The following is a 115343-nucleotide window of genomic DNA, read 5'->3' on the forward strand; positions in this document are numbered from 1 at the left end:
CGAACCCCGCACGACGGCCAGCACCGGATGCCCGTTGCGCCGCGCGTCCGACAACCGCTCCAGCACCAGGACGCCAAGACCCTCGGAGAAGCCGGTGCCGGCCGCGTCGTCGGCGAAGGAGCGGCAGCGCCCGTCCGGGGAGAGGGCGCCCTGCCGGCTGAACTCCACGTACGTGCCCGGCGAGGCCATCACCGTCACTCCCCCGGCCAGTGCCAGGGTGCACTCGCCCTGCCGCAGCGCCTGCGCGGCCAGGTGCAGTGTGACGAGCGACGAGGAGCAGGCGGTGTCCACACTGAGCGTCGGCCCCTCCAGACCGAGGGTGTAGGCGACGCGGCCGGAGACGATGCTGCCCGAACCGAAGCTGCCGAAGTAGTCGTGGTACATGACGCCCGCGAACACGCCGGTGCGGCTGCCGCGCAGCGCGACGGGGTCGATGCCGGCGTTCTCCAGGGCCTCCCAGGAGCCTTCGAGCAGCAACCGCTGCTGCGGGTCCATGACGAGGGCCTCGTGGGGGCTGATGCCGAAGAACGCGGCGTCGAAGTCCCCCGCGTCGTGCAGGAACCCGCCCTCCCGGGTGCGGGAGCGGCCCGGCACGCCCGGCGTCGGGTCGTACAGGTCCGGGTCCCAGCCACGGTCGCCGGGGAACGGGGTGATGCCCTCCGCGCCGTCCGCGACCAGCCGCCACAGGTCCTCCGGGGACCGCACTCCCCCCGGGTAGCGGCAGGCCATGCCGACGATCGCGATCGGTTCCCGGGCCGCCGCGGTCAGCGCGCGGTTGCGTTCCCGCAGCCGCTCGATCTCCTTCAGCGAGGCGCGCAGCGCCTCGACCATCCTGGTGTCCGGCTTCTCGGACTCGGCCATGGTCCTCTTCCTTGTCGCGGGCGTCGTCACAGCACGCCGTCTCGGCACGGCTTCACAGCGCGTGGTCTCCGCGCGGCTTCCCTGCTCGGCGTCACAGCGCGTCGTCGTCGCCGACGAGGTCGTCGAGCGCCATGTTGATCAGGCTCTCGGCGTCCATGGCGTCGATCGGCGCGCGGCCGGTTCCGCCGTCCTGCGCCGGCTCCGGTGCGGGCCGCAGCCCGGCGAGTTCGAGCAGGCTGTCCAGCAGGCCGGCCTCGCGCAGCCGTCCCACCGGGATGGTGGCGAGCGCGGCCCGCACGGTGTCCTCCTCGGCGCGCGGGCCGTCGCCGGTACGCGGGGCCAGCTCGCCGGCCAGGTGGTCGGTGAGCGCGGCCGGCGTGGGGTGGTCGAAGACGAGCGTGGCGGTCAGCCTCAGGCCGGTGGCCTCGTTGAGCCGGTTGCGGAACTCGACGGCGGTCAGCGAGTCGAAGCCGAGGTCCTTGAAGGGCAGGCCGGCCTCGAACTCCTCCACGCCGAGCACGGTCCGGGCCTCGTCGCGCACCAGCCGCAGCAGCCGTTCGGTCCGTTCCTCGGGCGTGAGGGCGGCCAGTTCGCGGCGCAGCGCCGACGCGGCGGCCGACGCTCCGGGCCCGGTACGGCGCGGCGCCCGCACCAGGGAGCGCAGCAGCGGGGCGACCCGGGCGGCCTCGCGCGGGGCGAGGTCCAGGCGGGCCGGCAGCAGGAGCGGTTCGGCGCGGCCCACGCCCGTGTCGAACAGGGCGAGCCCGGTCTCCGCGTCGAGGGCGAGCACCCCGCCGGAGGCCATGCGGCGGGCGTCGGTGTCGCCGAGCCGGTCGGCCATGCCGCCGCTGCCCGCCCAGGCGCCCCAGGCCAGCGAGAGCGCGGGCAGGCCGAGCGACCCGCGGTGGGCGGCGAGGGCGTCGAGGAAGGTGTTGCCGGCGGCGTAACCGGCCTGGCCGGGGCTGCCGAGCAGGCCCGCCGCGGAGGAGAACAGCACGAACGCCGTCAGGGGCCGCTCCCGGGTCAGTTCGTGCAGGTGCCAGGCGGCGTCCAGCTTGGGCCGCAGGACCGCGTCCAGCCGCTCGGGGGTGAGCGAGGTGAGGACGGCGTCGGCGAGGACGCCCGCGGTGTGCACGACGGCGGAGACCGGGTGTTCGTCCAGCACGCGGGCGAGGGCGGCGCGGTCGGCGGCGTCGCAGGCGACGACGGTCACCTGGGCGCCGAGCGCGGTGAGTTCGTCCCGCAGGCCGGGCGCGCCGGGCGCGTCGGGTCCGCCGCGGCTGAGCAGCACCAGCCGCTCGGCGCCGTGCGCGGTGACCAGGTGCCGGGCGACCAGCCCGCCCAGGGCGCCGGTGCCGCCGGTGACGAGGACACCGCCGGAGAAGTCGGCCGGGGCGGGCTCCGCCAGGCGCGGCGCGCGCACCAGCCGGGGCACGCTCAGCCCGCCGTCCCGCAGGGCCAGTTGGGGTTCGCCGGAGGCGACGGCGGAGGGCAGCAGCCGGCGGGAGGCGTCCGTGTCGTCCAGGTCGGCGAGGACCATCCGGTCGGGGTGTTCGGTCTGGGCGGAGCGGATCAGGCCCCACGCGGTGGCGGCGCCGGGGTCGGTGACGTCCCCGGGGCCGGTCGCGCCGCGCGTCGCCAGCACCAGGGTGGTGTCGGCAAACCGCGCGTCGGCCAGCCAGTCCTGCACCAGGGTGAGCAGCTCCCGGACGCCGGCCCGGGCCGCCTCCGGTCCGTCGCCGCCGGTGTGGACGACGACCAGGGTGTCGGGGGCCTGCCCGGCGGCCTGGGCCAGGTCGTCGGCGACGGCCACCTCGGCGACCTCGCCGGCCAGGGCGCCGGCCAGTTCCCGGTGGCCGGGGCCGAGGACGGTCCACCGCCCGGCCTGCGGGGCCGCGGGAACGGAGACGGGCACCCAGTCCAGAGCGAACAGGTCGTCGTGTCCCCCGCTCGCGGCTGCGGCGATCCGCTCCGGATCGACCTCCCGCAGCGACAGGGACGCCACGCGCACCACCGGCCGGCCGGTCTCGTCGGCGGCCTCGATGCGCACCGCGCCGGTGCCCGCAGGGGCGATCCGCACCCGCAGGGCGGTCGCGCCCGGCGCGTACAGCTCCACGCCGTTCCAGGCGAAGGGCAGTGTCATGCGCTCCTCCGCTCCGGCGCGCAGCCCGATGGTGTGCAGGGCGGCGTCGAACAGCGCCGGGTGCAGGCCGAACGCGGCGCCGTCGGTGGGGACGGCGACCTCGGCGTACGCCTCCTCGCCGTGCCGCCAGGCCGCGCGCAGGCCCTGGAAGCGGGGCCCGTACTCGGCGCCCAGTCCGGCCAGCCGGTCGTAGACGCCGTCCAGGTCGACCGGTTCGGCGCCGGGCGGCGGCCAGGGGGTGAGGTCGTGGCCGGGCCTGCCCTCGGCGGGGCGGAGCGTGCCGGTGGCGTGGGTGGTCCACGGGTCGCCGTCGGCCGCGGCGGCGTACACGCGGAAGGCGCGGGCGCCGGTCGCGTCGGGTTCGCCGACCGTGCACTGGAGGCGGACGGCGCCGTCCTCGGGCAGCGGCAGCGGCAGCGGTTCGGTGACGGTCAGGTCCTCCACCGTGCCGCAGCCGACGCGGGCACCGGCGGCGAGGGCCATCTCGACGAAGGCGGTGCCCGGCAGCAGCGGCACTCCGCCGACGCTGTGGTCGGCGAGCCACGGATGGTCGGCGAGGGAGAGCCGGCCGGTGTGGAGGGTGCCGTCGGCGCCGGCGAGTTCGACGGCGGTGCCGAGCAGCGGGTGGTCGGCCGCCGGGCGGGGCAGGCCGGCGTCGCCGGTCATCCAGTAGCGGCCGCGCTGGAAGGCGTAGGTGGGCAGCTTCGACCCGTCCCGGTGGGGCAGCAGCGGCGCCCAGTCGACGGCACGGCCGTGCACGTGCAGGGCGGCGAGCCCGGTGAGCAGGGCTTCGGTCTCCTCGCGGTCCTTGCGCAGCAGCGGTACGACGGCCGTCCCGTCGGGCAGGCACTCGCCGGCCGCGGCGGTCAGGGCGCTGCCCGGACCGACCTCCGCGAAGTGCCGTGCGCCGGCCGCGTGCAGGGCGGTGACGGCGTCGGCGAAGCGGACGGCCTCACGGGCGTGCCGTACCCAGTACTCGGGCGTGGACAGCTCCTCGGGGGCGGCCGGGGCGCCGGTGAGGGTGGACACCAGCGGGATGCGCGGCGTCCCGTACGACAGGGAGGCGGCGACCTCGCGGAACCCGGCCAGCATCGGCTCCATCAGCTCCGAGTGGAAGGCGTGGCTGACGGCCAGTTCCCGGGTGCGTTCGAAGCGGGCGGCCAGGGCGCGGGCGGGGCCGGCGGGGCCGGAGACGACGACGGACGTGGGCCCGTTGACGGCCGCGATCCCCACGCCGTCGCCCAGCAGCGGCGTGATCTCGTCCTCGGTGGCGCGTACGGCGATCATCGCGCCGCCCTCGGGCAGGGCCTGCATGAGGCGTCCCCGTGCGGCGACGAGGGTGCAGGCGTCCCCCAGGTCGAGCACGCCGGCGACGTGGGCGGCGGCGAACTCGCCGACGGAGTGCCCGGCGACGAGGTCGGGCCGGACGCCGAACGACTCCAGCAGCCGGTACAGGGCGACTTCCACGGCGAACAGGGCGGGCTGGGTGTACGCGGTGCGCCCCAGCAGGTCGGCGGAGTCCAGGACGTCGGCGAGCGGCCGGTCCAGCAGCGGGTCGAGCCGGTCCCGGACCTCCTCGAAGGCGGCGGCGAAGGCGGGGAACGCCGCCGCGAGGCGGGTGCCCATGCCCGGCAGCTGCGAGCCCTGACCGGAGAAGAGGAAGGCGAGCCGTCCGTCGGTGGCGGTGCCGTGGACTCCGGTCCGCGGGGTACGGCCCTCCGCCAGGGCCCGGACGCCCGCGGTCAGTTCCTCGCGGGTGCGGCCGAGGACGGCGGCCCGGTGGCCGAGCCGGGTGCGGGCGTGGGCGAGCGCGCCGGCGAGGCGGTGCGGGTCGGTGTCCGGGGCGGCGGCCAGGTGCTCCAGCAGCCGGGCGGCCTGGGCGCGCAGGGCCTCCGGTGTGTGGCCGGACAGCAGCCACGGCACGATGCCGGTCGGCGGCGTCGGGGGCTCCTGGGCCGGTTCTCCGGCGGGCGGCGCGGCTTCGATGATCACGTGGGCGTTGGTGCCGGAGATGCCGAAGGAGGAGACGCCGGCCCGGCGCGGGCGGCCCGGGTCGGGCCAGGGGCGGTTCTCGGTCAGCAGACGGACGTTGCTCCCCTCCCACTCCACGTGCCGGGAGGGCCGGTCGACGCCGAGGCTGGCCGGCAGGGTCTCGGCGCGCAGGGCCTCGACCATCTTGATGACACCGGCGACACCGGCGGCGGCCTGGGTGTGCCCGAGGTTGGACTTGACCGAGCCGAGCCACAGCGGGCGGTCCTCGGTGTGCTCGGCGCCGTAGGTGGCGATCAGCGCCTGGGCCTCGATGGGGTCGCCGAGGGTGGTGCCGGTGCCGTGCGCCTCGACCACGTCGACCTCGGCCGCCGGGACGCCGGCTGCCCGCAGGGCGCGGCGGATGACGCGCTGCTGGGCGGGGCCGTTGGGGGCGCTGATGCCGTTGGAGGCGCCGTCCTGGTTGACGGCGGTGCCGCGCAGCACGGCGAGGATCGTCCGGCCGTTGCGGCGGGCGTCGGAGAGCCGTTCCAGCAGCAGGACGCCGGCGCCCTCGCCGAAGCCGGTGCCGTCGGCGGCGTCCGCGAAGGGCTTGCAGCGGCCGTCCCGGGACAGGCCCCGGTGCCGGCTGAACTCCACGAAGGTGCCCGGGGTGGCCATGACGGTCACGCCCCCGGCCAGCGCCAGGGAGCAGTCGTCCTGCCGCAGCGCCTGCGCGGCCAGGTGCAGCGCCACCAGCGAGGAGGAGCAGGCCGTGTCGACGGACAGGGTCGGGCCCTCCAGGCCGAGGGTGTAGGCGACGCGGCCGGAGACCACGCTGCCGGAGCCGAAGCTGCCGAAGTAGTCGTGGTACATGACGCCCGCGAACACACCGGTGTCGGAGCCGCGCAGGGCGGCGGGGTCGATGGAGGCCCGCTCCAGCGCCTCCCAGGAGGTCTCCAGCAGCAGCCGCTGCTGCGGGTCGGTGACCAGGGCCTCCTCGTCGTCCATGGCGAAGAACGCCGGGTCGAAGTCGGCGGCGTCGTAGAGGAAGGCGCCGTGCCGGGTGTAGCTGGTGCCGGGCCGGTCCAGGGTCGGGTCGTACAGGTTGTCGACGTCCCAGCCGCGGTCGGTGGGGAACTCGCCGACGGCGTCCCGGCCTTCGGCCACCAGCCGCCACAGGTCCTCCGGGGAGGCGATGCCGCCGGGGAAGCGGCAGGCCATGCCGATGACGGCGATCGGCTCGTCGGCGGCGATGTCCCGGGTGGCGGTGGGGACGGTGGCGGCGAGGGTGCCGGTGAGTTCGCCGAGCAGGTGGCGGGCGAGTCCGGCGGGGGTGGGGTGGTCGAACACAAGGGTGGCGGGCAGCCGGAGGCCGGTGGCCGCGGAGAGGCGGTTGCGCAGTTCGACGGCGGCCAGCGAGTCGAAGCCGAGTTCCCGGAAGGCGAGGGTGCGGCCGACGTCCTGGGCGGAGCGGTAGCCGAGGATGGTCGCGACATGGCTCTGCACGAGCTCGGTGAGGAACGGTTCGCGCTCCGCCTCCAGCAACCCGGCGAGCCGGTCCCGCAGGCCGTCGGCGCCACCGCCGGCGCCCGGCCCGGTGGCCGCGCCGGCCCGCCGTACGGGCACCAGGGCGCGGAACAGCGGGGCCAGGCCCTCCCCTTGTGCGCGCAGGGAGGCCATGTCCAGCTTCACCGGCAGCACGGCGGGGTCGGCGCCGCGCAGGGCGGCGTCGAAGAGGGCGACGCCCTCCTCGGTCTCCAGCGGGGCGACACCGCCCCGGGCGATGCGCGTGAGGTCCGTCTCGTCGAGGGTGCCGGTCATGCCGCCCGCCTGCGCCCACAGGCCCCAGGCCAGGGAGTGGGCGGGCAGTCCGAGGCTACGGCGGTGTGTCGCGAGGGCGTCGAGGTAGGCGTTGGCGGCGGCGTAGTTGGCCTGGCCCGGCGAGCCCAGCGTGGCGGCGGACGAGGAGAACAGCACGAACGCCGCGAGGTCAAGGCCGGCGGTGAGTTCGTGCAGGTTCCAGGCGGCGTCGGCCTTGGGCCGGAAGACCGTGTCGATCCGCTCCGGCGTCAGGGAGGTGAGCACGCCGTCGGCGAGGACGCCGGCCGCGTGGATCACGGCGGTCAGCGGCCGGTCGGCCGGTACGGCGTCCAGCACGGCGGCGAGCGCGGCCCGGTCGGCGACGTCGCACGCGGCGCTCGTCACCTCGGCGCCCAGGGCGGCGAGTTCGGCGACGAGGTCGTCGGGGGCGCCGCTCCGGCTCACCAGCAGCAGGTTCCGCACGCCCCGTTCGGCGACCAGGTGCCGGGCGAGGATCCGCCCGAGGGCACCGGTGGCCCCGGTGAGCAGAACGGTGCCGCTGCCGAGGCCGGGCGTCCGACCGGTGGCGGGGACCGGGTCGGGACTCCGGCCGGGGTCAAAGACCGGGTCGGGACTCTCGCCCGCGCCGGAGACCACGTCGGCATGTCGACCGCCGTCGGAGGCCAGGTCGGGGGCCTGGCCGGCACCGGACACCGCATCGGCACGCTGACCGGCGCCCGGCACCGGCTCGGGGCCGTCGAGGGCCGGGGCGGGATCGCCCGTGGTCCGGGCACGGCCGGCCGTGCCCCGGGCACCGTCTTCCACGGCCTCGGCACTACCGTCCATGGCCCCGGCACCGCCCTCCACGGTCCCGGCACGGCCCCCCACGGCCCGTGCGCCCTCGGCGTCGGCGGTGGCGTCGGCGGGGATCCGGGTCAGCCGCGGTACCTGCCAGGTGCCGGCACGGTAGGCCAGGTGGGGCTCGCCGGTGGCGACGGCCTCGGCGAGGCGTTCGGCGTCCGGCTCGTCCCCTGCCTCGGCCTCGACCAGCACGATCCGGCCGGGGTTCTCCGACTGGGCGGAGCGGACCAGGCCGCCGGCCGCGGCTCCCGCGGGGTCGGTGCCGGTGACCACGACAAGGGTGGTGTCGGCGGCGGCGAGCGCGGTGCGCAGCCGGTCGAGGACCGTGTCGACGGCCGTCCGCGCCTCGGCGGCGCTCGTTCCGGCCGGGGCGCGCACCACGTCCGGTGCCGTGCCGGCGGGCGGGGCCGACGGGGCCGGCACCCAGGTGACCCGGTACAGCGCGCCCGCGCGGGCCGAACGGGCCGCGGCGGCCAGGGCCTCGGTCCGCAGGGGCCGCAGGGTGAGCGCGTCGACGGTGGCGACCGGCGCGCCGGCGGGGTCGGCGAGGGTGAGCGAGACGGTGCCCTCGCCGGTGGGCCGGACGTGGACGCGCAGCGCGGTCGCGCCGGTGGCGTACAGCCGTACCCCGGACCAGGCGAACGGCAGCAGGGCCTCGTCGCCGGCGGCGTCGGTGAGGCCGACGGTGTGCAGGGCGGCGTCCGACAGCGCCGGGTGCAGGGCGAAGCCGTCGGGGGCCGCGTCGGTCGCGACCTCGGCGTACAGGCCGTCCGGGGTGCGCCAGGCGGCGCGCAGGCCCTGGAAGAGGGGGCCGTAGCCGAGGCCGAGGGCGGCGAGTTCGTCGTACAGGCCGTCGAGCGGTACCGGTTCGGCGTCCCGCGGGGGCCAGGCGGTGAGCGGGACGGGGTCGGCGGGCAGGGTGCCGGTGGGGGCGAGCAGGCCGTCGGCGTGCCGGCTCCAGGGCAGGTCCTCGTCGGGGTCCTCCGGCCGGGACCAGATGGTGACCGGCCGGGTGTCCCCCTCGGGCGGGCCGACGGTGACCTGGAGCTGGACGGCGCCGTGGTCGGGCAGGACCAGCGGTGCGTGCAGGGTGAGTTCGGCGATGTCGCCGCAGCCGGCCCGGTCGCCGGCGCGCAGCGCGAGTTCCAGGTGCCCGGTGCCGGGGAAGAGCAGCCGGCCGCCGACCCGGTGGTCCTCCAGCCAGGGCTGGGTGCCCGGGGAGAGCCGCCCGGTGAGGACGACGCCTTCGCTGTCGGCCCGTACCATCGCGGCGCCGAGCAGGGCGTGGTCGGTCGGGTCGAGGCCGGCGGAGGTGACGTCGGCGCCGCTCGCGGTGGAGTCGAGCCAGTACCACTCGCGCTGGAAGGCGTAGCCGGGCAGCGGGACGCGGCGCGGCCGGCGGCCCTCGGCGACGGCGGTCCAGTCGACTCCGGCGCCGTGGGTGAACGCCTCGCCCAGGGCGGTCAGCAGCCGGTCCCGGCCGCCTTCGTCGCGGCGCAGGGAGCCCACGGCGGCCACGGCGTCGTCGGTCTCCTGGATGCCGACGGTGAGCACCGGGTGCGGGCTGGACTCGATGAACAGGTGGTGCCCGTCGGCGACGGCGGCGCGCACGGCCTGTTCGAACAGCACGGTGCCGCGCAGGTTGGTGTACCAGTACCCGGCTCCGAGTTCGGTGGTGTCGAGCGGGCCGCCGGTGACCGTGGAGTAGAACGGCACCTGGGTGGCGCGCGGTTCGATGCCGTCGAGGTCCTCGGCGAGGCGGTCGCGCAGGGTCTCGACGTGGGCGCTGTGGGAGGCGTAGTCCACGGGGAGGAGCTTGGCGCGGACCTTCTCCTGCCTGAGCCGCGCGAGGAGTTCGTCCAGGGCGTCGGCGTCGCCGGACACCACGGTGGAGGCGGTGCCGTTGACGGCGGCGACGGACAGCCGCCCGTCCCAGGCGGCGAGCCGGGCGCGGACGGCGTCGGCGCCCTCGCCGACGGACATCATGCCGCCCGAGCCGGACAGCAGTTCGGCGATGGCCCGGGACCGCAGGGCGACGACGCGGGCGCCGTCCTCCAGGGACAGCGCGCCGACCGCGCAGGCGGCGGCGATCTCGCCCTGGGAGTGGCCGATGACGGCGGCCGGGGTGACGCCGTACGTGCTCCAGGTGTGCGCGAGGGACACCATCACGGCCCACAGCAGCGGCTGGACGACGTCCACGCGGTCCAGGTCGCCGCGCAGTTCGGTGGCGAAGTCCCAGTCGGTGTACGGCGCGAGCGCGGCGGCGCACTCGGTCATGCGGGCGGCGAACACCGGGGACTGTTCGAGGAGTTCGGTGGCCATGCCGGGCCACTGGGAGCCCTGGCCGGGGAAGACGAACACGGGCCGGGCGCGGCCGGGCGCGGTGCCCTCGGCGAGGGTGCGGGCGGTGCCGCCGTCGGCCAGCGCGGCGAGGGCGCCGCGCAGTTCGGCCGTGTCGGCTCCGGTGATCGAGGCCCGGTGCGGGAAGCGGGCGCGGGTGGTGGCGAGGGTCCAGCCGATGTCGGACGGGTCGAGCCCGGGGTGGGTGTCGAGGTGGCCGAGGAGCGCGGCGGCCTGACCGGCGAGCGCGGCGGGCGTCTTGGCGGTGAGCAGCCACGGCACGGCGAGGCCCTGCGGTCCGGTGCGGTCCGGTGCGGCGGGGGCGGGCGGGGCCTGTTCGAGGATGACGTGGGCGTTGGTGCCGCTGATCCCGAAGGACGACACGCCGGCCCGGCGCGGCCGGCCGTGCCGCGGCCAGTCCCGCTGTTCGGTCAGCAGCCGCACCTGTCCGGCGTCCCAGTCGACCTTCGTGGACGGCTGGTCCACGTGCAGGGTCTTGGGAAGGACGCCGTTGCGCATCGCCATGACCATCTTGATGACACCGGCGACACCGGCGGCGGCCTGGGTGTGCCCGAGGTTGGACTTGACCGAGCCGAGCCAGAGCGGTTCGGCGCGGTCCTGGCCGTAGGTGGCCAGCAGCGCCTGCGCCTCGATCGGGTCGCCCAGCGTCGTCCCCGTACCGTGCGCCTCGACGACGTCGACGTCGGCGGTGGTGAGGCGGGCGTTCTCCAGGGCTTCGAGGATGACGCGTTCCTGGGAGGGGCCGTTGGGGGCGGTGAGGCCGTTGGAGGCGCCGTCCTGGTTGACGGCGGTGCCGCGGACGACGGCCAGCACCTCGTGGCCGTTGCGGCGGGCGTCGGAGAGGCGCTCCACGACCAGGACGCCGACGCCCTCGCCCCACACGGTCCCGGCCGCCGCGTCGGCGAAGGCGCGGGTGCGGGCGTCGGGGGCGAGCGCGCCCTGCCGGCTGAACTCGACGAAGGTCTCCGGGGTGGCCATGACGGCGACTCCGCCGACCAGGGCGAGCCCGGACTCGCCCTGCCGGAGCGACTGGGCGGCCAGGTGCAGCGCCACCAGCGAGGAGGAGCAGGCCGTGTCGACGGACAGCGACGGGCCCTCCAGGCCGAGGGTGTAGGCGACGCGGCCGGAGATGATGCTGCCGGAGCCGAAGCTGCCGACGTAGTCGTGGTACTGGACGCCGGCGAACACGCCGGTGCGGCTGCCCTTGAGGCTGTGCGGGTCGATGCCCGCGTTCTCCAGCGCCTCCCAGGACGCCTCCAGCAGCAGCCGCTGCTGTGGGTCCATCACGAGGGCTTCCTTGGGGCTGATACCGAAGAACGCGGCGTCGAACGCGCCCGCGTCGTGCAGGAATCCGCCCTCGCCGACGTAGGAGGTGTCGGGGCGCCGCCGGGCGGGGTCGACGACGCGGTCCACGTCCCAGCCCCGGTTGGCGGGGAACGCGCTGATGGCGTCGGTGCCGTCGGCGACCAGCCGCCACAGGTCCTCCGGGGTGCGGACGTCGCCCGGGTAGCGGCACGCCATGCCCACGATCGCCAGCGGCTCGTCCGCGCGGGCCTTGGTGGTACGGCGTCCACGGCGGGCCCCGGTCCGCGCGCCGCCGTCGACCAGGGTGGCGAGGTGGGCGGCGAGCGCCTCCGGTGAGGGGTGGTCGAAGACCAGGGTGGCGGCGAGCCGCCGGCCCAGTTCGGCGGAGAGGGAGTTGCGCAGCTCGATCGCGGCGAGCGAGTCGAAGCCGAGGTCCTTGAAGGCCCGGTCGGTCTCCACGCTCTGCGGGTTCGCGTGCCCGAGCACGGCGGCGACATGGGTGCGGACCGTGTGCAGCAGGGCCGCGGCGCGCTCCTCGTCCCCGAGGGCCGCCATGCGGTCGGCGAGGCCGGCGTCGGTGCCCTGGGCCACGGCTTCCCGGCGCACCGGACGGCCCGCCAGCGCGCGGAAGAGGGGGGCGAGGCCGCTGCCCTGGGCGCGCAGCGCGGGCAGGCCGAGCCGCACCGGCGCGAGGGCGGCACGGCCGGCGCGCAGTGACCGGTCGAACAGGGCGGTGCCCTCCTCGGCCGACAGGGCGGTCATGCCGCCGCGTGTCATCCGGGCGCGGTCGGTCTCGTCCAGGGAGCTGGTCATGCCGCCCGACGGGGCCCACGGGCCCCATGCCAGGGACAGCGCGGGCAGGCCCTGGGCGTGGCGGTGCGCGGCGAGGGCGTCCAGCAGGGCGTTGGCGGCGGCGTAGTTGCCCTGGCCGGGGGCGCCGACGGTGCCGGCGACGGACGAGAACAGCACGAACGCCGAGAGATCGCGGGTGAGTTCGTGGAGGTGGAGGGCGCCGAGCGCCTTCGGCGCGAGGACGGTGTCGATCCGCTCGGGGGTGAGCGAGGGGACGACTCCGTCGTCCAGGACGCCGGCGGCGTGGACGACCGCGGTGAGCGGGTGCTCGGCCGGAATGCCGGCGAGGACGGCGGCGAGGCCGTCGCGGTCGGCGGTGTCGCAGGCGTGGGCGGTCGCGGTGGCGCCGAGGGCGGCGAGTTCGGTGATCAGGTCGTCGGCGCGGCCCGACCGGCTGAGCAGGGCGAGGTGCCGGACGCCGTGGGCGGTGACCAGGTGCCGGGCGATCACCGGGCCGAGGCCGCCGGTGGCGCCGGTCAGCAGGACGGTGCCCTCGGGGTCGATCTCCCACCGGGCTGATGCGTCGGGTGCTTCGGCGCGCACCAGCCGGGCGGCGTGGGCGGTGCCGGCCCGCACGGCGATCTGCGGTTCGCCGGAGGCGAGGACGGCGGGCAGGGCGGCGTCGGCGTCCGCGCCGGGTTCGAGGTCGAGCAGGACGAACCGGTCCGGGTTCTCCGACTGCGCGGACCGCACCAGGCCCCAGACGGCCGCGCCGGCCAGGTCGGGGACGTCCTCCCCCGCGACGCCGACCGCGCCGTGGGTGACGACGGCCAGCGGGCGGGGGTCGTCGTCCTGGAGGGCGGCGAGCGCGGTGCGCAGCGCCTCGCGTACGGCGCCGGCGTCGGTGCCGGGCGTGCTGTGCAGCACCCGGTGCGCGGTGTCGGGGGCGTCGGCGTCCAGGGGCAGCGGCTGCCAGTCGAGGGTGAACAGGGCGTCGGCGGTCGTGTCACGGGCGCCGCGCAGGTTCGTGAGCGGGCGGGAGGCGAGCGAGGTGACCGTGGCGACGGGGGCGCCGGTGGCGTCGGCCAGGTCGACGGCGAAGGCGTGGTTCCCGGTGGGCACCAGCCGGGCCCGCAGCACGGAGGCGCCGACGGCGTGCAGGGTGACGCCGGCGAACGTGAACGGCAGCCGGGCGGTGTCGTCGGCGGAGCCGTCGCCGAGCAGGGCCAGGGCGTGCAGGGCGGCGTCGAAGGCGGCCGGGTGCAGGCCGAAGCGGGGCGCGTCGGCGGCGGGCCGCTCGGGCAGCCGTACCTCGGCGTAGAGTTCCTCGCCGCGCCGCCAGGCGGCGGTCAGGGCCTGGAAGGCGGGCCCGTACGCCAGTCCGGCGGCGGCGTGCCGCTCGTACAGGCCGTCCGTGTCGAGGGGTTCGGCGTCCTCGGGGGGCCAGACGTCCAGGCGGCTGCCCGGCGCACCGGTGTCCGCGGTGAGGAGGCCGGAGGCGTGCAGGGTCCACGGCTCGTCGGCGGGCAGGCTCTCGGCGCGGGCGTACACCTGCACCGTGCGGGCGCCGGAGGGGTCGGGTGCCCCGACGGCGACCTGGACGCGCACGCCGTCGTCGGGGGGCAGCACCAGCGGTACTTCGAGGGCGAGTTCCTCCAGGTGTCCGCAGCCGACCTGGTCGCCGGCGCGGACGGCGAGTTCGACCATGGCGGTGCCGGGGACGACGACCGAGCCGCCGACGACGTGGTCGGCGAGCCAGGCGTGGGTGCGCACCGACAGCCGGCCGGTGAGCACGGCGCCGTCGGAGTCGGCGAGCACGGTGGCCGCGCCGAGCAGCGGGTGGTCGGCGGGGTCCAGGCCGGCGGAGCCGACGTCGCCGACGGATGCGGCGGTCCCGGGCCAGAACCGCTCGCGCTGGAAGGCGGTGGTGGGCAGGTCGACGGTGCGGGCGCCGGTGAACAGCGCGGTCCAGTCCACGGTGGCCCCGCCGGTGTAGAGCTGGGCCACGGCGGTGAGCAGGGTCTCGGTCTCGTCGCGCTCGCGGCGGGTGGCGGCGGCGAGCACGGCGTCGGTGCCGGTGCCGTCGACGGCCAGGCACTCGCGGGCCATGGCCGTCAGCACGGCGTCCGGGCCGAGTTCGAGGAAGCGGGTGACGCCCTCGGCGGCGAGGGCGCGTATCCCGTCGTGGAAGCGGACCGCCTCGCGCACGTGCCGCACCCAGTAGCCGGGGCCGGCGATGTCCTGGGTGGCGAGGGCGCCGGTGACGTTGGAGACGACCGGGACGGTGGCCCGGTGATAGGTCAGGGACTCGGCGACCGCCCGGAACCCGTCCAGCATCGGTTCCATGAGCGGCGAGTGGAAGGCGTGCGAGACCGTCAGACGGCGGCTCTTGGCGAAGCGGGCGGCCACCGCCTCGGCCTCGGCGGCGTCCCCGGAGACCACCACGGACTCGGGGCCGTTGACGGCGGCGATGCCGACCCGCTCGGTGAGCAGCGGGCGGACCTCCTCCTCGGAGGCGCGCAGGGCGATCATCGCGCCGCCCTCGGGCAGCGCCTGCATGAGCCGGCCGCGCGCGGCCACCAGTGTGGTCGCGTCCTTCAGGTCCAGGACGCCGGCCACGTGGGCGGCGGCGATCTCGCCGATGGAGTGCCCGGCCAGGTAGTCGGACGTGAGCCCCCAGGACTCCACCAGCCGGTACAGCGCGACCTCGAAGGCGAACAGCGCCATCTGGGTGCGGGCGGTGCGGTTGAGCGGTGCGGGGTCGTCACCGAGGACGAGATCGCGCAGTTCGTCGTCGCCGAAGAGCGCGCAGATCTCGTCGAAGGCGCGGGCGAAGACGGGGAAGTGCGCGTGCAGCTCCCGGCCCATGCCGGCGCGCTGGGCGCCCTGCCCGGTGAACAGGAAGGCGGTCTGTCCCTTGCGGACCCGGCCCGAGGCGGCGCCCGGACCGCCGTCGGCGACCCGGGTCATGCCCGTCAGGAGCGCGTCCCGGTCCGCGCCGAGGACCACGGCCCGGTACGGGTGGGCGGTGCGGGTGGCGGCCAGGGAGTGCGCCACGTCCACCGGGTCCGGCTCACCGGCGGCGGCCACCAGGCGGGCGGCCTGTTCGCGCAGGGCGCGCTCGGTGCGGCCGGAGACCACCCACGGCACCAGCGGCGGTGCCGTACGCGGCTCGGTCCGGGCCGGTTCCCCGGCGGGGGCTTCTTCCAGGATGGTGTGCGCGTTGGTGCCGCTGGCGCCGAAGGAGGAGACGGCGGCGCGGCGCGGGCGGCCGGGGTCGGGCCAGGGCAGGTTCTCCGTCAGCAGCCGCACCTGGCCCTGGATCCAGTCGACCCTGGTGGACGGCTCGTCGGCGTGCAGCGTCTTCGGCAGGACGCGGTGCCGCATCGCCATGACGGCCTTGATGATGCCGGCGACACCGGCCGCGGCCTGGGTGTGCCCGATGTTGGACTTCACCGACCCGAGCCACAGCGGGCTGCCTGCGGGCCGGTCCTGTCCGTAGGTGGCGAGCAGCGCCTGGGCCTCGATCGGGTCGCCTAGCGTGGTGCCGGTGCCGTGTGCCTCCAGCAGGTCCACGTCGGCGGCGGTGAGCCGGGCCCCGGCGAGCGCGGCGCGGATGACGCGCTGCTGGGAGGGCCCGTTGGGTGCGGTCAGGCCGTTGGAGGCGCCGTCCTGGTTGACGGCGGAGCCGCGGACGACGGCCAGCACCTCGTGGCCGTTGCGCCGGGCGTCGCTGAGCCGTTCCAGCACCAGCATGCCGGCGCCCTCGCTCCAGCCGGTGCCGTCCGCGGTGTCCGCGAAGGACTTGCAGCGGCCGTCGGGGGCGAGGCCGCGCTGCCGGCTGAAGGCGATGAAGTTGCCCGGCGTGGCCATGACGGTGGCGCCGCCCGCGAGGGCGAGGGTGCACTCCTTGTCGCGCAGCGCCTGGACGGCCAGGTGCACGGCGACGAGCGCGGAGGAGCAGGCGGTGTCGATGGTGACCGCCGGGCCCTCCAGACCCAGGGTGTAGGAGATGCGGCCGGAGATCACGGCGGCCAGCACGCCGGTGCCGAGCGCGGCCTCGCTGTCCTCCGGCATCCTCGCCAGCAGGTCCTTGTAGTCCTGGCCGTTGGTGCCGGCGAACACCCCGATCCGGGCGCCGTGCGCGGAGTCGGGGGCGATGCGGGCGCGTTCCAGGGCCTCCCACGACACCTCCAGCAGCAGCCGCTGCTGGGGGTCCATTGCGACCGCCTCACGGGGGCTGATGCCGAAGAAGTCCGGCTCGAACCCGGCCGCGTCGGACAGGAACCCGCCGCGCGTGACATAGCTCTTGCCGGTGGCGTCCGGGTCGGGGTCGTACAGCGCGTCGAGGTCCCAGCCCCGGTCGTCGGGGAAGTCCCCGATGGCGTCGGTGCCGTCGTGGACGAGCCGCCAGAACTCCTCCGGGGTGGTCACGCCGCCGGGGAAGCGGCAGCTCATCCCGACGATGGCGATGGGTTCCCGGTCCTGGGTCTCCACCTCGCGCAGCCGCTGCCGGGTCTGGGCCAGATCGGCGGAGACCCGCTTGAGGTAGGAGAGCAGCTTTTCGTCGTTGGTCATCGGGTGTCGCCACTCCTGTGCGAAGAGGTGGACTGCGGTGGGGCCGGGGTGTCGGGGGAGGGTGGGGTCACGCCGAGCCGAGTTCGTTGTCGATGAAGGCGAAGACGTCGTCGGCGGAGGCCTCCTCCAGCCGTCCGGCGAGGGCGGCGGCGTCCTGGCCGAGGGTCTTGTTCAGGTCGCCCAGCAGCGACTGGAGGCGGGTGGTGATCCGTGCCTGTTCGATGTCCTCGGCGGTGAGGTCGCCGAGCCGGGCCGCGACCCGGTCGAGGTCGGCGAGGACGGTGTCCACGGAGGTGTCGGCGCCCGCGAGTTCGGTGCCCAGGTGCTTGGCGAGGGCGGCGGGGGTGGCGTAGTCGAAGATGAGCGTGGCCGGCAGCGGCACCCCGGCGGCACCGCTGATCCGGTTGCGCAGGTCGACGGAGGTGAGCGAGTCGAAGCCGAGGTCGCGGAAGGCGGTGGTGGGCTCGACCGCGTCGGCGCCGCCGTAGCCGAGGACCGCGGCGGCCTGGCCGCACACCAGCTCCTGGAGCGCGCGTTCGCGTTCGCCACCGGTCAGGCCGGCCAGCTTCTCGGCGAAACCGTCGGCCGGGCCCGGCTCGGCGGGCCCGGCCGTGCCGCGCCGCGCCTCGGGCAGCGCGGACAACAGGGCGCTGGGCCGGGTCGCGGTGAACGCGGGCGCGAACACGGACCAGTCGACGTCGGCGACCGTGACGGTGGTGTCGCCGCCGTCCAGGGCGCGGCGCAGCGCGGTCAGCGCGCGGCCGGGGTCGAGGGGGGACATGCCCATCGCGCGGGCGGCCGAGCGGACGGTGCCGTGGGCGGCCATGCCGTCGCCGCCCCACGGTCCCCAGGCGATCGAGGTGGCGGGCAGTCCGGCGGCGCGCCGGTGCTCGGCGAGGGCGTCGAGGAAGGCGTTGGCGGCGGCGTAGTTGGCCTGTCCGGCGCCGCCGACGGTGGCGGTCAGCGAGGAGAAGAGCACGAACGCCGACAGCTCCCGGTCCGCGGTGAGTTCGTGGAGGTGGCGGGCGGCGTCGGCCTTGGGGGCGAGGACGCCGGCGAACCGGTCGGGGGTGAGCGCGTCCAGGACGCCGTCGTCGAGGACGCCGGCCAGGTGCAGGACGGCGGTGAGGGGGTGCTGTTCCGGTACGGAGTCCAGCAGCGCGGCCAGTGCCTCACGGTCGGCGACGTCGCAGGCGGCGAGGGTCACCCGGGTGCCGGCGTCGGTGAGTTCGCGGACGAGATCGGCGGCGCCGGGTGCGTCCGTGCCGCGGCGGGAGGTCAGCAGCAGGTGGTCGGCGCCCTCGGCGGCGAGCCACCGGGCGACGGCCGCGCCGACGGCGCCGGTGGCCCCGGTGACCAGCACCGTGCCGGACGGCTTCCAGGGGGCGCCGGCGCGGGCCGGGGCGTGCTCCAGCCGGCGGCCGTAGGCGCCGGACTCGCGGATGACGACCTGGTCCTCGCCGCCGGCGTCGGCGAGCAGCGCGGCCAGCCGGGCCACGGTGCGCGGGCCGGTCTCGGCGGGCAGGTCGACCAGTCCGCCCCAGCGGTCGGGGTGTTCCAGGGCGGCGACCCGGCCGAGGCCCCACACGGGGGCCTGGTCGAAGCCGGTGACGGTGGCGGCCGTGCCGTGGGCGACGGCGTCGCGGGTGACGCACCACAGCGGGGCGGTGATCCCGGCATCGCCGAGGGCCTGCACGAGGGTGGCGGTAGCGGTGAGTGAGGTGTCCGGTGCCGGCAGCGACAGCACGCCGTCGACGCCGCCCCGGCCGGCGAGCAGCGCGGCCAGCCCGGCACGGTCGGCCGTCCCGGGTGCGGTGAGGGTGTCGACGCGCAGGCCCTGTTCGGCGAGCCCGGTCAGGACGGCCGTGGTCCACGGGTCGTCGGCCGCCGGGACGACGGCCAGCCAGTGGCCGCCGCGCGCGGGGGTGGCGGCGGGGGCCAGCGGTTCCCAGGTGACGCGGTAACGCCAGCCGTCGGCGGCGGCGTTGGCCTGCCGCTGCTCGTGCCAGGCGGCCAGGGCCGGTACGACGGCGGCGACGGAGGTCTCGTCGGTGACGCCGAGCGTGGCGGCGACGGCGGTGACGTCCTGGTCCCGGACCAGCTCCCAGAACGGGTCGGCGGCGTCCCTGCCCGCGCGGGCCGCCGCGGCGCGCTCGGCCTGGAGGACGGGGGCGTCCTCCCAGTGCCGGTCACGGCGGAACGGGTAGGTGGGCAGGCCGACCTTGCGGCCCCCGGCGAACACGGCCCTCCAGTCGGGGCCGGTGCCGGTCAGGTGCAGCCGGCAGACGGCGTCGACGAGGGCGGCGTCCTCGGCGCGGTCGCGGCGCTGGGTGGCGATGACGTGCGGGACGACGTCCTGCGCCATGGTGGAGAGCACGGCGTCGGGGCCGACCTCCAGGAAGCGGGTGGCGCCCTCGGCGGCCAGCGCGGTGACGCCGTCGTGGAAGCGGACGGCCTCGCGGACGTGCCGCACCCAGTAGTCGGGCGAGGTCAGTTCGTCGGCCAGACGGCCGGTGACGTTGGAGACGACCGGCAGGCGGGGCTCGTGGAAGGTGAGGCCCGCCAGCACCTCGCGGAAGGCGTCGAGCATGGGGTCCATGCGGTGGGAGTGGAAGGCGTGCGACACCGTCAGCCGCTTGGTCTTGTCGAAGCGTGCGGCCACGGCGGCCACGGCCTCCTCGTCGCCGGAGACGACCACCGCGCGGGGACCGTTGACGGCCGCGATGTCGACGCCGTCGGTGAGCAGCGGCCTGACCTCGGCCTCGGCGGCCAGCAGGGACACCATGGCGCCGCCGGCCGGGAGTTCCTGCATCAGCCGGCCACGGGCGGCGACCAGGGCGACCGCGTCGGGCAGGTCCAGCACGCCGGCGACGTGCGCGGCGACGACCTCGCCGATGGAGTGCCCGGCGAGCAGGTCCGGGCGGACGCCCCAGTGCTCCAGCAGCCGGTACAGGGCGGTCTCGAAGGTGAACAGCGCGGCCTGCGTGTAGACGGTCCGGTGCAGCGGGGCGGGGTCGGTGTCCTCGTCGGACATCACCTCGCGCAGCGGCCGGTCCAGGTGGGCGTCGAAGGCGGCGCAGATCTCGTCGAAGGCGGCGGCGAACACCGGGAACGCGGCGCGCAGGGTGCGGCCCATGCCGGGCCGCTGGGAGCCCTGCCCGGAGAACAGCACGCCGAGCCGGCCGGGTTCGGGGGCCACGACGGCGGCCCGGCTGCCGTCGGCGACGGCGCGCAGACCGGCCAGCAGCTCGTCCCGGTCGCGGCCGGTGACGGCGGCCCGGTGGGTGAACACGGTGCGCGTGGTGGCCAGCGAGTACCCGACGTCGTACGGGTCGAGGTCGCCGGCGGCGGCGAGCAGCCGCTCCGCCTGCCGCTGGACGGCGTCGGCGCCCTTGCCGGACAGCACCCACGGTACGACGGGCAGCGCGGCCCGCTCCGCCGGCGTTCCGTCCGTGCCGACGGGCGGCGCCTCCTCCAGGATGGTGTGGGCGTTGGTGCCGGAGATGCCGAAGGAGGAGACACCGGCGCGGCGCGGGCGGCCGTCGGGGGTGTCCCAGGGGCGGGGCTCGGTGAGCAGGCGGACGTCGCCCGCGCTCCAGTCGACGGCGGCGGACGGCTTCTCCACGTGCAGGGTGCGCGGCAGGGTGCCGTGGCGCATCGCCATGACCATCTTGATGACGGCGCCGACGCCGGCGGCGGCCTGCGGGTGACCCATGTTGGACTTGATGGAGCCGAGCCAGACGGGCCGGCCCTCCGGCCGGTCCTGCCCGTAGGCGGCGATGACGGCCTGCGCCTCGATGGGGTCGCCGAGCGTGGTGCCGGTGCCGTGCGCCTCGACCGCGTCGATGTGGTGCGGGGCGAGCTGGGCGTCGGCGAGGGCCTGCCGGATGACGCGGATCTGGGCGGGACCGCTGGGCGCGGTGAGGCCGTTGGAGGCGCCGTCCTGGTTGACGGCGGAGCCGCGGACGACGGCCAGCACCTCGTGGCCGTTGCGCAGGGCGTCCGACAGGCGCTCCACGAGGAGCATGCCGGCGCCCTCGGCCCAGGCGGCGCCGGCCGCGTCGTCGGAGAAGGAGTGGCAGCGGCCGTCGGGGGACAGCGCGCGGCGCTCGCTGAACTCGATGAACATCTCGGGGCTGGCCATGACGGCGGCGCCGCCGGCCAGCGCCAGGGAGCACTCCCCCTTGCGCAGCGACTGGATCGCCGAGTGCAGCGCGACCAGGGAGGAGGAGCAGGCGGTGTCCATGGTGACCGCCGGTCCCTCCAGGCCGAGGGTGTAGGCGATGCGGCCGGAGACGATGCTGCCGGAGATGGTGCCGCCGACGTAGTCGTGGTGCATCAGGCCGACGAACACGCCGGTCGGGGTGCCCTTCACCGTGGTGGGGTCGATACCGGCCCGCTCGAAGGCCTCCCAGGTGACCTCCAGCAGCAGCCGCTGCTGCGGGTCGGTGCCGGGCGCGTCCTTGGGGCTGATGCCGAAGAAGGCGGGGTCGCACTCGGCGGCGTCGTGCAGGAAGCCGCCGTGGCGGACGTAGGTCTTGCCGGGGGCTCCGGGCTCGGGGTCGTAGATCGCCTCGACGTCCCAGCCGCGGTCCGCCGGGAACTCGGTGACGACGTCGATGCCCTCGTCGACGACGCGCCACAGGTCCTCGGGGGTGCGCACGCCGCCGGGGTAGCGGCAGCCCATGCCGATGACGGCGACGGGCTCGTGGTCCTGCTCCTCCAGCTCCCGTACGCGGCGGCGGCTGCGCTCCAGCTCGGTCGTGGCCCGCTTGAGGTAGTCGCGGAGCTTGCCGGCCGTGGCCGAGTCTTCCATCACAGGGCTCCCAGTTCGTTGTCGATCCTGGCGAAGAGTTCTTCGTCGCTGGCGTCGTGGACGTCGGCCGGTGACCCGGGCCCGGTGGGGCGCGCGTGGCTGTCCTGCCAGCCCCGCAGCAGCGCTTCGAGGCGCGCGGTGACACGGGCGTGGCTGCCGTCCTGGTCGGGCAGGGCGTGCAGGGCGGCTTCGAGGCGGTCCAGTTCGGCCAGCGCGGAGCGGGCCTGGTCGGCCGGTCCGGGCACGAGCGCGGTCTTGAGGTGGGCGGCGAGCGCGTGGGGCGTGGGCTGGTCGAACACCAGCGTCGCCGGGAGGGTGAGGCCGGTGGCGCCGGCGAGGAGGTTGCGCAGTTCGACGGCGGCGAGCGAGTCGAAGCCCATCTCCTGGAAGGCGCGTCCCGGGTCGACCGACTCCGGCGAGGGGTGCCCGAGGACGCCGGCGACATGGGTGCGGACCAGCTCCAGCAGGGCGCGGTCCCGGTCGGCGTCCGGCAGTGGCGCCAGCCGCTCGCGCCAGGAGCCGGCGGGGGCGGGTTCGGCGCCGCGCCGCCGGGCCGGCCGCACCAGGCCGCGCAGCAGGGCGGGCACACCGTCCGGCCGGGCCCGCACCGCGGCGGCGTCCAGGCGTACGGGCACCAGGACGGCGTCCTCGCCGCCCAGGCCGGCGTCGAAGGTGCGCAGTCCCTGGGCCGGGGTGAGCGGCGGCAGGCCGAGCCGGCGCAGCCGCTCCAGGTCGGCGGCGTCGATTCCGGCGCTCATGCCGCCCGAGCCGGACCACAGGCCGTAGGCCAGGGAGACGGCGGGCAGGCCGAGCGACCGGCGGTGGGCGGCGAGTCCGTCGAGGAAGGTGTTGGCGGCGGCGTAGTTGGCCTGGCCGCCGCCGACCAGCAGACCGGCCGTGGAGGACAGCAGGACGAAGGCCGACAGGTCGGTGTCGCGGGTCAGTTCGTGCAGGTTCCAGGCGGCGTCCACCTTGGGCCGCAGCACCCGGTCGACCTTGTCCGCGTCCAGGGTGGCCAGCACGCCGTTGTCGACGACACCGGCGGCGTGCACCACCGCCCGCACCTCGTGCGCGGCGAGGAGCGCGGCCAGGTCGGCGCGGTCGGCGGCGTCGCACCGGGCGAGGGTCACCTCGGCCCCCGACTCGGCCAGTTCATCGGCGAGTCCGGCCGCACCGGGGGCGTCCGCGCCGCGCCGGCCGGCCAGCAGCAGGCGCCGTACGCCGTGCTCGGCGACCAGGTGACGGGCGATGAGGGCGCCGAGGCCGCCGGTGCCGCCGGTGATCAGGACGGTGCCGTCCGGGTCCCAGGCGAGCGGCTCGCCGGCCTTGGCGCGGGCCAGCCGCGGCACCCGCACCTCGCCGTCCCGCACCGCGACCTCCGGTTCACCGGCGGCGAGCGCGGCGGCGAGGGCGGGGCCCGGGGCGGCGCTGCCGTCACTGTCGACCAGCAGGAAGCGGTCCGGGTTCTCGGCCTGGGCGGCGCGTACGAGTCCGTAGAGCGGGGCGTGGGTGAGGTCGCCGGTCCGCAGGAGCACGGCGAGCCGGCCGCCGGCACAGCGGTCGTCGGTCTGCCAGGCGCGGAGGGTGTCCAGGGTGGCGTTCACGCGGTCGCGGACCAGGGCGGGGAGGTCCGGCACGGTGCCGGGGGCGGCCGGTACGGGCAGGACGACCAGGCCGGGGACGGGGCCGGCGGTGGTGAGGGCGGCGAGGTCGGGGTGGTGGGGGGCGTCGAGGACGGTGTCGTAGGTGCCGGTCTCCGCCACGCCGGTTCCGGTCGGGCCGGTGCCGCCGAAGCCGCATACCGCCAGGGCGGGGACGTCGGTGGTCGCCGGGGCCGGGGCCGGGACGAGGTCGATCCGGTACAGCGGGTCGTCGCCGTCCCCGGCGAGCTGTTCGGCGGAGACGGGGCGGGCCACGAGGCTGCGCACGGTCGCGACGGGCGCTCCGGCGGCGTCGGCGAGGGTGAGGGTGACGGCCTCGTGGCCGGACGGGGTGAGGCGCAGGCGCAGGGCGTCGGTGCCTGCCGCGTGCAGGGTGACACCGCCCCAGGCGAACGGCAGCACCGCCCGGCCGCCGGGCAGGTCCAGCAGGTTGACGTGCAGGACGGCGTCCAGCAGCGCCGGGTGGACGGCGAACGCGGCGGCGGTGGCGCGGGCGCCCTCGGGCAGTGCCGCCTCGGCGAACAGCTCGTCCCCGCGGCGCCACATGGCGCGCAGGCCCTGGAAGATCTCGCCGTAGCCGTAACCGGTGCGGGCCAGGTCCGGGTAGAGGCCGTCCAGGCCGACGGGTTCCGCGTCCCGGGGCGGCCAGTCGGTCAGAGCGGCCGGGGACGCCGCGTCGGCGGGTGCGGTGGTGAGGACGCCGGCGGCGTTGCGGGTCCACGGGGCGTCGGGGCTGTCGGCGCGGCGGGACCACACGGTCAGCTCGCGCCGTCCGTCCCGCTCGGGGCCGACGGCGGCCTGTACGGCGAGTGCGCCCTGCTCGGGCAGGAGCAGCGGGGCGTGCAGGGTGAGTTCCTCGACGGTGTCGCAGCCGGTGCGCTCCGCGGCCTGGAGGGCCATCTCCACGAAGCCGGTGCCGGGCAGCAGCACGGTGCCGTGGACGGCGTGGTCGGCCAGCCACGGGTGGGAGGCGAGGGAGAGCCGGCCGGTGAGGACCGCTCCCCCGGTGTCGGGCAGGTCGGTCGCGGCGGTCAGCAGCGGATGCCCGGTGGCGCGCTGCCCGAGGCCGTCGGCGTCGCCGCTGCCGCCGGAGCCGGCCTCGAGCCAGAGGCGTTCGCGCTGGAAGGCGTAGGTGGGCAGCTCGGTGCGGCGGGCGCCGTGGGGGGTGAAGAACGCCGTCCAGTCCACGGCGGTGCCGACCGCGTGCAGCCGGGCCACGGCCGTGACCAGGTCGCGTTCCTCGTCGCCGTCGCGGCGCAGCCCGGCGACGGTGACGCTGCCCTCGGGCAGGCAGTCCACGGCCAGGGCGGTGAGGGCCGCGTCGGGGCCGACTTCGAGGAACGTCCGGACGCCCAGCTCGTGCAGGGTGGTCAGGGCGGGGGCGAAGCGGACGGTCCCCCGGACGTGGTCCGCCCAGTGGTCCGGGGTGGTCAGCCGGCCGGGTTCGGCGAGGGCGCCGGTGAGCGTGGAGACGACCGGGATGCGCGGCTCCGCGAAGGAGCACGCGGCGGCGGCCTTGGCGAAGTCGGCGAGCATCGGCTCCATCAGCGGCGAGTGGAACGCGTGCGACACCGTCAGCCGCTTGCTCTTGCCGAAGCGGGCGGCGAGGGCGTCGACGGCCTCCTCGGCACCCGAGACGACCACGGAGCGGGGGCCGTTGACGGCGGCGAGGCCGACCCGGTCGTCCAGGTGGGGGGCGACCTCGTCCTCACCGGCGCGCAGCGCGGCCATGGCGCCGCCCGGGGGCAGGGCGGCCATCAGGGTGCCGCGCGCGAGCACGAGCCGGACGGCGTCCGGCAGGGACAGCACCCCGGCGACATGGGCGGCGGCGAGTTCGCCGACCGAGTGCCCGGCCACGAAGTCCGGGGTCACGCCCCAGGACTCCAGGAGGCGGTACAGGGCCACTTCGGTGGCGAACAGGGCGGTCTGCGCGTAGTCGGTCCGGGTCAGCGACTCCGCGTCGGTGTCGATCACTTCGGCGAGTGGCCGGTCCAGGCCCCGGTCGGCGAGCGCGCACACCGCGTCGAAGGTCTCGGCGTACACCGGGAAGGCCCGGCGCAGGGCCCGGCCCATGCCGGGGCGTTGCGCTCCCTGGCCGGTGAACAGGAACGCCGTCTTGCCGCCGACGGGGGTGAGCGGGGTCGCGGCGGCGAGCGCGGCGAGCAGTTCGCCGGTGTCCCGGCCGACCGCGACGGCGCGGTGCTCGAAGTGGGCGCGGGTGGTGGCCAGCGACAGCCCGAGGTCGGCCGGGCGTGCGCCGGGGTGCGCGTCGACGTGGTCGCGCAGGCGCGCGAGCTGGGCGGTGAGGGCCTGCCGGGTGCGGCCGGTGACGATCCAGGGGACGTGGCCTGCCTCCCTCACCGGTGAGTTGATCCCGCCCGCAGCAGGATCGGCATCGCCGGAAGGCGCGTCGGCGGGTGCCTGCTCCAGGACGACGTGCGCGTTGGTGCCGCTGATGCCGAAGGAGGAGACGGCGGCGCGGCGGGGCCGTCCGGTGGCGGGCCACGGGCGCCGCTCCAGGGCCAGTTCGACGGCGCCCGCGCTCCAGTCCACCTGGTCCGTGGGGGCGTCGACGTGGAGGGTGGGCGGCACCTCGCCGTGCCGCATGGCCAGCACCATCTTGATGACGCCCGCGACACCGGCCGCGGCCTGGGTGTGCCCGAGGTTGGACTTGACCGAGCCGAGCAGCAGCGGCCGGTCGGCGGGGTGTTCGCGGCCGTACGTCGCGAGCAGCGCCTGTGCCTCGATGGGGTCGCCGAGGGAGGTGCCGGTGCCGTGTGCCTCGACCACGTCGACGTCGGCGGCGGTGAGCCCGGCACCGGCCAGCGCCTGCCGGATGACCCGTTGCTGGGACGGCCCGTTGGGCGCGGTCAGCCGGCTGCTGGCGCCGTCGGAGTTGACCGCGCTGCCCCGGATCACGGCGAGCACCGGGTGTCCGTTGCGCTGGGCGTCGGCGAGCCGTTCCAGCAGCAGCATGCCGGCGCCCTCGCCCCAGCCGGTGCCGTCGGCCGCCGCCGCGAACGCCTTGCAGCGGCCGTCCGGCGCGAGTCCGCGCTGCCGGCTGAAGTCGATGAACGTCTCCGGTGTGGACATCACGGTGACGCCGCCGGCCAGGGCCAGCGAGCACTCCCCCGACCGCAGCGCCCGCACCGCCCAGTGCAGGGCGACCAGGGAGGAGGAGCAGGCGGTGTCGACGGTGACCACCGGGCCTTCGAGGCCGAAGGTGTAGGCGACGCGTCCGGAGGCGATGCTGGCGGCGCTTCCGTTGGCGAGGTAGCCGTCGAGGTCGTCGGGTACGGAGGTGAGGCGGGTGGCGTAGTCGTTGTACATCACGCCGGCGAACACGCCGGTACGGCTGCCGCGCAGGGAGGCCGGGACGATGCCGGCCCGCTCGAAGGCCTCGTAGGAGGTCTCCAGCAGCAGCCGCTGCTGCGGGTCCATGGCGAGGGCCTCGCGGGGGCTGATGCCGAAGAAGTCGTGGTCGAAGTCGGCGGCGTCGTGCAGGAAACCGCCGGTGCGGGCGTAGGTCCTGCCGGGCCGGGCCGGGTCGGGGTCGTACAGGGCGTCCACGTCCCAGCCGCGGTCGGCGGGGAAGTCCGACACCGCGTCGGTGCCCGTCGCGACCAGCTCCCACAGCTCCTCGGGGGTGGTGACGCCGCCCGGGTAGCGGCAGCCGATGCCGACGACGGCGATGGGGCCGTGTGCGCGTTGCTCGTTCTCGCGCAGCCGCCGCCGCGCCTCCCGCAGATCCGCGGTCGTCCGCCTGAGATAGTCGAGCAGTTGCTCTTCGTTGTTCACCAGCGCGCCATCCGATCGAGATCGAAGTGAGGGCCTCGGCCGTGCGGATCGCCTCCGGACGGTTTCCGGTCCGCTTCCCCTCCGCTGTCGGAGGCTAGGCAGGCGCCGATGACGCGGGACACCCCTACGGCCCCCAGGGCCCCCAGGGGGCGGCTAAGGGGTCCCACGGGATCACGTGGCACGACGGACGACGGATCGCCGGGCCGGTCCGCTACGACGGGGCCGCTCGGTACGGTGGTCGGCGCGGGGCGATGAGCGATGGCGGCGGTCGCGCACACCAGGCCGGCGGTCTGCCGGCGGGTGAGCCGTTCGTGCGGGAAGGCCAGTGCCGGCAGCACCGGGATGGCCGGGCAGAGCGCGGACAGCACGGTGGCCACGGCCATCAACTGGTGCCGCGTCGCGGCGGGGTGGAGGAGGATGGCCACGGTCCCGACCGCACCGCCCACGCCGGCCACCGCCGCGAGCCGGCCGGGCGGCGTCGCCGGGGACCGGTACAGGGCGAGCACCACGGCGATCACCATCACGGACGCGACCCGGCTGCCGACGACGGGCCACAGGCCGCCGTCCGCCCCCGCCGGGGCCATCGCCAGGAACTGCACCATGAAGCCGGCGCGACGGGCACTCCGGCGCTCACCGGCCCGCCGGTACGACGCTCCGCCCCCGGCCCGACACCACGACGCCCCGTGCCCAGCCCCGCGGCCTGCGCGGCGAGCCGCAGCGCCGGTACGGCGACGGCGATCCCGGTCCCGGCGACGGCGGCCGGCCGTTCACCGAGGAAGGCCACGCCCACCAGGATGGGAAGGGCGACGGCCCCCACATCGCTGACCGGTACGACGACGCTCATCCGCCCCTGCGCCATCGCCCCGTACAGGAACGCGACCCCCGACGCCCGTACCGATGCCCGACAACGCCCCGAACCAGTAGTCGCCCGCCGTCCCGCCGCCACCGGGGGTGGCGAGCGCCGGCGCCACCGCGACCGCAGTCCCGGCGAGCTGTGCGTAGAGGGCCACCGTGATGCCGTCGCTCCTGCGGGCGACGAGCCCGTTCACGAAATGGGTTACGCCGAAGCAGAGCGCGCAGGCCGGTGCCGGCGCCTCACCCACGGGCGCCCCCGGCGTCGGCGGCGGAGCTTCCCGGGGCGGCGGGACGTCAGCGCGCCGAGCCGTACCGACGGCCCTACCCGCAATCCTGGTGATGACGACGACATGTCCCACCCCGGCGGGCGTTGGCCGCTCACCCGCATCGGCGCCCGGTCAGGGGTGCACGGCTCACCCGGGGACGGTCGTACGGAAGCGGGCCCGGTAGACCGTCGGTGAGATGCCCAGCGTGTTCTGGAAGGCCCGCCGCATGGTCTCCGCCGAGCCGAAGCCGGCGCGTGCCGCGACGGTGTCGACGGGCTCGCCGCTCGCCTCCAGGAGCGCCTGGGCCGCTTCGAGCCGGATCGATTCGGCGTAGCGCCCGACCGTCATCCCGGTGTGCGCCCGGAAGAGCCGGCTGAGGTGACGTACGCTCACGCCGGCCCGGCGCGCCAGGGCGGTCAGGTCATGGTCCGCGCCCGGATCCGCGCCGACGACGTCCATGACCTGCCGGACGACGGGGTGCGTGGACTCGCGCAGGGTCAGCCGCGCGCTGAACTGGGACTGACCGCCGGGGCGCGCCATGAAGACCACCAGTTCCCGCGCGACCTCGCGGGCCACGTCGGGGCCGTGGTCCTCCTCGACCAGGGCCAGGGCGAGATCGATGCCCGCGGTCACTCCGGCGGAGGTGACGACGTTGCCGTCACGGACGAACAGGGCGTCGGTCTCCACGGTCACACCGGGGTAGGCGAGCGCCAGTTCCCGGGCCAGGCGCCAGTGCGTGGCGGCCCGCCGCCCGTCGAGCAGCCCGGTCTCGGCCAGCATGAAGGCGCCGGCGCACACCGAGGCCACGCGGCGGGCCCGCCCGGCCAGTGCCGCCGTCCCGGCCACCAGCGCCGGGTCGGCGACGGCCTCCCGCCAGTCCCGCCGGCCCGGGACCACGAGCGTTCCCAACCGCGCCGGCAGGTCCTCCCAACTGCCGGCGGCGTCCAGCCGTACCTGGGCGGAGGTGGCCACGGGCCCCGCGGCGGCGGACACGACCCGCACGTCGTACCGGGCCCCGTAGGCGTTCGCGGTCGTGAAGACCTCCGCGGGTCCGGCCACGTCCAGCAGCTGGACACCGGGGAAGGTCAGCACGGCCACGACATGCCGCGGGCGCGTGGGGCTCACTCCGGCCACGGCGATTCGAGGATGGTCCGCACGAAGTCGCCTCGCTCGAACCCCGGCACGTAGTGCTCCAGGACGTCGGCCTTGACGTTGCCGAACGTGGTCTCGGGCTTGGGACGGATGCCCTCGGTGAAGGCGTCGAGGATCTGCCGCTTGAAGTCGGGGCGGGGGTGCAGTGCGACGACGGCCGCCCGGTCGGCGGGGGCGATGTCGTGGTATCCGATGCCCAGCACGTCGTACTCCACACCGGCGGTGACCAGCGCCACTTCGGGTTCCATGAACTCCGGGATGCCGGGCGTGGTGTGCAGGGCGATCGCCGTCCACACCCGGCGGATGCCGTCCTCGGGCACGTCGTGGTCCCGCAGGAACCGGCGGGCCTCGTCCGCCCCGTCGACCTCGAAGCGCCGGCCGCTGCCGTGGAAGCGCGCGCCGAGACCGAGGTCGTGGAACATGGCGCCGATGTACAGCAGTTCCGGGTCGAAGCCGATGTCGCGTCGGCGGCCCTGCAACGCGCCGAACAGGTAGACGCGGCGCGAGTGGTGGTAGATCAGATCGCTCGTCTCGTCCCGCACGAGCTGGGTCGCCTCCCGGGCGAGCTTGGTGTCGGGCACGGTGATTCCGCCGGCCACGGACTCGTCAGCCATCTTTGCACCTCATGTTTGCCAGTCGTTCGCGCGCCATCGCGCTGTGACCTCAGTGTCGGCCCGTGGGTGCGGGCGGCACCATGTCCATGGGGACGGGCAACCCATAGATCCGGACATCCGTCGCCGGGGCCCGCCGCCCGTCGGCCGGTACGGCACGGCACGCGTCGACGAGGCGGGCCGGAGGCGGCCGGTCCGTGCCGGTGCGGACGGCGACCGCGAGGACGTCCCCCCGGTCGCCGCGCCGCCGGCTCAGGCCGGCTGCGACAGGTCGATCGCCCGGTCGACGGCCTCGGGCCGGAGCACGCGCAGGATGCCTTCGAGGAGGTAGTAGTCCGCGTAGGGCAGGGAGACCTCGATGCCGTCCTCGGCCGGGCGGTTGCGGGTGCAGCGGGCCACGACCGCGTCGGCGCGGGCCGAGTTCCTCGTCAGGCAGGTGTCCGCGAGCGCGGTGAGCAGCCGCAGCGCCACCTCCCGGTAGGTGTGTCTGCCCGTGGCCGCGTGCAGGTCGAGCAGGCCGCACGCCATGATGGCGCCGGCGGAGGCGTCCTTGATGTCGTGCGGCTGCTGCGGCGCGCGGTAGTCCCACACCGGCACGTGGTCCGGGGTCAGCGCTCCGATGGCGAAGTCGGCGAGCCGGCGCGCGGTGTCCCGGAACTCCTTGTGCCCGGTCCGCCGGTACATCGTGGTGAAACCGTAGATGCCCCAGGCCTGCCCGCGCGACCAGCAGGAGGTGGGGCTGTAGCCCTGCACCGTGTTGGGGCCGATGGGGGCGCCGGTGTCCGGGTCGAAGTCGAACACGTGCGGGGTGGATCCGTCGGGGCGGGGGAAGACGCGCTGCGCGGTCCTCGCGTGCTCGACGGCGATGTCCAGGTAGGTGCCGTCGCCGGTCTGCCGGCTCGCGAACGCCAGCAGATCGAGGTTCATCATCGTGTCCATGATGACGCGGCCCGCGTTGGCGCGGTCCGTCAGCGCGCCCCAGGCCCGGATGAACTTCCCGCGTGGGTTGTACCGCTGGATCAGGGAGTCGGCCGCCCGTATCGCGCCCGTCCGCCACTCGTCGTCACCGGTCAGGCGCCAGGCGGTGACCCAGGACGGGGAGAAGAGGAAACCGAGGTCGTGCGTGCTCGTGTCGTCCTGCCGGGGGGCGAGGTTCCGGGCCGACTCGACCGCCCACGCGCGGAAGGCGTCGTCCCCGCTGTACAGCCAGGCCATCCACAGCGTTCCGGGCCAGAAGCCGCCCACCCAGTCCCCGTTGCGCGAGTACGTCCACTTCTCGAACTTGGTCCCGACCGGGAAGCCCGTCACTCCGGGCGCGACGGTACGGACCTTCTCCTCGGCGTAGTCCGCCGCCGCGCGGAGTGTCCGCGTGGTCGCTCCTGATGGCTGCCGGTCCGACGCCGCCGCGGCAGGCACCGCGGAGGTCCCTACGGCCGCCGCACCGGCCGCCGTGGCCAGCAACGCACGCCGGGAAACGCTCATGCTCGCCCTCCAACTCCAGTGTGGACAAGAGAAGTTGGCCGAGCTTTGCACACCGGCCACGACCGTGTACACCCATGTGTGCACAGTTCATCAGTGTGAACTCGGTCAACGCCGAGGAGCATCGGAGTCGTGCCGGAGCCAGACGTAGCCGACCGGCTGAGCGGTGTTCCGGCTCTCGGCGAGGCCGGGATCGACCGGACGGAACCCGGCGCCCGGGTAGCACCCGAGCGCCCGGTCGTCGCCGGGGTGCACCCGCAGGTGGACATCCGCGAACCCGGCCCGCAGGGCCCGCGCGAGCAGGCCCTGGACGAGCACGCGGCCCAGCCCCGTCCCACGGACCCCGGGCGCCACGATGATCCGCGCCGGTTCGGCCTCGTCCTCCTCGGCGTCGTCCGCCTGTTGCCACCCGGCGACCGTCCGCCCGGACACGGGGAACTCATGGCTCCCGCACCACATCGCGGGTTCAGGACGGGCCGCCGGGGACTATGCCCAGTTGCCGCATCTGCGCGAGGACGTCGACGACACCCCAGATCTCGGCGACGCGGTCGTCCGCGAACCGGAGGACGAAGATCTCGTTGTACCTGACGGTCTTCCCGGTGGCCGGGAGGCCCTGGTACTCCCCCTGGTGCGTACCGGTGACCGTGTTCCGGAAGACGACCTTGTCCCCCTCGGCGATCTCGTCCTCGGTCTCGACGCGCAGGTCGGGGAACGCGCGCAGAAGCACCTCCCACACGCGTTTGAGCGCCTGCGCGCCCGTCTCCCCCATCGCTACCGGCGCGTGGAACAGCAGGTCCGGCGCGACGATCTCGTCGATCGTCTTCGAGACGGTCTCCAGGTCACCGGTGTGGACGGCGTCGTGCAGGCGGCGGAACGTCGCTTTGTTGCGTGCTTCCTGGGCTGTGGGCACGGGGTGGCTCCTCGGGGCGGCGCGAGTCCTCGGGTCGGTTCTCGCTCGTACGCCCTCTACGACGGGCCGGCCCTCCGCGATGTGACATCGCCGCGTGCGCGGGACAGGGTCCTCACCGCGGCCGATCACCTCTCCCGTGTCCCGCAGGGCGGGTAGAACGGGGCCTGCCCCGCGTGGGGCAGCGGGGACGGGGGGTCGTAGCCCGTGGCCGGGGCGTCCGTCGTGTAGGCGCGGGTGTCCGGCGACAGGCCCCGGCGCGGGTCGCCCAGGCGCGCCTGGATCTCGTAGGTGCCGTCTCCGGAGTACGTGTACGCCGTCAGGTCGGGATACCGGTCGTGGTCGTAGTCGGCCACCGCGATGTCCTTCGTGGCCCCCAGGTCGAGGGGGACGGTCCGCCGGCTGCGGCCGGTGTTCGAGAAGGGCCCCAGCCTCAGTTCGGCTACCCGGGGCCGGACCGGGTCGTCGCCGCCCTGCTCCTGCCCCGCCACGACGACCAGGTCGGTCCAGCCGTCCCGGTCGAAGTCCGCCACGGCGGCGCTCACGTACTCCTGCCGACCGGCGGTGCGGTCGGCCAGCCCCCGTGCCCCGACCGTCGTTTCGCGGGGCGAGCCGATACCGAAGGTGATGGCCGACCGGGTACCCCGGTGGGACGGGTCGGTGATCCGGTCCGGCAGACCGTCGGCGTTCACGTCGGCGATCAGGTCCCCCGATCGCGTCAGACAGGCGGTGACGGCGGGCGGTCCCGTCGGGCGCGGCGGGGGCCCGCCCAGGCAGTCCTCGCCACCGGCGAGGATCAACAGCCCGCCCACCGGCAGCAACACCGCGCGGGTGAGCCGTCCCGGCCGGGAGGTACCGCTGGATTCACGCACGGGCATGGGCAGGGATCCTAGTCACGGGACGGGCGCGCCCGGGGGCGGGGCCCCGGCAGCAGTTGTTCTGGGCCGCCTGGGGCCACCTGGGTGAATCCGGCAGCGGGAAGACATCCGTGGCTCCGGAGGGCACGGCGGCGGACATCGGTGACCAGAGCGTGCTGCCCGGCTGGTCCCGCGCCCGTACGCTGCACCACTCCTGGGGCGGCTTCGGTCATGGCGTACCCCTGCTTCCAGGGCGACTGCGGTGCCGTGCCGTACCGGCCGGACGTCCCTCACCACGGCGGGCGTTCCGGCGGCGCCGCGCCGCCGACGGCAACCCGTACAACGGGGACGGTTTCCGGCAGCCGCGCCGCCACAGCCGGCACGGTCGGGCCGCGTCACCCTTGTCGCGCGGGCGCCTGGACTGCGCCCGCTCAGGCTCGCCCTGCCGGTAACGCCCACGTGCCGGCCCGCCGGTCCGACCGGACTCGCGCCTGCACTCACCGGCGGTATGCTGGCGCGCCCGGTAGCGGCCCGGAGCGGGTTGTCGGTCAGCCGCTGCCACCTCGCCAACGGTGAAAACGGGTTGACTGACCCGTATCATCCAGGTGTCGCACCGTCAGGAGCGGAGGAAATGATGCCGGAAAGCGCCGGGCCCGTCACCGAATTGACCTCTCAGTACGTCAGCCAGGTGACCAACGACCTCGAACACAACCTCAAGGAGCAGGAACGCATCACGGCTGAAATCGCCGTTCTGCAGGAGCAGTTGGCCACCCTTCAGCACGACCACGGCACCCTGCTGAACATGCGGCAGGCACTCGGCCTCGCCGCACCGGCCGGGCGGGCCGTCGTACCCGCCCCGCGCAAGAAGAGCGGCGGCACGCGCCGCGCCGACGACAAGAAGCCCGCGGCGGCGAAGCCGGTGGCCAAGAGCGCGGCGACGAAGAAGCCGGTGGCGAAGAAGGCGGCGACGAAGGCGACCGCCGGGAAACCGGCGGCCACGAAGGCGTCGCCGTCCGAGCCCGCTCAGCCCACCCTGATCGAACTCGTCCGCCGGCACCTGGCGGAGCAGACGGAGCCCCGTTCCGCCGCCGAGGTCAGCGAGGCCCTGGTCCAGGCGTATCCCGAGCGCGGGATCCAGCGGAAGGTCGTCCGCACCACGCTGGAGAACCTCGTGGCGAAGAACGGCGCCCAGCGCACCAAGCAGGGCACGTCCGTCTTCTACGTCGTGCCGGGCGAATCGGCGCAGGAGACGACGGAGGGCGCCGAGACGGGCGCGTGAGCGCCCGCCGCGCCGAGCGGCCGGCGGCGGCCGAGCGAGGCAACGCGGAGGTCCGCGCCTCGGCCGGCCTCCTCGCCCCGGGCCGCCGGTCGCTGGACGCACACGTGCTCGCCGCCCTTCAGCGTGCCCCCGCCGTGCCGGCGCTCGACCCCGGTGCGGACACCGGTGCGTCGTCGGGGCACGGAGAGGCCCTCACCGGTCGTCGGAGCCGAAGCTGGCGAAGTAGGCCGCGACCATGTCCTCGTCGCCGTGGCCCTGTTCGGCGGCACGCTCCATGCGCTCGGCGCTCGCGGCGGCCACGTCAAGGCGCACGCCGTGCTGCTCACCCGCCTGGACGATGAGCCGGGCGTCCTTGGCCGCCGTGGCCACCGCGAACTGGGCCGGGGTCAACGGGCCGTCGAGGATCAGCTTCGACTTGGCCCGCAGGTACCCCATGTCCAGCGGGCCGCCCTCGATCGCGTCGAAGAAGTTCTGCGGGTCCACGTCGAGCCCCCGGGCCAGGGCCAGCACCTCGCCGGCCGCGGCGGTGATCGCGAGGACCCAGCTGTTGGCGACGAGCTTGAGGCGGCTCGCCGTACCGGCCGCGCCGTCCTCGCCGGTCCACACGGTGCGGGACCCGACCGCGTCGAACACCGGGGCGACCGCCGCGCGGTGCTCGCTCGGGCCCGCCGCGAGGACGAGGAGCTGGCCGGCCTCGGCGGGCTGGCGGGTGCCCAGTACCGGCGCGTCGAAGAAGACGAGGTCGTGTTCCCGGGCGAAGGCGGCCAGGTCACGGATGGCCTCGACACCGGCGGTGGTGGACTGCACCCACGCGGCACCGGAGCGCAGTGCGGGGGCGGCCTCGCGCATGACGTCCAGGGTGGCCGGGCCGTCGTAGAGCATGGTCAGGACGACGTCGGCGCCCTCGACGGCCTCGGCGGGCGTGCCGGCGACGTGCGCGCCGTCGGCGGCGAGCGGTTCGGCTTTGGCGCGGGTGCGGTTCCAGACGCGGACGGTGTGTCCGGCCCGCGCGAGGTTGCGGGCCATCGCGGCACCCATGATGCCGGTACCCAGGACACTCACGGTGAGCTTGTCGGTCATGACGTCAACTCCCAGGGGGACTGTGCGGCTTCGGCGGCGCGGACCAGGCCGTCCAGCCACGCCTGATGGCCGTTCGGCATCGGGTTCGGCGTCTGCCGGGCCAGTTCGGCGGCCGGCCGGCCGATCTGCGTCTCCTGGGTGAGGATACGGACCCGGCCGCCAGGGAGATCTTCCACCAGCCAGGCGTGCAGCACGTCGAGCCGCTCCTCCGGCGTGCCGTCCTGCCGGGCCGTCCAGGACAGCCGACCCGGGACGCCCTCGCTCCGGCGCGCCGCCCGGGACCGGTAGCGCGAGCCGCCGCTTCCGGAGTCCGCCGTTCCTGCCGGTTCACCCCGGACACGTACAGTCGGGGGCCGAAGGGGTGAGCGGAGGGAGCGGGATGCCACAAGGGGTGTCGGTGCGGTTCGCGGTGCTGGGGCCGGTGCGGGTCTGGCGGGGGGCGGAAGAGCTGGACGCCGGCGGGCCGCAGGCGCGGGCGCTGCTGGCCCTGCTGCTGCTCCGGGCCGGTCAGCCCGTGCCCGTGCCCGAGATCGTCGACGTGCTGTGGGGACCGGGCCCGCCGCCCACCGCCCTCAACGTGGTCCGCCGGCACGTCGGCTCGCTGCGACGGCTGCTGGAGCCGGGGCTGCCCGCGCGGACCCCGGGGCACCGGCTGGTGCGCGGCGCGGGCGGCTACCGGCTCGTCACCGACGGGGCCGACGTGGACCTCGTACGGTTCCGGGCACTGCGGCAGGAGGCCCGGCGGGCCGTCGCCGAGGGTGCGCCCGGGCGGGCCGTGGACCTGCTCGGCCGGGCGCTGACGCTGTGGGCCGGTCCCGTCGCCTCCGGTGTCGCCCCGGACGTGCGGGAACGGCTCGGGGCGGACGGGCTGGAGCGCGAGCGGCTCGCCGCGCTGCGGGAGGCGGCCGACGCGGCCTTGCAGGCGGCCGTGCCCGGCGCGGTCCTCGCCCGGCTGCGGCAGGCCGCCGCCGCGCATCCGCTGGACGAGCCCCTGCTGGCCCGGCTGGTCCTGGCCCTCGCGGCCACCGGCCGGCGGGCCGAGGCGCTCGCCACCTGCCGGGACGCCTGCCGCCGGCTCGCCGAGGAGCTGGGCATCGACCCCGGGCCCGAACTCCAGGAGGCCCACCGGACGGCGCTGGGCGGGACGGGGGACGGGGACCCGGCGGAGCCGCCGCCCGCGGAGGGCGTCGTCGCGCGTCCCGTCGTACCCGCCCAACTGCCGCACGACCTGCCCGCGTTCACCGGTCGGCACTCCGAACTGGCCGAGCTGCTGGACCCGCTCGCCGGTGGGGAGCCCGTCGGGACGGTGCTGGTCTCGGCGCTCGGCGGGATGGCCGGGGTGGGCAAGACCACGCTGGCGGTCCACTGGGCCCACCGGGTCGCCGACCACTACCCGGACGGACAGCTCTACGTCGACCTGCGCGGCTTCGCCGCCTCCGGAGCGGCCACCGACCCCGGCGAGGCCGTCCGCGGTTTCCTGCACGCGCTCGGGGTACCGCCCGAGCACGTCCCCCAGGGCCTGGCCGCGCAGGCCGCGCTGTACCGCAGTGTGCTGGCGGGGCGCCGGGTGCTCGTGCTGCTGGACAACGCGCGGGACGCCGAGCAGGTACGGCCGCTGCTGCCCGGCACGCCCGGCTGCCTCGCCATCGTCACCAGCCGGGACGACCTGACCGGGCTGGTGGCCGCGCACGGCGCCCGTTCGCTGACCCTGCGGCCGTTCGACGCCGGCCAGGCGCGGGACTTCCTCGCCGGACGGCTCGGCGCCGGACGGATCGCCGCCGAGCCACGGGCGGTGGACGAGATCGTCGCCCGGTGTGCCGGACTGCCCCTCGCCCTGGCCTGTGTGGCCGCCCGCGCCGCCCTGCGCCCGGAGTTCCCGCTGGCGGCCGTGGCCGCCGAACTGCGCGAGGCCCGCGGGGGCCTCGACGGGTTCACCCGGCCCGGCACCCCGGTGGACGTCGCCACCGTCTTCTCCTGGTCCACCCGGGCCGTGTCGTCCGCCGCCGCCCGGCTGTTCCGGCTGCTCGCCCTGCACCCCGGCCCGGACCTGTCGGCGGCCACCGCCGCCGCGCTCGCCGGGCTGCCGCCGCGCCGGGCGCGCTCGCTGCTCGGCGAACTCGCCGCCGTCCACCTCGTCACCGAACCGGCGCCCGGACGCTACGGCTTCCACGACCTGCTCCGCGCCCACGCCGGTGACCTCCTCGCCGAGCACCACACCGAGGCCGAGCGGCAGGAGGCCCGCGACCGGCTGTTCCGGCACTACGTGGAGCGCGCCCACGCCGCCGGAGCGCTGCTCGACCCCAGCGGTGACGTCCCGGCGCCACCGCCCCCGCCGCCGGACGCGCGGGCCGTGCCGTTCGCCGACGACAGCGCGGCCCTGGCCTGGCTCACCGCCGAGCACCCGGTGCTGCCGGCCGTCCTCCGGGCGGCGGCCACGACCGGCCACGACCGGTACGCGTGTCTGCTGGCCTGGTCCCTGGAGCCGTACTTCGAGCGGCGCGCCCACTGGCACGACGGACTGGCCGCCCAGCGCACCGCGCTCGACGCCGCGCTGCGGCTCGCCGACCCCGCCCTGGAGGCGCGCGCCCTGCGCGGGCTCGCCCGGGCGGAGGGCAGGCTGGGCCTGTCCGACGAGAGCCGGGCCCACCTCGACCGGGCGCTCACGCTGTTCACCCTCGCCGGCGACACCGTCGGCCGGGCGGGCACCCACCGCAGTCTGGGCTGGGCCTGCGAGCAGGAGGGCGACCTGGCGGGGGCCCTGCGGCACAACCAGCTCGCCCTGGAGCTGTACCGCACCGCCGGCTCCCGGCCGGCGCAGGCCAGCGTCCTGAACTCCGTCGGCTGGTACCACGCGCTGCGCGGCGAGTACCGGCCGGCCCTCGCGCGCTGCTTCGAGGCCCTGGCCCTGCTCCAGGACCTGGGCGACCGGTACGGCCAGGCGGCGACCTGGGACAGCATCGCCTACGCCTACCACTGCCTGAGCCGGCATCCGCACGCCCTGCTCGGCTACCGCAACGCGCTGACGCTGTACCGGGCGCTCGGCGTCCCGTATCCGGAGGCCGGCACGCTGACCCGCCTGGGCGACACACACCTGGCCACCGGTGACCGGGAGGGCGCGCGGGCCGCCTGGGAGCAGGCCCTCGCCCTGCTCACCCGGCTCGGTCATCCGGACGCGGAACGGGTCCGGGAACGGCTCGCCGGGCGGGAGGAGCGGTCCGGTGCGGGATGACGGCGTCCGGGGTCCGGGGCGCGGAACGGGTTGGCCGCCTGGCCGGACGGCTCCGTAGGGTGGCACGGTGACGACTCAGGTGATCCTTCTCAACGGTGGTTCCAGCTCGGGGAAGTCCGGGATCGCGCGGTGCCTGCAAGCCGTACTGCCCGACCCCTGGCTGGTGTTCGGCATCGACTCGCTGGTCGACGCACTGCCCCCGGGACTCCAGGGAGCGGACGGCGGGATCGAGTTCGCCGAGGACGGCGGGGTCGAGGTCGGTGCGGGTTTCCGGGCGCTGGAGGCCGCCTGGATGGAGGGGGTCGCGGCGACGGCCCGCGCGGGCGCCCTGATCGTCGTGGACGACGTCTTCCTCGGCGGAGCGGCCTCCCAGCAGCGGTGGCGGAAGGCCCTCGCCGGACTGGACGTGCTGTGGGTGGGGGTGCGGTGCGACGCCGAGGTCGCCGCGGCACGGGAGATCGCGCGGGGAGACCGGACCCGGGGCATGGCGGCGGCCCAGGCCGAGGTGGTGCACGACGGGGTGTCGTACGACCTGGAGGTGGACACCACCCGCACCGAGTCCCTGATGTGCGCGCGGACCATCGCGGCCCGCGTCGGCTGACGGCGACGGGGGGTGCGCGTGCCCGACGGGCTCGGTGACGTGGCACGGTCCGAGGTGCTGCGGTTCGAGGTGCTCGGCCCGCTGCGGGTGCTGTGCGCGGGGAGCGAGCTGGATCTCGGGTATCCGCAGGCGCGGGCCCTGCTCGGCGTGCTCCTGGTGTGGCCGGGCCGGCCCGTGCGGATGAGCACGATCGTCGACGTCCTCTGGCCGGGCCGGCCGCCCGCCGACGCGCCGAACGCGGTACGGCGCCACGTCGGCACGCTGCGCAGGCTGCTGGAGCCCGGACTGCCCCCGCGCGCACCCGGGCGGCGCCTGCTGGGCCGTACCGGCGGCTATCTGCTGGAGGCGGCGGCCGACGAGGCCGACCTGCCGCGCTTCCGCGCCTTCAGCCGGCGGGGCATGCGGGCCGCCGCCACCGCGCGCCCCGAGCAGGCGGTACGGCACTTCGCCGGGGCCCTGCGGCTGTGGCGCGGCCCGGTGGCGGCCGATCTGCCGGGGCCGGTGCGCGCGCATCCGCACTTCGCCGCCGTGGACCGGGAGATCCTCCGCACGGCGCGGATGGCGGCGGACGCCGCGCTGCTGTGCGGGCGCGCGGACCAGGTGCTGCCGAGCGTGCGCCGGGCCGTCGCACTGAACCCGCTCGACGAGCCGCTGCTGGCCCGCCTGATCCTGTCCCTGGCGGCGTGCGGGCTCCAGGCGGAGGCGCTGGCCACCTACGAGGACGCGCGCCGCGACCTCGCCGCACAGCTGGGGGTGGCTCCCGGCGCCGAACTGGCCGCGGCCCACGCCCGCGTCCTGCGCCAGCAGATACGCCCCGCCCGGCACCGGCTCCCCACCGCCCCACCGGCCCCCGCACGCCCCTTCGTCCGCCCGGCCCAACTCCCCCCGGACCTGCCCGTCTTCACGGGCCGCAACCGAGAACTGGCGGCGCTGGACACGCTGTTGGACGCGGAGACCGCGGGGACACCACGGACAACGCCGGATGCCCTCCGCGGCGCGGAAGCCGTGCCGGACGCGCCGGCCCCCTCGACCGGCACCTGCCCTGCGTCGGGCGTGCTGATCAGCGGTCCGGCCGGTGTCGGCAAGACCGCGCTGGCGGTCCACTGGGCGCACCGGCTCGCCGACCGCTTCCCGGACGGTCAGCTCTACCTGGAGCTGGGCGGATCGGCTCCCCACCAGGCCGCCCTGGAGCCGGCCGAGGCACTGCGCCGGCTGCTCGGGGCCCTCGGCGTGTCCACGCGGAGCATGCCCGCGGGCGTGACCGCCCTCGCGGCGCGGTACCGCGGTGCGCTGGCGGGACGCCGACTGCTCGTCCTGCTGGACGACGCCGTCTGCCTCGCACAGCTCCGCCCGCTGCTGCCCGAGGTGCCGGGCTGCCTGACGGTGGCCACGAGCCGGGGCGGGTCGATCGGAGCGAGGTCGGTGGCCGAACCCGCCGGGCCGGCAGGACGGCTCGGGTCGTCCGGGTCCCGGGAGCGGGCCGCCGGGGGCCTGCGTACGTTGCACCTGGGTCTGCCCTCCGAGGCGGACGCCCGTGACCTGCTCGCCCGGCGGATCGGTGAGGCGCGGCCGGCCGCCGAACCGGAGGCCGTAAGGGAGATCGTCCGCCGGTGCGGCCGGCTGCCCTCCGCGCTGGCCCTCGTGGCCGCACGCGCGGCGAGCCGCAGGGACTTCCCGCTGGCGGCCCTGGCCGCCGATCTCGCCGAGGACGCGGAGCCCTGAGAAGGGCACACCGGCCGGCGGCGTGCGCGTGGTGGACGAGACGCCCGGGCGCGCGAGCCGGCCGCGGCCTACGTACGGTCCGTGCCGTCTCCCCCCGCGCCCGGAGAGGTGGGCGGAAGGTCCGTAGCGGTCTCAGGTCGACCGGCCGGGGGTGGCGGCGGGACGGTCCCGTCCGGTGCGGGCAGGGGAACGCCCGCACCCGGTCCGCCCTGACCGGCCCGGGGCCCGGCACCGACCGCACCGGGCCCCGGCTGCCCCGCCCACGGCGGAGCACCCGCCACCCCGGGACCCCATCCGGGCTGCCCCACCCACGGCGGAGCACCCGCCACCCCGGGACCCCATCCGGGCTGCCCCGCCCACGGCGGAGCACCCGCCACCCCGGGACCCCATCCCTGCTGCCCCGTCCACTGCTGCGGCACCGGAACACCGTTGCCGTACGGGCAGCCCGGCGGGAGAGCCGGCGGCTGGGGGGCCGGAGCCGTGCGGTCCAGTCGGCGGCGGCGCAGCCACCACGCCACGGCCGCCGTGTACAGCGCGATACTCAGCACGTCGAACACGACGAGCTGCCAACTCGCGTCGGCGGCGGTCTCGTCGCTGGTGAGCCCGTCCACGACGGCGGCCGAGACGCCGAAGGCGAACAGGTTGTTGACGGTGTGCAGGGCGATGGATGCCTCCAGTCCGCCGGTGCGCCAGGTCAGCCAGCCCGCGGCCACGCCGAACACCACGAGGTCGGCGAAGCCCCAGGGCGTGCCCCAGCCGTGGGCGGCGGCGAACAGGAACGCCTGGGGCACGAGCGCGGCCCACGGCGAACGCAGGAAGGCCCCGGCGGTCTGCGTCAGCCAGCCGCGGAACACGTACTCCTCGGCGGCGGCCTGCACCGGCACCAGCAGCACCAGCATGACCAGGGCCCGTCCGAAGGCCGGCCATCCCACCCACTGGCTGTCCGGCTCGCCGTCCGCGGGGAGCAGGAACAGACAGCCCATCGCGAGGCCCAGGATCGGTAGGGCGGTCAGCACGCACAGCAGCAGCCAGCGCCATCTCAGCCGGCCGGTCACGGAGGACACCGTGCCGGCCGGGCGCCGTCCGATCCAGCGCACGACCAGCAGCAGGACGGGTATGCCGACCGCGATGCAGAGCAGGTCGACGGCGGTCTCGGAGACGGGGCCGAACTCCGGCCAGCCGTCGTCGTCCTGGGGGTGGCCCAGGCCCGAGCCCAGGGCCGCGACGAGGAGCATGAGGACGACCACGGTGATCATGTACGCCACGGCCACGACCAGGGTCCCGAGCAGGGGGCGCCACCACCGGTAGCGCGGTGAGAGGCGGGCCAGACGGTGGTAGGGGAGCTGCTCGGTGAACTGTGCCTGCGAGGGCGGCAACAGCAGGGGCTGTGACTGTGTCATGGCGTCAGCCTGCCCAAAGACACCGGGACGCGCCATCGGCTTGCGGCAGGACCGGCTTCTCCGCCCGGCAGGGCCGACCGCACACCGCACCGCCGAGGTCGATGTCCGTTCGCCGCCGGTGCTCCCCGAGGCCGTCGGCTGGGATGGGCACATGACTTCAGAAACGGATCTGCGGGGCAGGACGGCACTGGTCACCGGTGGCAGCCGGGGCATCGGCGCGGCGACGGCACGGCGACTGGCGCGAGAGGGCGCGGACGTGGCCGTGACCTATGTGCGGGGCAAGGACGCGGCCGAGGAGGTCGTGCGGGACATCGAGGCGCTGGGGCGGCGGGCGGTGGCCCTGCGCGCGGACTCGGCGGACGCGGCGCAGGCGGGGGACGCGGTGCGGCGCGCGGCGGAGGAACTGGGCGGGCTGGACGTGCTGGTGGGCAACGCGGCCGTCGGGATGACGGGGCCGCTGGAGAGCCTGTCCCTCGCCGATGTCGACCGGCTCCTCGCGGTGAACGTGCGCGGGGTGTTCCTGGCCGCCCGGTCCGCCGCCGCGGTGATGGGCGACGGCGGGCGGATCATCACGGTCGGCAGTTGTGTCACCGCGCGGGTGCCGGGTCCGGGGGCCACGCTGTACGCGATGAGCAAGTCCGCCGTGGTGGGGCTGACGAAGGCTCTGGCGCGGGAGTTGGCCGGGCGCGGGATCACGGCGAACGTGGTGCACCCGGGGCCGACGGACACGGACATGAACCCCGCGGACGGCCCGTACGCGTCCGGTCAGGCGGCCGTGACCGCCCTCGGCCGGTTCGGTACGGCCGAGGAGGTCGCGTCCATGGTGGCCTTCCTGGCGGGGCCGGACGCGGCGTACGTGACGGGCGCGGAGTTCTCGGTGGACGGCGGGTACGCGGCGTGACGGAGCGGGGAGGGCGGGCGCGTCAGGTCTCGTCCAGGCGGCGTACGTCCTCCTCGTCCCACTTCCTGGTGTCGCGGGGCTGGGTGTACGGCTCGGCCCGGGGCGGGTGGCCACCGGCGATGGCCCGCTGCCGTACGGTCTCCGCGTCGAACTCCAGCCCCAGCAGGATGGCCAGGTTGGTGATCCACAGCCAGACCAGGAAGACGATGACGCCGGCCATGGTGCCGTAGGTCTTGTTGTAGGAGGCGAAGTTGGCGACGTAGAACGCGAAGCCGGCGGAGGCGGCCATCCAGATCAGCAGGGCGAGGACGCTGCCGGGGGTGATCCACCGGAACCCTTTGACCTTGGCGTTCGGGGTCGCCCAGTACAGGATGGCGATCATCACGGTGACGAGCAGGACCAGCACGGGCCACTTGGCGATGGACCACGCGGTGAGCGCCGTGTCGCCGAGCCCGAGCGCGTTCCCGGCCCGACGGGCCAGGCCGCCGGTGAAGACCACGATGAGCGCGCTGGCCACGGCGAGAACCACCAGGACCACGGTGACGCCGACGCGCACGGGGAGGAGCTTCCACACCGGGCGGCCCTCGGGCATGTCGTAGACGGCGTTGGCGGCGCGGATGAACGCGGCCACGTAGCCGGAGGCCGACCACACGGCCAGCACGAGGCCGAGGACGGCCACGAGGGAGCCGGTTCCGGTGCCGTTCTGGAGCTGCTGAACCGCCCGGGTGATGATGTCGCGGGCGGGGCCGGGGGCGAGGTTCCGCAGGTTGGCCAGGACCTTGTCCGTGACCGACCGGCCGCCGACGGCCAGCAGGGAGACCAGCACCAGCAGGGCCGGGAACAGGGACAGGACGGCGTAGTAGGTGAGCGCCGCGGCCCGGTCGGTGAGCTCGTCGTCGCGGAACTCGCGCAGCGAGCCCTTGAACACCGCCGGCCATGCGCGCCGGGGCAGCTTCACGGGGGTGTCCGGCGCCCTCCGCTCGACGTCCTCGCCGGGTCCGGCCTCGTCCGGCGCGGGGATCCGCGTCTGCGGGGTCTCGTCGGCGGCCTGCTTGTGGTGCCGCCGTGGTACGTGCAGCTTCGCCATGTCCGTCGGGTAACCCCACGGAGCGTGATCACGCCCCCGGTTCACCCGTCGGCCCCGTCTTCCCGGGGCCTCCCCCACCCGGTGCCCTCCGTTCCGGCAGCGGGACGGAGGGCGTGCGGGCGGGCCGCCGTGCCGGGGCTCAGTGCGCGTTGGCGAACCGCTTGAACGCGGCCTTGGTGCCGGAGCCGGCGACGCCGTCGATGGGGCCGCGGTAGCCGTAGCTGTCCTTCAGGAGCCGCTGGAGCGCCTTGATCGTGCCCTTGCCGACGACGCCGTCGATCGGGCCGGTGTAGCCCCAGTACTTCTTCAGGCAGCGCTGGAAGGCCTTCCAGCTGTTGGTGCCGAGCTTGCCGTCGATGGAGTTCCGGTAGTTCCAGTACGTCTTCAGCCAGCGCTGGACCTTCTTCGCCTCGGTGGCGTTCAGGCCGAGGTTGGTCACGGCCTGCGGGGTGACGGCCTCGGTGGCAGCCGCCGGATGGACCGTCGCGGGCGCCGCGAAGCCGGTGCCCGCGACGGCGAGGCTCCCCGCGGCCAGCGCCACCGTGGTCGCGGTGGCGAGGAGGGTCCTGGTGAAGATGTTCGTCCGCATGTGTTTCCCCCTGGTTGACGAGTGCCTCTCGGCACGGCACACAAGCTACGTGCCGGGGGTGCGCACGTCGCCAACCCGGGAGTTGACGCCCGGCTCCAACGGCCGCGGTAGGGCCGGACCGGTGTACAACCTCCGTGGTAGGCGCAAGGGTCGCGGGCCCGTCAGCCCCGCCCTCCGCTGAGGTTCCCCCACCGGGGTCCGATCTGCCTCCACTCCTCGTCCCACTCGGCCAGGCGCCGCCGGATGAGCCGGCCCCGGACCAGCCGGCCGGCGCCCCAGACCAGCGCGCCGGCCGCCGGGGCGACGAGGACACCGGTGAGCGCCGACTGGAGGTCGGCCGCCGCTCCGGTGACGGGGGCGGACACGATCCGGTCCGCCTGGTTCGTCCACACCGTCACCCGGGTACCGGCGGGGGCGCCCGGGAGGACCTTCGCCCGGTCGGTGTGCGCCGCACCGTCCTGGTCCGTCCAGCGCACCGCGGCCCAGACCCGTCCGTCGTCGTAGCCGCTGCCCGCGGCGGGGGTCCGCGCCGCGTCGTCGGTGAGCACCGCGGACACCGGGTGCACGTGGGTCAGCCGTGCCGCGAACGCGGACTCGGAGACCTGGGCCGCCCACAGGCCCGCGACGACCCCGACGACCAGGGCCAGCACCCAGCCGGCGAGGACGATCCAGGCCTCGACGACATCGCTGTGCCGCCGCAGCGGGTTGCGCCGCCACCGCCACAGCCGTACCCGGGTGACCGTCGTGGGAGGTGTCCGTGTCATCGTCACCGCCTCCTTGCGCCCACCGGCGGCCGGAACCCGCAGCGGCCCCCGCGGTCTCCCGGACCCGGTCGCCCGAGCGAGGGTCATGACACCATCCTGCACCTCTCCCGGCCGGTCGTCCGCCGCGGGCCGGGCCTGACTTCCGGATCGGGCGCGCCCCGGCCGGCCGCGCCGCCCGACCGGCGGCCCTCAGCGCTCCTCGGAGGGCCTGAGCGGCAGGTCGTCGGTGTAGGCGTTCACCGGCGGGGCGACGGGTCGGACGTCCCCGGCGTCGAGCGCCGCCTCCGCCGTCCTGGTGCCGAGGGTGCCGCGCGGGTGCCAGGTTCCGGTCACCTCCAGCCAGGTGTCGGCGGGCGGGGCCTCGCTGCCGTGGACGCGCACCTTGACCGTCTGTGAGTCCGCCGCGCAGCAGGAGAAGACGATCCGGGTCAGGTACCAGCCGTCACCCTCGGCGGCCGGGGTGACGAAGCCGGTCAGCCGGACGGTGCGGTGCTCGACGGCCCGGCCGCGGTCCTGCTGGACCCGCTTGGTGAAGTCGGTCAGGGTCAGCGGCAGCGGCGAGGTCGCGGGCAGCGGCGCGAACCCCTTCTGCACGGCGACGGGCTTGGTGTCGGCGCGGGCGGCGGTGTACGCGCCGAGCGCGGGCGGGGGGTGGAGGAGCAGGCTGAGCGCGGGGAGGAACAGCAGCCAGGCGACGCGCGGGGTGCCGGTGTGGTCGTGGCCGTACCCGGTGCCGTCGGCCGTGTGCCGCCGGTCCCGGGTGACCGCTGCCGCCAGGCCGAGCAGCAGCAGGACGGCGCCGGACACGATCAGTGCCGGGCGCAGTCCGGCCTTGACGTAGCGCAGGTAGGTGTCGGTGAGGAGGGCCGTGTGCAGCAGTCCGGTGCCGGTCAGCGCCAGGAGCAGGGCCTGGAGAGGGCGTTTCACAGCAGCGCGCCTCCGACCAGGACGCTCGCGGTGACGGCCACGACGGTGGTCGCCGTGGAGAACCGCCAGGCGAAGGCGCGGCCGAAGGTGCCCGCCTGAAGCGCGATCAACTTCAGGTCGACCATCGGACCGACCACCAGGAACGCGAGCCGGGCGGTGGGCGAGAAGCCGGTGAGCGAGGCCGCGACGAACGCGTCGGCCTCCGAGCAGACGGCCAGCAGCACGGCGAGGACGGCCAGGAAGAGCACCGAGAGCCAGGGCGAGCCGGAGAAGGCGTCGAGGACGGAGCCCGGCACGGTGACGTTGAAGGTGGCGGCGGCCATGGCGCCGACGACGAGGAAGCCGCCGGCGTGCAGGAAGTCGTGCTGGAAGCCGAGCCGGAACTCGGTCCGGCGGCTGTGGCCGTGCCGGTGGCCGGTGTGCCGGTGGCGCAGGAGCGGGCGCAGCCACGTCTCCTTGCCGAGCCAGAGCCACAGCCAGCCCATGACGGCCGCCGTGGCGAGGGAGGCGAGCAGCCGGGCGGCGACCATCGCGGGGTCGCCCGGGAAGGCGACGGCGGTGGCCGTGAGGACGACGGGGTTGATCGCGGGCGCGGAGAGCAGGAAGGCGAAGGCGGCGGCCGGGGTCACGCCCCGGCGGATCAGGCTGCTCGCGACGGGTACGGAGGCGCACTCGCAGCCCGGCAGGACCGCGCCGGCCACGCCGGCGACCGGGACGGCGAGGGCCGGCCGCTTCGGCAGCACCCGGGTGAACAGGTCGGCCGGCACGAAGGCGTTGATGGCGCCGGACAGGGCGGTGCCGAGGAGCAGGAAGGGGAGCGCCTGGACGGTGATGGCCAGGCAGACGGTGCGCCATGCCTGGACGGCGGGGTGGTTCAGCCACGGTGTGCCGGCCAGGAGGAGCACGGCCGCGAGTGTGAGGGCGGCACCGAGGGGCCACGGCCGGGGGACGGCGCCGGGCGGCCAGGGCCTCGGGCGGGCGCCCGGTGGCCACGGCCGGATGCGGCGCACGGGCGGATCGGGGTGGGGCACGGCCGCCACGCCCTCCGTCACACCAACCAGCTCATCCGCTTTGTCCATTTTCACTCCGGATGTCGGTGTCTGGCCGACGATAAGCGAGGAGCACGGCCCGGCCGCGCGTACACGCCGCTGCGCGTACGCGCGGCTGCCGAAGCGACCCGGTCGGAACGGTGCGTCCCCTCGGTGGCTCTTCTCACATTTCGGGCCGAACGGGGCCTGAGGTGACGGGCGCCACGTCGCCGCGCGCCACGGTTGTCTACGTTCGTGACCCATGTCGTCCCGCCTCTCCCGCACAGCACGCGCCAAGGTCTGCGCCCTCGTGGCCTCGGCGACCGCCCTCCTCGCCACCGGGTTGCTGCACCCCACTCCGGCCGCTGCCGCCTCGGCACAGGCCACGGCGGCCGTGCTCGACCTGGACGGCACCGACCCCACACCCGTGGTGCACGGCGAGGACAGGGCGTACGACACCGCCAGCATCGTCAAGGTCGACATCCTCGCGGCGCTGCTGCTCCAGGCACAGGACGCGGGGCGGGGGCTCACCGCGCGGGAACGGGAGCGCGCCGAGCCGATGATCCGGCGCAGTGACAACGCGGCGGCCAACGCCCTGTGGCGGCAGATCGGCCGGGCCCCCGGGCTGGCGGCGGCCAACAAGCGCCTGGGCCTGACCTCGACGACGGGCGGGCCCGGCGCCAAGTGGGGCCTGACCCGGACGACCGCGCGCGACCAGATACGGCTGCTGCGGGCCGTGTTCGGCACCGGCGGAACGGTCCACGCGGGCTCCGGCGGGCTCGACGCGGACTCCCGCGCCTACATCCGCGCCCTGATGAGCCGGGTCGTGCCCGAGCAGACCTGGGGCGTCCCGGCGGCCGGCACCGAGGGCTCCGGGAAGACCCTGAAGAACGGCTGGCTCCAGCGCGACACGACGGGCCTGTGGGACGTCAACAGCGTCGGCCGGATCACCGTCAAGGGGCACCGGTACCTCGTCGCGGTGCTGTCGGACGGCAGCGCCTCCATGAGCGACGGTGTGTCCCTGGTGGAGCGGACGGCACGCGCGGCCGTGGGGTGAGCGGTTCCCCGCACGGCGGTCGTACGCCGGGGCCCAGCGCGCGGCGGTCATACTTCCGGGCCCAGCGCGCGGCGGTCATCGCCCTCGGCCTGTGATCAGCCGGAGGCCGGCGGAGCGAGGTGCCGCCGGGGCTTTTCGGTCGCCGTGGAAGGGGCACGCGGTCGGGGAACTGCTTCCGACCGGAGGGGCGAGACCACGATGACCGAGTACGAACGTTCCCGCACGATGCCCGCGCAGCCCGAGCAGGTCTTCGACCAGGCGGCGAACACCGCCCAGCTCGATGCCTGGCTCCCGGGCGAGCTGCACGTGGACGTCCAGGATCCGCCCGCCGTGACCGTCCACGAGGACCGCTCCGGCGAGGACACGCCCGCCCTTCTGCGGTCCGAGCCGGACCAGATGCGCCTGGAGTGGGGCACGCGCGAGCAGGGCGCCTACGCCGGCTGGCTCCAGGTGGCCGGCATCGGCAGCGGAGCCAGCGAGGTGACCGTGCACCTGTCCTTCTTCGAGGAGGGCCACGACCCGGGCGAACGGGCGGTGTGCGACGCGCTGGACGGCAGCCTGCGCCGGCTGGAGGAACAGGTGCGGATGCGGGTCGACAACGCGGCCGGCTGACATGGCGCCCCCGGTGAGCTGGTCCCCGCTGCGCCTCAGCACGCCCGTCAGACAGCATGTCTTCGGCGGCCGGGCCCTGGCCGACCGGCTGGGCCGGACGGGGCTGCCGTGCGGCCCGGTCGCCGAGACCTGGGAGGTCAGCGACGTCGACGGGGAGGGCGCCACGGTGACCGAGGGTCCGCCGGCGGGGCGGTCGCTGCGGGAGCTGATGGCGAAGGACCCCGGCGGCCTGCTGGGCGACCGCCCCCACGGACCGCGCTTCCCCCTGCTCACCAAGTTCATCGACGGCACGCGCGCGCTGCCCGTGCACCTGCACGCCGACGACGCCACCGCCCGCCGTCTGGAGGGCGAGCCGAACGGCAAGACCGACAGGAAGAGCTGGCCGGTGGTGTAGAAGCCGATGGAACCGGGACCGCGCTCGTCCAGCAGGTTCCGGGTGCGGGACGCGATCCGGCCCATGGCCGTGTCCCAGCCGCAGGGCACCAGCCGGCCGTTCTCACGGACGAGCGGCCTGGTCAGCCGGGTCGGTGGCGCGCCCGCGCACGCCGACGATGCGTCCGTGCCGTACGGCGATGTCCATGGCGTCGCCGTTGGAGTGCAGCACCGAGGCGGACGGCACCCAGCGCTCCACGTCCGCCTCGGTGAGGCCGGGCGCGAGGTGCAGGTCCGTGCGGACCGGCCAGGGCGTCCCTCGGTCGTACGGGGTCCGGGGACCCCAGGGATTGCCGATGCGGTCGTCGTCGCACACGGTCCCCGCCTCCGGGTGTCGTGCTCGGGCTGTCGCGCGAGTACCCGGCCGTGGCGGCCGCTCCCCCGCGGCGCGGGACCAGGAGGTGGTCGTCGTACCCGAACCCGGCAGCGTGCCCCGGGGTGTGGCACGCCAGTCAGTACCCGGAGCCCAGCCGCTGGGTCGAGTAGGCGCACTCCGTGTAGATGTAGCCGGACCGGAGCCTGGCGGTGTCCGAGGCCGGGGTCGCGGTGCTGCCGCCGTTCGGCTTGTGCACGAAGTACGTGGTGCCGACGGGCAGGCTGATGGTGCGCTGCGGGTAGTTCCGGCCGCTGTCGTTGCAGGGCTTGAAGGTGGAGAACGCCGTGTCGGCGAACGTGTACGCCTTGCAGCCGCCGCAGCCCTTGAGGGTGAAGCTGCCGGTGACCGGGCCGGTGTAGAGGACGGTGATGTCGTCCGGGCTGTCGTTCTTGACCGTGACGGAGATGCTGCCGCCGGAGGCCAGGGTGGGCAGCTTCTTGCCGGCCGCCGGGAGGGTCTGGGCTACCTCGGCGGCTATGGCGATCTTCTGGGCGCGGGGGCGGTTCTTGTCGTGCCGGTGGCCGGCGGCGAACTGCTCCATGGTCTTCCGCGCCGCGTCGAAGTCCCCGTCCCGGTACTGGTCGACACCGCAGGCGTATCCGCCGGCGTCGCCGCTGCGGCCGGCCCGGCTTGCGGCCTTCGCCAGCCGGCCGTCCGTGTCACCGGCCGACCTGGACAGGTCGGCGATCCGGGTGTCGAGGTCGCGCAACCTCTCGACGGCCGCGCAGGGTTCGTCCCCGCCGACGGCCTTCTCCGTCTTCGCCACCGCCGCGTCGACGGCGGGCACCACCTTGGCCGCCGCACCGGACCGCGGGAAGGTGTCGAGCAGGTCGCCGAAGCGGTTCACCCAGTCCGTGTCGCCGCTCGCCAGGTGCTGTGCACCGCACTCGTACAGGGCGGTCGCGAGCCGGTCGTCGGGCCACCGCGCCAGCGAGCCGAGTTGTTCCTCCGGCATGGTGTCCGGGACGGTGCGGAGGTACTTCAGCGGCTCCACGGCGTCGCAGTACTCCCGGTGGCCGTAGGCCGCGCCGACCGTCGTGTAGTAGGTCCGCAGCCGGTCGGGGACCTGCCGGGCCGCGCGGGAACCGGCGTGGTGCACGGCGATGTCGCGGTAGACCCCGAGGGCCGTCCCGTAGTCGGGCCGCGCGGCGCCGAAGGACCGACGGCCGCTGTCGGCCACCAGGTCGTCGGCGCGCTCCAGGCGGCCGAGGAGCGCCTGCTCCACGGCCTCGTCGTGGGCGTCCTCGTACCAGAGGGCGCCGCCGGCCGGTACGGCGAGCAGCACCACGCCCAGCAGCAGCGCGAGCGGCGTGCCGGCCGGCCGGGTGAGCCGGGTGCGCAGTCCGGCGAGTGCGCCGTGGACTGCCGCCACCAGCAGCAGGGCGGCGTAGCCGGCGGGCACGGCTCCGGGGAGGCCGTCGGCGTCGGCGGGGAGCGCGACGATCAGGAGCACGCCGGTCGCGACCCAGCAGGCGGCCATCGCCACCCAGCGGCGCAGGAGCGCGTAACCGAGGCCGAGCCCGCTCAGGTTGAGCAGGGCGACCGCGATGGCCCGCCAGGCGTCCGGCGGCGCGGGCGGCGGGGCCGCCGGTCTGGGTGGCGGACCCGGCGGCATGGGCGGCAGCGGTGGGCCGCCGAAACCCCGACCCGGACCGTACGGACCTCCGGACATGATGGCTCCCCCCGGTCAACTCCGCCCGCATGTCTGTGGATTGGCAGTGTACGGGCGCGAGCGCATACCGGACAGAGGGTCGAACACCCGCCCTTTCCCACAGCACCGCCGACACCCCCTTTCGGCCCCCTTTTCCCGTCCGCTCTCCGGCCGGGCACGGCGTCGCCGATGATGGGCGGGAGAGAGCCGGCGAGGGGAGGGAGGCGGCCGTGGGATGGACGACCGAGGAGTTCGGGGAGTCCCACGAGGGCATCGTGGGAGCCGTCCTGGAGGACGGCAGCGAGCCGAAGCCCGCGTACTTCGACATCGGCAGCGGCGCCGAGATGTACCGGACCAGCGAGTGGTGGGCGTACGACGGCAGGATGCGCAGGCCGCGGGCGGCGGCGGTACGCGCCGCGTGCAGTTGCGGCTGGCGCGGGCGGGGCGTCCCCGTCCCGTGGGACGAACTGGACGGGGACGGTCTGGAGGGGCTGGACGTCTCGGGGCCGCGCCGCGACTGGAGCGAGCACATCCGCACGGTCGAGCGGCGGACGGTGCCGCTGCCGGAGGACCTGGCCCAGTTGCTGAGCGCCCTGGAGGACAAGCTGTGCACGCTGGCCGAGGACGCGCCGGCCGCCGCCCTGCGGGCCGTGGCCGCGCTGGACCGGCTGAGCCGGCGCGCCGGGCGGGAGGCGGCCTGCATGATCGAGGAGGACGGCGAGCAGCGCTGGGAGGCCCTCGGCCGGGCCCTCGGCATCGACGCCGACCGGGCGCAGTCCCTCGTCACCCGGTATCTGCTGCTGCACTGAGCCAGGCTCCGCCGCTGCCCCGAGCCCGGATCCGCCGCTGCCCCTGGCCAGGTCCCGGTGCTGCCCCGAGCCAGGCCCTGCTGCGTCGAGCGCCCGTTCAGCGGGCCGCCGTCAGGGCCAGGGCCCCGGCCGCCAGCGCCAGGAACAGGCCCGGGAAGACGATGGTGCGAAACACCCGGGCCCGGACATGGGCGGCCACCGCGCCGACGTAGAACAGCACCAGGCCGGAACCGGCGGCGATGCCCACAGGACGTACGCCCAGCAGCCCGAGCAGCAGCCCGGCCGCTCCGGCGGCCTTCAGCAGCGCCAGAGCCGGGAGCCGGCGGGGCGACACGCCGACCTGGGCCGAGTTGGCGAGGACGAACGGCGCCTTCGCGAGGTCGGCCGCCGCGATGCCCGCGTTGACCAGGACGGTCGCACAGATGAGGGTGAGACAGGCGAGGTTCATGCTCTCCACGCTCGCGGGAGGGTCGCCGCGACGTCCAATACCAGCGTCCATAACCTTCTGGAATGGACGTCGACTCCCGTCTGCTGCGCTCCTTCCTGGCCGTCGCCGAGGAGGGCAGCCTCGTCCGCGCCGCCGAACGGGTGTACGTGTCCCAGCCGGCGCTGACCAAGCAGATCCGGCAGTTGGAGAGCCGGCTCGGGGTACGCCTCTTCGAGCGCTCGCGCACCGGCATGGCGCTGACGGACGCGGGTCGGGAACTCGCGCGCCGCGCCCCGGACGTCCTCGCGGCCTGGGACGACGCCCTGCGCGCCGCGCGGGCCGCCGGGCGGCACACGGCCCGGGTGATGCGCGTGGGCTTCGTCGCCAGCGCGGCCAACGAGGCGACGCCGGGCATCGTCGCCGAGTTCGCCCGGCGGCGGCCCGGATGGCGGGCCGAGCTGCGGCAGGCGGCCTGGACGAACCCGAGCGCGGGTCTGGCCGACGGCGAGGTGGACGCGGCGCTGCTGCGGCTGCCGTTCCCGGGACAGGACGCGCTGCGGGTCGAGGTGCTGTTCGACGAGGAGCGCTGGGTGGCGCTGCCGAGCACGCACCGGCTCGCGGAGCGGGCGGAGATCGCCTTCCGGGAGCTGTGGGACGAGCCGTTCGTGGCCGCCCCGGCGGAGACCGGGGCCTGGCGCGACCACTGGCTGGCCGCCGGTGAGCGCGAGGGCCGTGCGGTGCGGATCGGCGCGGTCACCGAGCAGCCCGACGACTGGCTGAGCGCCATCGCCAGCGGGTACGGCATCGCCCTCGCGCCCGCGTCCGCCGCCCGGTTCTACGCCCGCCCCGGCGTGGTCTACCGCCCGGTCACCGGGGTGAGCCCGACCCGGGTCGCCGTGGCCTGGGCGCCCGCCGACGACCGGAACCCGGTCGTTCGGGACTTCGTCCGCTGCTGCCTGGACCTGGCCCGCACCACGTGACGGACGGGTGTTCTCCCCTGTACGGCGCAATGACGGTGCGCCTGAGGGGCGGGCGGGCGTGACCGGTGTGACCGTGGGGGTGGGGTCCACGGACGCACCAGTGGCGAGGAGAGGGCATGGCGAACGGAACCGGCGGGGCTTGTCAGCAGCTGAGTGCCGTCGCGGACGCCGTGCTGTACGAGGGCTATCTGCTCTATCCGTACCGCCGGTCCTCGGCGAAGAACCGGGTCCGCTGGCAGTTCGGGGTGCTGCCGCCCCGGAACTGGGTGGAGCGGGACGGGCCGGTCACGCCCGGTGTCTCCGGCTCCGCCGACTCCTGGTACCAGCGGACCGAGTGCCTGCTGCGGGTGCGGCGCGCCGGCGCGGCCGTGCGGGTGCGCGTGCGGTATCTGCAACTCCAGCACAAGCAGGTGGAGGCGGCCGACGGGGACGGGGCGCACCGCCCGGTCGAGTCGTTGCGGACGGCCGACGGCACCGCCCACCTGTCGTTCGAGGAGGCCGTACCCCGCGAGACCGAACTGGTGCTGCCGCTGGAGGAGTTGCCGCGGGAGGGCCGGACGGTCGCCGTGGGGGCGCCGGCCGGGGCGGAGTACGAGCCGCTGCCGGCGGGCGCGGGGCGTACGGTGCGCCGGCGCCGGGAGGTGCGGGCCGCGACCACGGTCACGGCCGAGCCGCTCGGGTCCGGGCTGTACCGGCTGCGGGTGCGCACCGAGAACACCGGTGACGCGCCGGACCCGCGGGCGCCCCGTAACGCGGTGCTGGGGCAGGCGCTGCTCGCCACGCACACCCTCCTCACCGGTGACGGGGTGGAGTTCGTGTCGCTGATCGATCCGCCGGCCGCCCTCGCGGAGCAGGTCCGCGGCTGCCGCAACGCGTTCACGTTCCCGGTGCTGGGCGGGGCCCCGCCCCGGTCCCCGAGCGGTGACGGGGCGACCGGCACGCTGCTGCTGTCCGCGCCGATCATCCTCCCCGACCACCCCCAGGTGGCGCCGGAGAGCCCGGGCGACCTGCACGACGCGGCGGAGATCGACGAGATCCTCACGCTGCGCACGATGCTGCTGACCGACGAGGAGAAGGCGGAGGCCCGGGCCACCGACCCGCGGGCCGCGCGGATCCTCGACCGGGTGGACACCATGCCCCGGGAGGTCTTCTCCCGGCTGCACGGCGCCATCCGCTCCCTGACCCCGCGGGCCCCCGCCGCCGAACGGCCGCCGGCCCCCGCCGCCGAGCGGCCCGCCTGGTGGCAGGAGGGCGGCGACGACGGGCTGTCCCCGGCGACGGACACCGTGCTGGTGGACGGCGTGCCCGTGGGCGGCGGCAGCCGGGTGCGGCTGTGTCCGCGCGGCCGGGGCGCCGACGCCCAGGACATGTTCCTGGCCGGGCGCACCGCGCGGGTGGCCGCGGTCTTCCACGACGTGGACGGCAGCACGCACCTGGCGGTCACGGTCGACGACGATCCGGCCGCCGAACTCCACGGCTGGTACGGCCGTTTCCACTACTTCCGGCCCGACGAGGTCGAAACGCTCGGCCCCGACGCCCCACCGGGTCCGGGCCGGCCGATCCGGCCGCAGTCCCCGCGGCCACCCGAGCGTCCGGCCGCCGGGCCGGAGGAGGGACGGTTCGATGGACGCCCTTGACGTCCTCAGGCACGACCACCGGATGGTCGAGCAGTTGTTCCGCGACTACGAGGCCGCGGCCTCCGACCGGCAGCGGCGCGGTGTCGTGGAGCTGTTGGTGCGTGAACTGTCCAAGCACGCGGCCCTGGAGGAGATGCTCCTGTATCCGCTGGCCAGAAAGGTGCTGCCGGACGGCGACCGGGAGATCGACGAGCACTTGAGCGAGCACATGGGGGTGAAGCAGACCCTCCTCGCGCTCGACCGGCTCGGCGAGGGCGACCAGCGGACCGGCGAACTGGTGGCGGAACTGCGCCGTGAGGTGACGGAGCACATCCAGGAGGAGGAGGGCACCCTCATGCCCCGGCTGCGGCAGGCCGTCTCCCAGCAGGAACTGGACCGGCTGGGCGAGCTGATCGGGCAGGCCAAGGCCGGCGCGCCGACCCGCCCGCACCCGCACGCCCCCGACCAGCCGCCCGCCCTGACCCTCGCGGCTCCCCTGGCCGCGGCCTACGACCGACTCCGAGACCGACTCCAGCGGAGGCCGACGACATGACCACTCAGAGCGGCACCACCGAAGTGACGCGTGAACCCGGCCGGTCCGAGGCGCGCGGGAACGGGTTCGACGAGATCTACATCCTCTGGATCTCGGAGGGCATGAGCTGCGACGGCGACACCGTGTCCATGACGGCCGCCGGGCAGCCCGGCATCGAGGACCTGGTCGCCGGACTCATCCCGGGCCTGCCGAGAGTGAACCTGGTCAACAAGGTCCTCTCCCCCAGCCTGGGCGGCGAGGACTTCCTCGCTCCGTACCGGGCGGCGGCGCGCGGGGAGTTGTCGCCGTTCATCCTCGTCATCGAGGGTTCGGTCCCGAACCAGAACATCATCGAGGGCGGCGGCTACTGGACGTCGTTCGGCAACGACCCGGACACGGGCGAGCCGCAGACCCTCAACTGGTGGATCGACCAACTGGCGCCCAAGGCCTGGGCGGTGGTGGCCGCCGGCACCTGTGCCACGTTCGGCGGCATCCACGCCATGGCGGGCAACCCCACCGGCTGCATGGGCCTCGCGGACTATCTGGGCTGGGACTTCAGGTCGCAGGGCGCGCTGCCGGTGGTGAACGTGCCGGGCTGCCCGATCCAGCCGGAGAACTTCATGGAGACCCTCATCTGGGTGCTCTACCACGCGGCCGGTGCCGCGCCGCCGCCCCCGCTGGACCACATGCTGCGTCCGCAGTGGCTGTTCGGCAAGACGGTGCACGAGGGCTGCGACCGGGCCGCGTACTACGAGCAGGCGGACTTCGCGAAGGACTACAACTCCCCCAAGTGCCTGGTGAAGAGCGGCTGTTGGGGGCCGGTCGTGAACTGCAACGTGCCCAAGCGCGGCTGGATGGCCGGCATCGGCGGCTGCCCGAACGTCGGCGGCATCTGCATCGGCTGCACCATGCCGAGCTTCCCGGACGCGTTCATGCCGTTCATGGACGAGCCGACCGGCGGAGCCCTGTCGTCCGCGCTGCTCAAGCCGTACGGCGCCGTCATCCGGCGGCTGCGTGGTCTGACCAGCGTCGCGGTGAACCGCGAACCCAAGTGGCACCACACCGGACCGGAACTGACCACCGGTTACGACCCGCACTGGCGTGCCTGAGCGCCGGCACCCACCCACGCCTACGACGAACGAGGGGCAGGAAGCGACATGACGACCACCGAGGACCCGGCCCGGGTCACGGGGCGCAAGCCCGCGCAGATCGTGGACATGTCCTGGGACCCGATCACCCGGATCATCGGCAACCTCGGCATCTACACGAAGATCGACTTCGCCAACCAGGAAGTCGTGGAGTGCCACAGCACCTCGTCGCTCTTCAGGGGCTACTCGGTGTTCATGAAGGGCAAGGACCCGCGCGACGCCGGGTTCATCACCTCCCGGATCTGCGGCATCTGCGGCGACAACCACACCACCTGCTCCAACTACGCCCAGCAGATGGCCTACGGCGTCAAGCCGCCGCGGATGGCCGAGAACATCACCAACCTCGGCGAAGCGGCCGAGTACATGTTCGACCACACGATCTTCCAGGACAACCTGGTCTTCGTGGACTTCTGCGAGGCGATGGTCAAGGCCACCAACCCCGGTGTGCTGGCCCGCGCCGAGCGCACCGACGCGCCCCGCGGGGACATCCACGGCTACCGGACGATCGCCGACATCATGCGGGCCTTCAACCCCTTCGAGGGCGAGGTCTACAAGGAGGCGCTGAAGGTCAGCCGGGTCACCCGGGAGATGTTCTGCCTGATGGAGGGGCGGCACGTCCACCCCTCCACGCTGTACCCGGGCGGCGTCGGCACGATGCCGCAGCCGAACACCTTCACCGACTACCTCGCCCGGCTGATGCGCGTCATCGACTTCGTGAAGAAGGCGGTGGCGATGAACGACGACGTCTTCGACTTCTTCTACGAGGCCCTGCCGGGCTACGAGGAGGTCGGCAGGCGCCGCATCATGCTGGGCTGCTGGGGCGCCTGGCAGAACCCGGACGTGGTCGACTACCGGTACGAGAACATGAACCGCTGGGGCAAGGCGATGTACGTCACCCCCGGCATCATCGTCGACGGCAAGCTGGTCACCAACAACCTGATCGACATCAACCTCGGCCTGCGCGTCCTGCTGGGCAGCTCCTTCTACGACGACTGGGTCAACGAGCAGCCGTTCGTGACCCACGACCCGCTGGGCAACCCCGTCGACATGCGGCACCCGTGGAACCAGACCACCGTCCCGGTGCCGCAGAAGCGGGACTTCGCCGGCAACTACAGCTGGGTGATGAGCCCGCGCTGGTACCACCCCGAGACCGGTCAGCACCTGGCACTGGACACCGGCGGCGGCCCGCTCGCCCGGCTGTGGTCGACCGCGCTGAGCGCCCTGGTCGACACGCCGTACGTCAAGGCCACCGGCGACAGCGTGCGCATCTCCCTGCCCAGGGGGGAGGAGCTGCCGGAGACCACCCTGGAGTGGCGCATCCCCCAGTGGAGCAACACCATCGAACGGGACCGCGCCCGGCCCTACTTCGTCGCCTACGCCGCCGCCATGGCCCTTCAGTTCCTGGAGGAGTCGATGGAGCTGCTGCGGGCCGGCGAGACGAAGATCTTCGAGAACTTCGAGGTGCCGGACGAGGCGATCGGCTGCGGCTTCCACGAGGCGGTGCGCGGTGTCCTCTCGCACCACCTGGTGATCAGGGACCAGAAGATCGCCAACTACCACCCGTACCCGCCCACCCCGTGGAACGCCAGCCCGCGCGACATCTACGGCACCCCGGGCCCGTACGAGGACGCCGTCCAGGGCCAGCCGATCTTCGAGGAGAACGGCCCCGACGACTTCAAGGGCGTCGACATCATGCGCACCGTGCGCAGCTTCGACCCCTGTCTGCCGTGCGGGGTGCACATGTACATGGGCAAGGGCAGGACGCTGTCCACCGTGCACTCGCCGACGTACGGGGCGAACCATGGCTGACGCCGGCCGGCTCGCGGACCCGGCCGTCGAGGCGCGGCTGGCCCGGCTGGACGAGCTGCTGGCCGGGCTGGAGTCCGCGCCCGGCCCCGCGGCGGCCACCGCCGTGGAGGCCGTGCGGGTGCTGACCGAGATCTACGGCGAGGCACTGGCCCGGATGCTCGACCTGGCAGGTGCGCAGCCGGCCGCACGGCTCGCCGAGGACGAGCTGCTCGGGCATCTGCTGGTGCTGCACGACCTGCACCCCGAGCCGCCCGCGCGGCGGGCCGAGCGCGCCGTCGACCGGCTGCGGCCGGCGGTGCGCGAGCGCGGCGGCGACGTCGAACTGGTCGGTGTCGACGGGCAGGTGGCCCGGGTGCGGGTCACCGAGGCGAGTGGCTGCGGGTCCGGCTGCGGCGGCGGGCCGACGGTCGCCGACGCCGTACGGGAGGCCGTACTGACGGCCGCCCCCGAGCTGACGGCGGTCGAGCAGCTGTCCGCACCGGCCGCCCCCGCCTTCGTGCCGCTGGACTCGCTGCTGGTGCGGGAGGCGCGGTGAGGGCGGACGGGGCGCTGGCCCGGGTCATCCGCTCGGCCGCCGGGCGGGACGGCCCCGAGCGGTGCGACCTGTGCGCGCAAGCCGTGCCGGAGCAGCACCGCCATCTGTACGCCGCCGACCGCGAGGAACTGCTGTGCGCCTGCGGGGCGTGCGCGGTGCTGTTCGCCGGCGAGGGTGCGGGCGGCGGACGGTACCTGCTGGTGCCGAGCCGCCGGGTGCGGCTGGCCCCGGTGGACACCGGGCCGCTCGGGGTGCCGGTCGGGCTGGTGTTCTTCGTGCCGCGCGCGGACGGCACGGTCACCGCACAGGGGCCGAGTCCGGCCGGGGCGATGCGCTGGGAGGTGGAGGCGGACCGCTGGGCTCGGATGTGCGCGGCGTGTCCTCCGCTGGCGACCATGGCGCCCGAGGTGGAGGCTCTGTTGGTGAACACCGTGCGGGGCCTGGACCACCACTGGATCGTGCCGGTGGACGACTGCTTCCGGATGGTCGCGCTGGTCCGCCGGGAGTGGCGCGGCCTCGCCGGAGGCGGCCGGGTCTGGCCGGCCGTGGAGCGGTTCTTCACGGAGCTCACCGAGCGGTCGTGAGGGCCTGAGGACGAGAGGACGACAGCGATGAGCGCCATCCGAGTGGGCCGCCCCCAGGCGAAGCCCGACACACCGGTGCATGTGCGCGGGCTGCACCAGGGCAACAGGGGGCCGTACAAGCACCAGACCGGACACCACGAGGACGGCACCTCCGACGCGCGCCGTTCCACCGGGATCCACTGGAAGCGGCACAACGCCATCATGAAGATCATGCCGAACATCTCCCCGGGATGAGGAACAGGATGAGACAGCACAAGGGCTTCGCGATGAGGATGCGGCCGGCGGGAAGGGCGGGCGCGCCGGCGCGGACGGGGACGACGGCACAGCGTGTGCTGATCGCGCAGGGTGTCGCGCTCGGCGCCCTCGCGCTCGGGCTGCTCGTGCTCGAACTGCCGGGCATCGTCCGGGAGGTGCGCATCTGGCGCATGATCGATCTGCGGTCCGGCGCCAAGCGTCCGCGCTGAGCCGGCCGTGCACGAGCTGTCGATCGCGACCGCGATCGTGGAACAGGCGGCGGAGATCGCCCGCGCGGACGGTGCGGCCGGCGTGGCGTCGGTGACCGTCCGGGTCGGGGAGCTGGCCGGTGTCGTGCCGGACGCGCTGCACTTCGCCTTCGAGGTGGCCCGCGACGGCACGGCGCTCGCGGGGGCCCGGCTGGTCGTGGAGCAGGTGACGGCGCGGGCCTGGTGCGCCGGGTGTGCCGAGGAGTTCGAGGTCGGCATGCCGCCGTTCTTCTGGTGCCCGCGCTGCGACCGGCCCTCGCAGGAGCTGCGCGGTGGCCGGGAGCTGGAGATCACGGACGTGCAGCCGGTCCCGGCCCCGGCCTGACGGCGGGGCCGGGGGCGGTCTCAGCAGATCCGGGGCAGCTGCTCGCCGAGCGGCAGGTCCAGCACCCGGGTGCCGCCGAGGCCGGTGGCGACGACGACCATGCCGGGGTGCTCCGCGACGCACTCGCCGATGAGGGCGGCGCCCGTGCCCTGCGGGTGGGCGCGCATGGCCGCCAGGACGGCCTCGGCGTGCTCGGGGGGCACGAAGGCGACGAGCCGGCCCTCGTTGGCGACGTACAGCGGGTCGAGGCCCAGGAAGCCGCAGGCGTTCGCGACCTCCTCCGGGACCGGCACGGCCCGCTCCCGCAGCCGTACGCCGGTGCCGGAGGCGCGGGCGATCTCGTTGAGGGACGCGCCGAGGCCGCCCCGGGTGGGGTCGCGCAGCACGTGGATGTCCGGGGTGACCGCCAGCATGGCGGCCACCAGGTCCGCGAGCGGTGCGGTGTCGGAGGTGATCTCGACGCCGAACTCCAGGCCCTCGCGGACGCTCAGGACGGCCACCCCGTGCCGGCCGATCGGTCCGCTGACGAGGACGGCGTCGCCGGGCCGGGCGCGCTGCGGGCGGATGTCGACCCCGTCGGGGACCAGGCCGACGCCGGCGGTGGTGACGTAGACGCCGTCGCCGTGCCCGGAATCGACCACCTTGGTGTCGCCGGTGGCGATGGTGACGCCGGCGGCCCGGGCCGCGTCGCCCATGGCGCGGGCGACACGCTCGACGACGGCCAGTTCCACGCCCTCCTCCAAGATGAAGGCCGCGGAGAGGTGGGTGGGCCGGGCCCCGCTCATCGCCAGGTCGTTGACCGTGCCGTTGACGGCGAGGTCACCGAGGCTGCCGCCGGGGAAGAACAGGGGGCGTACGACGTAGGAGTCGGTGGAGAAGGCGAGCCGGGCGCCGCCGAGGCCGAGGACGGCCGAGTCGGTGAGCGCCGCGAGCGTGGGGTTGCCGTAGGCGGGGGCGAAGACCTGCTCGATCAGTTCCGCCGACAGGGCGCCGCCTCCGCCGTGGCCCATGACGACGACCGGCTGGTCGCGCAGGGGTGCGGGGCAGGTCCAGTTCGCGGGGTCGACGGGGGCGGTGTCCGTGGTGGCGAGGTCAGCCAACGGGGTTCATCTCCTCGCGCGGGATACGGGATCCCTGTGGTGCCGGGCTGTCGGTCATCCTGCGGTACAGGTAGTAGGCCGCGCAGGCGCCCTCGCTGGAGACCATGGTGGCGCCGAGCGGGGTGCGCGGGGTGCACGTCGTGCCGAACGCCGCGCACTCGGTGGGTTTGATCAGCCCTTGCAGGACGTCGCCGGCGCGGCACACGGCGGGCTCCTCGGTGCGGATGCCGGTGACGTCGAACCGGTGCTCGGCGTCGTACGCGCGGAACGCCTCGGACAGCCGCCAGCCGCTGGCCGGGATGCTGCCGATGCCCCGCCAGTTGCGGTCGGTGACCTCGAAGACCTCCTCGATCATGCGGACGGCCGCCGGGTTGCCCTGGTCGCGCACGGCGCGGGGGTAGGCGTTCTCCACCCGGTGCTCGCCGCGTTCCAGCTGGTGGACGGCCCGCCGGACGCCTTCGAGGATGTCCAGCGGTTCGAAGCCGGTGACGACGATCGGGACGCGGTGCCGGGCGGCGAGGTCCGGGTACTCGGCGGTGCCCATCACGCTGCACACGTGCCCGGCGGCGAGGAAGCCCCGCACCCGGCAGGCGGGGGCGGCCATGATGGCCTCGATCGCCGGGGGGACCCGCACGTGCGACACCAGCAGGCTGAAGTTGGCCAGGCCCAGGCGGCGGGCCTGGTGGACGGCCATGGCGTTGGCGGGGGCGGTCGTCTCGAAGCCGATGGCGAAGAACACGACCTGCCGGTCGGGGTGTCTGCGGGCCAGCTCCACGGCGTCCAGCGGTGAGTAGACGACCCGTACGTCGCCCCCCTCGCCCTTGACCCGGAACAGGTCGCGGTCGGTTCCGGGCACGCGCAGCATGTCCCCGAAGGAACAGAAGACGACGTCGGGGCGCGCGGCGATCTCCAGGGCCTTGTCGATGACGTCGAGGGGGGTCACGCACACCGGGCAGCCGGGGCCGTGGATCAACTCCAGTTTCTCGGGCAGGAGTTGGTCGATGCCGTGGCGGATGATGGAGTGGGTCTGGCCGCCGCAGACCTCCATCAGGGCCCAGGGCCGGGTGACCGTGGCGTGGATCTCGTCCAGCAGCCGGCGCGCCAGACCGGGGTCGTTGAACTCGTCGATGTACTTCACCGGGTCTCCGTCCCGCTCTCCTGCCGTGCCGCCTGCTCCCAGGCGTCACCGAACTCCTCTTCCAGCAGCCCCAGTTGACCGAACAGCTCCAGGGACGCGCGGGCCGACTCCTCGTCCAGGCGCTGGAGCGCGAAACCGACGTGGACGATGACGTACTCCCCCACCTGGATGTCGGGCAGGTACTCCAGGCACGCCTGTTTCTGTACGCCGCCGAAGTCGATCAGGCCGGTGAGCGGGTCGGCACGGTGGTCGATGGACACGACCTTGCCGGGCACTGCCAGACACATGGGTCACTCCGTCTCGTGGTGGGCTGCTGTTCCCGCGACCATCAGCTGGCCGAGTGCCAGACCGCCGTCGTTCGGGGGGACTTCGCCGTGCCGGAGGACGGTGAGGCCGGCCGTGGTGAGCAGCGCGGCGGTCTCCTCCTCCAGCAGGGCGTTGGCGAAGACGCCGCCGGTGAGGGCGACGGTGGTGAGGCCGGTCCGTGCCCGGGTCCGGCGGCACAGGTGCGCCACCGCCCGGGCGACGCCCCGGTGGAAGCGGGCGGCCAGGACGGGAACGGGGGTGTGGCGGGCCCGGTCGCGCAGCAGGGCGCGCAGGACGGGGGCCGGGTTCATCTCCCAGCCGGCCGCCGGGATCCGCCGGCCGGGCGACCGGCGCCACGGGGTCACGCCCCCGATGCCGGACAGCGGGGTGAGGCCGAACGGGTAGGCGCCGTTGTCCGCGTCCCATGCCTTCAGCGCCGCCGCCTCCAGTTCCAGCGCCGCCTGTGCCTCGTAGCCGGCGCGGTGGCACAGCCCCACGAGGGAGGACACGGCGTCGAAGAGCCGGCCCATGCCGGAGGTCGGCACACAGGCCAGTCCGCGCGTCAACTGCTGCCGTAACACGGCGAGTTCGGTCTCGGTGCACGCCTCGACGCTCGGCAGTCCGGGTTCCCACGGCAGTCCCGCCGCCCACAGCCGGGCCAGGGCGAGCCGGCAGGGGTTGGCGACGCCGGTGTCGCCGCCGGGCAGCGGGGCGGGGGTCAGCCGGGCCAGGCGGCGGTAGCCGGTGTAGTCGGCGAGCAGGATCTCGCCGCCCCACACCGTGCCGTCGTCGCCGTAGCCGGTGCCGTCGAAGGCGACGCCGATCACGGGTGTACGGCCGTCGAGACCGTGTTCGGCCATCGCCGAGGCGATGTGGGCGTGGTGGTGCTGGACCAGCACCGGCTCGCCCAGGCCGAGCCGGGCGGCCCGGCGGGTCGAGTGGTAGCCGGGGTGGCGGTCGGCGGCGGCCAGCCGGGGGGTGACCCCGGTGAGGAGGGTGAGGTGCCGTTCGGCGCGTTCCGCTGCGGCGAGGCCGGCCAGGTCGCCGAGGTCGCCGATGTGCGGCCCGAACCAGGCCTGGTCGCCCTCCCCCAGGCACAGCGCGTTCTTCAGGTCGCCGCCGGTGGCGAGGGTGGGGCGGACCGGGAGCGGGAGGCGCAGGGGGCGGGGGACGTAGCCGCGGGAGCGGCGCAGGACCTGTTCGGTGCCGTCGGGCCGGACGCGCAGCAGGGAGTCGTCGCAGGGGGAGGCGATGGGCCGGTCGTGGGTGAGCCAGGCGTCGGCGAGTCCGGCCAGCCGGGTCAGGGCCTCGGCGTCGTCGGTGACGATGGGCTCGCCGGAGCGGTTGCCGCTGGTCATGACCAGGACCCGGGGGCCGGGTGGGTCGCCGGGCAGGCCGAGGAGCAGGGTGTGCACGGGGGTGTAGGGCAGCAGCAGGCCGACGTGCGGGCTGTCCGGGCAGACCTGGTCGGCGAGGCGGACGCCGTCCGGGGGTGTGCGGCGGCGCAGCAGGACGATGGGGCGGCGGGCGCTGGTGAGCGCGGTCCGTTCGGCGGCGGAGAGCACCGCGAGGCGTTCCGCCGTCTCCAGGTCGGCGCACATCACGGCGAGGGCCTTGCCGCCCCGCTCCTTGCGGCGGCGCAGGGTGGCGACGGCCCGGGCGTCGGTCGCGTCGCAGGCCAGGTGGTAGCCGCCGACGCCCTTGACGGCGACGATGCGCCCGGCGGCGAGCAGCGCCCGTGCCGTCGCGAGGGCCTGCGCGTCCCGGGCCGGGCGGACGCCGAGGCCCGCGGCCGGGACGAGGGTGAGGCGCGGGCCGCAGTCGGGGCAGGCGACGGGCTGGGCGTGGAAGCGCCGGTCGGCCGGGTCGCCGTACTCGCGGGCGCAGGCGGGGCACATCGGGAAGCCGGCCATGGTGGTGGCCGGCCGGTCGTACGGCATCCCGGTGGCGATGGTGAAGCGGGGGCCGCAGTGGGTGCAGGTGACGAAGGGGTGGCGGTGCCGGCGGTCGCCTGGGTCGGCGAGTTCGCGCAGGCAGTCGGCGCAGGTCGCGGTGTCGGGCGGGAGCTGGGTGCGGCCCGGGGAGCGCTCGGTGGGGCGGATGGTGAAGGGGCCGGTGGCGCCGGTGGCGGGGACGTCCTCGCAGCCGACGCCGGTCACGGTCGCGAGCGGTGGCGGCTGCTCGGTCAGCCGGCCGGCGAACCGGTCCACGTCGTCCGGCGGGCCCTCGACCTCGATGAGGACGCCGTCCGCGGTGTTGCTCACGAACCCGGTCAGCGCGAGCCCGGCGGCCAGCCGGTGCACGTAGGGCCGGAAGCCGACGCCCTGGACCGTGCCGCGCACGGTGATCCGGCGGCGGACCGGGCGGGTGACGGGCGCGGTCACGAGGTGGGGGCGGAGGCGGGGTGGTGGTGCGGGTGCGGGGCGAGCGGGGGGCGGTGCGGCGGGGCGCCGTCGCGGGCGGCGAGGGCGCGGTCGAGCAGGGCGCCGACGCCGGTGCCGGTGCGGGCGCACGAGCGGATGATCTCCACGCCCGGGTTGACCTGGTGCACGTTCTCGTGGAAGAGGCTCTCGTCGAAGCCGGCCGGTCCGGCGAGGTCGGTCTTGGTGATCACGACGAGGTGGGCGGAGCCGAACGCGGTCGGGTACTTCAGCGGCTTGTCCTCGCCCTCGGTGACCGCCATCAGCACGATCCGCAGGGTCTCCCCGAGGTCGTACGCGGCGGGGCAGACCAGGTTGCCGACGTTCTCCACGAACAGCACCGAGGTGTCCGGCGGCAGCCAGCCGGTCAGCCGGGCGCCGACCTGGCGGGCCTCCAGGTGGCACAGCCCGTCGGTGAGCAGTTGCTGGACGGGCGCGCCGGACCGGGCGAGCCGGACGGCGTCGTTCTCGGTCGCGAGGTCCGCGGTGAGCGCGGCCACCGGGACGCCCCGCTCCCCGGCGCGGGCCAGCACCCGGGCGAGGAGTTCGGTCTTGCCGCTGCCCGGGCTGGACAGCAGGTTGACCAGGGTGACGCCCTGCCGGGCGAGGTCGTCGCGCAGACTCGCGGCCAGGCCGTCGTTCTTCGCCAGGACGGCCTGTTTGACGTCGGACCGGCACATGGGCGCTGCTCCTCGGGTGCGGTGGTGTCCGGGCCGCGTCCGGTGCGGCCCGGGGGTCTCACCGATCTTCGGCCGCCTGGGGCGCCGTGCCGGGCAGCGCAGCCGGGTGCGGGGTCCCGGATTCCACCGGGCAGCCCAACGGGGGCAGGGGGCCGGCGGGGTCGGTGAGGAGGGCGGGCACGAGCGCGTGCAGCGCGTCGACGGCCCGGTCGACGGCTTCCCGCACCGGCGCGCTGAGACCGGGGAGGAGGTCGTCGCCGCCCGGCAGGACGCCGGGTTCGCAGGCGAGGACGAGGACCCTGGGCAGGGGCTCGTCCCCCAGGTGGGCGGCCAGGGCCAGCACCTTCGCCGGGTCCATGCCGTGGGCCTCGGGCGCGACGGTCCCGTCGGGGGGTTCGGCCTCGATCAGGGAGAGGGTGCCGGGGCGGTGCCCGCGCGGGGCCGCGTCGACGAGGACGGCGGTGGCGCAGCCGGACAGCAGGTCGTAGGCGAGGTCCAGGCCGCGGATGCCGTAGTCGTGGACCCGTGCCCCGGGCGGCAGCGGGCGGTGTTCCAGTGCGCGGATCACCTCGGGGCCGAAGGCGTCGTCGGCGAGGAAGATGTTGCCGACGCCGGCCACCAGCAGGCGCGGCGTCATCGGGTGCCTCCGGCGGCCGGGGCGAGGGGCCGGGCGGAGCCGCCCGGGGCCTTGCGGACGAAGGCCGCACGCAGGGCGTGGTACGGGGCCTCGGGGTCGAAGAAGAGGGCGTGCATGCGGGCCAGTTCCGCCTCCCGGTAGCGGGCGAGGGGCCGTTCCCGCTCGTCGGCGGCGCGGGCCGCGGCCTTGGCGGCGATCCGCCGGTCCAGGTCCGGGGCGGCGGCGAGCCCGGTCGCCAGTCGCTCGACCTCGGCCGTGAAGTCCCGCGGCGCGGCCGGCACCAGCCGGTCGACGAGGCCGAGCCGTGCGGCGGTCGCGGCGCTGACCGGCAGGGCCTGGGTCGTCAGCCGCTCGGCCTCATCCGGGCCGACGCGGCGCGGCAGGGTGTACGTCCAGAACTCGGAGCCGTACAGGCCCATGCGCCGGTAGTGCGGGTTGAGGACGACGCCGGTGCGGCACCACACCTGGTCGGCGGCGAGGGCCAGCATGGCGCCGCCGGCCGCCGCGTTGCCGCCGAGCGCGGCGACCACCAGCCGGTCGGTGGTGCGCAGCACGGCCTCCACGAGGTCGTCCATGGCGTTGAGGTTGGTCCAGGACTCCTGGGCCGGGTCGGGGGCCGCCTCGACGACGTTCAGGTGGATGCCGTTGGAGAAGAAGTCGCGGGTGCCGCCGAGGACGAGGACGCGGGTGGGGCGGGTGAGCGCCTCGGTGTAGGCGGCGAGCAGTCTGCGGCACTGGTCGGTGCTCATCGCGCCGCCTGGGAAGGAGAAGGCGAGGAAGCCGGTGTCGCCGTGCTGCCGGTAGCGGATGTCGGTCCAGGTGCGCCGGCCGGGCGGGAGGTCCGGTGGGGCCGGGACCTCCGGGAGGGCGAGGCCGGGCCGGTACGCGGCGAGGACCGAGGCGGCCGGGCGGCGGAAAGGCGCCGGGTCGCCGGAGTTCCTGCGGGGGCGCAGTTCCGGGATCCAGACCGCGCCGTCGCGGGTGGCCCGGCAGACGGCGCCCGCGCGCTGGGCCAGCAGGGCGCCGGGACGGCCGCGCAGTTCGTCCTCGGGGTGCCCGCCGTGCAGGAACACCTCGTGGCCGAGGAGTTCGTCCAGGACGCCGGGCTGGGAGTCGGCGCCGCGGAGCTTGCGCAGGACCGTGTCGGTGTCGTCGTGCTCCCAGTCGATCCGCCGCCGCTGCTGCCGGAAGCTGTCGCGCCAGACGACGGTGACCGACTCGTCGGTCTGCGGCAGGGGCTTGTACGCGCCGTCGGCGTAGCGCCGTACGGCCGTCAGGACGGCGGTGACGGCTGCGTCGGAGGCCTCGTTGCGGTAGAGGTCGCTCTTGCCGACGGGGGGTACGGGGAACGGCTCGGCCGCCCAGACCGGGCCCGCGTCCATCGCCGCCTCGGCCTGGAGCACGGTCACGCCCCACTGCTCGGCCCCGTCGGCGATGGCCCAGTCCAGCGAGGACGGGCCCCGGTCACCCGGCGGGCCGGGGTGCACGATCAGGCAGGTGTGCTCCCGCCACACGTCCTCGGGCAGGGCCGTCCTGAGCATCGGCGCGACGATCAGGTCGGGGCGCAGCTCGCGCACGGCGGCCCGGACCGGGTCGGGGCCCTGCGCGGCGAGCACGACGTCCGGCTGGTGCCCGAGGTCCGACAGTTCGGCGTACAGGCGCTGGGAGAGGCTGTTGAACGCGCTGGCGACGAGCAGAATGTTCATGACACGGCATGGTCGTCGCTCGCCCGGGTGCCGGGAAGGACCGCTGCGGCGTTTCGCCGGCCCCGGTCAGGTCTCTTCCTCCATCCGGATGGCATTCCGCAGATCCTCGAAGGCCTGGCTCCGGTTGTCCTGGTGCGCCTCCAGCAGGGCGGCGGCGATCGCGTCGAGCTTGCGCTGGATCGCGTGTTCGGCGCGCATCTCGGAGTTCTTCAGCAGGGCCAGGAGCAGCAGGGTGACCGCCGTCATGGACTCGCCCGCGAGGAGCAGCACCTCAAGCGGCAGCTGGGCGACGTGGGAGGCGACGAAGAAGCTGACGAAGAGCAGGCAGAACAGGAAGAACAGCGGTGAGCTGGTGAAGTTCGAGGCGTATTCGGCGAGCTGCTCGAACCGGCCGCGGCGCGGGCCGCCGCGTTGGACGGGGTTCTTGAAGGTCATGGCCGGGCCCTTCCCGCGACGGGCGGCTCCCGCATCGGCTGCGCGAGTACCCCTGGGCGGGGCGCATGACACCGGGGCCCGGCCGGTGTCGTACGGTGCCGGCGAGCCGGCCCCGCCGTCTCAGGCCGCGAGGGTCTCCCCGGGGGCGAGGCGGTCCACGAGCTGGTCGTGGTGCAGCTCGGCCACCGGCCACAGCAGGTCGGGGTGGCGCAGCAGGGCCGCCGCGCCGCGGTCGCCGTCGTCGGGGGTGAGCAGCCGGCGGAACTCGGTCGGCGTCGCGGCGTGCTCGCTCCCGGCGAGTGCGGCGACGGCCAGCTCGGCCAGCTCGGGGTCGGTCAGCAGGGCGGCGGCCCAGCTGGCCACGACCTCGTCCACCCAGGTGCGCCAGGCCCAGTCCTCGGCCGGGTGCTCGCCGGCCCGCTCGGCGCCGGCGATCCAGTCGAGGCGGGCCGCGCCTCCGGGGCCCGCCAGGGTGACGAGGCCGGCGTCGATCGCCGTGGGGTACCGCAGCCAGGCGGCGACCGTCACGGCCTGCCGGGCCTGCGCCTCGCACAGCGCGGAGGCCAGCGCGCCGCCGCACGGCGGGTAGGCGACCGTCAGCCAGCGTGCCGTCGCGGCTATCAGGGGGGACAGATCAGTGAGCACAGCCGGGCCGTCCGAGGTGCGAGGGGGTACAGGGGCTCCCCGCCACGGTAGCCCCGCGCCGGGCACGGCCGGGAGGGGGTGCGTACCAGGTCATATGTGACGTGACCCACTCGCCGGGAGAACCCGCTCGCGCCCCACGCGCTCACCGGGGGCGTCCCCCCGCCGTCCGCCGGCGCACCGCCTCCTCCGGCGGGCGCTCCCGGAGGGCGCCGTAGGCGATGAAGTAGGCGGGGAGGCGGCGCAGCCACGGCGCGTCGCCGAGCAGGCCCGCGAGGCGCCGGGCCCGCTGCGCGCCGCCCAGGGGCGGCCGGCCGCTCAGGACCGGCGCGATGACGCGGGCGTGGGCCGCCCGTTGCAGCGCCTGGGTGACGACCGTGGTGGGACGGCGGCGGCGCTGCACACCGCGTACGTCACGCAGCCCCACGGTGCCCCGGCGCAGGGGCCCGACCAGGTGGCGGGCGGTGGCCACGGCGTCCTGCACGGCGAGGTTGATCCCGATGCCGAAGACCGGGGACATGGCGTGCGCGGCGTCGCCGATGCACAGCAGACCGGGGCGGTGCCAGCGGCGCAGCCGGTCCAGGTGGACGTCGAGGAGCTTGACGTCGTCCCAGGAGCGCAGGGTGTGCGTCCGGCCGGCGATCCAGGGGACGGCCTCGGCGAAGGCGGCGAGGAAGCGGTCCAGGCCGGCGGCGCGGCGCTCGGCGTCGGTGCCCTTGGGGATGAGCGCGGCGCACTGCCAGTAGTCACCGCGGTCGATCATCGCGGTGAGGAAGCCCTCACCGGCGCCGCCGACGAGCCCGCTCGGGTCGCCTTCGCGCCGCGGCAGGCGGAACCACCAGGCGTCCATCGGGCAGGTGAAGTGGTGCAGGCCCAGTTCGGGCAGGGCGCGGGCCAGTGATCCGCGTCCGTCGCAGGCGACGGTGAGGAGGGCGCGCAGTTCGCCGGTGCGGCCGTCGGAGCCGCGGTAGCGCACCCCGGTGACCCGTCCGGACTCGACGATGAAGGAGGTGGCCTCCGTGTTCGTCCTCAGCTCGAAGGACGGCTCGCGGCGGGCCTGGTCGGCGAGGAGGTCGAGCAGGTCCCACTGGGGCACCATCGCCACGTAGTTGTGGGGGCCGGGCAGCGTGGAGAGGTCCGCCACGGTGACCGGCGAGCGGCCGGTGCCCAGCGGCAGCTGGACGGTGCGGACCCGGCGCTGCGGCAGCCGGGCGAACTCCCCGGCCAGACCGAGGTCGTCCAGCAGCGCCAGGGTCGACGGGTGGACCGTGTCGCCGCGGAAGTCGCGCAGGAAGTCGGCGTGCTTCTCCAGCACGGTCACCGCGATCCCGGCCCGGGCCAGCAGCAGGGCGAGCACCATGCCCGCGGGGCCGCCCCCCACGACACAGCAGGTGGTCTTTTCCATGGCGGTTCTGCCCTTCCTCGTCGAGAGCAGTAATTCATCAGTCGATGAATACGATACTCCCCGCGGACCGGAACGTCACGTGTCGGCACCACCGACCGGGGAACTCGTTGCGCGCCCTGGGCAGGGCGCAAGACGCACCGCGAGGCTGGGAGATCGCATGGCCACGGACGCCGCACGCTACGACGACCAGGACGAGGTCCCCCTGGGGGGCTATGCCGCCCTCGCCTCCGTGTTCCTGGCGGGCACCGGCACCTTCGCGCTGCTGGCCCGGCGCCGGGGTGTCCGTCTGCCGCAGCAGGTGCCGCCCTGGGACGTCGCGCTGCTGGGCGCCGCCGCGTACAAGACGTCGCGGGTCCTGGCCAAGGACAAGATCACCAGCTTTCTGCGGGCGCCGTTCACCCGGCGCGCGGACGAGGGCGAGGCGAGCGAGGTCATGGACGAGCCCCGCGGCGACGGCCTCCGGCGCGCGGTCGGTGACCTGGTGTCCTGCCCGTTCTGCGTCGCCGCCTGGACCACCGGGGCGCTGGTGTGCTCCTACGCGGCGTCGCCCCGGCTCACCCGGCTGGTGTGCGGGGGCTTCGGCGCGCTGACCGTGGCGGACTGGCTCCAGTACGCGTGGACGTGGACCCAGCGGACCACGGAGAGCTGAGGCCGGACCGCGGCGGTGACGGCCGCTCGTAGTCCGGCAGGTGCGGGGTACTCGCCCGGTGCCGCTACGCCGGGGGACGGGCGGGCGTACCGTCGGCACTTCGTGCGGAAGGGACCGGTCTCATGCGGCACGACGAGATGATCGGAAAGGTGCAGGCGCTGGCCCAGTTGCCCGACCGGGGGACGGCCGAGCGGGCCGCGCACGCGGTCGTGGCCACGCTGGCGGAACGGCTGCCGGCCGGGCTGGCCCGGCATGTGGCCGCCCAGCTCCCGCCGGACATGGCGGCGGCCATGCGGGAGGCGGTCGACGCGTCCGCCGGGCCGGACTCCGGTACGGCGGCCGAGCGGTTCGGGCTGACGGCGTTCGCCGGACGCGTCGCCGTCCGGGCCGGCACCGACGAGGAGACGGCGCTGCGGGAGGCCGCCGCCGTGATGGAGGTACTCGACGCCGCCCTCGCGCCGGAGCTGACCGAGCGGATGGACGGGGCACTGCCGGCCGACATCCGCGAACTGCTGCCGGTGGAGCGCGCGGTCCAGGACACCGGGAGGTCGGACTGACCCAGGTGCCGGAGCAGTCGCGGGCGGGGCCGGGCCGGCCGGGAGCCGGGACCACACCGAGTGACGAGCAGCGGGCCGACGGGGAACCGGGCCCACGAGGGGCCGGCTCGCAGCCGTCGGGACGGCGCCGGGTGGCGGGTGTCCTGGGCGGGGTGCGCCGCACCGCGCGCACAGCGTGACCGGGGTGCGCGGGGCTGGTTCAATGCGTGTGCAAGCGCCCACCGGGGGCAGGCGTAGCAGTGACGCCCCCCACCCGAAAAGGTGCTCCATGGCCTTCTTCGCCCTCTCCCGGCACCAGCCGCTGGTCCTGCTCTCGGCCACCGAGCTGACGTCGGAGTACCACCGATTGCAGGAAGAGAACCGGCAGCTTCAGCGCGCCGTGACCTCGCACGCCGTGATCGACCAGGCGATCGGTGCCGTCGTCGTCCTCGGGGGGATCGCCCCGGAGGAGGCCTGGCGTGTGCTGCGGGACGTCTCCCAGCGCACGAACGTCAAGCTGCGCACGGTCGCGGAGCACATCCTGGCCTACGCCCAGGGCGGCACGCTTCCCGAACCGGAACGGATCGAGCTCGGGAAGGCGATCGTCCGCTACCGCCGGAGCGAGGAGCCCCCGGTGCTCGGTGACGGCCTGCCCGCCCCGGCCGACGGTGCCGTGCACGACGGGCCGCCCGGAACCGCACCAGCCGCCGGACCCCGGCCTGGTCCAGCCCGTACCGCCGCGGACTGAGCACCGCGAGCAGCGCGAGCGCGAGCCCTCCCACCGCGGGGGTGCGCTCGGCGCGCCCCTTCCGCGTCCTGTGCTTACGGTGCTGTGGAGGTGACCGGCTGTCAGCGGGGGTGCCTCTCAGGGCGGAGCGGAGGTGGGAGCGGTGGTGGGCGACGCGCGCCGACGGGTGGCCCGGCCGGGCGGCGGGCGCCGGGCCGGGCGCGCGGTGCCGGGCAGCCGGCCGGCGTACTCCGTTCGGCCGCCGTCCGTGACCCGCCCCAAGCCGCCGGTGCCGCCGGCCGAGCGGACGGTGCCGTGGCTGCGGGTCGCCGCGGCCTACGCCTGGCGGCTGATCCTCGTCGGGGCCGTCGTCTACGGCGTCTTCAGCCTCCTCGGCAGCTTCCAGCTCATCGCCGTCGCGCTGTTCCTCGCGCTGGTCGTGACGTCCGTACTGCGCCCGCCGACCGATCTGCTGAGCCGGTTCCTGCCGAGGCCGCTGAGCGTGGCGATCGCCCTGGTGGGCAGTCTGGTGCTGCTGCTGGGCCTGCTCGCGCTGGTGGGCAGCGCGGTGGCGGGTGAGTCCGCCCGGCTGACGGACGAGTTCCGGGGCGGTGTCCACCGCATCGAGGAGTGGCTGCACCGGCCGCCGTTCCGGCTCAGTGCCGACGCGTTCGCCGGGCTCCAGCGCCAGGTGACGCACTACGTCTCCACACACCGGGCGGCTCTGCTCAGCAGCGCGGTCAGCGAGCTGGGCCGGGTGGTGGAGCTGGTCACCGGCGCCGCGCTGGCGCTGTTCGCCTCGGTCTTCTTCCTGCACTCGGGCGAGCAGCTGTGGAGCTGGGCGCGGGACCAGTTGCTGCCGAGCGGTGCCCGCCCCGTGTGGGACCGGGCGGGACGGGCGGCCTGGCGGACCTTCGCGGGCTACACGCGCGGCATCATCATCGTGGCCGCCACCAACGCCGTCCTGGTGGGGGTGGTCCTGCTGGTGCTGCGGGTGCCGCTCGCGCTGCCGCTGACCCTGCTGGAGTTCTTCGCGGCGTTCGTGCCGCTGGTGGGCTCGCCGGTGGCGCTGGGGGTCGCCACGATCGTCGCGCTCGCCGGGCGGGGTCCGCTGACGGCGGCCGGCGTGCTGGTGCTGATCGTGGTGATCGGCCAGTTGGAGGGGCATGTGCTGCATCCGGTGGTGATGAGCTGGGCGGTGCGGCTGCATCCGCTCGTCGTGGCCGTGTCGGTCATCGCGGGCAGCATCGTCGCCGGGGTGATCGGCGCCGTCGTCGCGGTCCCACTGGTCTCGGTCGTCTGGGCGGTCCTGCGGGCGCTGCGCGCGGTGCCTCCGTGACGTGACGGGCCCCCGCGCGGTGAGCGCCGAGGAGGGTCCGGCGCCGTCGTCGTACGGCTCAGCGCAGCGCGCCCGCGACCAGGCCGCGGATCTCCTCCTCCCGGACGCTCCCGCCGTGCACCAGACGGTCGAAGACCAGCCCGTCCACGCAGGTCAGCAGGGTCACCGTGCGCTCCTCCGGGTCCGCGACGCCCTGCGCGGCGAGGAAGGCGCGCACGACCCGCCGCCCCTGGTTCTCGCGCGGCACGAGGATCTCGCGCAGTTCCGGCTGGTGCGCGCTCTCGACGGCGCAGGCGTAGCGGGCGAGGGAGCGCCGGCGCCCCTCACCGGTGAGTCGCTGCGCGACCAGCGCGGCGATGCCGGCCGTCAGTTCGTCGGCGGTCCGCGGCACGGGCGTGGCGGCGCCCCTCTCCTCCAGCTCCGCCTGGTCCAGCGCCACCAGACGCCGGACCAGCGCGGTGAGGAGGGCCTGCCGGGTGCGGTAGTACGCGGAGGTGGTGCCGGGCGGGAGCTGGGCGGCGCGGTCCACGGCGCGATGCGTCAGCCCGCGCATGCCGCTGTCGGCGAGCACGGTGATCGCCGTGTCGGCGAGGAGAGTACGTCGGTCTGTGGCCACCCCCTCTTTCTACACCCGTCTTCTACATCCGTAGAACGGCGCGCTAGGGTGCTTCTACAGATGTAGAAACCCACGGGAGGGGGCCGGCATGGGCGGCACGGCGGTGGTGGTCGGGGGCGGTATCGGCGGGCTGGCCGCGGCACTGGGCCTGCGCCGGATCGGCTGGGAGGTCCGGGTGGTGGAGCGGGCCGCCGTCCTGGCCGACGCGGGCGCGGGCATCTCGCTGCACGCCAACGGGCTGCGCGCGCTGGACGCGGTGGGCGTCGGCGCGGCGGTCCGGGCAGCGGCGCGCCCGCAGTACACCGGGGGTACGCGCACCCCGGCGGGCCGGTGGCTGTCGCGCATGGACGGCGCCCTGCTGGAGCGTGAGCTGGGCTCCCCCATCGTCGGCATCCCGCGCGCGGTCCTGCACCGTCTGCTGCGCTCGGCGCTGCCCGAGGAGTGCCTGCTCGTCGGCGCGACCGTGGACACGCTCGACCTCTCGGCCCCCGGCCGGGTGGGCGTGCCGGCCGGGGACGGCGTCCTGGAGGCCGACCTGGTCGTCGCGGCGGACGGCGTGCACAGCCGGCTGCGCGGGCAGTTGTTCCCGGACCATCCCGGTCCGGTGTACGCCGGTTCGACGGTGCTGCGGGCCCTCACCGAAGGCCCGCTGGAGGTGGCCACCGACTTCGAGCTGACCTGGGGCGCGGGGGCCGAGTTCGGGCACATCGCGTTCACCGACGGCCGCGCCGAGTGGCACGCGGTGCTCAACGCGCCGCCCGGGGTCCGCCACGCCGACCCGCTCGGCATGCTCCGCCACCGCTTCCGCGACTGGCACGACCCGGTCCCCGCGCTGCTGGCCGCCACCCGGCCCGAGGCCGTGCTGCACCACGACATCCACGAACTGGCCACGCCCTTGCCCTCGTTCGGCGCGGGACGGGTGGCGCTGCTGGGCGACGCGGCGCATGCCATGACGCCTCACCTCGGCCAGGGCGCCTGCCAGGCCCTGGAGGACGCGGTCACCCTGGCCGCCGCGCTGGCCGGGGAGACCTCGGTCGGCGCGGCGCTGGCCCGGTACGACGCCGAGCGCCGCCCCCGCGCCCAGGCGGTCGCCCGAGCCGCCCGGCAGGCCGGCCGGCTCGGCCAGCGACTGTCCCACCCCCTGGCCGTCGCCCTGCGCGACACGGGGCTGCGCCTGGCCCCGTCCCGGGCGACGATGCGGGCGATCCTGCGTCACGCCGACTGGACGCCGCCGAGCCTGGGGTGACGGGCAGCCGCCTCGTCCCAGGCCGGACAGCCGGCGGGCCCGCACGCCCCGTCCCCGCACCGGTTCAGCCGGCCAGGTCCCGGTCCGCTCGGCCTTCGCGCGGGCGATGGCCGCGCCGGCGGGGTTGCGGGTGCTGATCCGGGCCGGCGGGGTGCCGTCCCGGTCGGCCAGGTACAGCCAGTGGACGGTGGGGCCGTGGCTGTGCCGGCCGTGGGACGTGGTCTCCGTCCACTCGGTGACGGTCGGTTCGGGCTGGGCGTGGGCGCGGGCCACGCCCACGGTCACGACGACGCCCCCGGCGAACACGTGGAGCCGGGTGTCCCGGTGGGTGAGCCGGCCCTCGACGAGGAAACCTGCCACCGGAGGGCGACCGCCGGGACGAGGCGTCCTGCGGCGGCGGCCTTCACCCCGGGGCGTAGGGGCCGGTCGAGAGGCCGGCGCCGAAGACCAGACAGAGCAGCGCGGGCATCAGCGACACGCAGCCCAGACCGGTGACCCGGCTCCCGATGCGCCGTGTGTCGTCCGCTCGCCCCATCCGCGTGCGGCGGCGGCCCGTTCCGCCCTGCGCAGCACTTCCTCGTCCGCTTCGGCGCTCCGCGTCCCCCGGCCCATCGGCCGACTCACCCTCCCGCGGAGACCTTCCGGCGAACCCCTACCGCGCGGTGCCGGACGGCGTCTCCTCCGGCAGGCCGGCGTCCGCGCCGTCGCTCAGGCCGAGCCTCAGGTGCTCGATGTGGTAGACGGCCTGGTCGAGGAGTTCGGCGACATGGCCGTCGTACAGGGCGTAGATCACCGAACGGCCCTGGCGGCGGCCGACGACCAGGCCGAGGTTGCGCAGCAGGCGCAACTGGTGCGAGCACGCGGACTGTTCCATGCCGACCTCGGCGGCGAGTTCGGTGGCCGCGCACGGGCCCTCGCGCAGCCGGGACAGGATCAGGAGCCGGGACGGAGTGGCGAGGGCCTGGAGCGTGGTCGCCACGCGCGTGGCGCTGTCAGCGTCCAGGCGTGTACGGGGAACCGCCGTCCGCGCGGGAGTTGCTCCATGGCCCATGGCAGTCATCATACAGATGACACTTGAAAGGTTCTTCATATGTACGTGTATGGTGGGCCTCGCTGCCCCGTCGTCCACCCCGCCGAAGGGTTCCCCCGCCATGCCCTCCGTCCTCGCCGACCGCCGCCCCCTGCCCACCGGGGCCGCCCGTGCCGAGCCCGCCGCGCCCCGGCGCCGCACCCGGGTCCTCGCACTGCCCGAGGCCCGCTGGGCGGCGGCGGCCACGGTGCTGTTCCTGCTCGCCCTGCCCCTCCAGCTCACCGGCGCGCCCGGCTGGGCCTGGGGCGTGCCGTACGCGCTCGCCTACGCGGCCGGCGGCTGGGAGCCCGCGCGCGCGGGGCTGCGGGCGCTGGCCGGCAGGACCCTGGACGTCGACCTGCTGATGATCGTGGCGGCGCTCGGTGCCGCGGCCGTCGGCCAGGTGATGGACGGCGCCCTGCTGATCGTCATCTTCGCCACGTCCGGGGCGCTGGAGGCGCTGGCCACCGCCCGGACCGCCGACTCGGTGCGCGGCCTGCTCGACCTCGCCCCCGCCACCGCGACCCGGCTGCGCGCGGACGGCACCGAGGAGACGGTCGCGCCGGCGGACCTCACCGTCGGCGACACCGTGCTGGTGCGGCCCGGGGAGCGGATCGGCGCCGACGGCCGGGTGCTGGACGGGGCGAGCGAGGTCGACCAGGCCACCATCACCGGTGAACCGCTGCCCGTCGCCAAGGAGCCCGGCGACGAGGTGTACGCCGGTACCCTCAACGGCACCGGCGCGCTGCGGGTGCGGGTCGGCCGGGACGCCGCCGACTCGGTGATCGCCCGGATCGTGCGCATGGTGGAGGAGGCGTCCGGGACCAAGGCGCCGACCCAGCTCTTCATCGAGAAGGTCGAACAGTGCTACTCGCTCGGCATGGTCGCCGCGACGCTCGCCGTGTTCGCGGTGCCGCTCGCCTTCGGCGCCGCGCTGACCGGGTCGCTGCTGCGGGCCATGACGTTCATGATCGTCGCCTCGCCGTGCGCGGTGGTGCTCGCGACCATGCCGCCGCTGCTGTCGGCGATCGCCAACGCGGGCCGGCACGGGGTGCTGGTCAAGTCGGCGGTGGTGATGGAACGCCTCGGGCAGGTGGACGCGGTGGCGCTGGACAAGACGGGCACCCTGACCGAGGGCACGCCGCGGGTGACGGACGTCGTACCGCTGCCCGGTGCCGGTCTCGGCGAGGGGGAGCTGCTCACGCTCGCGGCGGCGGCCGAGCATCCGAGCGAGCACCCGCTGGCCCGGGCCGTGGTGGACGCCGCGCGCGCCCGTGACCTCGCCGTCCCGACCGCCCTCGGCTTCCGGTCCGCACCGGGCGTCGGCGTCACCGCCACGGTCGGGGACCGCACGGTCGCGGTGGGCGCGCCGGCCCGTCTGCTGAACGGGACGAGCGGGACGCCGGACGACGGCACGCCGACCGGGCCGTCGCGCGCGGACCGGTACGACTCCCCCGCCACCGCTTCCCCGGTCACCACCCGGCAGGCGCCCGACCGCGCCGCCACGTCCCTCGTCGCGCGGCTCGAAACCGGTGGCCGTACCGCCGTGCTGGTCGTGGTGGACGGCGTTCCGGCCGGGGTGCTCGGGGTCGCGGACCGGCTGCGGCCGGACGCCGCCGTCACCGTCGCCGCGCTCACCGCGCTGACCGGGGCCCGCCCGGCACTGCTGACCGGGGACAACGCGCGCGCCGCCGCCCGGCTGGCCGGCGAGGTCGGCATCCATGACGTCCGGGCCGGATTGCTGCCCGAGGACAAGGTGGCCGCCGTGCGGGAGCGGCAGGACGCCGGCCGCCGGGTGCTGGTCGTCGGGGACGGCGTCAACGACGCGCCCGCGCTGGCCGCCGCGCACACCGGTGTCGCGATGGGCCGCGCCGGTTCCGATCTGGCACTGGAGACCGCCGACGCGGTGATCGTGCGCGACGAGCTGGCCGCGGTGCCCGCCGTCGTCGCCCTGTCCCGCCGCGCCCGCCGCCTGGTCGTGCAGAACCTCGTCATCGCGGCGGTGTTCATCTCCGGCCTGGTCGTCTGGGACCTCGCGGGCACGCTGCCGCTGCCGCTGGGCGTCCTCGGCCACGAGGGTTCCACGGTCCTCGTCGGCCTGAACGGTCTGCGCCTGCTGCGCGAGGCCGCCTGGAGCGAGGCGGCACGGACGGCCCCGGACCGCACCTGACCTCTTCCGGTCCCGGTGGCATGAGGCGGCGCCAACGGTGGCACCCGGGGCGCCGTGCGTGGGATACGACTGACCTGGCAAGGAGTGCGGCGTGACGTGGCGGGCGCGGTGGGTGCGGTGCGGCGGGCCTGCGCGGGACCGTGCCGGGAACGGGACCTGGCCGTCCAGGCGGTGAAGGCGGCGCTGGCCGCGTGGGTGGCGTGGGCGGTGGCGGGCTGGTGGCTGCGGGCACCGGTCGCGTTCGTCGCGCCGTGGACCGCGGTCGTCCTGGTGGAGTCGACGGTGTACCGGTCGATCGCGCACGGCCTGCAACAGCTCGCGGCGATCGCGGCCGGCACGGTCGCGGCGACCGCGGTCGGACTGCTGACGCACAGCACGGTGGCCGCGATGGCCGTGGTACTCCCCCTGGTGATGCTGCTGGGCCAGTGGCGCCGGCTGGGCAGTCAGGGCATCTACGCGGCCACGGGCGCCCTGTTCGTCCTCACCAACGGCTCGGTCACCGTCGCCACCTCCACGGCCCGGCTCACCGAGGCCCTGTTCGGGGCGGTGGTCGGCATCGCCGTCAACGCGCTGGTCCGGCCGCCGCTGTATCTGCGCGACACCCGTGCCGTGCTGCGGGACGCGACCGAGGAGGCCCACGCCATCCTGCGGGACGTGGCCGGCGGACTGGCCGAGAGCCGCTGGGACGCGGAGGAGGCCGACGCCTGGCACCAGCGCGCGCTGCGGCTGCACGGACTGGTCGAGCGGGCCCGCTCGGCGGTCGAGTGGAGCCGGGAGAGCCTGCGCGTCAACCTGCGCGGGCACCGCAAGCCGGCCCTGCCGCTGCCCGGGAAGGGGTGCGACGACGCGCTGGTGGTGCTGGACTACGCGGCCGTGCACACCGCGGGGGTGACCCGCACGGTGCTGGAGGCCGCCGCCGAGGACCGCTCGGCCTCCCGGCCGCACCCGGGGCTCGCGAGGAAGTACGCGCAGTTCCTGTGCGAGACCGCCCGTGCGCTGCGGCTCTACAGTCACAGCCGGTTCGGTGACGAGTGCGCGGACGAACTGCGCGAGGCGGTGGCACGGCTGCGCGACACGCTCGGCGACCTGCGCCGGGATCTGGTCCGCTCCACGACGGACGACCCCGACGAGGTCGCCACCTACGGCGCGCTGCTCGCCCAGGCCCACCGGCTGGCCGACCAGTTGGCCGCCTCGGGCAGGTGAGCGCGGCCCCGGTCAGCCGCCGCCTCGGCGTCCCTCCCCAGGGCCGCACTCGGTCGTCGTGCTCATGCGCCGGGCGCCGTGTCCCCTGGTTCGCGCACCCCGAACACGGCCGGGCCCACGGTGAGGACGCCGTCGGTCAGCGGCCGGCAGCGCACTCCCCCGCCGCCGCGCAGGGCCCGCTGGGCGCCGGGGCCGAGGGTGGTGTTCATCCAGGCGCAGGGCCGGGCGGCGCTGCGCACCTCCAGTTCGACCGGTCCGGAACCGGAGTCGAGGAAGACGGTCCGGCCGATGTAGGCGTCGATGTCGACCCCGCGCAGCAGGACGTTGCGCCGCGTCCGCAGCAGGTCGGCCGGGTACGGCCCCGGCTGCGGCAGTCGCTCGGCGGCCATGAGGGTGATCGACGCGTTGCGGTGGGCGGGGTGGTTGAAGTACCGGTCCCCGACGATGCCGAGGCCCGCCCGGACCTCGGCCGTCGTCACGAGTTCGCCGGGCGGCAGCTCGGGCAGGCCGTCGCCCGGCCGGCCCGCGAGGCGGTGCACCGGGGACACCAGCAACTGGAGTATCTCGACATGCGGCACGCGTCGAGCCTAACCAGCGCCGGCCCGTGCCCGGTGCCCGGCGGTCCGGCCGTCACCCGGGGATCAGGACCGTGACACCGTCCCGGAACCGGGTGTCCGCAGCGCCTGTGCGTCCGGTGCGTCGCCGGTGGCGAAGTCCCGCAGCCCGTCCTGCGAGCCGTTGAAGCGGTCGTGGTCGCCGACCGTCTTGCCGCTGGAGGTGTACTGCCACATCGTGTACGACGTCCACCCGGCCGGCAGCGACCCAACCGACGAGGCGTACCGCGCGATCCACAGCGGGTTGGTCTTGCCGAAGCCGGCGTAGTCGCCGGTGCACTCGACCCACCAGTTGGTCGCGGTGTAGATGACCGCGTCCCGGCCGGTGCGGGACTTGTAGCGGTTCAGGAAGTCCCGGATCCAGCTGACCATGCCGCTCTTGGACTTGCCGTAGCAGGAGTCGCCGTACGGGTTCCACTCCATGTCGAGGGCGCCGGGGAGGGTCTGGGCGTCGTTCGACCAGCCGCCGCCGTGCTCCACGAACCAGTCGGCCTGGGCGGCGCCGCCGGCCGTGTCCGGGGTGGCGAAGTGGTAGGCGCCGCGGACCATGCCGACGTCGAACGAGCCGTCGTACTGCTGGGTGAAGTAGGGGTTGGTGTAGGACGTGCCCTCGGTGGCCTTGGTGTACGCCCACTTGGTGCCGTCGTTCCACAGCGTCGGCCAGTCGACGTCGCGTTGGTGGCTGGAGACGTCCACTCCCTCCGTCTGGGAGGCGCGGGGGTCCGGGGGCGGTTCGCCGGACTCGCCGTCGTGGGCGAGGACGCCGATGCCCATGTAGGCGCTGCCGCGCACGGGCGCTCCCCCGGTCACGTCGGACGCGGCCGGGGGACTGGACAGGAACAGCAGCAGGCAGGTCAGGGTGCCGGCGAGGCACAGGCGGGACCGGCCACGGGAGCGGAATATGGAGATTCGCACGGAATCCATCCGACCCGGGGCCGGGCCCTCGCGCACTCCGGGCTGCGCCCAACGAGGCTGTCCGCGGCCGGTTTCGACCCGTGTGGGTGTCCGTCACCCCTCGATGCGGTGCTGCGTCCAGAAGGAGGTCAGGTCCGTGCTCGTGGCGGCCTGGGCCGCCGCCTTGAACTCGGCCGTGGTGGACACGCCGTACCAGTGCGCGGTCGCGTAGTCCTTCAGCAGCTTGGCCATGGCGGTGTCCCCGAGGACGCGGCGCAGGTCGTGCAGGGCGCACTTGCCGTAGCCGTAGACGACGGTGGAGTACCGGGAGGAGTGCGCGTCCCAGTACGCCATCGAGTTGGTGATCTTCTCGGCGCTGGAGGCCCAGGAGACGCCGCTCCAGCAGTTGCTCCCGGTCTTGCCCTGGGCGAGGTCGGTGGCGTAGTCGGTGAACGACTCGTCCAGCCAGGGGCTGGTGTACTCGTCGTCGCCGACGATGCCGTACCACCACTGGTGGGCGATCTCGTGGGTGAGCGCGGTGGTGCTGACCACGTCGAGCACGAACCCGGGGTACTCCATGCCGCCGAACCAGTAGTTGTTGTCGATGACGGCGTCCAGTTCGCCGTACGGGTAGGCGCCGAACCGGGCCGCGTGGGCGTCGACCGCGGTCCTGGCGGTGCTGAGCATCGACTGGGCGCTGGTGGAACTGATGCCCGAGACGGAGTAGACGTTCACCGGGACGCCGGCGGCCGAGGTGCCGGAGATCTTGGTGAAGGGGCCGGCGGCCCAGGCGAAGTCACGGACCTTGGAGGCGGTGGCCGTGGTCACGGTACGGCCGCTGGAGCCGGGCGTGTCCGTGGAGGTGCCGGTGGCCGGGACCAGCAGGGTGCTGGGGTGGTCCAGGGTGACCTTGAAGTCGGCGGCCAGGGAGTAGAACGACTCGCCGTTGTTCGTGTACGGGTCCAGGTGCCAGCCGGCGCCGTCGCGGACGGCGAGGACGGGCAGGGCGTTGCCGACGAAGCTGAACGCGCCGTCGTGGCCGAAGCGGTCGGCGCCGCTGGGCACGGTGATGCCGAGGTCGAAGCCGATGGTGGCGCTCTGGCCCTGGGCGAGCGGGCTCGGCAGGTCGATCTTCAGGGCGGTGCAGGCGACGGAGAGGGCGCCGGCGGTGCCACCGGTGACGTTGCCGACCTTGACGGGCATCGCGTCGCAGCTGCCGTGGTAGTTGTCCCACAGCCTGAGGTAGACCTCGCCGAGTGCGGTGGCGGACGCGTTGGTGAAGGTCACGCTCTCGCGCCCGGTCCAGACGGTGCCGCTGGTGTCGCTGCTCAGGTTCACGGTGTACGACGGGGCCGCCGGGGTCCGTGCGGAGTCGGCCGGGGGTGGTGTGGTGCCGTCCGAGGTGTCGAGGGCGATGTCGTCCAGGACGAAGCTCGTCTGGAGGCTGGAGTCCTCGGTGCCGGTGAAGGACAGGTTCACGCTCTGGCCGGCGAACGAGGACACGTCGATCGACTTCTTCACGTAGCCGGTGTTCTCGTCCAGGTTCGAGTAGGTGGCCAGCGTGGTGCCGCCGAGCTTGGCCGTGAGTGTGTCGTAGGCGGTGGAGGAGGTCGTCTCGGCGGTGTCGATGTGCAGCCAGAAGGTGAGGGTGGCGGCGCCGCACCCGGACGGGACGGTCACGCTCTGGCCGAGGGTGTCGGTGCGGGTGCTGCCGGCGCCGTCCAGCCAGGCGTAGGAACCGCCGCCGTGGGCGGTCTGCCCGGAGCGGTTGGTGATCACGGTGGACGCGGACGGGGTCCACGGTGAAGTGCCGCTCTCGAAGCCGCCGTTGGCGACCACCTGCGCCGGGGTGCAGGCGGCGGGAGCTGTGGCGGGCCGGGCGGCGGCGGAGGAACCGGGGAGGAAGAGGGCGGCCAGCGCGGCGACGGTGACCGCGCCGACGCCGAGGGCCCTGTGGGGGGTCGGTCTCACACGCTACTCCTTTGCGGCGGCCGGGGTCCGGCCTGCTCGAAGGACCGCCCGGCCGGCTGGGGTGCGCCGGGGCGGCCGGGGGTGGGGCTCGCGCGATCGCTGTGCTCAGGTGCGGCGCGCGCCCCTGCGGGTCGGGGCGCGGGCTGCCGAAAGAGTGACAGATTTGACCGGTCCATGCCAGACCGACGGACGGGGGTGCCCGCTGCGTGGCGTGTCACGGGCGCCGCCCGGCGGCCCGCGGGCGGCGCCCGCCGGGATCAGAGGGTGCGCAGCGTCATGAAGACGGCCCGCAGACGGGTGCCGTCGGGGCCCGGCCAGCCGGTCGCCACATGGCCGAGGGCGTCCCGTGGCGGCAGCGGCGGGTTCTCGGCGACGGGGGTGAGGACACGGTGGACGTGCAGGGACAGGCCCCCGGGCACCGGGAAGTGGGTGCCGTCCTCGTCGTCGGCCGGCTCGGGCGTGAAGCGGTGTGGGCCGAGGGCCGCGCCGCCGTAGGAGCGGGTCACCTCGTGGTCGGGGGTGTCCGTGATGCTCTGGGCCATCGCCCGCGCCCTGCCCTCGATCAGCGCCAGCAACTCGGCGACCAGCACCGGGTCGTGGCAGCCGTCGTACACCCAGCGCGTGCCCAGCACCCCGTGCTCCATCGTGCCGACGAGCGCGTGCTCGGCGCCCTCCAGCGGCGCCCCTCGGTAGGTGAGCGGTGCCAGATAGGCCGTACGCCCGGGGCTCGACGTGTCGGTGGCCACCATGAACTCGATGCCGACCTCGCCCTCGGGGTCGTCCAGCCGGAAGCCACCGGACTTCTCCAGCACGGGCGCCGCCGGGCCGCCGCGGTACCAGGGGCGGCTGGGCAGCCAGTCGGCGAGCAGTTCCGTCTTGCTGGGCTTGACTGTCGTGTGGTGGATGACGGCCATGCGGGTGGTTGCCTCCCGTTGCGCGGACGCGGACCCGCCCAGCCTTCCACACCGTTCCCGCCGGCCACCGCTGGAATTCCGACCCGGCCCGGGGGCCGGGCGGTTCGCCCGTCACCGGCCCGCACACCGCCGCGCCCCGCTCGTGCGCGGTGGGTACGGCGGCGGGACGAGGACCGATCGGGGACGGCTGGTCCCCCCCGGCGCGACCGGCGGCCGACCACGGCGTCCGGGACCGGGCCGCGAAGACACCCTCCCCGTAGGCCGCCGCGGTGCCCTCGGCCCAGCCGGCCGCCCGGCGCGTCGGCGGCCTCCGCCACCGACGCACCGGGCACCGGGCATCGGGTCAGCCCCGGTGCGTCCTTTCGAAGACGGCGAAGGCGGCCTCCTGGTGCCATTCGAGGCGGGCCTTGGCGCTGTCGGCGAGCAGGTGCCGGCAGGCCGCGCCGCGCACGGGGAGGCCGGGGTGCTCGGCACGGCAGGCCGGAACCGGCTGGTACCCCTTGGCGGTGGGGTTGCCCTGCCACAGGCTCGCGCCCGGCAGGAAGCCGTACTCCAGGGAGGCGCGGGCCAGGTCCTTCAGCTCGGGGTAGCGCAGGCCGTAGGTGGCGGCGGCGTACTGGTACTCGTGGCTGATGTCGATCCGGGACACCCCGGGGTCGTCGGTGGCGAGGACGACGGGGACGCCGTAGCGGCGGTAGGTGTCGAAGGGGTGGTCGGCTCCCTTGACGCCGAGGATCTGGGCGTTGCTGGAGAAGGGCACCTCCACCGCCACCCGACGGTCCGCCATCGTGCGGGCCGTGCGCCGCCAGTCGTCCTCGTGGACCAGGTCGACGCCGTGCCCGACCCGCTCGGTGCGGGCGACGTCCACGGCCTGACGGATGTGGAACTTCAGGTCCTTCGGCTTGACCAGCCCGGGCCACAGCTCGCCCGCGTGCAGGGTGACGTGCGCCTTCGGGTACTGGGTGCGCAGATAGCCGACCATGCGCATCTGGAGGCTGTAGTCGCGCAGGGCGGTGTCCGAGTCCTCGGGCTGGACGAGGTTGACGGCGACGAACCGCGGGTCGGCCTCGGCCAGCCGCAGGCCGAGGGCGAGCTGGGTGAAGACCCGCTCCGGCGCGCTGCCCCGGGATGCCTGGGAGATCCAGCGGACGGTGAGGCCGCACCCGGGTCGGGCCTGCGGGGTGCCGCACCGCTCGGTGGCGCGGAACTCGGCGTCGCCGTCGTCCGCCTCCTCGCGGGCCTCGGCGACCAGCTTGTCCAGCTTGCCGCCCGCGACCAGTCTGCGGTGCAGCGCGGCGAGGTCGTCGTCCCAGCCGACCTCGGCGGCGAGCTTCTTCGCGCCGTCGGAGGCCGGGGTGACCATCGTCTCCAGATAGGACTGGTTGTTGCGGACGACGGTGTCGGCGACCTCCGCGAGCAGCTTGCCCCGGTGGCGCCAGGTGACCTCGCCGAACCTGCCGAAGGTGTCGAAGAAGTGGTCGTGCCCGCTCTCGTCGGGCGGGAAGTCCTGCATGGACCAGGCGCGCACCAGCGCGTCGTGGAAGGCGCGGTCGGTGCGCGCGTCGGCGGCGGGCCGGGTTCCGGCGCCGCAGGGCGGGGTGACCGCGGTCAGCGTCGCGGTGTCGACGCACAGCCCGTCCTCGGCGGCCAGCTCGATCAGGTACTCCGTGGACACCGCGCCGGAGAGGTGGTTGTGCAGGTCTCCGCCCTTGGGGAGCTGCCGGAAGAACTCCCGCAGGGCCGCGGGCCGGTCGCGGAGGGAGCGGAGACGGGCGTCCGTGCGCGCCTCCGCGGCGGTGACCTGCCGGGGTGGTGGCGCGGCGGGCCGGTGGTCCCGCCGCGCCGGCTGGGCTGCGGCGGGCAGGGCGGACAGCAGGGACAGGACACTGAGGGTGCCGAGTACGGCCGGAACGACCCGCCGGCTCAGGGCACTTCGACGTTGCAGACTCACAGGGGGCATGATCACGGAAAGATCACGGCGACGTGCCCTGATCCGGCACATCCCGGGCGGAGAGCACCCGACCGGGTGACGCACGGGCACACCGCCGTGCACCGCGCGCCCCACGAAGACGGCTTCGCCGGGCAGCCGGGCGTCGCCGGGCGGGGAGGGAGACGGCCCAGGGGCAACGGTGCTCGGCGCCGAGGTGGATGACGTGGCCGACCACTCACTCTCGGCCCTGAACAGAAGGCGAGGTGTCACGCCTCGCCTTCGCCGCGACCCCACGGCGTCCGGGAGCCCGGCTCAGCGGTGCCGCATCCCGGCCGCCAGTGTCCGTGTCCCGGGCGCGTCCACCGCATCGGCTCCCGTGGAGACGATCAGGTGGCACGGCATGCCCCGTGCGAAGGATTCCCGGACCTGCTCCTCGCCGCTGCCCGAGGCGCCGTGCACGTACTCCACCAGCCGCGCGCAGGCGTCCCCCATGGCGCCGAGCACCACCTTCGGCGAGCTGTGTCCCGCGCCTCGGCCGCGGCCCGCTCCAGACAGGTCCGCACCCGCACGAAGCAGTGCTCGACCACGGCGGTGAACAGCAGTTCCTTGTTCGGGAAGAGCCGGCAGACGTACGCCTGCGAGATACCGGCCGCCTTGGCTTCACGTGAGCATCCGGTCACTCACACCACTGTGCGTCAAGGGGCGCCTGAGGGGGCATGCGCGGCGGATGCGCGGGTATTCGCGCTGCGACTTCGTACATCGGCGACCCATCAGAGAGGCGGATCGCATGCTCATGGCCCACCCCGCGGTACTGGAGGACCTCATCGCCCAGTACGAGGCCCTCACCATGCTCGGCGCCGAGGAGAGCACTCCAGAAGCCCGGCAGCGGCTGGCGGACATCTCCTACACGCTGTGCGTGGCCACCGGCACCCGGGATGTCGACATGGCCCTCATCGCCGCCCGCCACCGCCTCTCCGGCGCGCGCCCGGAGGACGACTCCCTGCTCCAGACGACGGCCACGCTCCAGCCGGCGTCCCCGCTCCAGACGTCCGCCCCGGCGGAACAGGTGTCCGGGGTCTGAACCCGCCCCTCCCCCAGGGCTGTCGCCCGCCTCTCCCCCTGAACTCACCGCGTCCCGCTTCTGGTCGGCGGGACCTACCGGACGGTATACAGGCCCGGTCGAACGCGCGAGGGCCGCTCTGCGGTGGTGCCGCCGCGCGCCGCAGCGGGCTCAGGGGGAGGACTCATGGCGAACGGCAGGCATCCGGCGGGCGGGGCGAGAGGCCGGCGGCGGAGCGCCGTGCTCAAAGCGGCGCTGGGCGGCTGCGCCCTCGTCGCCGCCGGCACGGCACCGGCCGCCGCGCACCCCGGCGGACCCGGCCGCGCGAGCGCCTATGTCGCGCTCGGCGACTCCTACACCTCGGGCCCCGGAATCCCCCGGCAGGTGGACGCCGGCTGCGCGCGCTCGGACCACAACTACCCCTCGCTCGTGGCCGCCCGGCGGCAGGTGGCCGCCTTCACGGACGTGAGCTGCGGCGGGGCGACGACCGCCGAGATGTGGCAGGCGCAGGGCACCAACCCGCCCCAGCTCGACGCCCTGGACCGGCACACGGACCTGGTGACGGTGCAGATCGGCGGCAACGACGTCGGCTTCGGCTCCATCATCACCACCTGCGCCCGCCTGGCCCCCCAGGACCCCGCGGGCAACCCCTGCGAGCGCTCCTACACGGCCTCCGGTCACGACCAGTTGGCCCTCACCGTCGTGTGGACCGCGCCGAAGATCGGCCGGGTGCTGCGGGCCGTGCACGCCCGGGCGCCGCACGCCCGGGTGGTCGTCGTCGGCTACCCGGACCTCCTGCCCGACGACGGCAGCGGCTGCTTCCCGCACGTCCCCTTCGCCCAGAAGGACTTCGCCTACCTGCGGGACACCGAGAAGCGGCTGAACCTGATGCTGCGGCTGGTGGCCGGCGTGAACCGGGCCGAGTACGTGGACGCTTACGGCCCCACGGTCGGCCACGACATGTGCAAGGCGCCGGCGGACCGCTGGATCGAGCCGCTGCAACCGTCCTCCCCCGCCGCCCCGGCACACCCCAACGCCAAGGGCGAAGCCGCCATGGCCGAGGCCGTGCTGGACCGCCTGGACCGGGGACGCGGACGGAACTGAGCCGGGAGCGGCGGGGCGGCCTCCCGGGCCGGAAGGCCGCCCCGCCGCCGGCTCAGCCGCCGAGCGCTCCCAGCACCACGGTTTGGGCCTCCTCCTGCACCCGGGCGAGGTGGTCGGCGCCGAGGAAGGACTCGGCGTACACCTTGTAGACGTCCTCGGTGCCCGAGGGCCGGGCGGCGAACCAGGCGTTCTCGGTGGTGACCTTGATGCCGCCGATCGCGGCGCCGTTGCCGGGCGCCTCGGTGAGCACGGCCGTGACCGTCTCCCCGGCCAGCGTGTCCGCGGTGACCTGCGCCGGCGACAACTTGGCGAGCAGCGCCTTCTGTTCGCGGGTCGCGGGGGCGTCGATGCGGGCGTAGGCGGGTGCGCCGAAGCGGGCGGTCAGGTCGGCGTAGTGCTCCGAGGGGGTCTTGTCGGTGACGGCCGTGATCTCGGAGGCGAGCAGGGCGAGGATGATGCCGTCCTTGTCGGTGGTCCACACCGAGCCGTCCCGGCGCAGGAAGGACGCGCCGGCCGACTCCTCGCCGCCGAACCCGAGGTCGCCGCCGACCAGTCCGTCCACGAACCACTTGAAGCCGACGGGTACCTCGACGAGCCGGCGGCCGAGGTCCCCGGCGACCCGGTCGATCATCGTGGAGGAGACGAGGGTCTTGCCGATGCCCGCGGCGGCCGGCCACTGCTCGCGGTGCCGGAAGAGGTAGGAGATGGCGACGGCGAGGTAGTGGTTGGGGTTCATCAGGCCCGCGTCCGGGGTGACGATGCCGTGCCGGTCGGCGTCGGCGTCGTTGCCGGTGGCGATGCGGAAGCGGTCGCGCTGCTCGATGAGGGAGGCCATGGCGTACGGCGAGGAGCAGTCCATGCGGATCTGGCCGTCCCAGTCCAGCGTCATGAACCGCCAGGTGGGGTCGGTGTGCGGGTTGACCACGGTCAGGTCGATGCCGTGCTGCTCGGCGATCCGGCCCCAGTAGGCGACGGAGGCGCCGCCGAGCGGGTCGGCGCCGATGCGCACGCCGGACGCGCGGACGGCGTCCAGGTCCAGGACGCCGGGCAGATCGGTGACGTACGTGCCGAGGAAGTCGTACCGCCGGGTGGTGTCCGCGGCGAGCGCGCGGGCGTACGGCAGGCGGCGTACGTCCTTCAGGCCGCCCGTGATGATCTGGTTGGCGCGGTCCTGGATCCAGGAGGTGGCGTCGGAGGCCGCCGGGCCGCCGCTCGGCGGGTTGTACTTGAAGCCGCCGTCGGCGGGCGGGTTGTGCGACGGGGTGACGACCACTCCGTCGGCTAGGCCCGTGGTGCGGCCCCGGTTGTGCGTCAGGATCGCGTGCGAGACGGCGGGCGTGGGCGTGTAGCCGTCCGCGCTGTCGATGAGGACGGTCACCTCGTTGGCGGCGAACACCTCCAGCGCGGTGGCCTTGGCCGGCTCGGACAGGGCGTGGGTGTCGGCGCCCAGGAAGAGCGGTCCGTCGGTGCCCTGGGCGGCCCGGTACTCGCAGATGGCCTGGCTGGTGGCGGCGATGTGGTCCTCGTTGAAGGCGCTCGCCAGGGACGAGCCGCGGTGGCCCGAGGTGCCGAACGCCACCCGCTGTCCCGGGTCGGCCGGGTCGGGGTGCAGCGTGTAGTACGCCGTGACCAGCCGGGCCACGTCGACAAGGTCCTCGGGACCGGCCGGCCGGCCGGCGCGCTCGTGCGCCATGAGTCCGTTCCTCCGCTTCGGTGGGTCGTTCGCTCACCGCCCATCTTTCCTCGCCCGGGGCATGCCATGCGAGTGCGCCCCACCAGCCGGGACGTCCCTGGCCCGCCGGGCCTGTGATCCGGACCTCCGCTGATCGCCACGGCACCGCGTCCGCGTGTGCCGCCCGCCCGGCAGGCAGGTCCGTCGGCGTGGCCGGGACACAGGGCCGCGGGGGCCGCCGTTCGGGCCGCCGCCGTGGCGATCGCCGTGATCCGGCGCGTCACGGCACGGCGGGCCGCCGGACCGCGTTCCCCGGTACCGGAGTCCGCGCCCGCCGGCCTGCCGCGCCTGCTGACGGAGATCAGCCGATGTGGTAGCTGTCGCCGTAGACCTTCCAGTCGAGCGGGGTGTTCAGGTCGAGGTTGCCCTTGCGCAGGAAGACCCGCTGCGCGGTGTCGACGCGGCTGGTGTCGCTGTGGGCCTCCTCCTGCTTCATGGCCCACACCCGGGCGTCCAGGAAGGCGTTGAGGTACGTCGTCTCGTCGCCGCCCTGGGCCGGCGGCTTGGCGCTGCGCAGGGCGCGCTTGCGGATGTTGCGGAAGCTGGTCGGGTCGTCGCCGTCGCCGTGCATGACGATGGCGTCGTAGTAGATGAACTGGCCGAGCGCGCGCAGTCCGTCCGTCTTGCCCTGGGCGACGGCGGGGTTGAAGTAGACGCGGTCGCGTTCGTCGTTCTGGGCCTGCTGGAAGGCGGTGTCCTGGGCGGCCTTGCGCCAGTCGGAGGGGTAGTTGGGGTCCAGGCCCTGGTGCGAGTCGGTGCCGTTGACGTTCCGCAGGGCGGGCAGGTACTTCGCCAGGACGTTGCCGGGCTTGCGGTCGGCGTAGAGCTGGACGAGGTCGAGCATGTCACCGGTGCCGGAGCAGAAGCCGATGATGCCGGCCGTGTAGCCGCGGCCGTCGCGGATGTCCTCGATGTACTTGTACTGGGCCTTCCAGTCGAGCGAGGAGTTCTCCGCGCTCGACACCAGCTTCATGGCGATCTCCTTCTTCGCCGGGTCGTCCAGCCCCGGCGCGGCGGCCGAGGCCGTGCCGGCGCGGGAGACGCCGAGCAGGGCGCCCGAGGCGACGGCGCCGAGCGCGGCGACGACGGTCCGGCGGGAGAGACGGGAGAGGCCGGCGGGGCTCGCGGGGGCTGCCGCTTCGCGGTCTGCGTACACCACAGGGGCTCCAAGGGGGAGTGGGGGGTGGGAAGTTGGTCCGCACCAGTACTGGTAGGAAAGTTTCCTATCAAACGTGGTGCGGACCGGTAACCCGGCAGACCGGAAGTTCGTAGGATCGGACAAGCCTCCCGGCGCGGCCGTGGCTCAGCCGCGCCGCGCCTCACCCCGCTCCTGCGCGAGGGCGTACAACTCCTGGGAGGCGCTGATGAGTTCGCGCCTCTCCTCCCGCGAACCGACCATCGGCTGGGAGCCCTTGAGCGGGACCTGGGCGCTCTCGGGGAGGAACCGCACGGTGAGCAGGCCGATGGCGCCGGCCAGCATCAAGTAGTAGGCGGGCATGAGGTCGTCGCCGGTGAGGCTGACCAGCGCGGCGGTGACCAGCGGGGTGGTGCCGCCGAACGCGGCGACGGCGATGTTGAAGCCGATGCCCATGGCCGCGTAGCGGACGGCGGTCGGGAACAGGGCCGGCAGGGTGGCCGCGCTGGGGGCGGCGAAGCAGGCCAGCAGCGTGGCCAGGAGCAGTACCCCGAGGACCGGCGGCCAGGTGCCGTGCGCCTTGATGAGCAGGAAGGCGGGGACGGCGAGCACGATCATCGCCGCCGCGGCGACGGCGTAGAGCGGGCGCCGGCCGACCCGGTCGCTGAGCCGGCCGAGGAAGGTGATCAGGACGACGATCCACACCATCCCGACGAGCACCATGAGGTCCGCGGAACCGCTGGAGCGGTGCAGGGTCTCGGTCTGGTAGGTCGGCAGATAGCCGGTGACCATGTAGTTCGTGACGTTGTAGAGCAGCACCAGGCCCATGCAGACGAGCAGGGGCCGCCAGTGGTTCCTGACGATGTCCTTGAACTCGCCGCCCGCCGACTCCTGCGCCAGCGTCTTCTCGTGGTCGTCCAGTTGCTGCTGGAAGGCCGGGGACTCCTCCAGCTTCAGCCGCATGTAGAGGCCGATCACGCCGAGCGGCCCGGCGATCAGGAACGGCACGCGCCAGCCCCAGGAGAGCATCTGCTCGTCCGTCAGGGCCAGGTTGAGCAGGGTGACCAGGGCCGAGCCGAGGGCGTAGCCGGTGAAGGTGCCGAAGTCCAGCCAGCTGGAGAGGAAGCCGCGCCGGCGGTCCGGGGAGTACTCGGCGACGAAGGTGGTGGCTCCGCCGTACTCGCCGCCGGTGGAGAAGCCCTGGACCATGCGGGCCAGCAGGAGCAGCACGGGCGCGGCGAGGCCGATGGTGGAGTAGCCGGGGATCACGCCGATGGCGAAGGTGCCGGCCGCCATCATGATCATGGTGGTGGCGAGCACCTTCTGCCGCCCGATCCGGTCGCCGAGCGGACCGAAGACCAGCCCGCCGAGGGGCCGTACGACGAAGGCGGCGGCGAAGGTCGCGAACGAGGAGATGACCTGGGCGGCCGGGGAGGCTCCGGGGAAGAACACCTTGCCGATGGTGGCGGCGAGGTAGCTGTAGACGCCGAAGTCGAACCATTCCATGCAGTTGCCGAGCGCGGAGGCGCCGACGGCGCGCCGGAGCAGCGGGGGCTCGACGACCTGGACGTCGTCCGGGCGGAAGGCGCCCCGCTTGCGGCGCAGCCTGCGGGTCAGCTCCTCCCGGACCTGACGCGGCAGCCGCGCCACCGCCCCCGGTACCCGCCGCCCGTCGCGTTCCTCCCGTTCCCCGCCGGACCGCGCACCGCTCATGAGCGCCTCCTCGCTCTCGCTCCGTTGATCACCGCCTGCCCCTGTGTCCGATTCAGAAACGGAACCGCTCAATCCCATCCGCGACGGCGGTTGGACTTGCGCGGCGCCCCGGAGCAGGGTGGACGGGCCCGCGCGCACACGCGGGGCACCCCTACGGCACCACCCGGAGAAGACCCGATGACGTACGTCGCGGACCCCGCTCGCTACGACGGCACCATGCGCTACCGACGCACCGGCCGTTCCGGACTGGACCTGCCGGTCCTGTCCCTGGGCTACTGGCACAACTTCGGCGACGACCGCCCGTTCGAGACCCAGCGCGAGATCGCGCTGCGCGCCTTCGACCTCGGGATCACCCACCACGACCTCGCCAACAACTACGGCCCGCCCTACGGCGCGGCGGAGCTGAACTTCGGGCGGCTGCTCAGGCGCGACCTGGCGCCCTACCGCGACGAGCTGGTGATCTCCACCAAGGCCGGCTGGGACATGTGGCCCGGCCCCTACGGGCAGGGCGGCGGCTCCCGCAAGTACCTGCTGGCCTCCCTGGACCAGTCGCTCGCCCGGACGGGCCTCGACTACGTGGACATCTTCTACTCCCACCGGCTGGACGCGAGCACGCCGCTGGAGGAGACCATGGGCGCGCTCGACACCGCCGTCCGCCAGGGCAAGGCCCTCTACGTCGGCATCTCCTCCTACGACGCCGAACGCACCCGGCAGGCCGCCGCCATCCTGCGCGAGCTCGGCACCCCGCTGCTGATCCACCAGCCGTCGTACAGCATGCTCAACCGCTGGATCGAGACCGACGGCCTGCTGGACGCGGCCCAGGAGGAGGGCTTCGGCGTCATCGGCTTCACGGCGCTCGCCCAGGGCCTGCTCACCGGCCGCTACCTGGACGGCGTCCCGGCGGACTCGCGGGCCGCGCGGGGCACGTCCCTGGACGCCTCCTGGCTGACGGACGACCTGCGGGACCGGCTGCGCGCCCTGAACGACATCGCGGCCCGGCGCGGGCAGACGCTGGCCCAGCTGGCGCTCGCCTGGGCGCTCCGGGACGAGCGGGTGACCTCGCTCGTCATCGGCGCCTCGCGGGTCGAACAACTGGAGCAGAACGTCGCCGCGCTGGAGAACCTCTCCTTCGGCGACGAGGAGCTGGCCGAGATCGACCGGTACGCGACCGAGGGCGGCGTGGACCTGTGGCGCGACGCCCGGCTGGGGAACCTCGACTGACGGGCACTGCACGACATCGCGGTGGCACCCCATGACATTTATCACTGGGATGGGGGAATAAGCGGGACATAGTGGACGTCATTCTGATCGCCCGCATCCCCGCGCACCACGCCCCGCGACCGCAAGGAGCCGCTCACCGTATGGCGCACGGAGCCCACCGCAATCCCTTCCCACCCCACCCCGATCTGGCCCTCGCCCGCGACTGCGAGCAGTGCCTCGGCTGGGGAACCGTCGTCACCCGCGACGGGGACCACGAGCTGTGCCACTCGTGCCAGCCCGATTCCGCCGGCGACGAGGAGGCCGCGGCCTCCGGTTGACAGCGCCCGCCCCTCCGCCCGCTCCGCCCCCTCCCCCGGACGATCACCCTTCGGGGTAGGGTTTGGCTAAAAGTTTCACCAAGAAACATTCAAGCCGGGCAGGGGGGCACCATGAGCGCCGCACGCACCAGCAGGACACCGTTGCCGGGTATCGGCGTCCGGTACGACCTGACGACACGCGAACACCGTCACCTGTCGGTGGTGGCCCACCGGGACGGTTCGCGCACGCTCAGCGCCTACCAGCGTGACGATCCGGACGCCTGCGCCCTGTCGGTCCACCTCACCGGCCAGGAGGCGGAGGCGCTGGTCGACGCGCTGAAGCCGACCCACCACAGCCCCACCCTGCTCTCCACCACGGAGCTGGGCCTGGTGGCCGAGCGGATCGAGCTGTCCGGGACCTCGCACTGGAACGGACGGCTGCTCGGCGACACCCGGATGCGCACCGAGACCGGCGTGTCGATCGTGGCCGTCCTGCGCCGCGCCGAGGCGATCCCCTCCCCCGGCCCCGGTTTCCGGCTGGCCGGTGGGGACACGCTGATCGTCATCGGCACCCGCGAGGGCGTCGACGCCGCCGCCGCGATACTCGGGCGGGAGTGATCCGGATGCACTCCTCCGCGGTCTTCCTGATCGAGTTCGGCGCGATCATCCTGGGCCTCGGGCTGCTGGGCCGGCTCGCCGCCCGCCTGCGGTTCTCGCCCATCCCGCTGTATCTGCTGGCCGGACTCGCCTTCGGCGAGGGCGGTCTGCTGCCGCTCGGCACCAGCGAGGAGTTCGTCGCGATCGGCGCCGAGATCGGCGTGGTCCTGCTGCTGCTCATGCTGGGGCTCGAGTACACGGCCGGTGATCTGGTCTCCAACCTGAAGACCCAGTACCCGGCCGGGATCGTCGACGCCACCCTCAACGCCCTGCCCGGCGCCGCCATGGCCCTGCTGCTGGGCTGGGGCCCGATCGCCGCCGTCGTCCTGGCCGGCATCACCTGGATCTCCTCCTCGGGCGTCATCGCCAAGGTCCTCGGCGACCTCGGCCGGATCGGCAACCGGGAGACGCCGGTGATCCTCAGCATCCTGGTGCTGGAGGACCTGTCCATGGCGGTCTACCTGCCCGTGGTCACGGCCCTGCTGGCCGGGACCGGTTTCGCGGCCGGCAGCGTCACGCTGGCCATCGCCCTGGGCGTGGCGGGCCTGGTGCTGCTGGTCGCGGTCCGCTACGGCCGGCACATCTCCCGGTTCGTCTCCACCGACGACCCCGAGAAGCTGCTGCTGGTGGTGCTCGGGCTGACACTGGTGGTGGCCGGTGTCGCCCAGCAGCTCCAGGTCTCCGCGGCGGTCGGCGCGTTCCTGGTGGGCATCGCCCTGTCCGGGGAGGTCGCCGAGGGTGCCCACAACCTCCTCGCCCCGCTGCGGGACCTGTTCGCGGCGGTGTTCTTCGTCTTCTTCGGGCTGCACACCGATCCGGCGAGCATCCCGCCGGTGCTGCTGCCCGCCCTCGCCCTGGCCGTCGTCACCACCCTCACCAAGGTCGCCACCGGCTACTGGGCGGCCCGCCGCGCGGGCATCTCGGCCCGGGGCCGGTGGCGGGCCGGCGGCACCCTGGTCGCCCGCGGCGAGTTCTCCATCGTCATCGCGGGGCTCGCCGTCACCTCCGGCATCGACTCCGACCTCGGCCCGCTGGCCACCGCCTACGTGCTGCTCCTGGTCGTGCTCGGCCCGCTGACCGCCCGGTACACCGAGCCGCTCGCCCGGCGCCTGACCGGCCGCCGGGACCGGCGCACGGCAGCGGAGGCCGAGGCCGGCCCGGAAGCCGCCGCGCAGGACCAGCGGGAGCGCCACGACCAGCAGGACCAGGAAGCCTCGGTCAGCCGGCCCTGATCACCGCACGGCCGCACCGACGTACCGTGGAGGCATGTCGCCTCCGCTTCCGGGACCGCTGGCCCACCTGGCACCACTGCTCGGCCACTACGGCTACTGGGCCGTGGGGGCGGTGGTCCTCGTCGAGGACTTCGGCGTCCCCGCGCCCGGCGAGACCATCCTGCTCGCGGCGGGGGTGTACGCGGGCGCGGGGCAGCTGAACGTCGTGGCCGTGGCGGTCATCGCGTTCTTCGCGGCCGTCGCCGGGGACAACATCGGCTACCTGATCGGCCGGTTCGGCGGGCGGGCCTTCGTGCACCGGTGGGGCAAGTACGTCTTCCTGACGCCCAAGCGGTTCGAGGCCGCCGAGGCGTTCTTCACCCGGCACGGCGCCAAGATCGTGACGGTGGCCCGGTTCGTCGAGGGCCTGCGCCAGGCCAACGGCGTCATCGCGGGCACGACCGGCATGCACTGGCGCCGCTTCCTCGCCTTCAACGCCCTCGGCGCGGCCCTGTGGGTCGGCCTGTGGACGACCCTGGCCTACCTCGCGGGCAGCCACATCACCGCGATCTACGACGAGATCCGGCGCTACCAGCTGTACGTCCTCATCGCCGTCGCCGTCCTCCTCGCGGCGTTCGTCGTACGGCACCTCGTACGGCGGCGCCGCGAGCAGTGATGCGGGCAGTGGTTTGGACGGCCGCACAGCGGCAATTCGGATGGCGACCCAAGACCGCGTCGATGTGGGGATGTGACAGGTGATGGCCGGCAACCAGAAGGCGAAGGCCAAGGCCGAGCAGGCCAAGGGCAAGGTCAAGGAGGCCGCGGGCCGCGCCGTCGGCAACGAGAGCGTGGAGGCCGAGGGCCGCATGAAGGGCGCCAAGGGCGACGCCCGGCAGGCCAAGGAGAAGGCGAAGGACGTCTTCAAGCACTGAGCAGGACCGCAGAAGCGATCCGGCAGCGGAACGGGCCCGGAGATCCCGCGCGAGCGGGCCTCCCGGGCCCGTTCCGCTGTGTTCCCGCGCCGCCCCTCAGCAGGGCTTCGTGAGCATCCGGAGGATTCCTCGGGAACGTCCCCTTGACCGGCGGTCCTGCGGGTAACCGGGCAGGGACGGCAACGACCCCCCTGTGCACAGGAAGGGCCCCTGACCCCAGAGGAAAAAGGGCAACGAGGTATGGACATCCCGCTCAGGACCCACGCGACGACGCAGGACCGCGCCGCGCCCCTGCGCTACAGCCGCACCTGGGACACCGGCGTCTCCAGCATCGCCGAGGCGAGAGACGCCGTCGCGGCCCTGCTGGCACGGGCACGGCCCGCACCGGGGCGCCGGCCGGTGCAGGATGCCCAGCTCGTCGTCAGCGAACTCGTCACCAACGCGGCCAAGCACGCGCCCGGCCCGTGTGCGCTGCGCCTGGAGCTGCTGCCCGACGCCACCGCGCTGCGCATCTCCGTCACCGACACCTCCGGGGAGCCGCCGCGCCGGCGTCCCCCCGATCCCCGGCGGGTCGGCGGCCACGGTCTGCACCTCGTGGCGATGGTCTCCCGCGGTCTGGAGGTGACCTGGCTGTCCCGGGGCAAGCGGGTCACCGCGACCGTGCCGCTCGTGGCGCCGGACACCGGCTGACCGGCCGGGCCGGGAGGGTCAGGCGACCCTGATGCCGACGATGCAGGTGTCGTCGTCGGTGTCCGACCTGCTGTAGGTGAGCAGCCGGTCCAGTTGCTGGTCCAGGGTGCTGGGCGCCGCGCGCGCCGTGTCCAGCAGATGCGACAGCGACTCCTCCACCGAGCGGTCCCGGCGCTCGATCAGGCCGTCGGTGTACATCAGCAGGGTGTCCCCGGCTGCCAGCTGCACCTCCGTCTCCTCGTAGCGCGCCTCCGGGACGGCGCCCAGCAGCAGCCCCTTGACCGGGGGCAGCGCGGTGGCGTCCGCCTCCCGTACCAGCACCGGCGGCAGATGGCCTGCCCGCGCCCAGCGCAGGGTCCGCCGCTCGCCGTCGTACAGGCCGCACACGGCGGTCGCGGTGACGGCGCCGGTCAGATGGTGGGCGACGATGTTCAGCCAGGACAGCAGCTGCGCCGGGCCGGCGCCGGTCACCGCGAGGCCGCGCAGCGCGTTGCGCAGGACGACCATGCTGGTCGCCGCCTCGATACCGTGCCCGGCGACGTCACCGACGCACAGCAGGACCAGTCCGGAGGGCAGCACCACGGCGTCGTACCAGTCGCCGCCGACCAGGTGCTCGGTCTCGGCGGGCCGGTAGCGCACCGCCACCTGGAGGCCGGACACCCGCAGCGGGGCCTGGGCCGGGGGCATGATGGCGTGCTGGAGCTGGAGGGTGAGCCGGTTGCGCTCCACGGCCTGCTGCTCGGTGTGGGCCAGCTGGTCGCGGGTGGCGGCGAGGGCGACCTCGGTCCAGTGCTGGGCCGAGATGTCCTGGTAGGCGCCGCGGACGCCGAAGAGCTGGCCGCCGGTGTCGAGGACGGGCTCGGCGACCACCCGGATGTGCCGGGTCACGCCGTCCGGGCGCAGCAGCCGGAACGCGGCGGAGGCGGGCCTGCGGTGGTGCAGCACGGTGCGCAGGAAGCGGCCGAGGATGACGGCGTCGTCGGGGTGGGCGTGGGCCGGCAGGTCCTGGAGCGCGACCGGGGGGCTCGTGGGCGGGCGGCCGTACAGGCTGAAGAGCTGGCCGTTCCAGGTGATCTCGCCGGTGAGCAGGTTCTCCTCGAAACCGCCGATCCGGCCGAGCCGCTGGGCGTGCTGGAGCAGGCTGGCCAGCCGCGCGGTCTCGTCCTCGATACGCCAGATCAGCAGCACGGCGGAGCCGTGCCGGCTGATGCTGATGTCGGCGACGGCGGACAGCGGCACCTGGTCGACCAGGGCGGTCAGCCGCATCCGGCGGGCGCGGAACGGCTCGCCGGTGGCGTACACCCGTTCCACCCGCTGGAACAGCTCGCTGTCGCCGGCGGCCATCGGATAGGCCTCCAGCAGCAGGGCGCCGCCCACGACCGCCCGGGGCCGGCCCGCCGGGTCCAGGAAGCGGCTGTTGACGTGCTGGATGCGGAAGTCGACCAGCTGTCCGGTGTCGTCGAGGTGCGGCACGAGCACCAGGGCCGGGTCGTGCAGCCCGTCGGCCAGGTCCATCAGCTCGACCACGTCGGGCAGCAGCCCGGGTTCCGGTCCGCTGCCGGGCGGCGGCACGAAGCTCTCCAGGGAGTGCGCGCACAGCTCGGCGAGGGCCTCCACCTGCCGCAGGACGGGGCGCGGCAGCGGTTCCTCCGGCTTGGGCCAGGCGATCTCCAGGACGCCGTGGATCCGGCCGCCCGCCCCGGCGGGTACGGCGATCCGGGCGCCGTCGGCGTACTCGCGGCGGCCGATCGTGGGCAGCCCGGACCCGGCGAGCGACGGCAGCCACTGCCCGTCGGGCTCGGTCAGGCCCCGCCGGGCCACGGTGGCCACGTCGGGCGGGACGTAGTGCCAGCGGGCCGCCTCGCCCGGCGGGAAACCGGCGCTGCCCGCGAGGGTCAGCGAGCCGTCGGAGCGGGCCGACCAGATGGCGACGGCGACCGCGCCCAGCGGGCGCAGGGCGTGGTCGAGCAGGGAGTCGGCCATCGCCTGGGTGTCGTCGGCGGCCAGGAGACCGCTCTCGGCGGCGCGCAGCCGTACGGCGGCGGACTCCGCGACGGGCCCGGACGGGTCCGCGGCGACGGACAGGAACGCCTCGGTGACCTCCGCGACGCGGTCCCGGGCCGCCTGGTTGATGACCTCCACCGCGAACTCCAGCGGGGTCATCTGCGCCTGCTCGGTGAGTTCGGCGAGCTGACGCGCGGCCTGGGCGGGGCCGCAGCCGAGGCGTTCGACCAGGATGCCCTTGGCCAGCTCGACCAGCGCCCGGCCCTCCGCCTCGGCCTGCGCCACCTGTACCTCGCGGCGCAGCCGCTCCACGGTGGCGGCGAGCCGGCCGACCGGGGAGGTGGCGGGTACGTCGGACGACACCGCGTCGGCGGCGGGGAGCTGGGCGGGCACGCCTGCGGGCGTGCCCGGTTCGTACGCGTTCACCGGATCGGTACTCCTCGGCCTGCGGTGGGGCGGGCGCACTGTGCCGTGCTCATGGCCGTCATCATGCGGGGAGCCAGCGCCGGACACAGGCGATGAGGTCATGGGTGTCGACCGGTTTGGTGACGTAGTCGCTGGCGCCGGAGGCGAGGCTCTTCTCCCGGTCGCCCTGCATGGCCTTGGCGGTCACGGCGATGACCGGCAGGTCGGCGTACTGCGGCATCTTGCGGATCTCGGCCGTGGCGGTGTAGCCGTCCATCTCGGGCATCATCACGTCCATCAGGACGAGTTCGACGTCCGGGTTGTGCAGCAGCGTCTCGATGCCCTTGCGGCCGTTCTCCGCGTGCAGGACGCGGAAGCCGTGCAGTTCGAGGATGCCGCTGAGCGCGAACAGGTTCCGTGCGTCGTCGTCGACGACGAGGACGGTACGGCCCCGGGTGTGCTCGTCGATCAGGTGGGGCGCGGTGTGCTGGGTCTCGTCCCCGCGGACCAGGGTGAGCACCTCGCCGGGCTCCTCGGCGGACAGGTGCAGCGCGATCCGTTCGCGCAGCTCGTCCAGGCTGAACAGGTACTCCAGCGAACCGCCCGCGGTGTCCTCGGCGAGGGGTTCGGTGCGGTGCGAGCCGTGCACCAGCACCGGGACGCCGGTCAGGGCCGAGTCGGCGCGCAGCGCCTCCAGGAACCGGGCCGACTCCCCGTCGGGCACGCCCAGGTCCACGACGACGCAGTGGCAGGGCTCGGCGGCGAGGGCACCGGCCGCTTCCTGGGCGCCGACCGCGGTGATGATGTCGACGGGCGTGCCGTCGCCGTCGGTGCGGCCGGTTTCCAGATCCCGCACGACGCTCTCGGCGACGAGCGTCAGCAGTCCGCGCGGGCGCTCCTCGACGACGAGCAGGCGACGTGGCCGCTCCCGCCGCGCGAGGACCGGCGGACGCGGCTGGACGGGGCCGTCCCGCTCGTCCACGGCCTCCTGCCCGGCCTTCAGGACGGAGCGGCCGTTGCGCAGGAGTTCGTCGAAGTCCGGCCGGGCCACCGGGAGGAAGAGGGTGAACGTGCTGCCCCTGCCGGGGGTGCTGTCCACGGTGACGGCGCCGCCGAGCAGGTGGGCGATCTCCCGGGTGATGGACAGACCGAGTCCGGTGCCGCCGTACTTGCGGCTCGTGGTGCCGTCCGCCTGCTGGAACGCGCCGAAGATGGTCTCCAGTTGCTGTTCGGGGATGCCGATGCCGGTGTCCTTCACCCGGAAGGCGACGACCGCGCCGCCGCGTACGACACCGGCGGGCACCTCGTCGTCGCCGACGGGTTCGACGCGCAGTTCGACACCGCCCTGCTCGGTGAACTTCACCGCGTTGGACAGCAGGTTGCGCAGGATCTGCCGGAGCCGGGAGTCGTCGGTGAGCAGGTCGGCGGGGGCGCCGGGGGCCGTGGTGACGGTGAAGTCCAGGCTCTTCTGGGAGGTCATCGGGCGGAAGGTGGCCTCGACGTAGTCGATGAGCTGCCGCAGCGGGACCCGTTCGGGGCTGACGTCCATCTTGCCGGCCTCGACCTTGGACAGGTCCAGGATGTCGTTGATGAGCTGGAGCAGGTCGGAGCCGGCCGAGTGGATGATGCCAGCGTACTCGACCTGCTTCGGGGTGAGGTTGCGGGAGGGGTTCTGGGCCAGCAACTGGGCGAGGATGAGGAGGCTGTTGAGCGGGGTGCGCAACTCGTGGCTCATGTTCGCGAGGAACTCGGACTTGTACTTGGAGGCGAGCGACAGCTGCTGGGCGCGCGCCTCCAGTTCCTGCCGGGCCTGTTCGATCTGGAGGTTCTTCGCCTCGATGTCCCGGTTCTGCTCCGCCAGCAGCGAGGCCTTCTCCTCCAGTTCGGCGTTGGAGCGCTGGAGTTCCTCCTGCCGGGCCTGCAACTCGGCCGAGCGGGACTGGAGTTCGCTGGTCAGCCGCTGCGACTCCTGGAGCAGTTCGTCGGTGCGGGCGTTGGCGACGATGGTGTTGACGTTGACCCCGATGGTGTCCACGAGCTGCTGGAGGAAGTCCCGCTGGACGGTGGTGAACGGGGTGACGGAGGCCAGCTCGATGACGCCGAGGACCTGCTCCTCGAAGACGATCGGCAGCAGCAGCAGCGCGGTCGGCTCGACATGTCCGAGCCCGGAGGAGATGGTGACGTATCCGGGCGGCAGCTCGTCCACGGCGATGGTACGGCGGCTGCGCGCGGCCTGGCCGACCAGGGAGCGGCCGAACGCGATGCGGACGGGCCGGGTGTCCTGCTCGGGCCGGCCGTAGGAGCCGACGAGCCGCAGCTCGGGTCCGGAGTCGCTCTCGTCGGCGAGGTAGAAGGCGCCGTACTGGGCGGACACCTGCGGCACCAGCTCGTCCATGATGAGTTCGGCGACGACGGGCAGGTCGCGGTGGCCCTGCATGAGGCCGGAGATCCGGGCGAGGTTGGTCTTGAGCCAGTCCTGTTCCTGGTTGGCCCGGGTGGTCTCGCGCAGGGACTCCACCATGGAGTTGATGTTGTCCTTGAGGTCGGCGACCTCGCCGGAGGCGTCGACGGTGATGGAGCGGGTCAGGTCGCCCTCGGCGACGGCGCTGGCGACGTCGGCGATGGCGCGAACCTGACGGGTGAGGTTGCCGGCGAGTTCGTTGACGTTCTCGGTGAGCCGCTTCCAGGTGCCGGAGACGCCCTCGACCTCGGCCTGGCCGCCGAGCCGGCCCTCGGTGCCCACCTCACGGGCGACCCGGGTCACCTCGTCGGCGAAGGCGGAGAGCTGGTCGACCATCGTGTTGATGGTGGTCTTCAGTTCGAGGATCTCGCCGCGGGCGTCGACGTCGATCTTCTTCGACAGGTCGCCCTTGGCCACGGCGGTGGTCACCAGCGCGATGTTGCGGACCTGGCCGGTGAGGTTGTTGGCCATGGAGTTGACGTTGTCGGTGAGGTCCTTCCAGGTGCCGGCCACATGGGGCACGTGCGCCTGGCCGCCGAGCCGGCCCTCGGTACCCACCTCGCGGGCCACCCGGGTCACCTCGTCGGCGAACGCCGACAGGGTGTCGACCATGGTGTTGATCACATCGGCGAGGGCGGCGACCTCGCCCTTGGCCTCGACGGTGATCTTCTGGGACAGATCGCCCTTGGCGACGGCGGTGGCGACCTGGGCGATGGAGCGGACCTGGCCGGTGAGGTTGGAGGCCATCACGTTGACGTTGTCGGTGAGGTCCTTCCAGGTGCCGGCGACCCCGCGCACCTGGGCCTGCCCGCCGAGCCGGCCCTCCGTACCCACTTCGCGGGCCACCCGCGTGACCTCGTCGGCGAACGCGGAGAGCTGGTCCACCATCGTGTTGATGGTGTTCTTCAGCTCCAGGATCTCGCCCCGTGCGTCCACCGTGATCTTCTGCGACAGATCACCCTGCGCCACCGCGGTGGCCACCTGGGCCACGTTGCGCACCTGCGCCGTCAGGTTCCCGGCCATGAAGTTGACCGAGTCCGTCAGGTCCCGCCAGGTGCCCTTGACCCCCTTGACGTCCGCCTGACCGCCGAGCCGGCCCTCCGTACCCACCTCGCGGGCCACCCTCGTGACCTCGTCGGCGAACGCCGAGAGCTGGTCGACCATCGTGTTGATGGTGCTCTTCAGCTCCAGGATCTCGCCCCGCGCGTCCACCGTGATCTTCTGCGACAGATCACCCTGCGCCACCGCGGTCGTCACCTGGGCCACGTTGCGCACCTGCGCCGTCAGGTTCCCGGCCATGAAGTTGACCGAGTCCGTCAGGTCCCGCCAGACCCCCGCGACCCCGGGGACCTGGGCCTGACCGCCGAGCCTGCCCTCGGTGCCCACCTCGCGGGCCACCCGCGTGACCTCGTCGGCGAACGCCGAGAGCTGGTCCACCATCGTGTTGACGGTTTCCTTCAGCTGGAGGATCTCGCCGCGTGCGGGCACGTCGATCTTCTGGGACAGGTCGCCCTTGGCCACGGCGGTGGCGACCTGCGCGATGTCGCGCACCTGCGTGGTGAGGTTGCCCGCCATCGCGTTGACGGAGTCGGTGAGGTCGGCCCAGGTGCCGGAGACACCGGGCACCTGGGCCTGACCGCCGAGGGTGCCCTCGGTGCCGACCTCGCGGGCCACCCGGGTGACTTCGGAGGTGAACACGGACAGCTGGTCGACCATGCCGTTGAAGACGGTGGCGATGTCGCCCATGAGCCCGGTGGAGTCGTCCGGCAGCCGGGTACCGAAGTCCCCGTCGCGCACCGCGGTCAGCCCCGCGAGCAGCATTCTCAGTTCGTGGTCACCCGGGACAGCCTCGGTCGTCCCGGTCGCCTTGCCGGCCATGCGCACCCTCGATCCGCTCCCCAAGAGCCCTCGCGGCGAGGGCTCGGAACCGCGGCCGGGAGCACAGCGCCGCCCGGCCGTTGGTGTGTGCATTTCCGCAGTTCACGGATTTGCATGATGAGAAAAATACGCCGCAGGCTAACCCACCTTCACGGCCTCGGACAAAGCATCCGGCCAACCTTCGGCGACCACGAAATTCACCGGCCCCTCACAGGTGTGAAGGTGCGTCGACCGGGTACCCGCAGCGGTTTGGCCGCGGATGCGCTCAGCCGGACACGCGCAGGAATCTCGCCAGGGGCGTGCGGAGCGGGGCCGGGCTGGAGTGGTCCGCCGTGCCCACCCCGGCCGCCCGGTCCGGGGGCGTCTCGCCGTCCACCACGAACTCCAGCGGCAGCGGTCCGCGTCCGGCGAGCACGTCGGCCCAGACCGAGCCGACGTACCGGGGCCGGTCGCAGCGGACGGCGGGCAGTCCGGCCAGGCGCGCGCATGCGGCGTACGGCAGGGCGGGGACCTCGGCGGAGAGCGGGACCAGCGGATCGCCGGCGGCCCGGCGCTGCCAGGTGAGCCGGTTCGGATCGCCGTTGCTGAAGACGCAGAACACGAGCGGGGGCAGGTCGGCCAGCCGGTCGAGATGGCGGCGCACGGTGAGCAGTTCGTTCAGGCCGCCGCCCTGGAGGGCGCCGTCGCCGACCAGGGCGATCACCGGCCGGTCGGGGGCGGCGAACCGGGCCGCCACGGCGTGGGGGACGGCCGCGCCGGGCAGGCCGAGGTGGCCCGAGAGCAGGGACCGCATGCCGGGCCGCAGCCGGAGGTGACGGGTCCACCAGTCCAGTGAGGTGCCGGAGTCGGTGACGGCGACGGCCCGGTCGGGCAGCCGGTCCGACAGCTCGGCGACGACCGAGCGGGGGTTCACCGACGTACCGAAGTAGCGGCGGGACCTGGCCGCCCCCTCGTCCCGCCAGACCCCCACGAGCCGCTCGACCCGGGTGCGCCAGGCGCGGTCGGCGGTGTGGCGCAGGAGCGGGGCGAGTGCTTCCAGGCAGGCCGTGACCTCGCCGGTCACCCGTACGGCCGGTGCCCGGCTTCCAGCGGGCAGTCGTCGGGCTCCCGGTCCACGGTGACGATCCGGCACCGGCCGGGACCGGGGCGCACGGCGGGGTCCGGGTCCTCGGCGCCGGCGAGCAGCAGCGTGTCGCACTCCCGCAGCAGGGTCGCGGCGGCCTCGCTGCCGAGCGGGCCCGCCACACCGGCCAGATACGGCAGGTCGTCGGGCAGGGCGTCGCGGGCCAGGGCCGTCGTGGCGGCCCCGGCGCCCAGCAGCCGGGCCACTTCGACCACCTGGCGGGATGCCGGGCGGCCCGCGTTCCCGACGACGAGGGCCTTCCCGGCGCCGTCGAGGACATCGGCCGCGCGCCGCAGGTCCTCCTCGGCGGGCGGTCGCGGGGGCGGCGGGACGGGCCGGGCGGCGGGCGGTGTCCCGGGCGCCGCGGCGGCGAGGACAGGGCGGGGCACGACGAGGCCCGCCACTCCCCGGTCGGTGAGCGCGGCCCGCACCGCCCGGTGCAGGGCGTCGTCCATCAGTTCCGGCCCGGACACCTCCTCGCAGTACACGCAGACCTCCGCCAGATGGCGTACCGCGTGGCCGCCGATGTGCCGCGCGGCGGGGTCCGCGCCGACGAGGGCCAGCACCGGCGCGCGGTCGGCCGCCGCGTCGTACAGGCCGCCCAGCAGCCGCAGCACCCCCGCGCCGGGCGGGGCGACACAGCACCCGAGGCCGCCGGTGAGCTTGGCCTGGGCGCAGGCCATGAGCGCGGCGGACTCCTCGCCGCGCGCCTGGACGAAGCCGGGGGCCGTGGGCGCTTCGCGCAGGGCACCGATCAGCGGGTCCACCGCGAGTCCCGGTGTGCCGCACACCCGGTCCACCCCCATGTGCCGTAGCCGGGCGGCGACCACCTCGGACACGTTCTCCGCGAAGGCCCCCCTTCGAGCACGGCGCCCATCGGTCCGGCTCCCGGGTAGCCGCGCGCCGACCCGCGCGAACGAGGCCGCGCGCTCCGGCCGGGCCGTTTCGGACGCGCGGGGCTCGGGCACCCGTGCCAGGCTCGGAGCAGAGCACCGAGAGTGAGGGCCGAAGCACGGGGCGGAGGGCGAGCACGCGGTGACGGTGTCCGAGGAGCGGCGTCCGGTCCGCCGGGCGGGTCAGCGAGGCGTACGCGTCGGTGCTGCACATCGGCTTCGACGTGCGCGGCGGGCTGCTGGTGCGGCAGCCGCACCCCTGGGCGGCGCTGGTGTTCGTCGCGGCGATCGGCGTGCACCTGCTGCGGATCTTCTTCACCGGGGCGTTCCGGCGGCCCCGGGAGGTCAACTGGACCATCGGGGTGACGCTGTTCCCGCTGTCCCTGCCGGAGGGGTTCTGCGGCTACTCGCTCCCCGACGACCTGCTGTCCGGTACCGGTCTGCGCACCTCACAGGGCATCGTGCTGTCGATCCCCGTCATCGGCACGTACCTGTCGTTCTTCCTGACGTTCGTCGTCCACCACAAGCACCCCCGGTGGGCGAAGCCCGGCCGCACCAACCGCAACGTGATCGGCAAGCCCCTGGTCCCGCAGCACACGGCGAAGTCCATGGGCCTGTTCTTCGTCCTGTCGGGTGTGCTGGCGGCGATGGCGGCGCTGTTCCCGATCAACCCGGTGTGGAGCTTCGGCCCGTACCGCGCCGACCAGGTCTCGCTGGACGCGCAGCCCGACTGGTACGTGGGCTGTCTGGAGGGCGCGCTGCGGCTGATGCCGGGCTGGGAGACGGACTTCGCCGGACACACGACCGTCTGGGACGTGCTCCTGCCCGGTGCGGTGCTGCCCGCGGTGCTGTTCCTGGTCCTGTATGGCTATCCGTTCTTCGAGCGCCGGCTCACCGGCCCGCGGCCCGAGCAGCACCTGTGCGACCGGCCGCGGAACCAGCCCACGCGCACCGCCCTGGGCGCTGCCGCCGTCTCGGCGTACGGCGTGCTGCTGCCGGCGGGCGGGCAGGACGTGCTGGCCTACCGGTTCGCCCTGGACGTGGAGTTGCCGGCCCGGATGTTCCGCACCGCGCTGTTCGTGGTGCCGTTCGTGACCTACCACATCACCAAGCGGGCCTGTCTGGGGCTGCAAGCGGCCGACCGGCGCAGGATCCTGGAAGGTGGGGCGGCCGGCGAGGTGCGGCGCACGGCGGGCGGCGGCTACGAGGAGGCGCACACGCTGCTGTCCCGCGAGGAGGCCTACCGCATTCTCCTGCGGAACACTCCCCGGCCGCGCGCCGAGGGCACGGAGGCCTGGCGCTGGTTCCACCGGCACCGGCTGCGCAACGCCCTCAGCCGCTGGTACTTCGCCAAGGGCGTGGAGATGCCGCCACCGCTTGGGAGAGACGCCGGGTCGAGGTCGTGCGGGCCGCGCCCGGCGAGGTACCCGGGCAAGGGGACGAGTCATGAACGAGGAGGCACCGCATGAGCGACGGCGCTGAGGGCCACGGGAACCTCCTGTACGGGCCGCAGCCGGACGTGGCCGGGGCGGCCGGTTATCCGGACGCCCCGCCGCGCATGGGCTTCTTCACCGACACCTCGGTGTGCATCGGCTGCAAGGCCTGCGAGGTCGCGTGCAAGGAGTGGAACGCCGTCCCGGAGGACGGGCTCCTGCTGACCGGCATGTCCTACGACAACACACAGGGCCTCGGCGCCGACACCTGGCGGCACGTGGCCTTCATCGAGCAGCGCAAGCCGCTGGCCGGGCGGGAGCCGGGTGTCGCGCACGACGACCACGACGACGTCGACGTCTTCGCCGCCGCGTCCCGGCTCGGCACCGGCGCCGCCTCCCCGGGGCCGGGCGCCACCGCTCCCCCACCGGACCGGGCTCCCGAGGGCGCGCCCGCCGGGGAGATCTCGCCCGTCTCCCCCGACGGGCGGACGGAGTTGCGCTGGCTGATGGCGTCCGACGTGTGCAAGCACTGCACGCACGCCGCCTGCCTGGACGTGTGCCCGACGGGTTCGCTGTTCCGCACCGAGTTCGGCACGGTCGTCGTCCAGGAGGACATCTGCAACGGCTGCGGCTACTGCGTGCCGGCCTGCCCGTACGGCGTGATCGACCAGCGCAAGGACGACGGCCGGGCGTGGAAGTGCACGCTGTGCTACGACCGGCTCGGCGTCGGCATGGAACCGGCCTGCGCGAAGTCCTGCCCGACGGAGTCCATCCAGTTCGGCCCGCTGGAGGAGCTGCGGGAGCGCGCGGGGGCCCGGGTGGCGCAACTGCACGCGGCCGGCGTGACCGACGCCCGCCTGTACGGCGAGAGCCCGCAGGACGGGGTCGGCGGCGACGGCGCGTTCTTCCTGCTGCTGGACGAGCCGGAGGTGTACGGCCTGCCACCGGACCCGGTGGTCACCACCCGGGACCTGCCCGACATGTGGCGGCACGCCGCGCTGGCCGCCGTCTCGCTGGTCGCGCTCGCCGCCGGCAGCTTCGTGCGGAGGCCGCGATGAGCGAATCCGATGTGACCCGGGACGGGGTGCGGCACGCGCGGCCCGGCCGTCAGGCACCGACGGGAGTGCGCGCGGGGCGTCGCCGGCGTCGGCGCGGGCGGGGCGAGCAGCCGATGGTGCCGGATGCCGAGTTCTCGTCGTACTACGGCAAGCCCGTCCTCAACAAGCCGACCTGGAAGCCGCTGGACATCGCCGGGTATCTGTACCTGGGCGGGCTGGCCGGAGCCTCCTCGCTGCTGGCGGCGGGAGCCGCGGCCACGGGGCGGGCGGCACTCGGCAGGGTGGCCAAGCTGGGCGCGGCCGGTGCCATCACGTTGTCGCTGGCGGCACTGGTGCACGACCTGGGGCGCCCGGCCCGGTTCCTGCACATGCTCCGGGTGTTCAAGCCCACCTCGCCGATGAGCGTCGGCTCCTGGATCCTGAGCGGGTACGCGCCGCTGACCCTGGCGGCGGCGGCGACCGAGGTGGCGGGCCGGTACCGGCTGGTGGGCTCGGCCGCCACCGCGGGTGCCGCCGTTCTCGGCCCGGCCGTGGCGACGTACACCGCGGTGCTGCTCTCGGACACGGCGGTGCCGTCCTGGCACGAGGGCTACCGGCAGCTGCCGTTCGTGTTCGCGGGTTCGGCGGCCACGTCGGCCGCCGGCCTCGCCCTGGTGGCGGTGCCCACCGCACAGGCCGGACCGGCGCGGCGGATGGCGGCGCTGGGAGCCGTGCTGGAACTGGGCGCCTTCCAGGTGATGAAGCGGCGGATGGGGCTGACCGCGGAGCCCTTCGAGCAGGGAAGGGCGCATCGGCTGCTGCGCGCGTCGGAGGCGCTGACGGCGGGCGGAGCCGCGCTGGCCCTGCTCTCGGCCCGGGTGCGGGACCGGCGTCCGGCCGTCGCGGCGGGAGCGGCCCTCCTCACCAGTTCGGCGGCGCTGCGTTTCGGCGTCTTCCACGCCGGGGTGGCTTCCGCGGAGGATCCCCGGTACACAGTCGTCCCGCAGCGGGAGAGGCTCCGGGCGCGGGACCGCTGACGGTGCCGTCCGCCGCCCGTGGCGTACCGCACGGGCGGCCGGGCCTCAGCCGATGTCCTCCCCGTCGATCAGCCGCCCCTGGGCGCCGAGCCGTTCGGCCAGGTCGGGCAGGCCGGTGGCCTCGATGGCCGCGGGGAGCCGGGTGGCCGGATAGGGCTGGGGCGTGCGCCGCAGCCAGGCGGTGGCGAGGCCGGCGCGGGCCGCGCCGTCGATGTCCCAGGGGTGCACCGACACCAGGACGACCTCGTCGGCCGGAACGCCCACGGCGGTCACGGCGTGGGCGTACGACTCCCGGGCGGGCTTCCAGCGGCCCACCGCCTCGACGTCGAGGTGTGTCTCGAAACAGCCGGTCAGTCCTGCCCGGTCGAGGACCGCGCGGGTGGTGCCGGCGGAGCCGTTGGTGAGGGTGACCAGGCGGTACCCGGCGGCGCGCAGGGCCCGGACGCCGTCGGGGACGTCCGGGTGGAGGGGCAGCCGGGGCAGCGCGGCGAGGACGTGGTCCGCCGCCGCCTCGGGGTCGGCCACGCCCTGCACCGAGGCCGCGAGCGTCCGCAGTCCGTCGCGGGCCACGTCGCCGAAGCGGGCGTGGCCCCCGGCCAGGCTCAGGGCGATCCCGTCCCGCAGCACACCGGCGAACCAGGCCGGGAGCGACTGCTCCGGCAGCCCGGTCTCCGCCATCCGGGCCGCGAGCGGGGTCAGGTCGGTGAGGGTTTCGTTGACGTCGAACACGAGGACGCGGGGGCGTCCGTCACCGGGCAACGGGATCTCCTCCTCCCAGGTGGGCGGCTTCGTCGGCCAGGGCCTCGCGTTCCTCTCGGTTCACCCACGACCAGGTGACCGCCGCAGCCGCGACGCCGACCGGCAGCTTGCCCGTGATCACGTCGACGCGCAGGGGCGTGGCGGCGTCCGCCGGGTGTTCCTCGTGGTTCTGCCAGGCCGTCCAGGCGAGCAGGAAGACGGCGAAGGCGGCGAGGGCGCCGACGTAGAAGGCCTCCACGCGCGGCCGTTCGGACCGCTCGGCCGTCCGGGCCCGCCTGCGCAGCAGCGACCAGGCCGGCACGGCGAGGACGACGAGGAACACACCGCCCGCGATGGCGGCTTCCAGCGTGAAGACCGTTCCGAAGACGTGCCGCTGCCTCACCGCGCGGTCACCGTCGCCCCGCTGCCCCTGATCGTCACCGCGATCGCTCCCGTCGCTCGCTCGGGACCGTGACCACCCGGACATTACGGGCACCCTGTCCGGTCCGTCCGCCGACACACCATATGCGGCGGAGTCCCCCGGGACGCCGGACTCACACCTGCCGGATCCGTTTGGCCGGGCCTGGCGGGGGTACCCCGTCGCCGATCACGGCCGAAGATGCCGTGTCCACCAGGCTGCGGGACAATCGGGGGACCGAGCGGGAGGAGGAGAGGAGCCGTGGGCGTACGCACCTGGATCGACTCCTGGCCCGTGTACCGCCAGCTCACCGGCACGGACCCGCTCGGCCGCGGCGCCGCCGCGAAGAGCGGGCACAGCGCACGGCTCACACCCCGGGTCGCCTCGGCCGACCGGGTGGTGAAGTCCGTCTGCCCGTACTGCGCGGTCGGCTGCGGCCAGAACGTGTACGTGCAGGACGAGAAGGTCACCCAGATCGAGGGCGACCCGGACTCCCCGATCTCGCGCGGACGGCTGTGCCCCAAGGGCGCGGCGAGCCTCCAGCTGACCACCGGCGACGCCCGCGAGCACCAGGTCCTCTACCGGCGCCCGCACGGCACGCGGTGGGAGCGGCTGGATCTGGACACGGCGATGGACATGATCGCCGACCGGGTGATCGAGGCCCGCCGGTCCGGCTGGCAGTGGGAGGTCGACCAGACCCGCACCCGGCGCACCCTGGGCATCGCCAGCCTCGGCGGGGCCACGCTCGACAACGAAGAGAACTACCTGCTCAAGAAGCTGTTCACCGCGCTGGGTGCGATCCAGATCGAGAACCAGGCGCGTGTTTGACACTCCTCCACCGTTCCCGGTCTGGGAACCTCGTTCGGCCGCGGCGGCGCGACCACCTTCCAGCAGGACCTGCAACACGCGGACTGCATCGTCATCCAGGGCTCGAACATGGCCGAGTGCCATCCGGTCGGGTTCCAGTGGGTGATGGAGGCCAAGGCCCGCGGCGCGAAGGTGATCCACGTCGACCCCCGGTTCACCCGCACCAGCGCGCTCGCCGACCTGCACGTGCCGCTGCGCGCGGGCACGGACATCGCCTTCCTCGGCGGGATCGTCAACTACGTGCTCCGGCACGAGAAGTACTTCCGCGAGTACATCGTGGCGTACAGCAACGCGCCGATGATCCTGCGCGAGGACTTCCGGGACACCGAGGACCTGGCCGGCGTCTTCTCCGGCCTGGACGCCGGCACCCGCAGCTACGACAACACCAGCTGGCAGTACGAGGGCACCGAGGTGCAGGCGGCCTCCGGGGAGCGCGACCAGGAGTACGAGGAGCGCACCCGGGGCGGCAGCTCGGTGTCCGAGGCGGCGCGCGGCGAGGCCCACGGCTCCGGCGGCGCGCCGATCGGCGAGGGGGAACCGGAACGGGACGAGACGCTGTCCCACCCGCGCTGTGTGTTCCAGGTGCTGAAGCGGCATTACGCCCGCTACACGCCCGAGCTGGTCGAGCAGGTCTGCGGGGTGCCGCAGGACGTCTTCCGGCAGGTGTGCGAGCTGGTCACGGAGAACTCCGGACGGGACCGGACGACGGCCTTCGCCTACGCGGTCGGCTGGACGCAGCACACGGTCGGGGTGCAGAACATCCGGGCGGCCTCCGTCCTCCAGACCCTGCTCGGCAACATCGGCCGGCCCGGCGGCGGCATCCTGGCCCTGCGCGGTCACGCCTCCATCCAGGGGTCCACGGACATCCCGACCCTGTTCAACCTGCTGCCCGGCTACATCCCGATGCCGCACGCCCACCGGAACGAGGACCTGGACGCCTTCGTCGAGGCCGAGGCCGCGCACAAGGGCTACTGGGGCAACATGCGGGCGTACCTGGTGAGCCTGCTCAAGGCGTACTGGGGTGACGCGGCGAGCGCCGACAACGACTTCTGCTTCGACTACCTGCCCCGGCTGACCGGCTCGCACTCGACGTACGAGACGACGATGGCCCAGCTGGACGGCGTCTGCAAGGGCTACTTCCTGCTCGGCGAGAACCCCGCCGTGGGCAACGCCAACTCCAAGCTGATGCGGCTGGGCATGGCCAACCTGGACTGGCTGGTCGTGCGCGACTTCTCCCTGATCGAGTCGGCGACCTGGTGGCAGGACGGCCCCGAGATCGAGACCGGGGAGCTGCGCACGGAGGACATCCGCACCGAGGTGTTCTTCCTGCCGGCCGCCGCGCACACCGAGAAGGACGGCAGCTTCACCAACACCCAGCGGCTGCTCCAGTGGCACCACCAGGCGGTCGAACCGCCCGGCGACTCGCGCAGCGACCTCTGGTTCGCCTACCACCTGGGCCGGATCATCCGGCGCAAGCTCGCCGGGTCCGGCGACGAGATGGACCGGCCGGTGCTCGACCTGGCCTGGGACTACCCGACGAAGGGCCGGCAGGCCGAACCGGACGCGGAAGCCGTCCTCGCCGAGATCAACGGCCGCGACGCCGAGGGGAATCCGCTCTCGTCCTACGAGCAGTTGAAGCCCGACGGCTCGACGGCCTGCGGCTGCTGGATCTACTGCGGTGTGTACGCCGACGGCGTCAACCAGGCGGCCCGCCGCAAGCCGGGCCGGGAGCAGGACTGGGTGGCGGCGGAGTGGGCGTGGGCCTGGCCCGCCAACCGGCGGATCCTGTACAACCGCGCGTCCGCCGACCCGGAGGGCAGGCCGTGGAGCGAGCGCAAGGCGCTGGTGTGGTGGGACCCGGACAAGGGCGAGTG

General features: G+C 74.7%; 87 protein-coding genes and 1 pseudogene (1 of these 88 running past the window's edge). 39 read left to right on the plus strand and 49 right to left on the minus strand.

What is annotated here, in order from left to right:
- From IE294_RS30285 to IE294_RS30335, 11 genes are all read right to left on the minus strand, one after another.
- Positions 1-909, minus strand: a 909-nt coding sequence (locus tag IE294_RS30285; protein ID WP_444545312.1) for a beta-ketoacyl synthase N-terminal-like domain-containing protein, incomplete at its 3' end; no start/stop codon positions are given.
- A gap of 43 nt (positions 910-952) precedes the next feature.
- Positions 953-16672: a type I polyketide synthase gene (locus IE294_RS30290; protein ID WP_189891348.1), complete on the minus strand. Its 15720-nt coding sequence runs from the start codon at positions 16670-16672 to the stop codon at positions 953-955.
- 67 nt (positions 16673-16739) lie between these two features.
- Complete coding sequence (locus tag IE294_RS30295) at positions 16740-21488, minus strand: type I polyketide synthase (RefSeq protein ID WP_189891350.1); 4749 nt, start codon at positions 21486-21488, stop codon at positions 16740-16742.
- Positions 21488-26947, minus strand: coding sequence for a type I polyketide synthase (locus tag IE294_RS30300; protein WP_189891352.1), 5460 nt, complete (start codon positions 26945-26947; stop codon positions 21488-21490). Before IE294_RS30300 ends, IE294_RS30295 begins: the two co-directional genes overlap by 1 nt.
- Positions 26944-27549, minus strand: coding sequence for a hypothetical protein (locus IE294_RS47940; RefSeq protein ID WP_229917428.1), 606 nt, complete (start codon positions 27547-27549; stop codon positions 26944-26946). Before IE294_RS47940 ends, IE294_RS30300 begins: the two co-directional genes overlap by 4 nt.
- A 666-nt stretch (positions 27550-28215) precedes the next feature.
- Complete coding sequence (locus IE294_RS30310; RefSeq protein WP_189891482.1) at positions 28216-29166, minus strand: GlxA family transcriptional regulator; 951 nt, start codon at positions 29164-29166, stop codon at positions 28216-28218.
- A 23-nt stretch (positions 29167-29189) separates the two neighbouring features.
- Positions 29190-29834 carry an HD domain-containing protein gene (locus IE294_RS30315; protein WP_189891354.1) on the minus strand — a complete coding sequence of 215 codons (645 nt, stop codon included), beginning with the start codon at positions 29832-29834 and terminating at the stop codon, positions 29190-29192.
- Between the two features lie 249 nt (positions 29835-30083).
- Positions 30084-31313 (minus strand): glycoside hydrolase family 88 protein, encoded by a 1230-nt coding sequence (locus IE294_RS30320; RefSeq protein WP_189891355.1) that lies wholly within the window; start codon positions 31311-31313, stop codon positions 30084-30086.
- Positions 31314-31418: 105 nt separating this feature from the next.
- Positions 31419-31742, minus strand: a complete 324-nt coding sequence (locus tag IE294_RS30325) for a GNAT family N-acetyltransferase (RefSeq protein ID WP_229917429.1) — start codon at positions 31740-31742, stop codon at positions 31419-31421.
- A gap of 34 nt (positions 31743-31776) precedes the next feature.
- The gene (locus IE294_RS30330; RefSeq protein ID WP_189891359.1) at positions 31777-32220 is read right to left on the minus strand and encodes an ester cyclase; all 444 of its coding nucleotides are present in this window, start codon (positions 32218-32220) and stop codon (positions 31777-31779) included.
- 125 nt (positions 32221-32345) lie between these two features.
- The gene (locus tag IE294_RS30335; RefSeq protein ID WP_189891361.1) at positions 32346-33095 is read right to left on the minus strand and encodes an FG-GAP repeat domain-containing protein; all 750 of its coding nucleotides are present in this window, start codon (positions 33093-33095) and stop codon (positions 32346-32348) included.
- A gap of 610 nt (positions 33096-33705) precedes the next feature.
- Between IE294_RS30335 and IE294_RS30340 the strand changes: the two genes are divergently transcribed.
- A complete protein-coding gene (locus IE294_RS30340; RefSeq protein ID WP_189891363.1) occupies positions 33706-34353 on the plus strand; it encodes a hypothetical protein in 648 nt (215 codons plus the stop codon).
- Between the two features lie 192 nt (positions 34354-34545).
- On the opposite strand, the gene IE294_RS30345 is transcribed toward IE294_RS30340, so the two are convergent.
- Positions 34546-35433, minus strand: coding sequence for an NAD(P)-dependent oxidoreductase (locus IE294_RS30345; RefSeq protein WP_189891365.1), 888 nt, complete (start codon positions 35431-35433; stop codon positions 34546-34548).
- Positions 35430-35627: an SRPBCC family protein gene (locus IE294_RS30350; RefSeq protein WP_229917430.1), complete on the minus strand. Its 198-nt coding sequence runs from the start codon at positions 35625-35627 to the stop codon at positions 35430-35432. Before IE294_RS30350 ends, IE294_RS30345 begins: the two co-directional genes overlap by 4 nt.
- Positions 35628-35812: 185 nt before the next feature.
- Here IE294_RS30350 and IE294_RS30355 point away from each other — a divergent pair, with 185 nt between their 5' ends.
- From IE294_RS30355 to IE294_RS30365, 3 genes are all read left to right on the plus strand, one after another.
- Positions 35813-38662, plus strand: a complete 2850-nt coding sequence (locus IE294_RS30355; RefSeq protein WP_229917431.1) for an AfsR/SARP family transcriptional regulator — start codon at positions 35813-35815, stop codon at positions 38660-38662.
- A gap of 67 nt (positions 38663-38729) precedes the next feature.
- Positions 38730-39263, plus strand: a complete 534-nt coding sequence (cpt, locus tag IE294_RS30360) for a chloramphenicol phosphotransferase CPT (protein WP_189891367.1) — start codon at positions 38730-38732, stop codon at positions 39261-39263.
- A gap of 18 nt (positions 39264-39281) precedes the next feature.
- Positions 39282-40985: an AfsR/SARP family transcriptional regulator gene (locus IE294_RS30365; protein ID WP_189891369.1), complete on the plus strand. Its 1704-nt coding sequence runs from the start codon at positions 39282-39284 to the stop codon at positions 40983-40985.
- A 68-nt stretch (positions 40986-41053) separates the two neighbouring features.
- Here IE294_RS30365 and IE294_RS30370 read toward each other — a convergent pair whose 3' ends face one another.
- A complete protein-coding gene (locus tag IE294_RS30370; protein ID WP_189891371.1) occupies positions 41054-42385 on the minus strand; it encodes a CPBP family intramembrane glutamic endopeptidase in 1332 nt (443 codons plus the stop codon).
- A 151-nt stretch (positions 42386-42536) separates the two neighbouring features.
- Between IE294_RS30370 and IE294_RS30375 the strand changes: the two genes are divergently transcribed.
- A complete protein-coding gene (locus IE294_RS30375) occupies positions 42537-43286 on the plus strand; it encodes a 3-oxoacyl-ACP reductase family protein (protein ID WP_189891373.1) in 750 nt (249 codons plus the stop codon).
- A 22-nt stretch (positions 43287-43308) separates the two neighbouring features.
- Here IE294_RS30375 and IE294_RS30380 read toward each other — a convergent pair whose 3' ends face one another.
- From IE294_RS30380 to IE294_RS30400, 5 genes are all read right to left on the minus strand, one after another.
- Positions 43309-44373 (minus strand): YihY/virulence factor BrkB family protein, encoded by a 1065-nt coding sequence (locus IE294_RS30380; RefSeq protein ID WP_189891375.1) that lies wholly within the window; start codon positions 44371-44373, stop codon positions 43309-43311.
- Positions 44374-44512: 139 nt separating this feature from the next.
- Complete coding sequence (locus IE294_RS30385) at positions 44513-44962, minus strand: peptidoglycan-binding domain-containing protein (RefSeq protein ID WP_189891377.1); 450 nt, start codon at positions 44960-44962, stop codon at positions 44513-44515.
- Between the two features lie 161 nt (positions 44963-45123).
- A complete protein-coding gene (locus tag IE294_RS30390) occupies positions 45124-45726 on the minus strand; it encodes an Rv1733c family protein (RefSeq protein WP_189891379.1) in 603 nt (200 codons plus the stop codon).
- A gap of 189 nt (positions 45727-45915) precedes the next feature.
- Entirely contained in the window at positions 45916-46653 is a 738-nt protein-coding gene (locus IE294_RS30395) for a TIGR03943 family putative permease subunit (protein ID WP_189891381.1), read from the minus strand.
- The gene (locus tag IE294_RS30400) at positions 46650-47732 is read right to left on the minus strand and encodes a permease (protein WP_229917432.1); all 1083 of its coding nucleotides are present in this window, start codon (positions 47730-47732) and stop codon (positions 46650-46652) included. The genes IE294_RS30395 and IE294_RS30400 overlap by 4 nt, the downstream gene beginning before the upstream one ends.
- A gap of 211 nt (positions 47733-47943) precedes the next feature.
- Here IE294_RS30400 and IE294_RS30405 point away from each other — a divergent pair, with 211 nt between their 5' ends.
- From IE294_RS30405 to IE294_RS30415, 3 genes are all read left to right on the plus strand, one after another.
- Positions 47944-48738 carry a serine hydrolase gene (locus tag IE294_RS30405; RefSeq protein WP_189891383.1) on the plus strand — a complete coding sequence of 265 codons (795 nt, stop codon included), beginning with the start codon at positions 47944-47946 and terminating at the stop codon, positions 48736-48738.
- Positions 48739-48936: 198 nt separating this feature from the next.
- Positions 48937-49350 (plus strand): SRPBCC family protein, encoded by a 414-nt coding sequence (locus IE294_RS30410; RefSeq protein ID WP_189891384.1) that lies wholly within the window; start codon positions 48937-48939, stop codon positions 49348-49350.
- 13 nt (positions 49351-49363) lie between these two features.
- Positions 49364-49744 carry a hypothetical protein gene (locus IE294_RS30415; protein ID WP_229917433.1) on the plus strand — a complete coding sequence of 127 codons (381 nt, stop codon included), beginning with the start codon at positions 49364-49366 and terminating at the stop codon, positions 49742-49744.
- Here IE294_RS30415 and IE294_RS30420 read toward each other — a convergent pair.
- Both IE294_RS30420 and IE294_RS30425 read right to left on the minus strand, forming a co-directional pair.
- Positions 49720-50098: pseudogene (locus IE294_RS30420) on the minus strand (molybdopterin-dependent oxidoreductase); the annotation flags it as partial. The gene IE294_RS30415 and the pseudogene IE294_RS30420 overlap by 25 nt on opposite strands.
- A gap of 136 nt (positions 50099-50234) precedes the next feature.
- A complete protein-coding gene (locus IE294_RS30425; protein ID WP_189891485.1) occupies positions 50235-51773 on the minus strand; it encodes a hypothetical protein in 1539 nt (512 codons plus the stop codon).
- A gap of 266 nt (positions 51774-52039) precedes the next feature.
- Here IE294_RS30425 and IE294_RS30430 point away from each other — a divergent pair, with 266 nt between their 5' ends.
- Positions 52040-52618: a hypothetical protein gene (locus tag IE294_RS30430; RefSeq protein WP_189891386.1), complete on the plus strand. Its 579-nt coding sequence runs from the start codon at positions 52040-52042 to the stop codon at positions 52616-52618.
- 97 nt (positions 52619-52715) lie between these two features.
- Here the strand turns inward: IE294_RS30430 and IE294_RS30435 are convergent, their stop codons facing one another.
- The gene (locus IE294_RS30435; RefSeq protein ID WP_189891388.1) at positions 52716-53066 is read right to left on the minus strand and encodes a DoxX family protein; all 351 of its coding nucleotides are present in this window, start codon (positions 53064-53066) and stop codon (positions 52716-52718) included.
- Positions 53067-53128: 62 nt separating this feature from the next.
- Here IE294_RS30435 and IE294_RS30440 point away from each other — a divergent pair, with 62 nt between their 5' ends.
- From IE294_RS30440 to hypA, 10 genes are all read left to right on the plus strand, one after another.
- Positions 53129-54025 carry a LysR family transcriptional regulator gene (locus tag IE294_RS30440; protein ID WP_189891390.1) on the plus strand — a complete coding sequence of 299 codons (897 nt, stop codon included), beginning with the start codon at positions 53129-53131 and terminating at the stop codon, positions 54023-54025.
- A 116-nt stretch (positions 54026-54141) separates the two neighbouring features.
- Positions 54142-55662: a hypothetical protein gene (locus IE294_RS30445; protein WP_189891392.1), complete on the plus strand. Its 1521-nt coding sequence runs from the start codon at positions 54142-54144 to the stop codon at positions 55660-55662.
- The gene (locus tag IE294_RS30450) at positions 55649-56194 is read left to right on the plus strand and encodes a hemerythrin domain-containing protein (protein WP_189891394.1); all 546 of its coding nucleotides are present in this window, start codon (positions 55649-55651) and stop codon (positions 56192-56194) included. The genes IE294_RS30445 and IE294_RS30450 overlap by 14 nt, the downstream gene beginning before the upstream one ends.
- Positions 56191-57282 (plus strand): NADH-quinone oxidoreductase subunit B family protein, encoded by a 1092-nt coding sequence (locus IE294_RS30455; protein ID WP_189891396.1) that lies wholly within the window; start codon positions 56191-56193, stop codon positions 57280-57282. The genes IE294_RS30450 and IE294_RS30455 overlap by 4 nt, the downstream gene beginning before the upstream one ends.
- A gap of 48 nt (positions 57283-57330) precedes the next feature.
- A complete protein-coding gene (locus IE294_RS30460; protein WP_189891398.1) occupies positions 57331-59130 on the plus strand; it encodes a nickel-dependent hydrogenase large subunit in 1800 nt (599 codons plus the stop codon).
- Positions 59123-59665: a NifU-related iron-sulfur-binding protein gene (locus tag IE294_RS30465; protein WP_189891400.1), complete on the plus strand. Its 543-nt coding sequence runs from the start codon at positions 59123-59125 to the stop codon at positions 59663-59665. Before IE294_RS30460 ends, IE294_RS30465 begins: the two co-directional genes overlap by 8 nt.
- Positions 59662-60249 carry a DUF5947 family protein gene (locus IE294_RS30470; protein WP_189891402.1) on the plus strand — a complete coding sequence of 196 codons (588 nt, stop codon included), beginning with the start codon at positions 59662-59664 and terminating at the stop codon, positions 60247-60249. Before IE294_RS30465 ends, IE294_RS30470 begins: the two co-directional genes overlap by 4 nt.
- 27 nt (positions 60250-60276) lie before the next feature.
- Positions 60277-60483 carry a hypothetical protein gene (locus IE294_RS30475; protein WP_189815215.1) on the plus strand — a complete coding sequence of 69 codons (207 nt, stop codon included), beginning with the start codon at positions 60277-60279 and terminating at the stop codon, positions 60481-60483.
- Positions 60484-60491: 8 nt separating this feature from the next.
- Positions 60492-60713 (plus strand): hypothetical protein, encoded by a 222-nt coding sequence (locus tag IE294_RS30480; protein ID WP_189891404.1) that lies wholly within the window; start codon positions 60492-60494, stop codon positions 60711-60713.
- Between the two features lie 7 nt (positions 60714-60720).
- Positions 60721-61077 carry a hydrogenase maturation nickel metallochaperone HypA gene (gene hypA / locus IE294_RS30485; protein WP_189891406.1) on the plus strand — a complete coding sequence of 119 codons (357 nt, stop codon included), beginning with the start codon at positions 60721-60723 and terminating at the stop codon, positions 61075-61077.
- A 20-nt stretch (positions 61078-61097) separates the two neighbouring features.
- Here the strand turns inward: hypA and hypE are convergent, their stop codons facing one another.
- From hypE to IE294_RS30535, 10 genes are all read right to left on the minus strand, one after another.
- Positions 61098-62177 (minus strand): hydrogenase expression/formation protein HypE, encoded by a 1080-nt coding sequence (hypE, locus tag IE294_RS30490; RefSeq protein ID WP_306433479.1) that lies wholly within the window; start codon positions 62175-62177, stop codon positions 61098-61100.
- The gene (gene hypD, locus IE294_RS30495; protein WP_189891408.1) at positions 62170-63315 is read right to left on the minus strand and encodes a hydrogenase formation protein HypD; all 1146 of its coding nucleotides are present in this window, start codon (positions 63313-63315) and stop codon (positions 62170-62172) included. Before hypD ends, hypE begins: the two co-directional genes overlap by 8 nt.
- A complete protein-coding gene (locus IE294_RS30500) occupies positions 63312-63602 on the minus strand; it encodes a HypC/HybG/HupF family hydrogenase formation chaperone (RefSeq protein ID WP_132784482.1) in 291 nt (96 codons plus the stop codon). The genes hypD and IE294_RS30500 overlap by 4 nt, the downstream gene beginning before the upstream one ends.
- Before the next feature lie 3 nt (positions 63603-63605).
- A complete protein-coding gene (gene hypF, locus IE294_RS30505) occupies positions 63606-66005 on the minus strand; it encodes a carbamoyltransferase HypF (RefSeq protein ID WP_189891410.1) in 2400 nt (799 codons plus the stop codon).
- Positions 66002-66721, minus strand: a complete 720-nt coding sequence (hypB, locus tag IE294_RS30510) for a hydrogenase nickel incorporation protein HypB (RefSeq protein WP_189891412.1) — start codon at positions 66719-66721, stop codon at positions 66002-66004. The genes hypF and hypB overlap by 4 nt, the downstream gene beginning before the upstream one ends.
- 58 nt (positions 66722-66779) lie before the next feature.
- Positions 66780-67358 carry a hydrogenase maturation protease gene (locus IE294_RS30515; protein ID WP_189891413.1) on the minus strand — a complete coding sequence of 193 codons (579 nt, stop codon included), beginning with the start codon at positions 67356-67358 and terminating at the stop codon, positions 66780-66782.
- A complete protein-coding gene (locus tag IE294_RS30520; protein ID WP_189891415.1) occupies positions 67355-69064 on the minus strand; it encodes a hydrogenase maturation protein in 1710 nt (569 codons plus the stop codon). The genes IE294_RS30515 and IE294_RS30520 overlap by 4 nt, the downstream gene beginning before the upstream one ends.
- Positions 69065-69130: 66 nt before the next feature.
- Entirely contained in the window at positions 69131-69499 is a 369-nt protein-coding gene (locus IE294_RS30525; RefSeq protein WP_189891417.1) for a hypothetical protein, read from the minus strand.
- A gap of 120 nt (positions 69500-69619) precedes the next feature.
- Entirely contained in the window at positions 69620-70144 is a 525-nt protein-coding gene (locus tag IE294_RS30530) for a hypothetical protein (RefSeq protein WP_189891419.1), read from the minus strand.
- Between the two features lie 142 nt (positions 70145-70286).
- Positions 70287-71546 carry an FAD-dependent oxidoreductase gene (locus IE294_RS30535; protein WP_189891420.1) on the minus strand — a complete coding sequence of 420 codons (1260 nt, stop codon included), beginning with the start codon at positions 71544-71546 and terminating at the stop codon, positions 70287-70289.
- Positions 71547-71703: 157 nt separating this feature from the next.
- Here IE294_RS30535 and IE294_RS30540 point away from each other — a divergent pair, with 157 nt between their 5' ends.
- From IE294_RS30540 to IE294_RS30555, 4 genes are all read left to right on the plus strand, one after another.
- A complete protein-coding gene (locus tag IE294_RS30540; RefSeq protein ID WP_189891422.1) occupies positions 71704-72195 on the plus strand; it encodes a DUF1360 domain-containing protein in 492 nt (163 codons plus the stop codon).
- A 122-nt stretch (positions 72196-72317) separates the two neighbouring features.
- Positions 72318-72752 carry a DUF2267 domain-containing protein gene (locus tag IE294_RS30545; RefSeq protein WP_014670594.1) on the plus strand — a complete coding sequence of 145 codons (435 nt, stop codon included), beginning with the start codon at positions 72318-72320 and terminating at the stop codon, positions 72750-72752.
- Between the two features lie 268 nt (positions 72753-73020).
- Positions 73021-73479 (plus strand): ANTAR domain-containing protein, encoded by a 459-nt coding sequence (locus tag IE294_RS30550; RefSeq protein ID WP_189891424.1) that lies wholly within the window; start codon positions 73021-73023, stop codon positions 73477-73479.
- Positions 73480-73624: 145 nt separating this feature from the next.
- Positions 73625-74797, plus strand: coding sequence for an AI-2E family transporter (locus IE294_RS30555; protein WP_373315869.1), 1173 nt, complete (start codon positions 73625-73627; stop codon positions 74795-74797).
- A gap of 58 nt (positions 74798-74855) precedes the next feature.
- On the opposite strand, the gene IE294_RS30560 is transcribed toward IE294_RS30555, so the two are convergent.
- Positions 74856-75413 carry a TetR/AcrR family transcriptional regulator gene (locus IE294_RS30560; RefSeq protein WP_189891427.1) on the minus strand — a complete coding sequence of 186 codons (558 nt, stop codon included), beginning with the start codon at positions 75411-75413 and terminating at the stop codon, positions 74856-74858.
- A gap of 88 nt (positions 75414-75501) precedes the next feature.
- On the opposite strand from IE294_RS30560, the gene IE294_RS30565 reads away from it, so the two are divergent.
- Entirely contained in the window at positions 75502-76659 is a 1158-nt protein-coding gene (locus IE294_RS30565; RefSeq protein ID WP_189891429.1) for an FAD-dependent monooxygenase, read from the plus strand.
- Positions 76660-77311: 652 nt separating this feature from the next.
- Here the strand turns inward: IE294_RS30565 and IE294_RS30570 are convergent.
- Positions 77312-77710 (minus strand): ArsR/SmtB family transcription factor, encoded by a 399-nt coding sequence (locus IE294_RS30570; protein WP_063823243.1) that lies wholly within the window; start codon positions 77708-77710, stop codon positions 77312-77314.
- A gap of 100 nt (positions 77711-77810) precedes the next feature.
- Between IE294_RS30570 and IE294_RS30575 the strand changes: the two genes are divergently transcribed.
- Positions 77811-79898, plus strand: coding sequence for a heavy metal translocating P-type ATPase (locus IE294_RS30575; RefSeq protein WP_189891431.1), 2088 nt, complete (start codon positions 77811-77813; stop codon positions 79896-79898).
- Between the two features lie 96 nt (positions 79899-79994).
- Positions 79995-81101: an FUSC family protein gene (locus tag IE294_RS30580; RefSeq protein WP_189891433.1), complete on the plus strand. Its 1107-nt coding sequence runs from the start codon at positions 79995-79997 to the stop codon at positions 81099-81101.
- Positions 81102-81163: 62 nt separating this feature from the next.
- On the opposite strand, the gene IE294_RS30585 is transcribed toward IE294_RS30580, so the two are convergent.
- From IE294_RS30585 to IE294_RS30610, 6 genes are all read right to left on the minus strand, one after another.
- The gene (locus IE294_RS30585) at positions 81164-81679 is read right to left on the minus strand and encodes a molybdenum cofactor biosysynthesis protein (RefSeq protein WP_189891435.1); all 516 of its coding nucleotides are present in this window, start codon (positions 81677-81679) and stop codon (positions 81164-81166) included.
- Between the two features lie 63 nt (positions 81680-81742).
- The gene (locus IE294_RS30590) at positions 81743-82639 is read right to left on the minus strand and encodes a lysozyme (protein WP_373315867.1); all 897 of its coding nucleotides are present in this window, start codon (positions 82637-82639) and stop codon (positions 81743-81745) included.
- An 84-nt stretch (positions 82640-82723) separates the two neighbouring features.
- Positions 82724-84580, minus strand: coding sequence for a M1 family aminopeptidase (locus IE294_RS30595; RefSeq protein WP_189891438.1), 1857 nt, complete (start codon positions 84578-84580; stop codon positions 82724-82726).
- A 257-nt stretch (positions 84581-84837) separates the two neighbouring features.
- On the minus strand, positions 84838-85494 hold the full coding sequence (locus IE294_RS30600; RefSeq protein WP_189891440.1) for a maltokinase N-terminal cap-like domain-containing protein: 657 nt from the start codon (positions 85492-85494) through the stop codon (positions 84838-84840).
- Between the two features lie 343 nt (positions 85495-85837).
- The gene (locus tag IE294_RS30605; protein ID WP_359834195.1) at positions 85838-87454 is read right to left on the minus strand and encodes an adenosine deaminase family protein; all 1617 of its coding nucleotides are present in this window, start codon (positions 87452-87454) and stop codon (positions 85838-85840) included.
- A 282-nt stretch (positions 87455-87736) separates the two neighbouring features.
- On the minus strand, positions 87737-87916 hold the full coding sequence (locus IE294_RS30610; protein ID WP_189891444.1) for a hypothetical protein: 180 nt from the start codon (positions 87914-87916) through the stop codon (positions 87737-87739).
- A gap of 295 nt (positions 87917-88211) precedes the next feature.
- Between IE294_RS30610 and IE294_RS30615 the strand changes: the two genes are divergently transcribed.
- Together IE294_RS30615 and IE294_RS30620 are read left to right on the plus strand one after the other, a co-directional pair.
- The gene (locus tag IE294_RS30615) at positions 88212-88505 is read left to right on the plus strand and encodes a DUF5133 domain-containing protein (protein WP_189891446.1); all 294 of its coding nucleotides are present in this window, start codon (positions 88212-88214) and stop codon (positions 88503-88505) included.
- 165 nt (positions 88506-88670) lie between these two features.
- Positions 88671-89588 carry an SGNH/GDSL hydrolase family protein gene (locus IE294_RS30620; protein WP_189891447.1) on the plus strand — a complete coding sequence of 306 codons (918 nt, stop codon included), beginning with the start codon at positions 88671-88673 and terminating at the stop codon, positions 89586-89588.
- Positions 89589-89640: 52 nt separating this feature from the next.
- On the opposite strand, the gene pgm is transcribed toward IE294_RS30620, so the two are convergent.
- The 3 genes from pgm to IE294_RS30635 form a co-directional block, all read right to left on the minus strand.
- Positions 89641-91281 carry a phosphoglucomutase (alpha-D-glucose-1,6-bisphosphate-dependent) gene (gene pgm / locus IE294_RS30625; protein ID WP_189891449.1) on the minus strand — a complete coding sequence of 547 codons (1641 nt, stop codon included), beginning with the start codon at positions 91279-91281 and terminating at the stop codon, positions 89641-89643.
- A 340-nt stretch (positions 91282-91621) separates the two neighbouring features.
- Positions 91622-92479 (minus strand): chitosanase, encoded by an 858-nt coding sequence (locus IE294_RS30630; RefSeq protein ID WP_189891451.1) that lies wholly within the window; start codon positions 92477-92479, stop codon positions 91622-91624.
- Between the two features lie 144 nt (positions 92480-92623).
- A complete protein-coding gene (locus tag IE294_RS30635) occupies positions 92624-94168 on the minus strand; it encodes an MFS transporter (protein ID WP_189891453.1) in 1545 nt (514 codons plus the stop codon).
- 177 nt (positions 94169-94345) lie between these two features.
- Here IE294_RS30635 and mgrA point away from each other — a divergent pair, with 177 nt between their 5' ends.
- The 7 genes from mgrA to IE294_RS30670 all read left to right on the plus strand — a co-directional run bounded on the left by mgrA (position 94346) and on the right by IE294_RS30670 (position 99175).
- The gene (gene mgrA / locus IE294_RS30640; RefSeq protein WP_189891455.1) at positions 94346-95389 is read left to right on the plus strand and encodes an L-glyceraldehyde 3-phosphate reductase; all 1044 of its coding nucleotides are present in this window, start codon (positions 94346-94348) and stop codon (positions 95387-95389) included.
- 140 nt (positions 95390-95529) lie between these two features.
- A complete protein-coding gene (locus tag IE294_RS30645; RefSeq protein ID WP_189891457.1) occupies positions 95530-95706 on the plus strand; it encodes a hypothetical protein in 177 nt (58 codons plus the stop codon).
- Between the two features lie 111 nt (positions 95707-95817).
- Complete coding sequence (locus tag IE294_RS30650; RefSeq protein ID WP_189891459.1) at positions 95818-96303, plus strand: cation:proton antiporter regulatory subunit; 486 nt, start codon at positions 95818-95820, stop codon at positions 96301-96303.
- Between the two features lie 5 nt (positions 96304-96308).
- Positions 96309-97574 carry a cation:proton antiporter gene (locus IE294_RS30655; RefSeq protein ID WP_189891461.1) on the plus strand — a complete coding sequence of 422 codons (1266 nt, stop codon included), beginning with the start codon at positions 96309-96311 and terminating at the stop codon, positions 97572-97574.
- A 34-nt stretch (positions 97575-97608) separates the two neighbouring features.
- On the plus strand, positions 97609-98229 hold the full coding sequence (locus IE294_RS30660) for a DedA family protein (protein ID WP_189891463.1): 621 nt from the start codon (positions 97609-97611) through the stop codon (positions 98227-98229).
- Between the two features lie 82 nt (positions 98230-98311).
- Complete coding sequence (locus tag IE294_RS30665) at positions 98312-98485, plus strand: CsbD family protein (RefSeq protein ID WP_189891465.1); 174 nt, start codon at positions 98312-98314, stop codon at positions 98483-98485.
- A 240-nt stretch (positions 98486-98725) separates the two neighbouring features.
- The gene (locus IE294_RS30670) at positions 98726-99175 is read left to right on the plus strand and encodes an ATP-binding protein (RefSeq protein WP_189891467.1); all 450 of its coding nucleotides are present in this window, start codon (positions 98726-98728) and stop codon (positions 99173-99175) included.
- Between the two features lie 18 nt (positions 99176-99193).
- Here the strand turns inward: IE294_RS30670 and IE294_RS30675 are convergent, their stop codons facing one another.
- The 4 genes from IE294_RS30675 to IE294_RS47945 all read right to left on the minus strand — a co-directional run bounded on the left by IE294_RS30675 (position 99194) and on the right by IE294_RS47945 (position 107885).
- Positions 99194-101605, minus strand: a complete 2412-nt coding sequence (locus IE294_RS30675; protein ID WP_189891469.1) for a SpoIIE family protein phosphatase — start codon at positions 101603-101605, stop codon at positions 99194-99196.
- A gap of 61 nt (positions 101606-101666) precedes the next feature.
- Positions 101667-105923 (minus strand): HAMP domain-containing protein, encoded by a 4257-nt coding sequence (locus tag IE294_RS30680; RefSeq protein WP_189891470.1) that lies wholly within the window; start codon positions 105921-105923, stop codon positions 101667-101669.
- Between the two features lie 265 nt (positions 105924-106188).
- On the minus strand, positions 106189-106986 hold the full coding sequence (locus IE294_RS30685; RefSeq protein WP_229917434.1) for a thiamine pyrophosphate-dependent enzyme: 798 nt from the start codon (positions 106984-106986) through the stop codon (positions 106189-106191).
- On the minus strand, positions 106983-107885 hold the full coding sequence (locus IE294_RS47945) for a thiamine pyrophosphate-binding protein (RefSeq protein WP_229917435.1): 903 nt from the start codon (positions 107883-107885) through the stop codon (positions 106983-106985). Before IE294_RS47945 ends, IE294_RS30685 begins: the two co-directional genes overlap by 4 nt.
- A gap of 257 nt (positions 107886-108142) precedes the next feature.
- Here IE294_RS47945 and IE294_RS47950 point away from each other — a divergent pair, with 257 nt between their 5' ends.
- Genes IE294_RS47950 through nrfD form a run of 3 tightly spaced genes read left to right on the plus strand, consistent with a single transcriptional unit; the run spans position 108143 to position 111446 of the window.
- Positions 108143-109408: a cytochrome b gene (locus tag IE294_RS47950; protein WP_373315868.1), complete on the plus strand. Its 1266-nt coding sequence runs from the start codon at positions 108143-108145 to the stop codon at positions 109406-109408.
- Positions 109405-110430, plus strand: coding sequence for a 4Fe-4S dicluster domain-containing protein (locus IE294_RS30705; protein ID WP_189891472.1), 1026 nt, complete (start codon positions 109405-109407; stop codon positions 110428-110430). Before IE294_RS47950 ends, IE294_RS30705 begins: the two co-directional genes overlap by 4 nt.
- The gene (nrfD, locus tag IE294_RS30710) at positions 110427-111446 is read left to right on the plus strand and encodes an NrfD/PsrC family molybdoenzyme membrane anchor subunit (RefSeq protein ID WP_189891474.1); all 1020 of its coding nucleotides are present in this window, start codon (positions 110427-110429) and stop codon (positions 111444-111446) included. The genes IE294_RS30705 and nrfD overlap by 4 nt, the downstream gene beginning before the upstream one ends.
- A 45-nt stretch (positions 111447-111491) precedes the next feature.
- Here the strand turns inward: nrfD and IE294_RS30715 are convergent, their stop codons facing one another.
- Together IE294_RS30715 and IE294_RS30720 are read right to left on the minus strand one after the other, a co-directional pair.
- Complete coding sequence (locus tag IE294_RS30715) at positions 111492-112205, minus strand: haloacid dehalogenase type II (protein ID WP_189891476.1); 714 nt, start codon at positions 112203-112205, stop codon at positions 111492-111494.
- Positions 112195-112587, minus strand: a complete 393-nt coding sequence (locus tag IE294_RS30720) for a cytochrome c oxidase subunit II (RefSeq protein WP_189891488.1) — start codon at positions 112585-112587, stop codon at positions 112195-112197. The genes IE294_RS30715 and IE294_RS30720 overlap by 11 nt, the downstream gene beginning before the upstream one ends.
- Before the next feature lie 276 nt (positions 112588-112863).
- Between IE294_RS30720 and fdh the strand changes: the two genes are divergently transcribed.
- Positions 112864-115343 carry the 5' portion of a formate dehydrogenase gene (gene fdh, locus IE294_RS30730; protein WP_229917436.1) on the plus strand. Its footprint extends 781 nt past the window's final position, so only the first 2480 of its 3261 coding nucleotides appear in the window; it begins with the start codon at positions 112864-112866; the stop codon falls past the right edge of the window.

This window comes from Streptomyces canarius (genome assembly GCF_014650735.1).
Taxonomy (GTDB): domain Bacteria; phylum Actinomycetota; class Actinomycetes; order Streptomycetales; family Streptomycetaceae; genus Streptomyces; species Streptomyces olivaceoviridis.

Bases quoted from the DNA above. Each gene is read 5' to 3' on its own strand.
- IE294_RS30405 (WP_189891383.1), top strand. From the start codon at position 47,944: ATGTCGTCCCGCCTCTCCCGCACAGCACGCGCCAAGGTCTGCGCCCTC.
- IE294_RS30450 (WP_189891394.1), top strand. From the start codon at position 55,649: ATGGACGCCCTTGACGTCCTCAGGCACGACCACCGGATGGTCGAGCAG.
- IE294_RS30340 (WP_189891363.1), top strand. From the start codon at position 33,706: ATGATGCCGGAAAGCGCCGGGCCCGTCACCGAATTGACCTCTCAGTAC.
- IE294_RS30650 (WP_189891459.1), top strand. From the start codon at position 95,818: ATGAGCGCCGCACGCACCAGCAGGACACCGTTGCCGGGTATCGGCGTC.
- IE294_RS30290 (WP_189891348.1), bottom strand. From the start codon at position 16,672: ATGACCAACGACGAAAAGCTGCTCTCCTACCTCAAGCGGGTCTCCGCC.
- IE294_RS30315 (WP_189891354.1), bottom strand. From the start codon at position 29,834: ATGGCTGACGAGTCCGTGGCCGGCGGAATCACCGTGCCCGACACCAAG.
- IE294_RS30525 (WP_189891417.1), bottom strand. From the start codon at position 69,499: ATGACCTTCAAGAACCCCGTCCAACGCGGCGGCCCGCGCCGCGGCCGG.
- IE294_RS30535 (WP_189891420.1), bottom strand. From the start codon at position 71,546: ATGGAAAAGACCACCTGCTGTGTCGTGGGGGGCGGCCCCGCGGGCATG.
- IE294_RS30335 (WP_189891361.1), bottom strand. From the start codon at position 33,095: ATGCCCGTGCGTGAATCCAGCGGTACCTCCCGGCCGGGACGGCTCACC.
- pgm (WP_189891449.1), bottom strand. From the start codon at position 91,281: ATGGCGCACGAGCGCGCCGGCCGGCCGGCCGGTCCCGAGGACCTTGTC.
- IE294_RS30475 (WP_189815215.1), top strand. From the start codon at position 60,277: ATGAGCGCCATCCGAGTGGGCCGCCCCCAGGCGAAGCCCGACACACCG.
- IE294_RS30570 (WP_063823243.1), bottom strand. From the start codon at position 77,710: ATGGGCCATGGAGCAACTCCCGCGCGGACGGCGGTTCCCCGTACACGC.
- IE294_RS30670 (WP_189891467.1), top strand. From the start codon at position 98,726: ATGGACATCCCGCTCAGGACCCACGCGACGACGCAGGACCGCGCCGCG.
- IE294_RS30370 (WP_189891371.1), bottom strand. From the start codon at position 42,385: ATGACACAGTCACAGCCCCTGCTGTTGCCGCCCTCGCAGGCACAGTTC.
- IE294_RS30375 (WP_189891373.1), top strand. From the start codon at position 42,537: ATGACTTCAGAAACGGATCTGCGGGGCAGGACGGCACTGGTCACCGGT.
- IE294_RS30460 (WP_189891398.1), top strand. From the start codon at position 57,331: ATGACGACCACCGAGGACCCGGCCCGGGTCACGGGGCGCAAGCCCGCG.
- IE294_RS30500 (WP_132784482.1), bottom strand. From the start codon at position 63,602: ATGTGTCTGGCAGTGCCCGGCAAGGTCGTGTCCATCGACCACCGTGCC.
- IE294_RS30605 (WP_359834195.1), bottom strand. From the start codon at position 87,454: ATGCCCCCTGTGAGTCTGCAACGTCGAAGTGCCCTGAGCCGGCGGGTC.
- IE294_RS30410 (WP_189891384.1), top strand. From the start codon at position 48,937: ATGACCGAGTACGAACGTTCCCGCACGATGCCCGCGCAGCCCGAGCAG.
- IE294_RS47940 (WP_229917428.1), bottom strand. From the start codon at position 27,549: ATGGTGCAGTTCCTGGCGATGGCCCCGGCGGGGGCGGACGGCGGCCTG.
- IE294_RS30455 (WP_189891396.1), top strand. From the start codon at position 56,191: ATGACCACTCAGAGCGGCACCACCGAAGTGACGCGTGAACCCGGCCGG.
- IE294_RS30540 (WP_189891422.1), top strand. From the start codon at position 71,704: ATGGCCACGGACGCCGCACGCTACGACGACCAGGACGAGGTCCCCCTG.
- IE294_RS30345 (WP_189891365.1), bottom strand. From the start codon at position 35,433: ATGACCGACAAGCTCACCGTGAGTGTCCTGGGTACCGGCATCATGGGT.
- nrfD (WP_189891474.1), top strand. From the start codon at position 110,427: ATGAGCGAATCCGATGTGACCCGGGACGGGGTGCGGCACGCGCGGCCC.
- IE294_RS30575 (WP_189891431.1), top strand. From the start codon at position 77,811: ATGCCCTCCGTCCTCGCCGACCGCCGCCCCCTGCCCACCGGGGCCGCC.
- IE294_RS30425 (WP_189891485.1), bottom strand. From the start codon at position 51,773: ATGCCGCCGGGTCCGCCACCCAGACCGGCGGCCCCGCCGCCCGCGCCG.
- IE294_RS30705 (WP_189891472.1), top strand. From the start codon at position 109,405: ATGAGCGACGGCGCTGAGGGCCACGGGAACCTCCTGTACGGGCCGCAG.
- IE294_RS30615 (WP_189891446.1), top strand. From the start codon at position 88,212: ATGCTCATGGCCCACCCCGCGGTACTGGAGGACCTCATCGCCCAGTAC.
- IE294_RS30385 (WP_189891377.1), bottom strand. From the start codon at position 44,962: ATGCGGACGAACATCTTCACCAGGACCCTCCTCGCCACCGCGACCACG.
- IE294_RS30355 (WP_229917431.1), top strand. From the start codon at position 35,813: ATGCCACAAGGGGTGTCGGTGCGGTTCGCGGTGCTGGGGCCGGTGCGG.
- IE294_RS30440 (WP_189891390.1), top strand. From the start codon at position 53,129: ATGGACGTCGACTCCCGTCTGCTGCGCTCCTTCCTGGCCGTCGCCGAG.
- IE294_RS30680 (WP_189891470.1), bottom strand. From the start codon at position 105,923: ATGGCCGGCAAGGCGACCGGGACGACCGAGGCTGTCCCGGGTGACCAC.
- IE294_RS30545 (WP_014670594.1), top strand. From the start codon at position 72,318: ATGCGGCACGACGAGATGATCGGAAAGGTGCAGGCGCTGGCCCAGTTG.
- IE294_RS30660 (WP_189891463.1), top strand. From the start codon at position 97,609: ATGTCGCCTCCGCTTCCGGGACCGCTGGCCCACCTGGCACCACTGCTC.
- IE294_RS30465 (WP_189891400.1), top strand. From the start codon at position 59,123: ATGGCTGACGCCGGCCGGCTCGCGGACCCGGCCGTCGAGGCGCGGCTG.
- IE294_RS30445 (WP_189891392.1), top strand. From the start codon at position 54,142: ATGGCGAACGGAACCGGCGGGGCTTGTCAGCAGCTGAGTGCCGTCGCG.
- IE294_RS30590 (WP_373315867.1), bottom strand. From the start codon at position 82,639: ATGGATTCCGTGCGAATCTCCATATTCCGCTCCCGTGGCCGGTCCCGC.
- IE294_RS30655 (WP_189891461.1), top strand. From the start codon at position 96,309: ATGCACTCCTCCGCGGTCTTCCTGATCGAGTTCGGCGCGATCATCCTG.
- IE294_RS30295 (WP_189891350.1), bottom strand. From the start codon at position 21,488: ATGGAAGACTCGGCCACGGCCGGCAAGCTCCGCGACTACCTCAAGCGG.
- IE294_RS30635 (WP_189891453.1), bottom strand. From the start codon at position 94,168: ATGAGCGGTGCGCGGTCCGGCGGGGAACGGGAGGAACGCGACGGGCGG.
- IE294_RS30565 (WP_189891429.1), top strand. From the start codon at position 75,502: ATGGGCGGCACGGCGGTGGTGGTCGGGGGCGGTATCGGCGGGCTGGCC.
- IE294_RS30400 (WP_229917432.1), bottom strand. From the start codon at position 47,732: ATGGACAAAGCGGATGAGCTGGTTGGTGTGACGGAGGGCGTGGCGGCC.
- IE294_RS30390 (WP_189891379.1), bottom strand. From the start codon at position 45,726: ATGACACGGACACCTCCCACGACGGTCACCCGGGTACGGCTGTGGCGG.
- IE294_RS30435 (WP_189891388.1), bottom strand. From the start codon at position 53,066: ATGAACCTCGCCTGTCTCACCCTCATCTGTGCGACCGTCCTGGTCAAC.
- IE294_RS30600 (WP_189891440.1), bottom strand. From the start codon at position 85,494: ATGGCCGTCATCCACCACACGACAGTCAAGCCCAGCAAGACGGAACTG.
- IE294_RS30515 (WP_189891413.1), bottom strand. From the start codon at position 67,358: ATGACGCCGCGCCTGCTGGTGGCCGGCGTCGGCAACATCTTCCTCGCC.
- IE294_RS30645 (WP_189891457.1), top strand. From the start codon at position 95,530: ATGGCGCACGGAGCCCACCGCAATCCCTTCCCACCCCACCCCGATCTG.
- IE294_RS30610 (WP_189891444.1), bottom strand. From the start codon at position 87,916: ATGGGGGACGCCTGCGCGCGGCTGGTGGAGTACGTGCACGGCGCCTCG.
- mgrA (WP_189891455.1), top strand. From the start codon at position 94,346: ATGACGTACGTCGCGGACCCCGCTCGCTACGACGGCACCATGCGCTAC.
- IE294_RS30520 (WP_189891415.1), bottom strand. From the start codon at position 69,064: ATGAACATTCTGCTCGTCGCCAGCGCGTTCAACAGCCTCTCCCAGCGC.
- IE294_RS30480 (WP_189891404.1), top strand. From the start codon at position 60,492: ATGAGACAGCACAAGGGCTTCGCGATGAGGATGCGGCCGGCGGGAAGG.
- IE294_RS30620 (WP_189891447.1), top strand. From the start codon at position 88,671: ATGGCGAACGGCAGGCATCCGGCGGGCGGGGCGAGAGGCCGGCGGCGG.
- IE294_RS30550 (WP_189891424.1), top strand. From the start codon at position 73,021: ATGGCCTTCTTCGCCCTCTCCCGGCACCAGCCGCTGGTCCTGCTCTCG.
- IE294_RS30320 (WP_189891355.1), bottom strand. From the start codon at position 31,313: ATGAGCGTTTCCCGGCGTGCGTTGCTGGCCACGGCGGCCGGTGCGGCG.
- hypB (WP_189891412.1), bottom strand. From the start codon at position 66,721: ATGTGCCGGTCCGACGTCAAACAGGCCGTCCTGGCGAAGAACGACGGC.
- IE294_RS30665 (WP_189891465.1), top strand. From the start codon at position 98,312: ATGGCCGGCAACCAGAAGGCGAAGGCCAAGGCCGAGCAGGCCAAGGGC.
- IE294_RS30380 (WP_189891375.1), bottom strand. From the start codon at position 44,373: ATGGCGAAGCTGCACGTACCACGGCGGCACCACAAGCAGGCCGCCGAC.